Below are 115343 nucleotides of genomic sequence, written 5' to 3'. Positions count from 1 at the left end.
ATCGCCTGCTCCATCGTCGGTACCGGCACCGGCACCTCGCGCAGCACGATCGGCAGGCTGCGCGCGGCCTCCGCGGCGAGCCGCCGGTGCATGGTGGCGATCCGGTTCGTGCCGGCCAGCAGGTGCGCCGGCGACACGAAGCTGTACGTGCTCGCCTCGACCCGCCTCACAACGCCGAGCCGCTGCATGAACCAGTCTTCGATCGCCGTCTGTGCGTCGCCGACCTGCACGACGACGTGCCCGGCCGCCATGTAGCGCTCGTTCGTCATCTCGCCTTGCGCGAGGGGGCTGTCGCTCCACATCACACAGCAGTAGGTTTCCTCGAGCAATACCTCGGCCGGATGCTCGGTCGAGCAATACTCCTTGGGGATGATCAGCAGATCCGCTTCACCGCGTTCCAGCAAGCGGTGGGGATACGCGATTTGCGGGCGCAGCTCGAATCGGATGCCGGGTGCTGCCTTGTAAGCGAGCGCGAACAGGTGCGGGATGAGCGTCGTCATCGTGTAGTCCGAAACGAACAGGCGGAACAGCCGGTTCGCGTGCGCCGGCACGAATTCGGGCTGAGCCGCCACCGTCGCGTCGACGCGCACAAGGATGTCGCGCACGGCGTCTTTGAGCGCGTCGGCGCGCGGCGTCGGCTCCATCTTGCGACCGACCTGCACGAGCAGTTCGTCGTTGAAGTATTCGCGCAACCGCGAAAGCGCGTTGCTCATCGCCGACTGGCTCAGGTGGATCTTTTCGGCCGCCCGGCTGATGTTCTGTTCGCTCAGGAGCGCGTCGAGCGCCACGAGCAAGTTGAGGTCGAGCTTGTTGAACCGCATGCGCGCTGTCTCCGTTCTCCTCTTCGCTACCGCGTGACCGTGCCGTATGCGATATCAGGGTTTAACCTGAAAGTATTGATGCCGTCGATAGCGGCAATGGATCGAATCCATTTTCAGGATACATCAGCCTGTCCTAACCTAGCCACATCTCGACGCGACGGCAGCCCACGCATCGTATCGGGAGGCCAGCGTCAGGTCATTTTCGGATCGAACGTACCGCTGTACCTCGGCCGTCTGCACCGCGCTTTCCACTATTAAAAGAGATGCCAGGCGGCGCAAACGCGCCTCCAGGAAGAGGAGACAGCATGTCCACGAAACTGATCGCAGCCGTTGTCGGTTGCGCCGTGTTGGCGACGGGGTTGATGAAAAACGCACAGGCATTCGAAGGCGGCGTTTCACCGTATCCGGCCGGAGCGGTGGGGACGAACATCGCCAACCTGCCGCCGATCCCCGGCCTGTTCGCACTGGAACAGTTCAACTACAGCTTTGCGAACGGCCTCTATGGCAACGACGGCAAGAAACTGCCGATTCCGTTCCGTACCTCGGTGTTTTCGGAAACCACGCGTCTGCTGGCGGCATATCCGTTCCACCTGCTCGGCGCAAACGTCTATACGCAGCTGGTCATTCCCGTTGTGTCATTGCATAGCACCGTGTTCGGGCAGTCGAGCACGCAGAACGGCCTCTCCAACATCACGCTGACGCCTGTGTTGCTGCAATGGAATCTCTCGCCGAACCTGGCGATTGCGTCGGGCATCGACGTTGCATTCGAGACGGGTTCCTATAGCCCGGTCAAGTCGAGCGTCGCGGTGGGCTACACCTCGGTGCAGCCGGTGATCTCGATTCGCTACAACGTTCCCAACGGAATCGACATCGCGCTCGCAAACCGCTTCCTGCTCAATCTGAAGAACGGCACGACGGACTACAGCTCGGGGGACGGTTACGTCGCGGAGTTCAACGCAGGCTGGAACTTCGGCCCGTGGAAGCTCGGCGTGGTCGGCGCGTACCTGAACCAGTTCAGCGACGACAAGGCCGGCGGCGTGAGCGTGGGCAATCGCATGCGGACATTCGGTATCGGTCCGTCGATCGTGTACGACGCGAGAAGCTGGAACGTCAACCTCAATTATCAGCAAGGCATCTATGCCGCAAACACGGCCAAGAGCAGCAGTGTGTGGCTGAACATCGCCATCCCGTTGTGGGCCGGCTTCGGGCGCAAGGGCTGAGCACCGTTTCGCGCGCCGGACTGCGCGCGAGAACCGGTCATCAGCGCCGTCATCGAGCAGTACGCAATTTCAATCAAGGCAATCAGCATGTTCCGATACTTTCCAACCAACTATGTCTGGAATCTGTCCGTCAATCTCGCCATCGAAATGGGCGCGCGCATCGGTGAAATCGAGGACATGTGCGGGCCGCTCCAGGAAGCGGCCAGGCAGCCCGACGCTGACGGCACGCGTGCGTTTCGCGAAGCGTGGGTCGAGAAGGCCGATCGCCTTTGCGATCTTGCGCAAGACGACGAGGCACAGGGGCGGCGGTTGTCGGCGGGCGAGAAGTACAAGCGTGCCGCGATCTATCTGATCACGGCCGAGCGCATGCTCGCGCACGATGCCCCGGGGCGTATCGAGCTTTACCAACGCTCGCTCGATACGTTCGACGATGGCATCGCACGCTCCGGCGACAACTGCGAGCGCGTCGCCATTCCGTACGGCGACACGCATCTGTCCGGACTCCTTGTGAAATCGAAGAACGCCGACGCGCGCAGTCCGCTGCTCGTGCAGGTCAACGGGCTCGATTCGACCAAGGAAATGAAGTACTTCGTGGGCTTGCCGGCCTGGCTGGCCGCGCGCGGCGTGTCGTCGTTGATTGTCGACCAGCCGGGTACCGGCGAAGCGTTGCGGCTGCGCGGCCTGAATGCGGTATACAACTCGGAAGTCTGGGCGAGCAAGATCGTCGACTGGCTCGAAGGCCGGGACGACGTCGATCCGAAGCGGATCGGCATGGAGGGCGTGTCGCTCGGCGGCTACTACTGCCCGCGCGCGGTCGCGTTCGAGCCGCGTTTCGCCTGCGGTGTGGTGTGGGGCGCCAACCACGACTGGCGCGACGTCCAGAAAAAACGCCTGCAGCGCGAAGGCAACTTCCCGGTGCCGCACTACTGGAAGCACGTCTGCTGGGTCTGGGGCGCGAAGGACATCGACGACTTCATGTGCATCGCCGAAAACGTGCATCTCGACGGTGTGCTCGATCGTATCAAGGTGCCGTTCCTCGTCACGCATGGTTCGCAGGATTCGCAGATCCCGGTCGCCTGGGCTCATCGCACGTACGAGCAACTCGTGAACAGCCCCAAGCGCGAGCTCAAGATCTTCACCGAGCGCGAAGGCGGCGTCCAGCATTCGAGCTTCGACAACTCGATCAACGCGGGGCACTTCATCGCCGACTGGATCGCCGAAACGCTCGGCGGACGCACCTCGCTCTGACTCATTCACCCATCTCAAGCACGCACATCTCATGAATATCATCGGACCCGATACGCTGGTCTTCGGCGTGGACGACGTCGCCGCCTGCCGCCAATATCTGCTTGACTACGGGCTGCTACCGGTGCGCGGCGACGACACCGGCGGCCGTTTCGAGGCACTCGACGGAACGGGCATCGACATCGCGCGCCGCGACGATCCGGCGTTGCCGCCTGCGCTCGGCACGGCAAGCATGCTGCGCAAGACGATTTACGGCGTCGCCGATGCCGCGACGATCGACGCCATCGCGGCGGAGCTGCGCCGCGACCGCGAAGTGAGCACGCTCGCCGACGGATCGATCGAATCGCTCGACGACATGGGCTTCGCGATCGGCTTCCAGGTCACCAGGCGCCGTTCGCTTGCCATGGCCGCCGAACCCGTGAATGCGCCGGGCGCGCCTGCACAGCGCGCGCCGAACGTCGTGGCCGTGAGCGACGATGCGGTCCTGACTCCGCGCACGCTTTCGCATGTCGTCTACTTCGTGCCGGATGCCGCGAAGGCCGAAGCGTTCTATGTGGAGCGTCTCGGCTTTCGCTGTACCGATCGATTCACGGGCGTCGGGCCGTTCCTGCAGCCGGCCGGCACGCTCGACCATCACACGCTGTTCATGATTCAGACGCCGCCTTTCATGAAGGGTTGCGAGCATTTCACGTTCCATATGGGCGGACCGACCGAAGTGCTGCAGGCGGGCACGCGTTTCGTCGCGAAGGGCTACCAGTCGTTCTGGGGGCCGGGGCGTCATCGGTTCGGCTCGAACTGGTTCTGGTATTTCAACAGCCCGCTCGGCTGTCACGTCGAGTACGACGCAGACATGGATCTGCACGACGATGCATGGAACGCGCGCGAGGCGCCAATGGGTGCCGACGCGTCGCAACTGTTCCTGTTCCAGCATCGCGACAAGTGGGCGCCGGGCGGTCCTCCGCCGGGGGCGGCCGCGGCGAAGTCGGATTGACGGCGAGCATCGTTCCGTCATGTCCGAGACATATCCCGATCGCATCCGTCTCGCAAACGTCGACGATCTGCCCGATCCCGGCGCGCGCGGTTTCGATCCCGATGGGCAGGGGCACGACACGCTTTTTGTCGTGCGGTACGGCGCGCAGGTTCGTGCGTATCGCGATGCGTGCCCGCACTTTTTCGGCGAAACGCAGATGGCCTGGCGCAAGGACGCCTACCTGAACGGAGACGGCACCCGCATCGTCTGCCACGCGCACGGTGCGCAGTTCGATATCGCAAGCGGTGAGTGCGTACTCGGCCCGTGCCTCGGTCAGCGGCTGACGCCCGTCGAGATCGACGTGACGGACGACGGCACCATCGTGCTGATCGCGACATGACACACCCACACCAGACATAACAAGGAGACACCCTGATGGCAGCCCCTCTTCAACACGTCCTCGTCATAGGCGGCGGCTTTTCCGGTATGGCGACGGCGATCCAGTGCGCGAAGCTCGGCCTCACTGTCGACCTCGTCGAGATCGACCAGGGCTGGCGCTCGTACGGCGCCGGCATCAGCATTGGCGGGCCCACGTTGCGTGCGCTGCGCACGATCGGTGTGCTCGACGCCTTCTTCGAACGCGGCCACGGCGGCGACGGCGTGAATCTGTACACGGCCGGCGGCCAGTCGATCGGCACGCTGCCGACTCCGCGAGTGGCCGGCGAGGATGTTCCTGGCGGCGGCGCGATCATGCGCCCGGTGCTGGCCGATATTCTCGCCGAGGCGACACGCGCCGCAGGCGTGCGCGTGAAGCTCGGCTGCACCTTCTCGCGGATCGAGCCGCGCGGCGAACAAGTGGACGTGGCGTTCACGGACGGCACGCACGGTACCTACGACCTCGTGGTTGGAGCGGACGGCCTCTACTCGAAAGTGCGCGCCGCTACGTTTCCCGATGCGCCGAAGCCGCGCTATACCGGCCAGGGCGTGTGGCGCGCCGTGGTGCCGCGACCGGCGGAGATCGCTTGCGCGACGATGTGGCTGGGGCACCGGATCAAGGCGGGTGTCAATCCGGTTTCCCGGGAAGAAATGTACGTCTTCGTCACCGAGGACAGGCCGACCAACGACTACATCGATCCCGCCGAATGGCCGCGCATGCTGTCCGAGTTGCTGGCCATGTTCGACGTGCCGCTGATCCGGTCCATCCGCGCGCAGATCGGCGCCGATTCGCGCGTCAACTACCGTCCGCTGGAAAGCCTGTTGCTGCCGGCGCCCTGGTTCAGCGCACGGGTGGTGCTCGTCGGTGATGCGGTGCACGCGACCACGCCGCATATGGCGGCGGGCGCGGGCATCGGCATCGAGGATGCGATCGTGCTTGCCGAAGAGCTGGGGCGCGGTGTGACGGTGGAAGCTGCCTTGCAGGCATTCCAGGCGCGCCGCTGGGAGCGCTGCCGCATGGTGGTGGAAAACTCCGGGCGTCTTGGCGAGATCGAGATTGACGGTGGCGACAAGGAGGAACACCGGCGCATCATGCACGAGACGCATATGAGTCTCGCGCGGCCTATCTGACGCAAGCGGAGGCACGATGGAGACGAACCTTTCCCCCACGACGCCGGCACGTGCCGACCTGTCGATATCGACCGACACGACGCGGCTTGGCGCGCTCGGCGCTGTCGCGCTGATGCTCGCGCACTGCGCCGGCATGGTCGATCTGGTGGCCTTGCCAGTCTGGGTCGGCACGTTAATCGGTGCGTATCGGCTCGATCCACAGCAGGCGGGCCTGCTCGCCACGCTATTCCTGGCCGGTGCCGTTCTGAGCAGCGTCTTCTTCTCCCCGCGCTTGAATCGCCTGCCGGCGCGCGCGATGTCGACCGTCGGCTTCGGCATCGCGGCGTGCGCGTTTCTCGGCATCACGTCCGTATCGGTTGATCGCTATCTGACGATGGCGGCCCTGCATGCCGTCGCGGGCGTCGCTGTCGGATGCGGTCTGAGCTTCACGCACGGCACCGTCGGACGAAGCCGCAATCCGCATCGTCTGTTCGCGAGCGCCGGCCTCGCGCTCGGCATCTTCGCGATCGCGTTTCTCGGTACCGTGCCGGGATTGATCGCAACGCATGGCGGCCCGATGCTGTTTCGTGTTTTTGCGAGCGTGATGGGCGTCGCCGCGATCGCATGCGCGCTCGCGTTTCCGTCGATTCAAGCGCGCCTCGTCGCGGCAACCGGCGGCGAGCCTCGCTTCGAGCGCGTCGTCTGGTTCGGCATGGCAGGCGTCGGCTGCATGGCGCTGACGCAGTCGATGCTGTTCAGTTTTGTCCAGCGTATCGGCCTCGATCGCGGATTCGGTTTGAGTGCCGTGATCGCGACGCTGATCGCGCTCGGCTTCGTCAACCTGTTTCCCGCTCCCGTCGCGGGACTGCTCGAAACGCGCGTGCCGGGCCGCAAGGTCGTGCAGGCCGGCCCCGTTGTGCAGGCCGCGCTCGCGCTGGTCATCACGCAAAGCACGGCGTTCTTGCCGTACGCGGCGGCCACCTCGGTCTTTGCCGCCGTGATGATCTTCACCCACACCTTCGCGTTCGGCATGCTGGCGCGCATCGACCGCACCGGTCGCGCCGTTGCCGCGACGCCAGCGATGCTGATGACGGGCGCCGCCATCGGCCCGGTGCTCGGCGGCACGCTCGTCAAGCAGTCCGGCTACGGCAGCCTCGGGTTCGCTGCAGTGCTGATCGCTGCCGCTGCGGCGATCTGCTTCTCGCGGCTCGATCGCCATCCCCAATCCGAAGGAGTCTGAACATGAAGCCCGCTCGACGGTTTGTCGATCTCTCCATCTATCTCGAGAACGACGTTCTCTCCGATCCGCCGCCGCTCGCACCGAGGATCAGCTATCAGAAGCACAGCGACACGCTGCCCGAATTCATGGCGATGCTGCCGGGTACAAAACCCGCGGACTATCCCGATGGTGAAGCTGCCGCCGCGGAGTGGGTCACACTGACGACCCACAGCGGTACACATCTCGACGCGCCCTGGCATTTCCACTCGACGATGGATGCGAGCCTGGGCGAAGCTCGGCCGTCCATCACGATCGATCAGGTGCCACTGGAATGGTGCTTCCAGCCGGGCGTGAAGCTCGATTTCCGGCACCTTCCGGACGGCTACGTCGCGACGGCGGCCGACGTCGAGGCCGAACTCGCGCGCATCGGCCATGAACTGCAGCCGCTCGATATCGTCGTCGTGAACACGCGGGCCGGATCGCGCTACGGGCACGACGACTACGTCAATGCGGGCTGCGGCATGGGCTATGAAGCGACCATGTACCTGTTGGAGCGTGGCGTGCGCTTGACCGGCACCGATGCATGGAGCTGGGATGCACCGTTCTCCTATACCGCGAAGAAGATCGCGGAAACGGGCGATACGTCGCTGATTTGGGAAGGGCACAAGGCAGGGCGCGATATCGGTTATTGCCATCTGGAGAAACTGCACAACCTCACGGCCTTGCCGCCGAGCGGCTTCACGATCAGTTGCTTCCCGCACAAGATTCGCGGCGCGTCGGCAGGGTGGACGCGCGCCGTCGCGATTCTCGATGACACCGACGTGGAGGCAGCAGCATGAGCTTTCCAGCGATTCGTCGCGTGGTGACCGGACACGATAGCGACGGTCGGGCAGTCGTCGCATCCGACTGTCCTCTGCCGACCGTGGTGGAAATCGCCGCGATTCCCGGCACCGTATTCCACGAAGTGTGGAGCACGTCGTCGAGCCCCGCCATGGTGGACAACGGCGCCGATCCCACGATCGGCGCACTCGTGCTGCCGCCGCCGAAGCACGGCACCCGTATGCGCTTCGTCGACATTCCGCCCGACACACCGGAATTTCTCGCGCACGGTGCGGTGAAGATGCACGATGCGTTCAGCCAGATCGGTGACGCAGCAGCGTCGACGGTGAAGGCCGGCTCGCCGCATCCGCTGATGCATCGCACCGAGTCGATCGACTACGGCGTGGTGATCGAAGGCGAAATGACCTTGATCCTCGACGATGCCGAAGTCGCATTGGCGCCGGGCAACGTGGTGATTCAGCGGGGAACCAACCATGCTTGGGCGAATCGCTCGGGCCGCCCATGCCGGATGCTGTTCGTTCTGATCGACGGCGCCTACGATCCGGCGATTGCCGCCGTGCTCGACACGCCCGCACCCGGAGGCGCATGATGAAATTCGCCACCTTGCCCGAGGGCAGCGCCGATGGCCGCTTGCTGCTCGTGTCGCGCGACCTGCGCCATGCCGTCGAAGCCGCACCGATAGCAACGACTCTGGCTGATGTGCTCGATCGCTGGGACGTGCTCGCGCCCAGCTTGCAGGCGCGTTACGACGCGTTGAACGCCGGCAGCGTGCCCGAGGCGCGCCCGTTCCATCCGGCCGCATGCGCTGCGCCCTTGCCGCGCAGTCCGCAGTGGTGCGACGGCTCGGCGTTTCTGAATCACGGCCGCCTGATGGAGCAGGCGTTCAATAGTCCGCCGATTCCGGAGTTCGATACGGTGCCGGTCATGTACCAGGGCGCCAGCGACGACTTCCTCGGCCCGGCCAGCGACGTGCCCTTGCCTGAAGAGGCCGACAGCATCGACTTCGAAGGCGAATTCGGTGTGGTGGTGGGGCACGTGCCGATGGGCGTATCGGCCGCTGGTGCGCTGCGCTGCATCCGCCTGATCGTACAGCTCAACGACTGGAGCCTGCGGGCGTTCGGCCCGCGCGAAATGAAGACGGGCTTTGGTTTCCTGCAGGCCAAGCCCTCGACGAGCTTTGCACCGGTTGCAGTCACGCCCGACGAACTCGGCGAGCACTGGCGCGACGGCCGCGTGCATCTGAGCCTGCACGTCGAATGGAACGACCGCTGGTTCGGTCATCCGCATGGACGCGAAATGAACTTCGGCTTCGGCGAACTCGTCGCGCATGCGGCCCGCACACGCCGCCTGTCGGCGGGGACGATCGTCGGATCCGGCACGGTGTCGAATGCCGATCGCAACGCGGGCTCGGCGTGCCTCGCCGAGCGCCGCGTGATCGAAATGATCGACGAAGGGGCCGCGCGCACGCGGTTCATGCGCTTTGGCGACCGGGTCAGGATGACGGCGTGTGATGACGCCGGCAACGCACCGTTCGGCACGATCGATCAGCGGGTTGTACGCGCGCCGCGCGCCGACGACGAGGAGGCTCGGCCATGAGAGTGCTGGTGACCGGGGCGGGCGGATTTGTCGGAACGGCGTTGGTCGAACGGCTGCTGCACGACGGTATCGTGGAGCCCGGCGATGTGTCGGAACTGTTGTTGGTCGACCGGCAAGCGGAGTGGCCGTACGACGATGCTCGAGTCACGGCACTGGTCGGCGATTTCAGCAGCCCGGAGATTCTCGAGCCGCAGCTGTCGAAACCTGTCGACGTCGTCTTTCATCTGGCGAGCATGCCCGGCTCGCAGGCGGAAGCCGAACCGGCTGAAGGCGACCGGGTAAATCTGTCGGGGATGCTGGCGCTGTTCGAACGCCTGGCGAAGCAAGCGACGGAGCAGGGGCGTGCGGCGCGCGTCGTTTATGCCAGCAGCGTTGCGGTGTTGGGCGAGTGGTTACCCCCGTCCGTGGACGAGCTCACCCTGCCGCGCCCGACGATGAGCTACGGCGTGCACAAGCTGGTTGGCGAGCTGATCCTGGCCGACTGGACGCGACGCGGCAAGCTGGATGGCCGTGCGTTACGCCTGCCGGGCATCGTGGCTCGTCTGGCGCTTTCCGCGGGACATGGATCCGCGTTCATGAGCCAGATCTTCCGCGCGGCGCAAAGCGGGCAATCTTATACATGTCCCGTTTCGCCTTCGGCCACCGTGTGGTGGATGTCCCGCAAATGCTGTGTCGACAACCTGCTGCACGCCGGACGCATGTCCGCGGAGGGATTGCACGTCGGCCGAGTCTGGACACCCCCAGTGCTGCATCTGTCGGTTCAAGAGATCGTCGATGCGTTGGTCCGGCGGTTCGGCTCGTTCGACATCGACTACGCTCCGGTGGAGCGGATCGAGCGGCTTTTCGGACGACAACCGCCGCTGACCGATCGCCGTGCCATCGAGGCGGGATTTCGGCACGACGGTACTATCGACGCGCTTGTCACGCATGCGCTCGAGCCGTTGAGCAAATTAATTCTGTCGCTCTAGGATCCATACTGTTCAGGGCATCTGGCGCCTGAGTTGACGGCTCAACACGTGAAGATGGACTGGTGAGATGAAGCGGAAAGACAGGCGATTCCGGACGAGGTGCTGGTCGGTCACACCTCGCTGCGCGAGATCGTCTTCATGGGAACCGGCGCGGCGAGCCATATCTATCTGGAACTTGCGGAAGCGATCGGCATGCGCGCCGCGTGTTGCTACAAGCGATACCGAAAGCTTCCCCGGTTTTCATATGTCGTAGAGGATGGTTCGTCGAAATTGGCTACCTATGCTCGGAACCGCTGGACGATGCGACCTCACCTTCGTTAACGCATTCGCGACCAATTTTCATGAGTTCTACATTCTGCGCATGGTCGCGGGCGTAGGAGTGGGAGCCGAGGGTGAGATCATCGCACCGTATCTGGCAGAGTTCGTCGGTAGCCGCTACCGCGGCCGCTTCACGGGCGCACTGGCTGGATTCTTCTCGTTCGGCTTCGTTCTCTCCGCACTTCTGGGCTATCTCGTCGTGCCGACCGGTCCCAACGGCTGGCGTTACCTGATGATCATTGCGGCGCTACCGGTGGTGTTCTTGCTGTGGATGCGGCGTGCACTGTTCGAGTCCCCGCGCTGGCTTGAAGAAATGGGCCGTCACGGCGAGGCAGCGCGCGTGTGCGAAGCAATTGAAAAACACGTGGAGCGTGCCACGGGCCAGCCCTTGCCGGCACCGCAAAAGAGCCCCGGCCGCACGGTGCCGTCGGGCGCTACCGGGCACACCAATTTCTTTGGTCGGCTGGCCGTGCTGTTCAAGCCGCAGTACCTCACCACCACGATTGTGGTCTGGGCACTCTGGATTGCGGTCATCTTTTGCTACTACGCATTCCTGGTTTGGATCCCGAGTCTTCTGGTAGCCAAAGGATTCACCGTTACCCGGAGCTTCTCGTTCACCATCCTGATCTATCTGGCGCAGATTCCTGGCTACTACTCCGCAGCCTATCTGAACGACAAGATCGGTCGAAAATACACCATCGTGGTCTACATGCTTGTCGCATGTCTGGCGGCGCTGGGACTTCCATTCGCAACTGGCGATACAGAGATCGTCCTCTATAGCATGCTGCTGTCCTTTGGCATGAATGGTGTAATCGCCGGCCAGTATCGAGTGGGTCGAGCACTGGTCGGGTTCACATATACGAACACTCGGTTCGAAGATGTGGTGCGTACCTCGTCGACGCCATTCTCCGGAACCGCGGCGTTCAATAATTTCGAAGCCCTCGCCACCTACAATCTGACACCCGCCTTCATGCTTGGAGCGTCCTACGACTACACGAAGGCTGAATCTGCGAAGTACCTGCAACTCAACGTGGGTGCCTTGTACAACCTTTCCAAGCGAACACTTCTCTACGCTACGACGTCGTGGGAACGCGCGACGGGTATTGATTCGACTGGGAAAGCCGCGGTCGCTGCGTTGACATTTCTGACGCCCTCTTCTACCGGCGGCCAAGTCGCTGTTCGCGCGGGTATTCGGCATAACTTCTGATAGAAGGGCAATAAGTAACCACTGGCCGTCCCGGTGTTCCACGGGGCGGCCGATGCAACTGACCTACAAGGGGGAGGGTCTCTTCCCAGCCGCAGGGCGCAGTGGCTGACGTTGTTGCGTTACGACCGTCCGTTGGACAATGGCACTCAAAGTGCTTTGGATCAGATCATGTGGGCCTCCCCATCGCGCAGGCTTACGGCAAAGCAGGCAATGCGATCCCGCCATGCCGTCGGCACGGCATCGGCGTTTACGACGAAATAGAATGTCGACGAGGCGGTCTCGCGAATCTCGTGGGCGACAGTAAACGTTCGGAATCCTGCTGACAATCGGGCGGCTCTCGGCAATCACTTCTACCAAGGCGATTTGCCGGTTGTGCAGCATTTGTGCAATGGCGTCGAGCGTCAGGCCGAGACCACGCAGCGACTGAATCGTGTTGATTGTCGACACACTGGCTTCGTCGTACAGCCGGTAGCCTGAAGTCGAGCGGCCGATCGGCTTCAGCAAACCGGTTTGGTCGTAGTAGTGCAAGGCGCGAACAGTAATGCCGCAACGCCGGGCGAGCATGCCAACCGTCAATGGCATAGAGACTCCGTCAATAGAACATAACGGCGTAAATCGCAGCGCTGCTATCTGATTTTGGCCTTGTCACACAAGGCTGGGCCCCACTGCTTGATATGAGCGACTGCTTCAAAGACGCACGCGCTCCAGGAATCCGACATCGGCGCAGGGAGTTGCACGGCGGTGTTCTGTCAGAATACCCGCCTAATCCCCTTGACCGAGCGCGGAATGGAACTCAGACAATTGCGCTATTTTCTTAGCGTCGTTGAACACGGAAGCATGGGCAAGGCAGCGCTGGAACTCGGCGTGGTGACCTCGGCATTGAGTCAGCAGATCAGCCGTCTGGAAGGCGAACTATCCACGCGTCTGCTCCAACGCACCTCGGGCGGCGTCGTTCCGACCGACGCGGGTTTGGCGTTCTGGCGTCAGGCGCAACTCGCGCTGCGCCATATCGACGATGCAGCGCTCGCGGCCCGCTCCGCCCGTCTGTCAGGCCATGTCAGCGTCGGCATGGCGCCCAGCACGGCGAGCGTGCTGGGTGTCGCATTCATGCAGGCCATGCGTTCACGCTATCCCGATGTACGGCTGCACATGGTCGAAAGTCTCTCCGGCTATCTCGCGTCCATGCTGAGCGCGCGTCAGATCGATCTCGCCGTGCTGTTCCGAGAGGAACCCGCGCAACGCTGGAGCGTGCTGCCGCTGCTGGACGAGCGGCTGTTTCTGATCGGCGCGAGCGATCTGGATGGCATGCCGACTAGCACGTCCGTCCGCCTGAAAAATCTCGGCAAGCTTCCGCTCATTCTTCCCAGCGGCACGCACGGGTTGCGATCACAGCTGTTATCGGCGTTCAAGCGCGCCGAATATCAGCCGAACATCGTCGCCGAGGTCGACGGTCTGGCGCTTCTGATGGACTTCGTCCGCACCGGCATCGGCGCGACGATACAGCCCGGCGCTGCGCTCGCAAGGCCCGAGAACGTAATACTCAAGAGCGTTCCCGTCGCGGAGAAATACGCCACGCGGCCCAACATGCTCGCCAGTATCTCCGACGACGAACTGTCTCCCGCCGGTCTCGCCGCGCGCGTGGTGCTCGTCGATGTCGCCCGTCAACTCGTGCAGGAAGGGCGCTGGCCCGGCGCGCGACTGCGTGATCATGGTCTTCACAAAAGATGAACACCCCTTGACGGCCGGCTCGTAGCCAAGCGGGCACTCGATCTTTACGATTCGTCCGAAAGGAGACAAGTCCAATGGTCGATGTGCTCGTAATCGGAGGAGGCAATGCCGCGCTGTGCGCCGCATTGATGGCGCGAGAAGCTGGCGCCTCCGTCCTGCTTCTCGAATCCGCGCCGCGCGAATGGCGCGGCGGCAACTCGCAACACACGCGCAATCTGCGCTGCATGCACGATGGGCCGCAAGACGTTCTCGTCGATGCCTATCCGGAAGAGGAATTCTGGCAGGACCTGCTGAAAGTCACCGGCGGCATCACGAACGAGCATCTCGCGCGGTTGACGATCCGCGCGTCGTCGTCGTGCCGGCCGTGGATGCAGAAGCACGGCGTGCGCTTCCAGCCGCCGCTCTCGGGAGCGCTGCACGTCGCGCGCACCAATGCGTTCTTCATGGGCGGCGGTAAGGCGCTCGTCAACGCGTACTATCGCAGCGCCGAAGCGCTCGGCGTCGATATCCGCTACGAAACACCGGTCGAATCGCTCGAACTCGACGGCGGCCGCTTCATCGCGGCGCGCAGCGGCAACCGGCGCTTCGAGGCACGCGCCTGCGTGCTGGCAGCGGGCGGCTTCGAATCGAATCGCGAATGGCTGCGCGACGCGTGGGGGCAAAACGCACGCGGCGAATGGCCTGCCGACAACTTCCTGATTCGCGGCACGCGCTTCAACACGGGCGTGCTCATCAAGCATATGACCGACGCCGGTGCGGACATGATCGGCGATCCGTCGCAGTCGCACTGCGTCGCCATCGATGCACGCGCGCCGCTGTATGACGGCGGCATCTGCACGCGCATCGACTGCGTGTCGCTGGGCGTCGTGGTGAATCGTGACGCCGAGCGTTTCTACGACGAAGGCGAGGATTTCTGGCCGAAGCGCTATGCAATCTGGGGACGGCTCGTCGCGCACCAGCCGGGACAGATCGGCTATTCGATCATCGACTCGAAAGCAATCGGCCGGTTCATGCCGCCGGTGTTTCCCGGCGAAAAGGCCGACTCGCTGCAGGAACTCGCGCGCAAGCTCGGGCTGCCGGAAGCGCGCTTCATGGAAACGCTCACGCGCTATAACGATTCGTGTCGCGACGGCACCTTCGACCACACCGCGCTCGACGACTGCCACACCGAAGGCCTCGAGCCGCCCAAGACGCACTGGGCGCGCCGCATCGATACGGCGCCGTTCTACGGTTATGCGCTGCGGCCAGGCATCACGTTCACGTATCTCGGTTTCAAGACCAACGATCGCGCGCAGGTCCACTTCGGCGGGGAAGCCAGCGAGAACCTGTTCGTGGCTGGCGAAATGATGGCCGGCAACGTGCTCGGCAAGGGCTATACGGCGGGCGTCGGCATGTCGATCGGCACGGCCTTCGGGCGCATTGCCGGGACGCAGGCCGCGCATGCGGCACTCAAAACTACGGAGACAACCAGTGCAACAGTCTGACGCGCTCGCATCCGAACGCACGCGCACGACGTTATCGCGCGATACGAGAAAAGGTTCACACGGCGGCACGGCGCGCGTGATCCCCATTGTGCCGATGAGCGCCGGTGAAACCGAAGTGGCGCGGCAGATGCAGATCTGCAACGCGTGCCGCTACTGCGAAGGATTCTGCGCCGTATTCCCGGCAATGACGCGCCGCCTCGAGTTCGGCAAGGCCGACGTCAACTACTTGGCGAATCTCTGCCACAACTGCGGCGCGTGTTATCACGCGTGCCAATACGCACCGCCGCACGAATTCGGCGTGAACGTGCCGAAAGCGATGGCTGAGGTCCGGCTCGAGACCTACACCGAATATGCGTTTCCTGCTTCGTTCGGCGCGCTGTACAAGCGCAACGGCCTGACTTTGTCGGTTGCCCTGGCGGCCGGACTCGGGCTGTTTCTGCTGCTCGGCACGGTATTGCGCGGCGGCGTGTCGGGCGACGTCGCGCCAGCGAACTTCTACGTGATCTTCCCGCACAACTTGCTCGCGGCGATGTTCGGCATCGTTTTCCTGTTCGCCTGCCTCGCGCTCGGACTGGGCGTCACGCGCTTCTGGCGCGACGTGTCGGCAGGAACGGCGAGCGCGAGCGCGCCAGCTGTCGCGGAAGCCGCCAAGCACGCGCTGACGCTCAAATACCTGGACGGCGGCCACGGCGACGGCTGCAACGAAGAAAACGATGCCTTCACGCTGGCGCGGCGCCGATTCCATCACCTGACGTTCTACGGCTTCATGCTGTGCTTTGCAGCAACCGCGGTCGCGACGCTCTATCACTATGCGTTCGGTCTGGAAGCGCCGTATCCGTTTCTGAGCGTGCCGGTGCTGCTGGGAACGGCGGGCGGCATCGGCCTGATTGCGGGGCCGGCGGGACTGCTGTGGCTGAACCTGAAACGCGTTCCGGAGCGGGGCGATGCTCGTCAGCGCCCGATGGACCGCGGCTTCATCGCGCTCCTGCTGCTGACGAGCGCATCCGGCCTCGTGCTGCTCGCGCTCCGCACGACTTCTGCAATGCCGTTGCTGCTTGCGATTCATCTCGGCAACGTGATGGCGTTGTTCGTCACGCTGCCTTACGGCAAATTCGCGCACGGCATCTTCCGCTCTGCAGCGCTGCTCAAGTCGTCGATCGAGAACCGGCAGCGCAGCACAGTGAACCTCGGGTCGGATTAGCAGTCCTCATGGCGCCTTGCGCGCCCATCACCATGGATAACAAGCAGGAGACACAATGAACCGTATCGAACCGATCGCCGCTTCGTCCGGCGTTTCGCCCATGACCAGGGCCGTCGCCGTGTTGCGCGTGACCAGTGGCAACTTCATCGAACAGTTCGATTTCTTTCTGTTCGGCTTCTACGCGACATCAATCTCGAGGATCTTTTTCCCTTCCACCAGCGAATTCGCGTCGCTGATGCTCACTTTCGCCGTGTTCGGCGCGGGCTTTCTCATGCGTCCGCTCGGCGCGATCTTTCTCGGCGCGTATATCGACAAGGTCGGACGGCGCACCGGGCTGATCGTTACGCTCTCCATCATGGCGAGCGGCACCATCCTGATCGCCTGTGTGCCGGGGTACGCGAGCATCGGCTTGCTAGCCCCCGTGCTCGTCCTGCTCGGGCGTCTGTTGCAAGGCTTCTCGGCAGGAGCCGAACTCGGGGGCGTGTCCGTCTATCTTGCGGAGATGGCCACGCCCGGCAACAAGGGCTTTTACACGAGTTGGCAGTCGGCGAGCCAGCAGGTCGCCATCGTCATGGCGGCGGCCATCGGTTACGCTCTGAACGAGTGGCTGTCGGCGCAGCAGATCGCCGCATGGGGCTGGCGTGTGCCGTTTTTTATCGGCTGCGCGATCGTGCCGTTCCTGTTCGTGTTGCGCCGTTCGCTACAGGAGACCGCAGCGTTCGAAGCGCGGCGGCATCATCCGCAGACGCGCGACATTTTTGCGATGCTGCTCGGCAACTGGCGCACAGTCATTGGCGGCATGCTGCTGACGGCAATGACCACCACCACCTTCTATCTCATCACGGTCTATACGCCGACCTTCGGCAAGTCGGTGCTGAAGCTGTCCACCTCCGACAGCTTGATGGTGACGCTGCTCGCGGCTGCTTCGAATTTCGTCTGGCTGCCGATCGGCGGCATGATCTCCGATCGCATCGGTCGCAAGCCGCTGCTGCTCGCCATTTCCGTGCTGGCGATCTTCACGGCTTATCCGGCGCTGTCCTGGCTCGCCGATGCGCCGAGCTTCGCGCGGATGCTGATCGTGCTGCTGTGGTTCTCGTTCTTCTTCGGCGTGTATAACGGCGCGATGGTCGCCGCGCTCACCGAAGTGATGCCGGTCGAAGTGCGCGTCGCGGGCTTCTCGCTGGCGTTCAGTCTCGCGACGGCGCTGTTCGGCGGCTTTACGCCAGCGGTATCGACGTATCTGATTCAGGTCATGCATGACAAGGCCGCACCCGGCTACTGGCTGAGCTTCGCCGCGCTCTGCGGTTTGTGCGCGACGCTCGGGCTGTACCGCCGCCGTGCGGGCAGCAACCCGGCGGCGGCATCGTCGGCCCGATAGCGATCACCCGCTGGCCATGCTCTACGAGGCGGCGCTCGAAGCGGCGAACGATTGTCTGTTGGTCGGCTGTTCCCGCGCCGCTCGTACGAGGCATTTCGCTCGCTTGCAGGGGCGAGTCTGTAGCGGCCTTTGAGTGTGCTGTTGATAGCCGGCCAAAACTGCTCCGTTCGTGGGTGCGTTGTTTCCCGCATTTTGCTATGGCATCACCAGGAATCCTGGGGATCCGGTTCACAGTCGGGATGAGGGAAAGCAATCCCGGCATCCACTTCGTTTCATTGCTGGGTGCGGGCGGGATCGTCTTTGCCTGCACGACTCAACTCAGAATCAATCTCGGGAACTTCTACCCGGACACCGTTGCCTTCGTCAACGCAGTCGAGCATTTCCTTGGCGTTGCGGTCAGCAGAAGAGTCGTCATCGTGGTTTTCCGCGCGATTGCCGCGCCCGGATTTCGTGCATCCGCGAACGCGGTGACACCGGAGCGCACATGGCGCAGGCCGGCCGGTCGAACCACCGCACGGCGCGATTCCACCAGCCGGCCCGTTGCCGGCGACGTCAGACCGCGCTGGCCTCGTCGATCTTGTGGATATCGTCATCATCGAGCTTCACGCGGATCGCCTCGCCGAGCAGCGCGAGCTGCGCGAGCGACGTCGCGCTCGCGATCGGCGCGGTGATCGTCGGCCGCGCGATCTGCCACGCGAGCGCGATCGCGGCCGGTTGCGTGCCGTGCTTCGCCGACACGTCGTCGAGCGCCGCGAGAATGCGCAGGCCGCGCGCATCGAGATAGCCGGCGACGCGATCGCCGCGCACGCTCTTCTTGAGGTCGGCCTCGCTGCGATACTTGCCCGACAGGAAGCCGCTCGCGAGCGCGTAGTAGTTGACGACGCCGAGCTTCAGGTCGCGCACGACCGGTTCGAGATCGCGCTCGTAGTCGGCGCGGTCGATCAGGTTGTATTCGGGCTGGATCACCTGGTACGCGGGCAGGCCGTTGCGCTTGCTGATGTCGGCGGCTTCGCGCAGGCGCGCGCCGCTGTAGTTCGACGCGCCGATGATGCGCACCTTGCCCGCGTCGATCAGCGTCTGGTAGGCGGCGAGCGTTTCTTCGAGCGGGGCTGTGTCGGCGAGATCGCGGTGCGAGAAATACAGGTCGATGTAGTCGGTCTGCAGGCGGCGCAGCGAATCGTCGGCGGCCTTCAGGATGTTGTCCTTCGTCAGGCCCGAGCGCCCCTCGAGCAGGCCCACCTTGGTCGCGATCACGAGCTGGTCGCGCTTGCCGGTACGCTTGAGCCACTTGCCGATGATCGTTTCCGACTCGCCGCCGCGGTTGCCGGGCGCCCAGGCCGAATAGACGTCGGCCGTGTCGATGAAGTTGATGCCGGTGCCGGCGAGCGCGTCGAGCAGCGCAAACGACGCGTTCTCGTCGACGGTCCAGCCGAAGACGTTGCCGCCGAAGGCGAGCGGGGAAACCTGGATGTCCGATGTGCCGAGGGTACGTAGTGCCATGTTGCTCTCCGAATTCTGCGGGGTGAGGGGATCGAACGACGGGATCGGCCGAGTCGAAGGCGACGGGACGGGCAGACGGGTGAAGCGCTTTCGCCGTGGTCGCGGGACGCTCGAATATTCTCGCCGATCGATCGGAATCGTGCAGCGGACACGCGGCTGCCTGGACGGAGGACTCGCAGCGCATGGCGGATGCATCGTCCGCCATATCGGTGATTCGGGCGGTTACTTTCGATCGGGAACTGAATTTTGCTGCAGCGGGGAGCAGGGGGAGAGGCGAATGGAGCTCGGGCTTGCCGCGGTGCTGAGTCGGTGCTGAACGAAAAACAGGCGGCAAGTCGCCGCCCGCGATCGTCGATGTCCAAGCCCGTTACCGCAACTGCACGGCCGCCAGGAACAGCACCATGCTGCCGATCGCGCCATCCAGCACGCGCCACGCAACGGCCTTGCGGAACCACGGCGCGAGCAGCCGCGCACCGTATCCGAGTCCGAGGAACCACACGACGCTGACCGACATCGCACCGATCGCGAAAGCGAGGCGCGAGCCTTCCGGTTCGCGCGCGCCGGCCGTGCCGATCAGCAGGAACGTATCGAGATACACGTGCGGATTGAGCCACGTGAACGCGAGCGTCATCAGCACGATCGCGACCGCGCTCTGCGGCGGCGGCGCGACGGCGTCGCCGCGCACGTCGAGCGTTTCGTGTCCCGGCTTGAACGCGCGGCGCAGCGCGTTGAAGCCGAACCATGCGAGATATGCGAGGCCGACGTACAGCACCACGTGGACGAAGGTCGGGTAGCGTTCGACGAGGACCGACGCGCCGCCGACGCCGGCGCCGATCAGGATCATGTCGGACAGCGCGCACAGCAGCACGATCTTGCCGACATGCGAGCGCATGATGCCTTGCCTGAGCACGAATGCGTTCTGCGCGCCGATGGTGACGATGAGCGACCCGCACAGGGCGGCGCCGTGGGAAAAAGCGATCCAGTTCATGATGGGGAGCGGTGATGCGGTAGACGGGTGAATCGGTTAGCGCTAGTCTGCGGTCATCCCGGACATAAGAGAAGCTAATTCAGCTAATGCAGATTAAGGAAATCTAATGCTCGACTACGCATTGCTCGATGCCCTCGCCGCAGTGATCCGGCACGGTTCGTTCGAACGGGCGGCCAAGGAGCTGAACGTCACGCCGTCGGCGGTATCGCAGCGCGTGAAACTGCTGGAGGAGCGCGTCGGCAGCGTCCTCGTCAAGCGGGGGCAGCCGTGTGTCGCGACGACGTCGGGGGCGCTGCTGTGCCGGCATACGGAGCGCGTGCAGTTGCTCGAGGCCGAACTGGGCGGCCGGATGCCCGCATTGCCGGGCCAGATCGCGAGCGCATGGCCGACGTTGCGCGTGGCCGTCAACGACGACAGCGTCGCGACCTGGTTCATCGATGCGGTCGGGCCGTTCTGTACCGAGCGCGAGACCTTGCTCGATCTCGTGATCGACGATCAGGACCATACGGCCGCGCGCATTCGCGACGGCAGCGTGCAAGGCGCGGTGACCGCGCAGGCCGAGCCGATCCAGGGGTGCCGGTCGACGCGGCTCGGGCGCATCCGCTATCGCGCGGTGTGTTCGCCGGCGTTTTACGCGCGCTATTTCGGCGCGGGTATCACGCGCGATGCGCTCCGCCGCGCGCCGTGCGTGATGTTCAATTCGAAGGACGGCTTGCAGGCGCGCTTCATCCGGCGCGTGACGCGTGCGGATCTCGATCCGCCGCAACACTGGATCCCGCACGTCGCGGGATACCTGCGCGCATGCGAAACGGGGCTGGGATGGGGAATGTGCCCGGACCGGATGGTCGATCGCCAACTGGCGGCGGGCGAACTGGTCGACATGTCGCGCGGGCGGACCGTCGATATCGATCTGTACTGGCAGAGCTGGCGCCTGTCGATCGGCTGGCTCGACGACTTCAGCGCGGCACTCAAGGCGCGTGCCGCGCTGTTTCTCGACTGATCGAGGCGGGCGCGGTGGGCGGTGGCGGGTGGCGGCGCGCAGGTCACGCGCCGCGCGGGGTCAGACGTGGTGCAGGCCGTCGAAGTCGACGATCTGCACGAGGCGGCCGTGCATTTCGATCAGGCCGCGCTTCTGGAACTTCGACAGTGTGCGGCTGACCGTTTCGAGCGTCATGCCGAGATAGCTGCCGATGTCTTCGCGCGTCATCCGCAGGTTGAATTCCGACGGCGAGTAGCCACGCTTCAGGTAGCGCGACGATACGTCGAGCAGGAACGCGGCGACGCGCTCTTCGGCGTTCAGCGAACCGAGCAGCATGGTTTGCGACGTTTCGCGCACGATCTGCTCGCTCATCAGCTTGTGCATGCGCAGCTGCATCGTGCCGGCTTCCGAGCACAGCGACTTGAGCGCGCTGTACGGAATCACGCAGACCGAGCTGTCTTCCAGCGCGACCGCGGTGCGCGGGTGCGTGTCGTCGCAGATTCCGTCGAGGCCGAGCGCTTCGCCCGCGAGGTGCAGGCCGGTGACCTGCTCGCGGCCGTCGTGGCGCGTGGCGACGGTTTTCAGCGAACCCGAGCGCACGGCGTACAGGTTGTCGAAGGTGTCGCCCTCGCGGAACAGCGCTTCGCCGCGCTTGACCGGGCGCGCCGCGCAGATGACCGATTCGAGGCGGCTGAGCGCTTCGGGGGCGAGGCCCTGCGGCATGCACAGGTGTCGCATTGCGCACGACGAGCAGTGCGGGGCCTGGCGGGGAGCCCAGTTGCCTGCATGGGACGGGGCGGCGGGACGGGTGGCGACAGGCGTCAACATGAGCGTTTACTCCGGCATTGAATCGACGGAATCATTGTCCCACCGCAAGTTGCCGCTGTCGGGTGACAAAACGTCGCGACCGTGCGCACATGCCGCGGGCATCGCAACGGCATGCGTGCAGGCATGCCGTTGCGCGTGCGCGCCGCGACGGGCACGCCGACGCCGGCGCGGTCAGCCTTCCTGATCGTCCGTATGCGCGGCGGCCGGGATCAGCAGCACGGGCAGCGTCGCATGCCGCACGCACTGTTCGGCGATGCTGCCGAGCACGAGGCGACGGAACCCGCGGCGGCCGTGCGTGCCGAGCACGAGGAGGTCTGCGCCGAACGCCTTCGCACCGTCGAGGATCAGTGTCGACACGTCGTTGAGCGACGATGCCTCGCTCATCAGCGTCTCGCCCTTCACGCCGGCCGCCTGCATCCGCTTCGCGAAATCCGCCGCGAGCGCATTGCCCTGCGCGAGGAGCTGGTCGCGCAGCACGGACGGGTCGTAGCCCGGCACGTTGTAGTAGATCGCGGCGTTTTCGACGACGTAGAACGGCTGCAGTTCGGCACCGTGCGCCTTCGCGAGCGCGAGCGCGGCATCGAACGCGTGGCGGGACGTGTCGCTGCCGTCGATGGCAACCAGAATGCGCTTGTACATAGTGTCTCCGAGTGGCGGGTTGAGCGGAAGTCGGCCGAACGGCCGAGCTGGCCGTGCGTCGCTGCGAGGCAGCGTAAACCAACGGCGCGGACTTTGCAGCGACGCGCGGGCCGTCGCGCGCGCGCACGCCGATCCGCGGCCATTGGCCGTCGGCACCGCTTCAACCCGCCAAACGAACGATCGATTCAAACGCCGCGTGCGTTACCGCGGTACCGTGGTGATTTCGATCACCCGTTCCGGCCGGCGTCCGTGGCCGGGCCCGTGTGTGCTGCCGTACATCCGGTGAACCGGGCCGTACGGCGCGTCGCCCGCGTGCGATGGCGCGTCGAACCCCTTCTCGACCACCATGTAGCCGTCCCGCAGCGCGAACGCCGGATGGTTGCCGCCCGGCCGGCTGTCGAAGCCGGCGAAGCCGTCGCCGGCCTCCGGCATCGCGTTGACGAGCGACGCGTTGCTGCACGTGACCTGGTCGGGCGAGAAGGCGCCGCCACTCGCGAGACGCGCGGCCTCGCGGTTCTTGCCGTCCGTGTCGACGGTGCTGTCATGCGTGTCGTCGTTGTCGAGTTCGATGCTGCGCGGATGCGCGGCATGCGCTTGAGCTGACGTTTCCATCACGGCTCTCCTGGCGGCGAAGCGTTCCGGATCGAAGCAAATCCCGTTCCGGGCGAGACGGGAAAACGGCACGCGGGCGATCGCCGTGGTCGCGTGGCGCGCGCTGATTTGTCGTGATTTATTTCAGCTAGAACACCCGTTTTCTACAGAGTATGATTCTTTTCCTGCAAAGCGGCGACAGGGGATGCAGTTCTCGCCGACTCTGCCCGCACGGGGGCGCCGCAACACCCTTAAAGACGGGTAGTGAACAACAAACAAGGGACTAGAGGTGGCGGATTCATGCAAGCGACTACTGCGTTCACGCACCGCGGTTATCTGTTGAACTGCGCGCCCGCGCGCGCCACTGACGGGTCGTTCAAGCCCTACGTCGTGATCTCCCGATCGAGCGACGGGGAACTCGTCGCGAACCGGTTTTTTCCGACCGAGCTCCAGTTCAACGACGAAAGCGACGCGATCGCGCACGCGCGTGACTGGGCCGTGCGCTGGATCGACGCGAGCAGCGTCACGGTCTGAACGCCGTCGCGCGTCGGCAGCATCGACCGTCCGGCCGATCCCCCGGCATGCCGCTGCCGGACGAAAACGCGGTAATCTTGTGGAACCCGTCACTTTATTCGCGGCCGTGCAATCGCGCGCGGCTGCCTGCATTGGCATATGTCGACATCACCCGCCCGTCAGTGGGGCCTCGAAGAAATCGTTGCCGGCTTGCGCGAGTCGCGCGAGGAGCTCCATCGCACGCGTCATCCGCGCGGCATCCGCGAACTGCCGTCGCGCGACGCAATCTGCAAGATCGTCACCGGCCTGCGCGCGTCGATGTTTCCGACGCACTACGGCGCGCCGGATCTGACTGATGAAAGCGTCGACTACTACGTCGGCCACACGCTCGAAAGCACGCTGCGGATCCTGTCCGAACAGGTCCGCCGCGCGCTGCCGTTCCTGCCCGAGCATGCGGACACGCCGTTCGCCGAACTCGACGAACGCGCGTTCGAGATCGCGCGCGAGTTCGGCCGGCAGTTGCCGTCGGTTCGCGCGCTGCTGGTCAGCGACATCCAGGCCGCGTATGCGGGCGATCCGGCCGCGCAGCACATCACGGAGATCCTGCTGTGCTATCCCGGCGTGCTCGCGATGATGCACCATCGGCTCGCGCATGCGCTGCACCAACTCGGTGTGCCGCTGCTCGCGCGTTTCATCAATGAAATCGCGCACTCGGCCACCGGCATCGACATTCACCCGGGCGCGCAGATCGGCCCGAGCTTCTTCATCGACCACGGCACCGGTGTCGTGATCGGCGAAACCGCGATCATCGGCGAGCGCGTGCGCGTGTACCAGGCCGTCACGCTGGGCGCGAAGAGCTTCCCGGCCGACGGCGAAGGTACGCTGGTCAAGGGCAATGCGCGGCACCCGATCGTCGAGGACGACGTCGTGATCTATGCGGGCGCGACGATTCTCGGCCGCGTGACGATCGGGCGAGGCTCGGTGATCGGCGGCAACGTGTGGCTCACGCACAGCGTGCCGCCCGGCACGAGCGTCGCGCAGGGCAAGGTCCGCGAAGGCGGCAGCGCCGAGAAGCCGTAACGCGTCGAGCGAACGGCGCGGGGTGTCGTTCGCGCGACGCAGGTGAAGGCGGGCAGCGGGCGGCCGCTCCCGAATCGCCGGTCCGTCAGTGCTTGCCGGCCGGCGAGCGATGCTTGTACAGCACGTCCTGGTCGACGCGAATCAGGTTCTGCCCCGCGTCGACGACGAAATCCACGCCGTTGTACGCGCTGCCCGTCAGCAGCAGGATCGCGCTCGCGACGTCGTCGGGGCCGGCGATGCGCGCGAGCGGCGTCGATGCGCGGCTCGCGTGTTCGAAGTCGGCCTGCGTCTGATCGTCGCTCGGCAGCATCAGCCCGGGGAACACCGCATTCACGCGCAGTACCGGCGACGACGACAACGCGAGCATCTGCGTGAGATTGCCGAGCGCGGCCTTCGCGACCGTGTAGCTGAAATGGTCGCGGTGGAAGTTTTCCTTGATCTTCTGGTCGACCACGTTGACGACGACACCCTGCGTGCCGGCCGCGCGGGCGCGTTCGTAGAACGCGCGCGTGAGCAGGATCGGCGCGCGGCAGTTGACGGCCCATGCCTGGTCGAATGCCGCGAGGTCGAAGCTCGGGAAATGGTCCTGCCAGAACACCGACGCGTTGTTGACCAGCACGTCGAGGCGGCCGAAACGCGCATACACCTGGTCGATCAGCGCGGTGATCTGCGTGGCATCCGACAGGTCGGCCTGCAGCGCGACCGAATCGCGCCCGCGTTCGGCGATCGTGCGGGCCGCCGCCTGCGCGGCATCGGCGGAGCGGTCGTAGTGGACCGCGGTGCGATAGCCGTGCGCGGCGAAATACTCGGCGAACGCGCGCCCGGCCCGGCGCGCGGCGCCGGTCACGAGCACGACCGGCGCGTTCGCCGCTTGCTTCGTGGACTGCATTACGTATTCGTCAGGTTGACTGAAGAAGGATTCGCGACGATCGACAGGAATTCGCGCCGCGTCGACGGATCGGTGCGGAACGAGCCGAGCATGCGCGACGTGACCATTTCGACGCCCGGCTTGTGCACGCCGCGCGTCGAGATGCACTGGTGTGCGGCTTCGAGGATCACGCCGACGCCTTTCGGCTGCAGCACGTCGAACAGCGTGTCGGCGATCTGCACGGTCATCTTTTCCTGGATCTGCAGGCGCTTCGCGAACGCGTCGACGAGGCGCGCGAGCTTCGAGATGCCGACGACGCGATGGTTCGGCAGATACGCGACGTGCGCGCGGCCGATGATCGGCACCATGTGGTGCTCGCAGTAGCTCTCGAAGCGGATGTCCTTCAGCACGATCATCTCGTCGTAGCCGTCGACTTCGCTGAAGGTGCGCGCGAGGATGTCGCGCGGTTCCAGCGCGTAGCCGGCGAAGAACTGTTCATATGCACGGACGACGCGTGCCGGCGTGTCGAGCAGGCCTTCGCGGGCGGGATCGTCGCCGGCCCAGCGCAGCAGCACGCGAACGGCATCCTCGGCTTCTTCCCGGCTCGGCCGGGATGCGGCCGGCTCGGGCCGCGCGGTTTTCTTACCCTTACCCATCTAGTCGCTCCATCGAATGCGGCCGCCTGCGGCGGCGCGGATATCCGGGCATTGTTTCATGCTTTCGCGGGCCGTGCGTGCGGCCTGCCGCTCACCCGCCGTTCACCTTCCCTCACTTCGGCCATTCGTCCTGCTCGTCGTTGAACAGCGACGCGACGACGCCGCGCAGCCACGCGGTGCGCGGATCGTTGTGGAACTTGCGATGCCAGTGCTGCTTCAGGTCGAAGCGCGGCAGCGGCAACGGCGGCTCGACCGGCACGATGAACGCATGCTCCGCCGCATACGCATAGCCGATCGCGTGCGGCACCGTCGCGATCAGGTCGGTGCGGCTCAGGATGAACGGCAGGCTCATGAAGTGCGGTGTCTCGAGTACCGCGCGGCGCTGCATGCGCTGCTTCGCGAGGTATTTCTCGAGCACCTCCTGGCTGCGCCCCTCGGCGCGCACCACCGCGTGCCCGCACGCGAGGAACTGCTCGGCCGTGAACGGGCGTGCCTGTTCGAGCGGATGGCCACGCCGCATCAGGCAGACGAACCGGTGCGTGAACAGCCGCTGCTGGAAGAAGTTGTTGCCGTCGAGATCGGGGAAGTAGCCGACCGCGAGATCGATCGAGCCGGCCTCGAGGCCGCGGCCGACTTCGTCGTGCGCGGGCGAGACCGAGCGCAGGTTCGCATGCGGCGCAAGCGTCGCGAACGCCTGCAGCAGCTTCGGCAGGAACACGATCTCGCCGACGTCCGATAGCGCGATCGAGAACGTATGCGTGCTCGCCGCCGGATCGAAGTCGTGCGGCGCGACGAGGCCGCGTTCGATCTGGGCGAGCGCGTCGCGCGCGGCCGGCAGCAGCGCGAGCGCGCGCGGCGTCGGCTCCATCCCGCGCGACGTGCGCACGAACAGCGGATCGCCGAAGTAATCGCGCAGGCGGCCCAGCGCCGTGCTCACGCGCGGCTGGCTCACGCCGAGCAGGTCGCCCGCGCGGCTGACGTTGCGCGTGTCGTCGAGCGCGACGAGGTAGGGAATCAGGTTCAGATCGAGCGCGTCCATCGCCAGGCCAGTATCTTTAAAACGTATACAACATATCTCCTGAATCGCGTTGCTGCATAGTCGGGAAAGCGCTCAAATGTGTTCCACGATTCGAATTACTGTTCAGGAGACGAACAATGCGCACCCAGGTCGCCATCATCGGCGCCGGTCCGTCCGGCCTTTTGCTTTCCCATCTGCTGCGCCTGCAAGGCGTCGATGCCATCCTCGTCGAAGCGCGTTCGCGCGAATACTGCGAGAACCGCATCCGTGCCGGCGTGCTGGAACAGGGCACCGTCGACACGCTGAACGAAGCCGGCCTCGGCGAGCGGATGCGCCGCGAAGGGCTCGAACATCACGGCATCGAGCTGCTGTTCTCCGGCCAGCGCCACCGCATCGACCTGAGCGCGCTCACCGGCGGTCGCGCGATCACCGTCTACAGCCAGCATGAAGTCGTGCGCGACCTGATCGCGGCCGGCGACGCGCATGGCCACGCGATGCACTTCGAAGTCAGCGACGTCGCGCTGCACGACGTCGAAAGCGAGCACCCGTTCGTCACGTTCAAGCACGCGGACGGCCGCGCGGACCGCATCGACTGCGACTACATCGCCGGTTGCGACGGCTTCCACGGCGTCGCGCGGCAGACGATTCCCGCCGAGCGGCTGAACACGTTCGAGCGCGTCTACCCGTTCGCGTGGCTCGGCATCCTCGCCGACGCGGCGCCGTCGCTCGACGAGCTCGTCTACGCGCATCACGACAACGGCTTCGCGCTGTTCTCGATGCGCTCGCCGACGGTCACGCGCCTCTACCTGCAGTGCAAGCCCGACGAAGACCTCGCCGAATGGTCCGACGCGCGGATCTGGGACGAACTGCACACGCGCTTCTCGAACGACACCGGCTGGACGCTGACCGAGGGCCGGATCACGCAGAAGAGCGTGACGCCGATGCGCAGCTTCGTGTCGGAGACGATGCAGCACGGCCGCCTGTTCCTCGCCGGCGACGCCGCGCACATCGTGCCGCCGACCGGCGCGAAGGGGATGAACCTCGCGGTGGCCGACGTCCGCGTGCTGTCCCGCGCGCTCGGCGCGCGCTACCGCAACGGCGACGCGACGCCGCTCGAGCGCTATTCGGCGACCTGTCTCGAACGCGTGTGGCGCGCCGAGCATTTCTCGTACTTCATGACGAACATGCTGCATGCGTCGCCGGACGACTCGCCGTTCGTCAATCGCCTGAAGTTTGCCGAGCTGAAGTATGTGACGCGCTCGCGGGCCGCCGCGCAGTCGCTGGCCGAAAACTACGTCGGCCTGCCGTTCGACGACCAGACGACCCCCGAGGGATCCCGCCTTGACAACGCGCTGTGCACGACTCTATGATCGGCCATCGTTCGCTAATCGAATCTAGGTTCGAATAGCGAACAAATACCGAAGGTCGACAACGGCCTCCGGCGCGGCACGCGACACGCGCGTGTCCCCTCGACAGGCCGCGCATCGTGCCGCGGGTTCGTATCAGGAAGAGACATGGTCAACAAGATTTTCGAATCGCTTCAATCGGCGGTCGCGGACGTCCACGACGGCGCGACCATCATGATCGGCGGCTTCGGCACGGCAGGCATGCCGTCCGAGCTGATCGACGCGCTGATCGAGCAGGGCGCGCGCGGCCTGACGATCGTCAACAACAACGCGGGCAACGGCGAGACGGGCCTCGCGGCGCTGCTCAAGGCGAAGCGGGTGCGCAAGATCATCTGCTCGTTCCCGCGCCAGAGTGACTCGCAGGTGTTCGACGCGCTGTACCGCGCGGGCGAGATCGAGCTGGAGCTCGTGCCGCAGGGCAACCTCGCGGAGCGGATCCGCGCGGCGGGTGCCGGCATCGGCGGCTTCTTCACGCCGACGGGCTTCGGCACGAAGCTCGCGGAAGGCAAGGAAACGCGCGTGATCGACGGCAAGTCGTATGTGTTCGAGACGCCGATCCACGCCGATTTCGCGCTGGTGAAGGCGTACAAGGGCGACCGCTGGGGCAACCTCGTGTATCGCAAGACCGCGCGCAACTTCGGGCCGATCATGGCCAGCGCCGCGAAGGTCGCGATCGTGCAGGTGTCGGAAGTCGTGCCGCTCGGCGGGCTGAACCCGGAACACATCGTGACGCCGGGCATTTTCGTGCAGCGTGTCGTCGAAGTGCCGCAGGCCGCGCATGAGGCCGAGCTGGCCGCCGAACGTGCCGCATCCCAAGCCGCCTGACCGCCAGAGGAGACCCGACATGAAACGACTGACCCGCGATGAAATGGCCAAGCGCGTCGCCCAGGACATCCCCGAAGGCGCGTACGTGAACCTCGGCATCGGCGTGCCGACGCTGGTGGCGAACCACCTCGATCGAGCCAAGGAAATCTTCCTGCACAGCGAGAACGGCCTGCTCGGCATGGGCCCGGCGCCCGCGCCCGGCGAGGAAGACGACGAGCTGATCAACGCCGGCAAGCAGCACGTGACGCTGCTCACCGGCGGCGCGTATTTCCACCACTCGGATTCGTTCGCGATGATGCGCGGCGGCCACCTCGACTACTGTGTACTCGGCGCGTTCCAGGTGTCGGCGAACGGCGACCTCGCGAACTGGCATACGGGCGCGCCCGATGCGATTCCGGCCGTTGGCGGCGCGATGGACCTCGCGATCGGTGCGAAGCAGGTGTTCGTGATGATGGAACACCTGACGAAGCAGGGCGAGAGCAAGATCGTCGCGCAGTGCTCGTATCCGGTCACCGGCGTGCAGTGCGTGAGCCGCATCTATACCGATCTCGCCGTGCTCGACGTGACGGCCGACGGCCTTGCGGTGAGCGAGATCTTCACCGACCTGTCGTTCGACGAACTGGAGAAGCTGACCGGCGTGCCGCTGATCGACGCGACGCGCAAGGCCGCGGCCTGAACGGCAAGCGTGCCGGCGCGCGCAAACCCGCGCACGCCGGCACGCTTGGGTAGACAATAGGCGCACGCCGTTTCCCAATCTGATGCCATGCTCGAAGACAGCGCCCGCCTGACCTCCCTCATCTGCGGCACCGAGCCGCTCAACCGGATCTGGTCGCCCCGCGCGACGATTCAGCGGATGCTCGACGTCGAAGCCGCGCTCGCGCGCGCGCTCGCCGCGCAGCAGGTGATTCCCGCATCGGCGGTCGCGCCGATCGAACGCGCATGCGACGCCGATCGGCTCGACGCCGACGCGCTCGCGCACGGCGCGGCGCTCGGCGGCAATCTCGCGATTCCGCTCGTCAAGCAGCTGACCGCGCAAGTGAAGGCCGACGACCCCGAGGCCGCGAAGTTCGTGCACTGGGGCGCGACGAGCCAGGACATCATCGATACCGCGACCGTGCTGCAGCTGCGCGACACGCTCGACGTGCTCGAGCCGCTGCTCGACGAAGCGTGCGCGTCGCTCGCGGCGCTCGCGCGCACGCATCGCGCGACGCCGATGATCGGCCGCACGTGGCTGCAGCAGGCGCTGCCGATCACCCTCGGCCTCAAGTTTGCCCAATGGCTCGATGCGCTGCTGCGTCATCGCGCGCGCTTCGCCGAATTGCGCGCGCGCACGCTGGTGCTGCAGTTCGGCGGCGCCGCCGGCACGCTGGCGAGCCTGCGCGAGCAGGCGGGCGGCGTGACCGCCGCGCTCGCGGCCGACCTGAAGCTCGCGGTGCCGGCCGTGCCGTGGCATACGCAGCGCGACCGCATCGCGGAAGCCGCGTCGTGCTTCGGGATGCTGACCGGCACGCTCGGCAAGATTGCCCGCGACGTGTCGCTGCAGATGCAGACCGAAGTCGGCGAGCTCGGCGAACCGGCGGCCGCCGGCAAGGGCGGCTCGTCGACGATGCCGCACAAGCGCAACCCGGTCGGCTGCGCGGCCGTGCTGACCGCCGCGGTGCGCGCGCCGAACCTCGTCGCGACCGTGTTCGCAGGGATGGTCCAGGAGCACGAGCGCGCGCTCGGCGGCTGGCAGGCCGAATGGGACGCGCTGCCCGACCTCGCGCGCCTGACCGGCGGCGCGCTTGCGCAGATCGAGCAGATCGTCGCGGGCCTCGACGTGAACACCGAACGCCTCGCCGCGAACCTCGACCTGACGCACGGGCTGATCCTCGGCGAAGCCGTGATGCTCGCGCTCGGCGACCGGATCGGCCGGCTCGATGCGCATCATGTCGTCGAGCATGCGTCGAAGGAAGCCGTGCGCACCGGCGCGACGCTGTTCGACGTGCTCGCCGCCGATCTGACCGTATCCGCCCACCTGTCGCGCGACGCGCTCGCGCGGCTGCTCGATCCCGCACATTACGTCGGCGAGGCGCAGGCCTACGTCGACGCCGTGCTCGCGCTGCACGCGGGCGCGCAATAACCAGGAGAACATTGATGCCCTTCGCCACTGTCAACGGCGTGAAACTGCATTACCGGATCGACCGTACCACGCGCGACGACGCGCCGTGGCTCGTCTTCTCGAACTCGCTCGGCGCCGACCTGCAGATGTGGGCGCCGCAGATTCGCCCGCTCACGCAGCACTTCAACATCCTGCGCTACGACACGCGCGGCCACGGTCATTCCGAGGCGCCGGCCGGCTCGTATACGGTCGACCAGCTCGCGGGCGACGTGATCGGCCTGCTCGATCACGTCGGCATCGAGCGCGCGCATTTCTGCGGGATCTCGATGGGCGGCCTGACCGGCGCCGCGCTCGCCGCGCGCTTCCCGTCGCGCATCGTGCGCGCCGTGCTGGCGAACACCGCCGCGAAGATCGGCTCGCCGGAAGTGTGGGCGCCGCGTGCGCAGAAGGCGCGCGCCGAGGGGATGGCCGCGCTTGCCGACGCCGTGCTGCCGCGCTGGTTCACCGACGCGTTCGTCGAACGCGAGCCGCGCCTGTTCGATGCGATCCGCGACACCTTCGTGCATACCGACAAGGACGGTTACGCGGCGAACTGCGACGCGCTGAACGCGGCCGACCTGCGCGAGGAAGTGAAGGGCATCGCGCTGCCGGTGCTCGTCGTGACCGGTGCGAAGGACATGTCGACGCCGCCCGACCAGGGCCGTGCGCTGGCTGCCGCGATTCCCGGCGCGCGTCACGTCGAATTCGACGCCGCGCATATTTCGAACATCGAGTGCACCGACGGTTTCAACCGCGCGCTGCTCGACTTCCTGACCGCGTGAGGCATCGACGATGGACGACCAGCAACGTTATGAAGCAGGGATGAAGGTGCGTCGCGCGGTGCTCGGCGACGCGCACGTCGACCGTTCGATCGAGAACCGCACCGAGGTGACCGACGAATTCCAGAACCTGATCACGCGCTATGCGTGGGGCGAGATCTGGACGCGCGACGGCCTGCCGCGCCACACGCGCAGCCTGCTGACCATCGCGATGATGGTCGCGCTGAACCGCGGCGAGGAACTCGCGCTGCACCTGCGCGCCGCGCGCAACAACGGCGTGACGCGCGACGAGATCAAGGAAGTGCTGCTGCAGACCGCGATCTACTGCGGCGTGCCGGCTGCGAATTCCGCGTTCCATCTCGCGGACAAGATCTTCAAGGAACAGGATGGGGCCGCCTAGGTGCGGCTGAATGACACGTCCGGCGCGCGCCGGACGTGACCCGATCGCGCGGCCCGCTGAGGCTGGCGAGCCGTAGACGATGTACGAACGCGCCGGCAGCGAATCGGCGCGTGAACGAAGAAAAGGCGCGGCCACGAGGCCGCGCTTCTTGCCTATATCAATGTTGGACGGGACCGGAGCAAGCGCCAACGTGCCCGCTTCGGCTCACAAGGAGACTAGCGATGAATCGCACACCCGTGGTCGATGTCCAGACCTTCATCAACGAGCAGCCGTTCGGCGGCTTCCAGTGGCTCGTGTTCCTGATGTGTTTCGTGATCGTGCTGCTCGACGGCTTCGATACGGCCGCGATCGGCTTCATCGCGCCGTCGCTGCTCGGCGAATGGAACCTCACCAAACCCGATCTCGCCCCCGTGCTGAGCGCCGCGCTGTTCGGCCTTGCGTGCGGCGCGCTCGTGTCGGGCCCGCTGTCCGACCGGCTCGGGCGCCGTTCGCTGCTGCTCGGCTCGGTGTTCCTGTTCGGCGTCGCGTGTTTCGCGTCCGCGTTCTCGAACACCATCGGACACCTGACGATCCTGCGTTTCATTACCGGCGTCGGGTTGGGCGCCGCGATGCCGAACGCGGTCACGATGATGGGCGAGTTCTGCCCGGACAAGCGCCGCGCGACCGTGATCAACCTGATGTTCTGCGGCTTCCCGCTCGGCGCCGCGTTCGGCGGCTTTCTCGCCGCGTGGATGATTCCGCATTTCGGCTGGCGCAGCGTGCTGATGCTCGGCGGCGTGACACCGCTGCTGCTCGGCGTGCTGTTGCTGCTGAAGATGCCCGAATCGGTGCGCTTCATGGTCGCGCAGGGCCGCAGCATCGACCGGATCCGCGCGACGCTCGCACGGATCTCGCGCGACGCGCTGAACGCCGGCTCGTTCGCGATGACCGAATCCGCGCCGCAGACGGGCGGCAAGGGCATCGGCGTCGTGCTGTCGCGCTCGTACATCGTCGGCTCGGTGATGCTGTGGCTCGCATACTTCATGGGCCTTGTGATCTTCTACGCGTCGATCAACTGGATGCCGATCCTGCTGAAGGATGCCGGTCTCACGCCGAAGAGCGCGACGCTGATTTCCGCGCTGTTTCCGCTCGGCGGCGTCGGCGCGGTGCTGTGCGGCGTGCTGATGGACCACTTCAACGCGAATCGCGTGATTGCCGTGTGCTATGCGCTGACCGCGATCAGCGTGTATGCGATCGGGCAGGCTGCGGGGAGCGTCGGATTGCTCGTGCTGGTCGTGTTCATCGCCGGCGTGCTGATGAACACCGCGCAATCGTCGATGCCGGCGCTCGCCGCCGCGTTCTATCCGACCGAGGGCCGGGGCACGGGCGTGGCGTGGATGCTGGGTGTCGGCCGTTTCGGCGGGATCGCCGGGTCGTTCCTCGTCGCCGAACTGACGCGCCGGCACTTCTCGTTCGCGGGCGTGTTCGCGACCATCGCGGTCGCGGGCCTGCTCGCATGCCTCGCGTTGCTGATCAAGCAGGCAGCGCGGCCGCACGGCGTTGCGCAGCCGGGCGGCAAGATCGAGTCGCTCGGGCATTGAGCGGGAGCGGGGCCGCGGCGATGCGCCGGCCCTCCATGTGCCGCGGTGGGCCGCAAGACGGCTGACACGCAACAGCAGACCGGGCCGCTTCGGCGGCCCGTCGCCATTGCGGCCGTCGCGCCGCTATTCCTCCGCGTCGTGTTCCTTGACGAAGTTGCGCAGATACGCGCGCAGCGCGGCCTCCCGGCTGCGATGATCGGCGAGGTTCGCGGCGCCCATGTCCTCTTCTTCGCCGAACATCGTCGGCGGCGCGCAGTAGGTGCCGATCTCGATGTCCTCGCGCAGCACGCGGATCTCGTGCGTCAGCGGATGGTACTCGGCGATCCAGTGCATGCCCTCGATGTGTTCGCCGGCTTTCAGCAGTGGCTTCATCGGCTCTCTCCATGCAGCGCAGCGGTGCAACCGCCGAAGCGGTTGTACGCGCCCGTACCAAAAGGGTACGCCTGCATCGCATGAAGCTCAACGGGGCGCTTGTGAGCGCTTACCGCGGCAGCAGATGCGCGACCAGCGGATACAGCGACAGGATCAGCAGCACGGCCATCGTCACGTTGAAGATGCGCAGCGCGCGGCGGTTCGACAGGAAGCGGCGCAGGCCCTGGCCGCACGCGGCCCACAGGCTGATGCACGGAAAGCCGATCAGGATGAACACGACGGCCATCCACGCGGCGTTCATCCCGTAGTCGGCGGACAGGCGGATCGTCGTCGCGGCGGTCAGGACCATCATCCAGGCCTTCGGATTGACCCACTGGAACGCGGCGGCTTCGATGAACGTCATCGGCCGCGGCTTGGCGCCTTGCGCCTTCACCTCGCCGGACGTGCCGATCCGCCATGCGAGGTACAGCAGGTACGCAACGCTCGCGACTTCGAGGACCGTGTACAGGACCGGCACGCGACGGAAGGCTTCGCCGAGACCGAAGCCGACGCACAGCATCAGGATCGCGACGCCGATGCTGATGCCGAACAGGTGCGGCATCGTGCGGCGGAAACCGAAATTGACGCCGGACGCGAGCAGCATCGTGTTGTTCGGGCCGGGCGTGATCGACGTGACGAGCGCGAACAGCATGCCGGCGGGCAACGCGCTCAAGGTGAGGAATTCCATCGTGGATTCTCCATTCGTGTTCGAGACTGGGATGGAGTCAGTGTAGCGACGGTTGTCGGTACAGTACCGGTACAGTTTGGCGGGCGGTTGCCGGTACGGGGGAGGGAGAGGACGGGAGAGGGCGGAACGGGTGTTGTTGTCTCTCAGAAAAGATGTCCGTAGTCTCAATAAGTTGTCTTTGAATAAAGGACTGAATTCCTCGACTGCGGGATGCTCTCTATGAGTTTTGATGAAAGATGATCGAAGGATATTTGTCCGAGGATGACATTAGCGCAATGTTTGATCGGCACCATCGTGTCGCTGCGATCCCGTGGAAGGCGCTCAACCGCAGGTTCACGTCCGAGGCTTTGCTCATCGCGTAGCCAACGATTTCACCGCTGTATAGATCCTTCAGGCCGGCAAGATACAGCCAGTCCTCTGTCGCGATATAGGTGATGTCACCGCACCAGGCTTGATTGGGCGCCGTCACCGAGAAATCCTGGTTCAGCAGATTCGGCGCGATAGGCAGGTCGTGCCTCGAATTCGTGGTGGCCTTGAACCGGCGCTTCTGCTTGCAGCGCAGCCCCAGTTTTCTGCGCAGCCGCCTGATCCGATGCACGCCGATTCGCACGCCACGTTCCTCGAGATGTTGCTGCAGGCGTTCGGGCCCGAAACTTTCCCGGGTTCGCTGATGGGCCGCGAGCACCTCTGCTTCCAGGCGAGGCTCCTGTTGCGTTCTTTCGGATGGCTTGCGATTGCGCCACGCATAGTACCCGCTCACCGATACGCCCAGCACGCGGCACATCGGCGGCACCGGATAATCCCGTCGCATGTGTTCAATCACGCCGTACTTCACCGCGACTCCTTCGCGAAGTACGTTGCGAATTTTTTTAGGAGATCGCGCTCCATTTTGACCTCGGCTAATTCACGCTTGACTTGCGCCAGCTCGACTTCCATTTCCGTCAGTGGCTTCTGGTGCCGACCGACATCTTTCAGCTTGCCGGCCTTCGCCGCGCGCACCCAGTTCGCCAGCGTCTTGATCGGGATCGACAGCCGCCGGGAAGCTTCCGATACCCCAACACCTTCAGTCAACGCTAGCGTGACCGCTTCGTCGCGAAGCTCCTTCGTATAGACCGCTCTTGGAATCCGATTCATTCATGCCTCCGTTTCTCGATTTTACGAAACGTTGGCTTCCATTTTTTCCGGCTGGCCTCAATGCGAGTGATACGAATTCGTTTGATACCGGCTGCAGACCAATTTTGCCGTTTGATTATATTTTTCAAAAATTAAAACAACAATCCCAAAATCGCAGCCTTGACCGCGGCCTCTGTCTTATTTAATGCATTAAGTTTGCGCAATGTGTTGACAAGATGGAATTTTACAGTTCGCTCGTCTATGAGCATGATTTTGCTGATTTCTGCGTACGTTTTTCCCGCCGCAGACCATTTCAAAGTTTCACGTTCACGTAGCGTAAGCTCGACGACATATTCGGGAGTCCGCCGCGAAAGATGATACTCACTTAAGACACCGCCGACAGCGGTCGCGAGCCATGACATCCGATAACCTTTATCCGACAGTTCATGTTCATCAACCGCTTCGGTCGAGCGTGTCATCGTCAAAAACCCGGCCATGCCTATGCGGCTCCTAGTGGGCATGCAGCACCCGTGGCGCAATCCATAGGACGCGGCTTCCTGCCAGAACTCGACGTTCTGCGTTTGGCCGTCTGCGCTCCAGATCAACGGAAACGAGTGGGTAAGCGCGTGTCGGACTGTAGGATCGTTAGCAAAATAGTTGTCGTCTACATAGCGCGCAATCCACGCGTCCGGATAATCCGATTGGAACGAGAATTGCGGGTCGCTGACCGGGATTGGTATACGGACGCCGAACAAGCAGTGCTCAAATCCCAGTTCGTGAACTGCGGCGACCAGCCGACTGAATATCTCGGTCTCGGACTTTGCCGTCATTAGCCATTCAAGATATGTTTCTCTCCACTCGAGCATATCCGCCTCTATATGCCCGACGACGTTGCCAATGACAGTAGGATAACAAACGCATGAAACAGAGTTGTTTTGTTTGGCTGATACACACCGCACTCCATTCGACTTGACAAGGTTCAGATCTTCTGGCGACCGAGAAATAAAGAGGTCGTTTCTTGCAGTTCCATGACTCTCTAGCCGCAGGCGACGATCGGCCGCTAGTAGACCAACACCTAAATTCCGCTGCTAGAACAAAAACGCCGTGAAGATTGAACATTGACGCCAAGCACCATTCCGCGGGGTCCGAAAGGGCACACATTAGCTTCGTTGCGAATAGCGGCTATTTTTAGCGTGCCGGTCGTTCCCGGCTGTTAGTTGGTGAACAATATCCGGCCGATCGCCTCGCATGCAGCGACGAGACACGTAGTTTGGCATTATTGTCGTTGCGCAGCGCCGGTAGTGGTAGACGGCAAGTCATTCCGATCGAGCGCGATGGTACGGTGTTGGCGGTTACCGGCATTTGTACCGGTGAACAGTGTCCCAGTTGAGGCGCGAAGTGGTTCGATCCTGCCCGTTCGGGCAGCTTTTTTGGCGACCAAATACAAGATTTAATGTCAGTGACGGACCGTAATTGAACCAGGGTGCTAAGCTCCTTATCTTGAAATGGCGCCAAGCTTAGCCGGGGCACGATATGTCCGATTGAAAAATATCGAAGAAGGACACTCGCCGGAAACACTTGCTAAGCGTTCCATATAACTCGTCGAGTATCGAGCCGAATTTTTCGTGCTACACGTCGCAACGCACGTAGTCCGCATGGGCCGCTCGATTCCATTGAGCATGATGAAACGGAGAATATATGTCTCGTGCCGTGCATGTAAGCCCTCGAGAATCGATGGCGGTCTTGCCGAAGGTTTTGCAGCCATTTTTGACATGGTTGACCGGAGTGCCACTCGCTGGGCAATCACCATTGTTTCTTTGGTCATCTTGGAGTTTGCTTACGTGCACCATCGTCGAGATTCTAACCGGTGTTCTCACTGGAATCGCTGCCTTACATTTTTTGTATTGGGGCGTTGTCCTGCTGCCCGTCTCATGGCTCCTGACTGTCGGTGGGACGCGCACGCTATACGTGGTGATCGAGCATTCTTGTACCCACCACATCTTCAGTCGGAGTAGATCCGCAAACAAGTTGGTCGCGGAATTGATATCCAGTCTGTTTTGGACGCATTCGTACGCAGATTTTAAACTGGATCATACAACGCATCATCGTGCGACACGGCTCTCCGAAGATCCTGATACGCGCTTCCTGAATGAATGGGGATTTCACGCTGGAATGCCGATTGAATCTGTATTTAGGCGGATAGTGAGAACATCATTTTCGCCTCGCTACCATGCTTTGATTTTTTTTGAGCGTGTTCGATCAAGTTTCTCTGGATCTGCATTCAAGCTAGCTGCGTCCTTGATATATGCATGCATCGTTGCTTGCGTACTGAGTATTTTCCACATTTGGATCTATTGGATTGTGCTGTGGATATTTCCGATTGTCGTCCTCTTCCAGATATCAATGTTGTTGAATATTCTCACGGAACACCGGTGGCCGCCAGAACGGCAAGACAGGGAGAGGAACCTCGCAGAAGTGTGCTTCGGCCGATTCTGTGGCGAACGCGTCCCCTTCACTTCTCACGCGGCATTTCATGAACGATTGAGATTATGGACCGTCTGGTGGATGCGCGTCGTATTTATTTATGTTCCTTATCGTGTTTTTGTGCTGGTCGGCGACGAACCACAACATGATCTCCATCATCGGCAGCCGATGTCAGATTGGGCAAATGCGAAGTTTGCGAGGTTTCAGCTAGTTTCGAATGCTGGCCAAGATAAGCATGGACCATATACAGAGGCATGGGGTTCGCTCATTGACCATATCAAGGCCTGCTCTACGACTTTGTGTGTCACCGGTTCGAAATAGCAAGTCGTAGATTTGCAGCCGCACAAAAGGACGCCCCTGGCGTCACGAGAGATCAGACAAACGGAGTTGTAAGGATGTCAACACTTCTTAAGTCCAAAGATTATCTATTCCCAGTTGGTATTGAGTCGTTTCTGGATCAAATTCACGAAATGGACGTCGCCGCGTGGAGATCTGTCAACCGTGACTACTCCTTTCGCAAGAAGCTTTCGGATGATTGCTACGATCTGGTCCGTCGAGCCCACGCGCCAGGGGCCGAGGGAATGTGCAGCAAGAAAATCATCCACGAGATTCTCGAAATTATATACGATCGGGAGTTTTCTACGCCAGACATTACGAATACCGAATGCAATACAGAACCAATTCTACGTGACGTGGCGTCTATCTTTGAGCAATCAGTCATAAATGACGAGATTGATCTCGCGAGCAATCATATCGAAGAATATCCGTCAGACGGTGACGAATATGTGTTCTGGCTCAAGGCACTGATAGCTCGACATGGAGCGAGTAATCACCAATATTATAGTTCGTATCTTCCGCGCCATGGCACTTCGGACGATATAAAGTATCTTCTTGCCCAAGAAACATCTCTGGATCCTCGCTTCGACGATATTCTCGCCCTTATTCAGCTCGGTGCAAGAGGCGAAGAAAAGATGGAGCTGGCCGCCAACTACTGGGATGAGATGGGAAACGGAAATATCTACCACATGCACTCAGTGCTCTTTGCGCAGGCGCTGGGCGAACTTGCGATAACAGATCAATACATTCAAGAGAACTACCTCCTCGAAGCGAAGGTATGCGGAAACTTGTCTGCAGCTTTCGCCTTTAGCCGCAGACATTACTACAAGGCAATTGGCTACTTCGGCGTCACTGAGTATCTCGCTCCGCGTCGATTTCGAAGCCTGGTTTCAGCTTGGCGCCGACTTGGGCTATCGTCCAAAGGGCTGCAATATCATGAACTTCACGTGAGCGTCGATGCAGGTCATGCTGCAGGATGGTTCAGGAACGTCATTCGTCCCGTAGTTGATCGTGATTCACGGATTGGTCGAGATATTGCGATAGGCGCGTTAGTTCGACTCAACACGTCCGCGCGCTATCTTGACGCTTTGATGTCCCGTGCTGTCAGTTTGAACGACTCATCACAAACCTAGCGAGTTGGAAATGACCTTAAATAATCAAGACTTTGTTGTTCTGGATCTCCCGTCCCTTGACGGCAAAACAAAATCGAGCTTCGAAAATCTTGGGCTGGATTTATACGTCCCTGTCAAGAATCGATATCGACGTTTCGCACAATATCGCTTGACTCGTCAGGGGGATGACTGGAATTTCGAGCGTCTTCCGCACAGGGCCTATATCGCCTATTCGAAATTCAACAGTGTTGCGGGTGGCATCAGACGAGAATATGAGCCAATTGTCGCCGACTTCACCGAGATTATGCGACTTGCGACCAGGGCGGCGCCTCTCGACACACGTGAGGACTGGCAGATCAACGTGCACCAAACCCGAATCTTCGTCAAAAAAGGCGAGTTGCAGGGCGTCATCGTCCCGGAAGGACCGCACAAGGACGGACACGAGTTTGTTTTCATCGGCGTCTATGATCGGTGCAACATCACCGGTGCCGAAATGACCCTTAGGCCGGACGCCGACAAGGAAACCCCGTTCTACACGGCAACGCTGCCTGCTGGAAAGGGAGTGGTACTGAACGATCGCAATCTGTGGCATTACGTGAGCGACATTGAGGCCGTTGACGAGGAGAAACCAGCATACCGGGATACGTTGATCATCTCGTATTCTCGCTGGTCGGAACGATGGTATGGAGACGAGTTCGAGCGAGAAGCCTTATCTGAAGGCAAATGAGAAATGCACCCCATGTGATCATCAGGCGAGGGAACCATGTATGACTTTGTGAAATACGAGGCACAAGGTAATGACTACCTCGTCGTCGATCCTTCGCAGGCATCGATGCCCATTACGTCGCGAACAGTCCGTGAACTTTGTAATCGGCGCCAAGGCATCGGTGCAGACGGCGTAATCTTTGGGCCATTCATCGATCGGGACACGATACGCCTTCAGATCTTCAACTCTGATGGCAGCGAATGCGGAAGAAGCGGCAACGGCCTGCGCATATTTGCCCATTACCTACTTGACCAGGGTTACCTGAGTTCGACGGAATTTTCCTTGCGGACAGTGGCAGGAGAAAATCGTTTGAAAGTCATCGATTTCGATGCCGGAATTTTTACGGTTGAATTGGGGCCGTTCACATTCGACAGCGAGCATGTCCCGGCTACGGGCCCTAGAAGAGAGATCATCGACGAGCAGCTTCGGGTGGGCGAAGAGGTTTTCCGTGTCAGTTGTGTTAACAACGGAAATCCACATTGCGTGATATTCGATAGCGAGGCGTCACAAGAGCGAGTCTCTCGGATTGGTCCGCTGGTCAGCAATTCCCCTCTGCTACCGGAGGGCGCCAACGTGCAGTTGGTGCAGGTGCTGGACCGGAAGCATTTATATGCGCAGATCTGGGAGCGTGGGTCTGGATATACGTTGGCGTCGGGAAGTAGTGCATGCGCGATTGCATGTGTCGCTCATCGTCTTGGCTATGTGGATGCCGAAGTGACCGTGCGTATGCCTGGCGGCGATGTTTCTGTCTTGCATTCGTCCGACACCCTGTTTTTGACTGCTAACGTCTGCAAAGTCGCTGAAGGAACGCTTGCTCCTTCGTTCAAACGACAATTGCTATCGAATGCGGGGAACATCCACGTCTCGATATAGATTATTTTTAATCTTTAGGAATTTTAAACGTACGACGCTTTCAGGTTTATGACATCTTAAGTGGTCGCCATGTTGTGAAGTGGTCATCGTATTTTTTTTGAAAAAAGAGGCTGACACTGATATTTGAATGGGACAGCAATGTGCCGCGATTGGTCGCGCGATATCAACTGAACATGGTCGTTGACAATGCAGAATAGAAAGACAGTTGTGGGTGCTTGTCCATTAGACTGCCCCGACGGCTGCGCCTGGCGCGTAACGGTGCGCGACGGACTGGCGGTCAACCTGGAAGGGGTATCGGACCACCCCATCACACGCGGAGTGTTGTGCGCCAAAGTCAACAAGTATCTAGAACATACAAGGGCGTCCGATCGTTTGCTCTATCCGCTACGAAGGAATGGCGAGAAAGGCAGCGGTGCATTTGCGAGAATTAGCTGGAACGAGGCCCTCGATGAAATTGCGGAGCGTTTTGAAGCAATCATCGCTCGTCATGGGGGTGAGGCAATCTGGCCGTATCAAGGCACTGGCACGCTTGGATACCTGCAGGGGCTTCAAGGTCGTGCGGGCAGTCGCCTGTGGAACGTATTAGGCGCCTCAAGGCATGACTTGACGATATGCTCAATCGCGGGATTGGTCGGACATGAATATGTTACGGGGTCGCCCCGTGGCATCGACCCGGAAGCATTGGCTCACGCCAAGCTGATCATTCTCTGGGGAACCAACACACTTACGTCGGGCCATCACCCGTGGCATTTTATCAAGGAAGCACGACGCGACGGCGCGCACGTTGTCGTTGTCGATCCGGTTGCAACCCGTACGGCCCAGCAGGCCGATGAACATTTCGCGCCGTTGCCGGGTACCGATGCCGCTTTGGCAATGGGACTGCTCTATGTCATTGTGCAGCTCGGGTGTGAGGATCGAAGCTACATCTCGCAGCGAACTCTGGGCTGGGAGGCGTTCCGCGAGAGAATCCTAGAGTTCCCACCCGAACGGGTTGCCGCGATTACCGGCATCGAGCAGCGGCGTATTGTGGAGCTCGCGACGCGTATCGCACACTCGCGTCCGACCGCGATCAAGGCTGGGCAGGGTGTCCAACGGCATAGCGGTGGCGGAATGACGCTCCGGACGCTCGCTTGCATAGGCGGCGTGACGGGTGACTGGGGGCGCCCCGGCGGTGGCCTGATGTATTCCACCGATGGCTATTTCGGAGGCAATCGCGCAGCGCTGTACCGCGATGACCTACTCGAGCGCCCGGTCCGGAGTCTATCAATGACGCGTCTTGGCGAAGGTCTGCTCGATGTGCGTGAGCCGCCTGTCATGGGGCTCTTCGTATACGGAGCGAACCCCCTCGCAAGTTCGCCGCATCAGGAAAAAATTCGGCGCGGTTTGGCACGTGAGGATTTGTTTACGGTCGTAATGGATCACTTTCAAACCGATACTGCCGACTACGCCGATATCGTGTTGCCCGCGACCATGCAAACCGAGCATGCTGACTTGCATGACGGCTACGGACACCTGTGCATAGCGTGGAATGAACCGGCCGTTGCGCCTCCTGGTGAATGTCTTTCGACAACCGAAACATTTCGACGACTCGCAAAGCGTATGGGGCTTCGTGAGCCCGCTCTCTACGACTCGGACGACGCATTGGCTGAACAGTTGCTGGACACCGATCATCGCTCGTCGGCACATATCACCCTGACGCAACTCCGCAAGCAAGGTTGGATGAGACTGAACTATCCCAATCCGTTCGTACCGTATTTGAACGGATTTCCTACTGCATCAGGGAAGCTTGAGTTCTTCTCCGCGCGTGCGGCAGGCGATGGCCATGATCCACTCCCGGGCTTCACTCGCCCGAAAGAAGTTCTGAATGCTGAGTTGGCTCGGACCTATCCGTTCGCATTGGTCAGTGGGGCGTCGCACTACATATTGAATTCAACATTTGCTAACCATCCAACGCTGGTTCAGCAAGCGGGTGGTTCACAGGTATTGATCCACCCAGACGATGCGTCGATGCGAGGCCTCGAAACCGGCCAGCAGGTCCGCGTCTTCAATGAACGCGGCTGGTTCGTTGCCCAACTAACCGTGAGCGACCGTGTTCGCCCAGGCGTGCTCTCCGCTACGAAAGGTGCGTGGCCAAAATCGACGGGAGGTTCAAATCTTAACGCTACGGTTGACGAGCGAGATGCCGACATGGGTGGTGGATCGGTTTTTGGCGATAATCGTGTGGATATCGAGGAATATCCGGTCGATCTTGATGGCGCAGACTAAATTTTGTTTTTGTAACATGGTTTTTCTTGCCAGTGTCGGACGATGTGCGTTCTCGTAAACGACTACTCTTATCGTTGGGAGGGGGTATGAAATTTATAAAATTTGCATTTGTTTTTCTCGGGATATTTTGGGGGTCGAACTTTATCTACATGAAATGGGCCTCGGAGCACATCAGCCCCATGCAGATTGCTTTTCTACGTGTGCTCTTCGGGTTCCTTCCGTTGGCAATGATGGCTTGGAGTAAGGGAGTAATCAATCGAAGCCAGATTCGGCATTTGCCACACTTCTTTGTCATGGCGGCGGTGGCGACGGCCTTCTACTATGTTGCCATCGTAAAAGGTACGGCACTGCTTCCATCCGGAGTCGCTGGCGTTCTGGGGGGATCTATCGCGATTTTTACCGCGATCTTCTCGCTGCTACTGCTTCGAACGGAGAAACTAAATGGATTGATGTCCGCTGGAGTTGTTGTGGGTTTTGTCGGCATCATCTTAATTGCACGGCCTTGGGAAGGACCGGGCAGCTCCATCGATCTCACTGGCGTTGCATGGATGCTGGCGGCATCAATTATCCTCGGGTTGTCGTACGTCTATGTGCGCATTTTTCTTTCGCCTTTTAATCTTCCGCCATTGGCATTAGTTACATGGCAGATGGGTTTGGCGCTTCTCATACTCGCACTACTAACGAATTACTCCGGAATGGGACACATACTGCAAGATTGGCGAGCAACCGCCGGCGTCGTGGTCGGACTGGGAATCTTGGGAACAGGCGGTGCTTTCTTGCTCTATTACTTTCTGCTGCAGGAACTTGGTGCGGTTTCCGCTTCAGGTGCAACATATATTACGCCGACCGTGGCAGTGCTGATTGGATGGGCAAGCGGTGAACGCATCGATATGTTCGAAGTGGCGGCGATTGGCTTGATTCTTGCCAGTATTGCGATGCTTCAGGTCGGTCGGCAACGCGCCTCTCGCGAAGCGGAAAATCCAGTACGCGTCGCCGCCGCACGTCCGTAAGGTACCGCGCGAATTCGAGCGTATTGATTTATCGTACGGGCGTTCGTGTTGGTCGCTGTGAGGAGACCAAATTTCGTGGTTCACCGACAACGACGTGTGTTAAGCGGCTTTCAATATAGGAAGAATCCCTGCCATGAAATATCGAACTCTGGGACGTACCGGATGGAGTGTCTCCACCGTCAGCTTTGGCGCCTGGGCAATCGGCGGTTCCTGGGGCGCGGTTGACGATCGCGAGGCCATGCGGACGTTGCACACCGCGCTCGATTGTGGCGTCAATTTCTTTGATACGGCTGATGTCTATGGAGACGGGCGGAGTGAGCGCCTCATCGGTGCACTCAGGCGAGAACGTCACGAACCATTCTATGTCGCGACCAAGGCAGGGTTGCGACTGGATCCCCATGTTGCTGACGGCTATAACCGCACGAACCTCCTGGCGTTCGTTGACAGAAGCCTGCAAAACTTGAACGTCGACGTGATAGATCTCCTTCAACTCCATTCGCCTCCGACGGACGTTTACTACCGACCCGAGGTGTTTGGAACACTTGAGGATTTGATACGCATTGGCAAAATTCGGTTCGCCGGCGTGAGTGTTAATCGAGTCGAGGAAGGGCTCAAAGCCATCGATTTTCCGGTCGTTCAGTCAGTACAAGTTGTTTACAACATCTTTCGCCAACGCCCAAACGACCTGTTTCTGGCCGAGGCTCGACGGCGTGGAGTTGGGGTGATGGCTCGTCTTCCACTTTCATCTGGATTGCTTACTGGAAAGCTAACCAAGGACACTCGGTTCGACGCTCGTGATCATCGCGCTTATAACCAACACGGTGAGGCCTTCGACCCAGGTGACACATTTTCCGGGGTAGCCTACGACGTAGCAGTCGACGTCGTTCAGGAGCTAACTCAATTGGTACCTGTATCAACCACGATGGCACAGTGGGCGCTGCGCTGGATCCTGATGAATGAGGCAGTGACCTGCGTGATACCCGGTGGACGTAAGCCCTCGCAGGTCATGGAAAACATTGGCGCTTCCGATTTGTTGCCACTGTCAGCTGACGTCATGGCGGCGGTCCAAGAAATCTACAACGTACGCATCAAACCGCTCGTGCACGCGCGCTGGTAATCCCTACAGTCCAACAACGTTCATGACCCGAACGTCTATCTTTGTTGATTGTGGAACCCGAAATCAAAATATCTCACTCAAATGTCGCATTTCTCATCTTCTTGATTTCAAGACGCTAAAATCGACGTTAACATTTCCTTAAATCAATTTTTAAATAAATCATGCGTCAACTCCTCTCTACAATAGCAGTCTGGTCTGCAATCGGCGCTACCACGGCAGCGCACGCACAGCAGGTCGTCCTAATTGGGCATTCCGCTCCGCTTACTGGTCCCCAGGCGGCAAACGGAAAGGACAACGAAAATGGTGCACGTCTTGCGATTGATGAACTGAACAACCAGCAGATCAAGGTCAACGGACAGACTGTCACGTTCAAACTGATTTCCGAGGATGATCAGGCGGATCCGAAAACGGGAGTTCAGGTCGCTCAAAATCTAATCGACAAGGGCGTCGTCGCGGTTTTCGGGCCCTACAATTCCGGAGTCGCGATTCCGGCATCAAGGATCTATAACGGTGCGGGTGTGCCGATGTTACCCGTCGCGTCCAATCCGTCGCTTACGAAACAGGGATTCAAGAACATTTTCCGGATCGGGGCAAGCGACGAGCAGCTCGGCGGCACGATGGCCACGTTCGCAGCGAATACGCTGAAGGCCAAAACTGCTGCGATTATCGACGACCGCACCGCCTATGGCCAGGGAATCGCCGAGCAGTTCACGGCTGTCGCAAAGGCGAACCATTTGCAAATCGTCGACCAGCAGTTTACGAACGCTTCCGCGACAGATTTCCTTGGCATCCTGACTGCCATCAAAGCAAAAAACCCCGACGTGATCTTCTTCGGTGGCTATGCGGCCCAAGGTGCGCCGATGGCGAAGCAAATGAAGCAGCGAGGATTGCGGGCGAAGTTGCTCGGTGGCGACGGCATCTGCTCGGCTGACATGGGCAAGGTTGCGGGCGATGCGGCATCGATTGTGTACTGCGCGCAAGGGGGCCTCTCGCTCGATAAGACGCAGTCTGGGCGAGAGTTCCTGAAGAAATACTACGATACGTACCACGCCGATACGCAGGTGTATGGTGTGAACTACTACGACGGCATCAAGATGCTTGCTGACGCGATGGTCAAGGCAGGGACGATAACCGACAAAGCGAAGATCTCCGCCCAGCTCGCGAAGGGAAATTACAAGGGAGTCGCGGCCAACTATTCGTTCGATGCCAACGGGGATCTGAAGGGCGCGCCGACGACCGTCTACGTTATCCGAAACGGATTGCCCACACCATACAGGGAATAAACGCTTTCGCGAGAGTCGTGAGCTTGTTCACCTCTCAAGGAGGCCGCTGTCCAAACTCGCCATGGCACCTGCGATGGCAGCTGTGTCGGTGATGCGTCCCGTGGCCCTACGAAAACTGAATCTTCACATCGACTGGTCCTGGCGTCCGGGCGGTGCCGGCGACACTGTCTTGGCACCGCCCATGTTGAGTGGGATGAAACATGTGTGACCGCCGTGAGACGTGCCAGCTCGCTCTTACTGCTGCCGCCAATTTCGTGCATGGTGGGCCGTGCATGCGCCAGTGGGGCCGGGTTTGTGACCAGCGTGACTCGCCGGCCCGCCGGTTCGAAATATCCACTCATTCACACATAACTTACTCCCCGCGCATAAGGGGAGCGACCGGTCTCGTGCTCACCTCGGTCCGTAGATATTGCGATAATTGAGACGGTCGGCCGGGATTCACGAAAAATCCGCCGCATCTCTACCTAAGCTAGATGATCTAGCTCGATATTTCCCTGCTCGTACGGTGATGGAGTTGACCTTCCCCCTCTGAAGTATCCCACGGTAAAGTTAGTGGCAAGGCCGCAGGAGAAACCTTGTCACGAAGAAGTCGCGGTTCAGCGAAGAGCAGATTATCGGGGTGCTGAAGGAAGCCGATGCCGGCATGAAGGTCGCAGACTTGTGCCGCAAGCACGGCATATCGGATGCGACGTTCTATAACTGGCGTAGCCGCTACGGCGGCATGGATGTGTCGGAAGCACGGCGATTGCGGCAGTTGGAGGAGGAAAACCAGCGACTCAAGCGGTTGGTGGCGGACCAGGCGCTGGACATCCAGGTTCTGAAGGACGTTCTCGGAAAAAGTGAGTTCGCCCGCGCAGCGCCGGGAAGTCGTGCAGCAGGTGATGGAGCAGCACGACTATTCGGAGCGCCGGGCGTGCGCGCTCGTTGGCCTGAATCGCCGGACGTTCCGACGGCCAGTGCCACCTGACGTCGACCACGAAGTGCGGCAGCGGCTGCGCGAGCTGGCACAGGAGCGACCACGGTTTGGCTCGCCGCGCCTGCATGTCTTGCTGCGCCGGGAGGGCTTGGTCCAGAACCACAAGCGGACTGAGCGGTTGTACCGCGCAGAAGGTCTGTCGCTTCGCCTGAAACGGCGAAAGAAGCGCCCGAGTCATCTGCGCGTGGTGATGCCGACGCCTAACGGCGCAGACGAAAGCTGGGCGATGGACTTTGTTGCTGACGCGTTGGTGCATGGCCGACGTATTCGCATGTTGACCATCATCGACGCGTGGAATCGCGAGTGCCCGCACATCGAGGTCGACTTCTCGCTGACGGGCGTTCGGGTCGCGCGCGTGCTGGAGCAGCTACGTCAGCGGGGACGGCAGCCTAATCTGATTCAGGTCGACAACGGGCCAGAGTTCGTCAGCAAGGCGCTCGTTGCATGGGCGCACGAACATGGCTGTCAACGCCGACTGAAAACTGACACGGGGATGCGGCTATTTTCTTGGACTGATTTACGTTGTTAACCCAAGGCTTTCACGGTACTCGATGGGGCTGAGATAGCCGAGGGAGCCCTTGATCCGTTTTTCGTTATACCAGCGGATATAGGCATCCAGTGCCTCAACGAATTCCGCGATGGTCGTCGAACGCCAATTGCCAGGGTAAAACATTTCGGTCTTCAGCCTTCCGAAGAAGCCTTCGCAGGCCGCATTGTCTGGTGAGCAGGCTTTGCGCGACATGGATCGAATGAGGCTGGCGTTCGCAATCCGGGACAGCCAACCAGGCCAGCGATAGTGACCACCTCGGTCGGAATGCACAATGGGCTTCTCATCGCCCTCGGTCACAGTCTCGATAGCGGCATCCAGCATGGTATTCACGAGTTCTGCGTCAGGGCTCGTACCAATCGACCAACTGACGACCATGCCATCGAAGCAGTCGATCATGGGTGATAGATATACCTTCCCCGCAGGGATGTGGAACTCGGAGATATCCGTCAGCCACTTTTCGTTGGGGGCGGTGGCGTGGAAATCGCGATTGATGATGTTATCTTGGGCCGGACTAATTTCCCCAACATAAGAACGATACCGGCGCCGCTTGGGCCTGGCTGCGTAGAGGCCGCCTTGTTTCATGAGGCGACGCACGACTTTCTCTGATAGAAACACCCGTTGCCTGCTGAGCGCTGCCTGCACCCGACGATAGCCGTATGATCGGTGATTGTCCTCGAATATCTCTGCAACGGTGCGGCGGACTTCGGCATATTTGTCGGCGACCCGTATGGGCGACCGATGGTAGAAATAGGAGCTGCGCGCCAAGTCCAACCGCACAAGCAGTTCAGTCAAACCGTATTCTTCTCTAAGGGCGTCAACCAGCGTCGTCTTCTCCCGGTTGCTCAGGAGCGGCAGGTCGACGCCCAGGTCTTTTTTTAGGAGTTCATTCGCCTTCTTCAACAGGTCGTGTTCAAGCTGCAGATTGCGAATGTCGCGCCGGAGCTCTTCGACCTGTCGCTTCAGTTCGTCCCGATTTGTCTCTGCGGGTGAGCCCTTGTCGCGTTTCATGGATGCAGGAGCCTCTCGGCCGAGTAACTGGTTCTTCCAGTTGTACAGTGTCACCCTGTCGACGCCCAGCTTTCGCGCCACCGCCTGTGCACTTCCTTCCCGTGTGCACAGTTCGTACACTGCGGCCTGCTTGGACGCCAATGACACGGCCGGTCTGCCCGCCTTGCTAACCACGCATTTCTTGGTTTCCGGATAGCGCTCACGAACCCACTTCGACAGTATCTCGCGACAGGGATAGCCCAATGCCCTGAGGGTGAAGGTAATGCAGCGCCCGTGGTTGACGTAATGCTCGAGTGCCGAGTTCTTCTGCTCCTCTGAGTACTTCGGCTTTACGCGAACATACCCCTTCTGCAGATCGCCACTCTTTTCGAATTCGTCACACCACGCCTTGAGAGAATTCTTCGTCGGGTAACCCAACTGGCGGATGGTTGCCTTGATGCGCTTCCCGAGCTTCAGGTACAGCTCGACCGCCCGAACACGCTCTTCGTATGAATACATGGACTACCTCCAAAGTAGTCCAAGATTTTGTCCGCATCCCCGAATGCCGATGTGGGCGGGAATCTGAACATTGTGAGCGTCCAGGACACGTTGTCGAGCGCGGCGCATCAGTCGAGTTCGGGCGGCGGCTTCAGCATCAGCCAAGGCGGCGCCAGTGCGAGCTTCAGCCAGAGCAAGGGCAATGCGTCGGGAAGTTATGCGGGTGTCAATGAGCAGGCCGGGATTCAGGCGGGTGACGGCGGCTTCAATATCAACGTTACCGGCAATACCGACCTGAAAGGCGGGCTGATCGCGAGCAGCGCGGATGCGTCGAAGAATTCGCTGACGACGGGTTCTCTCTCCTTCTCGGACATCCAGAATCAGTCGCACTACGATGCGAGCTCGAGCGGCTTCAGCGCGGGCGCGACGACCGGCGACGGCGGGATGAACTACAGCACGCACGGTAGCACGTCGGGCAAGAATGCCGGTGGTGCCGCGCCCATGCTTGGCCAGAACGACAGCGGCAGCGACAGTGCGACGACGAAGAGCGGCGTCAGCGCCGGAACGGTCACGATTACGGATTCGGCGAACCAGAAGCAAGATGTGGCGAGCTTGAACCGCGATACGATGAACACGAACGGTACGGTCGCCAAACTTCCCGACATGCAGAACCTGCTGGCCAATCAAGCGGACATGATGGCCGCGGCCAGCGCGGCCGGCGAAGCGGTGTCGCGCCGGATCGGGGACTACGCGGATAAGATGAAGGACGCAGCCCAAGCCAACGGCGACCAGGCAGGCGTCGACGCGTGGAAGGAAGGCGGAGCGAACCGCGCACTGATGCAAGGCGCGGGCGCAGCGCTGGTGACCGGACTGGCTGGCGGCAACGCAGTAGGCGGCGCTGCCGGCGCGGCGATTGCATCGATCGCATCGGGCAAGCTGAACGAGCTGAGCAGCGCGATCGCCGGCAGCGATCCGACCGGCAACGCCAATATGAATCAGGCGCTGGGCAACATCGTGGCGAACGCGCTTGCGACTGGGGCCGGCGCCGCCGTGGGTGGGGAGTCGGGGGCGTTCTCTGGATACAACGTCGACCGGTTTAACCGGCAGCTTCACCCTGACGAAAGACAGTGGGCGAAGGACAAGTCGAAGGACTTCGCGAAGTTCTATGAAGAAAAGACCGGCAAGGCACTCACTGCGGAGCAGGCGCAGAATATGCTGCTGGCGAACGGCTATCGTTTAGTCGATGCTGCGGCAAGCAAGGGGCCGGGAGGGGACGCCACGGCGGTAGCGTATATCAGTCAGAACAGCGGCGGGTTGTTCCATGCGACGTCGGCGGAGTACAACAGTCCGTTCTTGTCTGGGAACAAGGATGGCACGCTGACACCCGAGCAGCGAGCATTGCCGGGATCTGTGGCAAACCCGGCAGCAGGTCTGGTGATCGCTGGTGGTCTTGTTACTGCGGGCCTTGCACCAGAAATAATTGCTGGCGGGTCGGCGGGGGTATCGTACGCTCAAGACCTGTTTGCTGCCTATAAGGCTGCACAGGCCGGGTACTCGTTGACGACCGCAGCCATGACTGGCGCAGTTGCATCGGGCACGTTATACACAGGCGGCACCGCAGCGGGAGCGTATATGGATTATCGAAAGAGCGGGGTCGACTTTGTCGATAGCTTCGACCAACGCTTTTCATATGCCGGCTTGGCGACGGCGGCTACGTTCGGCGCATATGCCAACATGTTCACAACATCGATGTTCAATTGGGCTGGAATTGCAAACTCGCTTACGAACATCGCAACCGTTCCAGGATTCGTAATTCGCGGAGTCAAACTTGCGGTCGGACAGACGGCCGGAAGAGCCGCCCAGGCCGCAGTGAAGTCAAGCGAGCCAAAGAAAGATTGAGGATATCTATGTCAGGCGAAATTCTGAGTGGCCTAATCGGCGGTGCAATCGGTCCATTGGCCGGTAGAATATTAGGTCGATTTCGGGTTTGGAAAGTATTCGTAGTTTGCTTGTTGCTTATATACATGTCGATTTTTCTGATTGGTGCATTTTATGTTGGACCAAAGCAGTCGCTGCTTGAATTGAAGCAGTTCATTCAACCGCGCGCGCTGTTGATTTTTTTTGCAATTTCTGCTGGTGTTGCGTTTCTTGCTTTTTTAGGGCATTCGGCAAAAGTTAGCCAGAAAGAAATTGATGAAAATAGTTCGGCGTCAGGTGTCGATGATAAGCCAGAGTGATCTATAGAAGATTAACCACGCTTGAGAGTGACGTAATGACTGAGATTATAAGCGGGTTGGTTGGCGGATTGTTCGGGCCATTTTTTGGAAGGATTCTCGGGAAATTTCGTCTCTGGAAGGTTTTCCTCGCGTCGATGTTGCTTATATATCTAGGATTGTTTACGACGGGGCTTGTGGTGGTCGGCTTCAAAGCTACAGTATCTAGATTTGGTGAATTTCTTACACCTTTCGTGCTGCTTGTATTTGTGGGTTTGTCTGCTACCGCCTCTCTTGTTGCATTTTTGGGGCGTACTGCAAAAAAAAACAGAGAGAACTGACCGGCCTGCACGACCCTTAGTAAGGAGCGGCTATGTCGGGCGAGATCGTAAGTGGGTTGGTTGGCGGATTGTTCGGGACACTCGTTGGCAAGGTACTTGGAAGGTTTCGCTTCTGGAAAGTTTTCGTAGTTACGCTCGTGACTTTGTATGTCGGAGCATTGCTAATGGGAATTGTATTGGTCGGCTTTGAAAAAAACGAAGCCGATATTTTCCGAATCGTTTGTCCCGTTTCCCTTGCTCATCTTCACAAGCTTATCGGTGAGCACGACGTTTTTCGCATACCTTGGTCGCAGCGCTGCCAAGAAAGCCAAGGAAGATCGGCCCGACACCTGACTTAATCTGCGATCACATATCTAGAAAAATACATGAGAACTATTCGCCGGCGGAATTCCGCTGCAGCAGTACTGCTGCTTTTCGCGACTGGTGTATCGGCACAGGAAGCGCCGAGGTCGATCATTCCGGGCAACGATCAGCAAACCCGGCAGCAGGAAGAGGCGCGTGAGCGCGAGCGAGCAATCTCTGCGCCCGGGGTGCGTTCGGGCGTGACGGGGAGCGCCGGGTATCCGGCACTGCCGTCGGAGTCGCCGTGCTTTCGCATCGATCGTTTCTCGCTCGACGTGCCCGACGCGCTACCCGCGTCCGTGAAAGCGCAAGGCGCGTCGGCATTGCCGATGGACCGCTTCGCCTTCGCGCGCGAATGGCTTGACCACTACGTTGGCCAGTGCGTCGGCAAACAGGGCCTCGACGTCCTCGTCAAGGGCCTGTCGCAGGCGATCCTCGCGCGCGGCTACGTCACGACGCGCGTGCTGCTGCCTGAACAGGATCTGTCGACCGGCACCCTCAAGTTGTCGCTGATCCCCGGCGTGATCCGCCACGTGCGCTTTGCCGATGAGAAATTGCGCGGCACCTGGCAAACCGCCTTCCCGACCCGCGACGGCGAGTTGCTGAACCTGCGCGACCTCGAGCAGGGTCTCGAGCAGATGAAGCGCGTGTCAAGCCAGGACGTGTCGATGCAGATCGTCCCCGCTGACACGCCGGGCGAGAGCGACGTCGTGCTCGACGTGAAGCGCGGCAAGCCCTGGACAGTAGTCGAGTCGATCGACAACTCGGGCACGCGCGCGACCGGCCGGCTACAGGGCAACCTGTCGATCGGTATCGACAATCCCCTGGGCTTGAACGACATCTTCAACATTGGCGTGAGCCAGGATCTCGAATTCGGGGACAAGCGCCTCGGCTCGCACGGCTGGAACGGCTTCTATTCGATCCCGTGGGGCTACTGGACTGCGACGCTTTCCGCGTACACGAACACGTACTACCAGCAGATCGCCGGCGTGAACCAGACGTTCATCGCAAGCGGCAACTCGAAGACCGTCGATTTCAAGCTGAATCGTGTGCTGTCGCGCAGCCAGAACGACGTGTTCGGCGCGCAGGTCCGGCTCTCGCGCCGCTTCGGCCAGAGTTTTATCGAAGACACCGAAATCCCGCAGCAGCGCCGCAACAACACGTTCATCGAGTTCGGCCTGACCGATCGGCACTACTTCGGCAACGCGCAGTTCGACGGCACGCTCGCGTACCGGCAGGGAATCGGCGCATTCGGCGCGCAGGCCGACAGCCTGGCGGCCGACGGCGGTCCGACCTACCGCTACAAGATGGCGGTGCTCGACGCGAACCTGTCGGTGCCGTTCGCGATCGCACAGCAGCCGTTTCGGTACGTCACGACATTTCACGGCCAGTACACAGGCAACACGCTGTACTACATCGACGACCTGACGATCGGCAGCCGCTACACCGTGCGCGGCTTCGACGGCGAGACGATGCTCGCCGCGGCACGCGGCTTCTACTGGCGAAACGAGCTGCAGGCGCCGATCGGGCAGACGGGGCTCGCGGCTTACGCGGGCCTCGACTACGGGCGCGTGTGGGGCCCGCAGCCGGTCGCGCTGGTCGGCACGCAACTGGCCGGCGCGGTGATAGGCGTCAAGGGCAGCGTCGCGACACGCTTCGGCGGTTATGGTTACGACCTGTTCGCCGGCACGCCGGTGTACAAGCCGTCCGGCTTTCCGACGGCCCGCGTGACGCTCGGGTTTCAGCTAACGGCCCAGTTTTGATGAGAACGCAATCGAGTTCAAGCCGTCCGGTGCTCCGCCTTCTCGACGACACGGCCGAGGACAAGGAACTGACGGCGTTCCTGAACGCTCAGGTCGCTACCGTTCTGTCGGCTAGCCACGAACCGCGGCCGCGTTGCCCGCGCTGCGGCAGCAGTCACATCACCAGCGCGGGATTCAGGACGCGACCGATCGGCCGATTGCCGATGTTCGAATGCCAGACTTGCCAGCGCTATTTCGGTCGCACGGCCGACACGCCGCTCGGTGAGAAGCATCTCAAGAAGCTTGACCTGTTCGTGTCGCTGCTGTCGCAGCCAATCTCGTGCCTCGAGGCTGGCGAGCGGATGGGCAGCCTGCCGGCCGACATCGGGCAGCGTGTGACGGCCTGGCGCGCGTGGCTGCTGCAGCTCGATCCGAGCGGCACGTGGGAGCGGCGTGTCCGGCTTGGCGGCCGCCCGACCGAACTCGATCCCGCGCCGCTGGCATTCGACGAGATCGGCGCGCGCGAAGATCTCACCTTGACGACGCGCCTGACGCGCGAGTTCGACGAAGTAAATTCGTTCAGCCACCGGCCACCGCGCTGCGTGGACTGCGGCAGTGGCAAGACGCGCTTCGACGAGCGCCTGCCAGGCGGTTTCCCGCGCTTCAAATGCGTGAACTGCGGGACGCGATTCACCCGACGTCGCGGCACGCCGTTCCTGAACACGAAGGTGAGCACGCTCGAGCGCATGCGGCTGTTCATTCGGCATCTGTCGTTGCCGCTGTCGTTCATGCAGGTATCGGACATCGTCGGCACGAGTCCCGCGATGGTTCAGAAATGGCGCAGGATGTTCACCGAATTCGCGGACCAACTGGAGCCGAGCGGGAGTCTGTCCGCACGGATCCAACTGGGCGTCGAACCCACTGAGGCGACGCCGTGCCCATTCTGTGGTCGTGTGGGGCGCGCGCAGCGGACCGCTAGCGGACACTGGTCGTGTGGCGGATGCGGCCGGCTCTTCTCGATGCGGCGTGAGGTGGTCGATCGCAACGGCCGGTTGCATATCGTGGCCGATGAGGCGTAACGTGCCTGATGACGTCAAGTGTCATCCGTGATTGAAGAGTGTCGAACGATGAGAAAGCAAGTCTCCTCCCGCGCGGCACGGTCGGCACGTACGAAGGAAATGTTGCTGCCGCTGCCGACCGCCAAAGTACGTGCGCTGTCGCTGGAAAACCATCTCGCGCTGTCGACGGTGCGCTCGGGGCGCGGTGATTTCGATCAGATCTGCTGCCTGATCCGAGTCGTCTACCTCGCGTATTTCATGCGCGGCGTGACGATGGCGGGCGCGGATCTCGAAGCCTATCGTCCGGCAGAAGCGGCGCTCAACGCGTGCATCAAGCGCATTGAAGAAGACCAGCCATGCGTGCTGCTAGACCACGAGCAAGCGGTGGTCGAGCACGTGCTGGTGCTGCACGATGCTCAACTGGCGGCCGTGCCGAAGTTCCGCTATCTGGAGGCGTGGCAGCAACTGCAGCGCTTCGTGGACAGTGGTATCCGCTCGCCGATTCCAGCCGCAACGGTCTGATAGCGACGACGAATGCGAGATCGACAAGGTTCCGGTCACGCGGCCGGTAAACAACCGTTCCTGTTCTATATGACGCGTCGATGAGCACCCTGTACGCCGATTTACCGCACCTGACTGAGGCCGAGTTTGACGCGCTGGTGGGCGCCGCGCGGGCACGGCTGGCATCTGTTTACGAACTGCTGCGAAGGAACGTCTCCGATTCACCGTCGGATTGATTTGCTGTGACGCTCGAGGCTGGCTATTCCGGAAGGGTGAGGTGGCGAGAGTTACGGAACGGTGTCCCGTCGCAGTTCTTGGACGCTAGACAACTTTCGCCTCAAAGTGCGGATGCCGACAATAAGAAGATCTCGGCAAAAAGAGGGGCGTCAGGATTACGGCTTAGCTTTTGTATCGACTGCCACAATCGACACAGTCCCTCTCACAACCACGAGTTTCTCACGCGGCGTTTCCACTTTCTCGGTCGCTGGCGCAGGTTTTGGGGTCGGTGAAGTCGAGCCCGACCGCGCGGTCGCGACACCAACACGAACCTCGCCCGGCTTCGTCGTGCCGAGCGAACCACTTCGACTGGTGTTAGTAATCATTGCTGTACCCCACATTGCGGTGAATGAAGTCAGGCTCGTTGAGCATCTTCAGTCGATTGTTCCGCGTTATGACACCAATATGGGTCCTGCCGCCGACTGTTGCCACACCTCTTACGAACTTGGCCCTTCCTGATTGGAGATTAACCAAATACGAGACCAAGTCAATCGCATCCTGCATCGGTGAATTTGCGAAGTCGATGTCGAGTCGGAACTCGTCGTCTGGTAACGCGATGGTGGGCTTCGCTACGAACTCCGTATCAATTTCGTCCGGGAGTCTGTCGAGGCCCACGGTATCGATGAGTTGCGCCACGATCTGCGCGGTCTTCGCCTTCGATTCTTCATAAAAGCGGTCGATTGTATCGTTAACCGCCAGCATGATCCTTGATCTCAACTGGCTGTCTATACCAAACAGCAGTCTTTCAACGCCGTCTGCCTGTCCAGCCCAGATGAGGCCGCATCGTCCGTCCCCATAAATTAGCGTGCAGGTATTGTCTTTCACCTTGATGCGGAAGGAGGAGGGAAACGCAGACGTTGCGTCATATCCGCCGACGAGAAACTCCAGCTCGGGTTGATACCCTGGAGGCAGTGAGTACGCTTCCATGTCGCGCTCGTACAACTGACGCATATGATGAAGAAACGCTTCAGCTACACCAGCCACGGTTTCCGCGGCATCCCCACGACTGAGGAAGTCGTCAGCATGAGAATGAATGGTGGACCCGGCCAAGGTTGCCAAGCCAGATGTGACTGCGGCTGCTTCTACCCCGCCGTGTGAGATAGAGAACATCTTCGTTACGCCGCCAAACGCGTTTGTGACAACGGGTTGAAGACCATCGAGTGGAAATCTTGCGATCACCAGACCGTTTTCGTCAAGGACCGGCGCGCCGTCGGCATCGCGCTCAATGAAGTCCCACGGGCGCAAGAGGTAATCGGTCGTGCTACTTAGACTATCGCAACCGAGAATGACAGCTTCGCTCGTTGCGAGCGCGATATTGATCGTCATTCGCCTCCCCCTTCTTTCTTGTTTGATGAAGGACGTCGTCGCGGTTGCCGACAGGGCTACATGCCGTTAGCTCGTGGCAGCGCGAGTGTAGCACCTCGTCCGAGAAATATTTTATCGACGTATTGCCGGCTCGACTCGGCGAGAACCGAGACGTATCAAACGTGGTGCCACAGAAACGACAATGCCCGCTTGTGGAGCGGGCACGTGAAGAGGTGGGGCGGGAACAAACCGCGGAACAACGTCCAGTCCGATAAGCCCCGCTCCCTGTTTTCTTTCGCCGAATCTGGCCGGCTACGGCATAAGAGTAGCTGGCGTTTTACTGGCTCGCAATGCACGCCCTGCGGCCTTACGCGAACGCAAGCAAGCGATGCTTCCAAGGACAACTTTTCTGAGAATTTCCGTGCCCAAGGACATCTTTTCTGAGACGGGTGGCATACGCTCGTCTCAAAAAAGATGTCCAAGTCGTTGATTTATATACGGTGCCAAAGACACCTTTTCTGAGAGCCCACACGGGTGTTGTTGTCTCTCAGAAAAGATGTCCGCAGTCTCAATAAGTTGTCTTTGAATAATTGGCTACCTGCGACGTGCAAGGGATGTGACCTATATCGGCGGGCAGAAAATGATCGGAGAATATTTGGCGATGGTGGTATATGACGCAATGTTTGATCGAGGATGTCAGATCGACGTTGTCGCATCGGAGGCACTCATTCGCCATTCCACGTGCGATTTCGCCCACGCAAAAGTATCGATCATGACCGTCAAGCAGCCCCTCGCAGCGAACTGTCACCTGTTCGACCGGTTCGTTCACCAGCAAAGTTGTGCCGAACAATCCGGCCGCCGATGAAGGGCCCGAGCTACACCACAAAGCAGGGAAAGATGCCGGTGCGCGTCGCGACCGAAGCGGGCAACTGCTCGACAGTGTCGATGTGAGGATGTCGATTGGGCTACGTGACCGCGCGCTGATCGCGTTGATGGTGTTTTTGTTCACGCAGATCTGCGCAGCGCTCACGATGTGAGTCGACGACATCTATCTGCAACAGCACTGGCTGTAGGTGCATCTGTACGAAAAACGCGACAAGGCGCTCACGATGCCGTGTCATCACACGCTCGAAGCGTACTTGCGTGCATATCTCGGGGCATCGGCCTGGCTGCTGAGCTGAAGGGGGCATTGCTCCGCACGATCGCGCGGCACCCGGCACCGTTACCGCTTCCAGCGAATTACTGCCAGCGCGGCGTTCAAAGCGTTGAGATCGGCAACTTGGATGTTGGACCCGTAGAGATTCTCGCCGCTCCGCTCTTCGAAGGAAATTCTCGACCGAGCATATTGCCGCTCTTGGGGCGTACTCAGTGTGACGCGCAAGATCCCCCCCAAGGTGCCGTCGGTGAGGTCCAGGCCCATGCCAACGTCGATGAACGGCACTCCCATGAGCTCCAGTCGCTCAACGATGATCCGTTTGGACTGACCTGCGTCCATGCAAAGAAATGCGAACGTGATATCGTCGAGCAACCGAACCGACGTTTCGTCGATGGCAACCGCATGCGCGGTTATGCCGCGATGAATGTTGCTATAGATGTTCCGAAAATAATCAACCTTCTTCGGTACTTCGCGCAACTGGTCGATGGTCGGCGCCCCGGGGGCCCGGAAGGCGTTGTGTTGCAAAAACTCGTCGCCATCAATCAGTCGAATTTCCCGGACGGGCGTCTTCGCAATCTGATCGAGGATGTAAGACCCTGTTCCACCGACGCCAACAATCGCGATCTTCTCGTTCGACAGTCTTTGTGGCGGCTGCCGGCCCCCTCGGCGTCTACCGTATCGGCGATCGCACGGGACAGGAACTGAAATAAAAAAGGCCCCGACAATGGCCGTGAAACTTGCCGGGGCTAACGAGCCATGCGAGTTGCATGGGACGAGGAAATATCGCGTCCATCGTATAGCCATGAACGATCGAGAAGTACCACCGAGTTCCGTCGAATTCTCATCGGATTCAGCCAAGATCCTATTCGAGGAACGAGTGTGCCCACCGCCGTAAGCGTCACGCCGATGCGTTCTCTCTCGCCACCTTGTGCACGAGATGTACCGACGGAAACGGACAGGTCCAATGCCCAATTCTCAAATAAAAGGCGTTTGTATTTACTCGACCGAACCTTACTTGATGCCCTGCAGGCCTTTCATTAATTTTCTGATGCGAATGCTCGCGGACAAGAACGTCGGTGACGGTTACGGTCGGCTCGTCTCGGAAAAGAGGTCCACGTCCTTGATTTCTCCAGCGGAAAAAGCCCCTCCTTTTCCGAGAACCCCCAGCCGGAACGCAGCCGAAAGTCGTGACGTCTATCGCCACAGAGCCATCCATCGTCGAACGACGGGGATGATCGTTCCGCTTCGATTCCACTGGAGAAATCACATGACACTCATGCACAAGCTATTCGTCGCGGCACTGCTGTCCACGCTGCCGCTCGCGGCCTCCGCGCAAGGAACGCAACTGACGGACCCGCAGATCGCGGCGATCGTCGTGACGGCCAACCAGGTCGACATCGATGCCGGCACCCTCGCGGAAAACGCGACGCATACGAAACCGGTCAAGACCTTCGCCCAGCTGATGGTCTCCGATCACACCAATGTGAACAAATCGGCGGTCGCACTCGCGACCAGGCTGAACCTGAAACCCGAAACCAACGCGACGAGCGATGCGTTGAAGAAGGAGGGCGACGACAACGTCGCCGCGCTCAAGGCACTCAAGGGGCACGCATTCGACAAGGCGTATGTCGATCACGAGGTGACCTATCATCAACAGGTGATCGACGCGATGGACAAGACGCTCATTCCGTCCGCGAAGAACGGCGAACTGAAGGCGCTGCTGGTGAAGGTGCGGCCGGCATTTGTCGCCCATCTCGAGCATGCTCGCGCGTTGCAGTCGACGCTCGGCGGCGGCAATGAGAAGAAGTCCTACTGAGCCCCGGCGCTCGACGGCGCGGCGCCGCGCCGGCTGCCGGTTCATCGTGCTGGCGGCGCTGGCGTGGATGGCCGCGGACGTCGCGGCCGGCACGACGCACCGGATCACCATCGAAGGCATGCGCTTCAACCCGGCCAGCCTGACGGTCGAGCGCGGCGACACGATCGTCTGGGTCAACCAGGATCTGGTCGCGCACACGGCCACGGCAGCGGGCGCGTTCGACTCGCATGCAATCGCACCCGGTGCATCGTGGACGTACGTCGCGAATACACCGGGCCGTCATGCGGTTGTCTGCACGTTTCATCCTGAGATGACAGCGACACTGACCGTAAAGGGCAAGCCATGATGCGCAATGCGGGCGATCCCGAGCCGAAGTCCCGACCTCTTTCGGAAGAAGACGACCGCACGCTCGCCGCGCGCGTCGCGAGCGGCGAGCGCGCTGCGTTCGAACAGCTGATGCGTCGCTACAACCGGCGGCTCTACCGGCTGGCCCGTGCGACGCTGCGCGACGATGCGGAAGCCGAGGACGCACTGCAGGAGACCTATCTGGCGGCGTTCCGCGCGATCCCGCGTTTTCGCGGCGAAGCGTCGCTGTCGACCTGGCTGTCGCGGCTCGTGCTCAACGCGTGCCGTACGCGCCAGCGCCGCGGCGCACGGCGCGACACGATCGCGCCGATGGTCGCGCTGTCGTCGATCACCGACTTCGAGCGGGAAATCATGGACGCAGACCAGAACGAATCGCCGGACCGGGCGCTGATGCGAACGGAATTGCGCGCATTGCTGGAGCGCAAGCTCGATGCATTGCCCGAAGCGTTTCGCATCGTGTTCGTGATGCGCTGTGTCGAGGAATTCAGCGTCGAGGAAACCGCCCAGTGCCTCGGCATACCCGAGGCGACCGTGCGCTCGCGGCATTTCCGGGCAAGAAGCCTGCTGCGCGAGTCGCTCGCACGCGAAATCGACCTGGCCGAGCGCGACGTGTTTTCATTCGACGGGGAACGCTGCGACCGGATCGTGCTCGGGGTGCTGGCGAGCATCGATTCGCGTTGATCTTGCCGGGCCCGGCAGGCACGCTCGCCGAGCCGGTGGAGGCTCGCTACGCGCGCGTCGGGCCGGGGCCGACGGTTCCGCGGACACCCGCGCGCCGGCCCGCGATCATCTCTACCAGCCAGTTCTCGACGAGGGCGGTATACGCCCGCTGACTGGCATCGTCAGAGAGCCCGTGATCGGCGCCTTCGAGAATCCGGTACGTCAGCGAATGCGCAGACAGGCACGCCTGCAGATAGCTGGCGATCGCCGTGTGCGGCACGATCTGATCGTGCTCCGATTCGACGAGCAGCACGTCGCCGCGAAACCGAGCCGCCGCGCGCAATGCACGATTGTCGGACGCCGGCACGATGCGTTTGCGATACGCGACGAGATCGTGCTCGACGTGCAGCGCCCGCTTCGGCGTATTCCAACCCTCGTCGAGATACAGCGCCGGTACGCGCAACCCCAGCCAGCGTACGGGGCGCAGTTCCGTCAGGATGGTCGCGAGATAGCCGCCATAGCTGCTGCCGACCACGGCGACGGCATCGCGATCGATCAACGGGTGCGCAACCAGCGTGTCGTAAGCGGCGAGCAAATCGCGAAGATGGGTTTCGCGCGTCACGTTTTGCTGCTCGTCCAGCGTACGTCCATGCCCGGTCAGATCGAACGTCAGACAGACGCACCCGAGCGCCGCCGCTTGCCGCGCCCGCTCGAGATACTGCTCCTGGCTGCCGCCCCAGCCGTGCACGAACAGAACGCCCGCGACGGTGGTCTTCGGCGCGAGCACCGTACCGTCGAGGTAGCCGTTCTCGACCTTGATTCGCACGCGATAATGCTCCGCTGTCATCTGTCGCTGCTCCTTCGGAAGGGATGGCGATCGACCATGTAGTACTTGGTGATGGGGCCCGCCAGGGCATCGACACCGCGATAGACGATCCGCGCGCCAGTCGGTATTGCCGGGTCGTCGCCGTAGATCTCGCGCGTCGCGGCAGCCACCGCGCCCACCTCCAGGTCTGTCCTGAACATGCGCAACGCGCCGATTTCCGCACCCGTTGCGCCGCCGATCCGCCACGACTGCTCCAGTACGCCGCAGTGGCGCACGCCTTGTGCATCGGTGCCGAACGCGACATCGTAGTTGCGTCGCGACGCAAAAAAGCCCGCGTAATCGCGATGCACGGCGGCGTCGAATGCACATGCCTTCGCGATCGCGTCACGGACATCGTCCGTGACGTCGAGCTGCGCCAGCACGTCGAAGCCGCCGCGGACGGCGACGAGGTCGGTGCCGCCATACACGTCATGGCCGTGGTTGTTGACGGTCAGATGCTGAACGCCCCAGTAGCTGGCGACCAGATCGTCCAGCATGACCTGCCCGACGCTCAGCGTCTCGATCGCATCGAGATGACGCTCGACGACGATGCCGCCGGTGCGCAACGCCGCGTCGCCGAACTCGGCCAGCTCCGCTTCCAGTTCGGCCATGTCGGATACCAGCGCCTGGCCCGTTCCGCCGATTCCGCAGGGCCGCTTGATCCGCACGCGGCCGTCCTGCCACAGCAACCGCGCGGCATCGCACGCATCCTCGCGCGAAAACGCGGAGTAACCCGGTAGCGCGAGCGCTGCGGCGCGTTCCGCGAATGGGACGGACCAGCCTGGCGGCTTGACGCGCGCGCCTTCGATCAGACGATGGGCGATCACCTTGGTCGCGACAAACGGAAACGGCACGACACCGCCGAACAGATCCCGTACCGATCGGACCCCCAGCTTGCGCGCTTGCGACAGGGTGAGCGTATCGTCCGGGATCACGTAACGATGTGCGGGGTATTTTTCCGTCGGACGGAACTCGCCAGCAAGCTGCGTTCCTTTCAGTTCGGCGATCTGCGCGCCCAGCTCACGCAGCGTTTCCGCTACATGACCGACGTTCGACGTCCGCTCCTGGTGAAAATGAATGAAAACAACCGGCAGTGCCGGTGTTGCGTGCGCCAGGTGGCCCCGTGATTTCAAACCGCCTCCTCGCGCCGACGGCGCGATTGTCATGGAATGCATCGCCGCGTGCGGTATCGCTCGTCGCATCCGCCCGTTGCGGTGCTGGAGCAAGATTCGTTCACACGCGGTGACGGACGTGGCGTGCCGGTGCGGATGCAAGGCCCCGCACGGTCAGCGCGGCGCCATGACGCGCAGTACGGGGCGTCCGTCGAGATTCTTCAGCGGAAAATACGCACGATGCGTGTCGGGGTCGACCGCGACGACGTGAGCATCGGGGCCCACGCGCCCCTCGCCGATCAGGCTTGCCTTCGAGCGGTTGATGCCGAACACCGATACGATGCCCGATTCGCTGGCCACGTAGAGCCTGTTCAGTACCGGATCGAACGCGAGTACGTCCGGATCCTTGCCGATGTCGAATGCCTGGACGATCTGCCGGGCACGCATATCGAAGACGAGCAGCCTGTCGTTGCCCTCACACGCGATGAACGCGAGCCGGTCTCTGGAATCGATCAGCAGCCCGTGGTTGTGGTTGGCACCGGCCAACGCAAACCGCCGAACGATCCGGTCGACGCCCGGATCGATTTCGACGAGTTCGTCGTGCGTCTGAACGTTGACGAAAATGTGCCGCGATGCCGGATCGTATTGGGTGTTGCCGACCTCGCCGCCAAGCGGAATCGTCGCAGTACGCCGATTGCTTCGAACGTCGATGACGGTCTCGGTGTTGCCGGTCTCGTCCGATACATAGATCTTGTGCATGTCGGGCGCATAGGCGATTCCGTCCGGATACCGGCCGCCCGGCATCCGTGCGACGACCTTCAGGGTTGCTTCGTCGATGGCGACGATCTCGTTGGTTCCCGTCGCGGACGCATAGACGCGCGACAGCTCCGGAATGGCCAGCACGCCATGCACCGACGAGACGCCGGGAACGCGTGCGACCACGCGCGACGTATTCACGTCGACGACGATCACCTCGCCATCGCCGAGATGCGCAATGAACAGCAGATGGCGGCCCGGATCGTAGCTTTCGTAGTCGAGCCGGGTCGGCCGCCCCGGCAACGGGATATCGGCGACGCGGGTCAGTGGCAAACGATTCATGCCTTCCTGCGCGGCCGTCTGCGGAATGGCGGGCACGAACGCCCCCGCAATGGCGGACAGAACGAGAATGACGAGGTAATTTACGAGGTCGCGGTTCACGCGTCGGGTGCGCCGAGTCTTCATCACACATCTCCCAGGGCACGATTGCCGCCGCGGCACGCATGCGCGTCGGCGGGCTGGCCATCAACGCCGAGCGGCGCTCGCTTCCTTGTCGCTCGAACGCGGCCGCATTTACCGCGCCCGGTCATCGTTTGGCTTGACGTGGCGAAATGCCGCCAGCAGCGAAAGGTCATACGCGATCTTCAGTGCGCCGCATGCGATCAGTGGTGCACCAAGCCAGCCAAGGCTGAACAGGCCGCCGGCCAGCGTCGGCGCGACAGCGGCCGCGAGGCTGCGCGGGACGGATGTATAGCTGGCCGCTGCCGGTCGCTCCGCCGGCGTGACGACCGCCATCACGTACGCGGTTCGCGTCGGCACATCCATTTGCGAAAGTGCGCTGCGCATCAACAGCAGCGTCAACGTCAGCGGCAGCGACGGCGCGAGCGCGGCACCGATCAGGCATACGCTCGACGGGATGTGCGTGAACACCATCGTATTCAGCAGGCCGATCCTGCGCGACAGCGGCGCGGCCGCGAGTTGCGAGCCGGCCGAAAGCAGGCCTGCCCAGAAGAAGAACTGGCCGGCAGCGGCGATCGAGAGCCCGAAGCGCTGCATCAGCCATAGCGACAATAACGAGTTGATGACGAGACCGCCCGCGAACGCGTCGACACTGAACAGCATCGCAAGTCGCATGACGATGGGCCGCGACGGACCAAGTGGGGGCGCGGCCTTCGACGCGTGGGTATCGGCGCGCGGCAATCGCCGGTATAGCACGAAGACGGCAACGCCCGTCACCGCGTAGACGACAAACATGCCGCGCATCGCGCCAAGCGCCGGGATTCCGGCATGCGACGCAATCCAGATCGGCAGTCCCGCCGCCAGGGAGCCGACCGCCGCCGATACGGCCCCGACGAGGCTGTATCGTGCAAACAGCGCGGTGCGTGCGTCGCCGTCGGCGGCTTGCGCCAGACGCGACTGTTCGAGCGGCAGAAACAGGCTGACATCGCCGGAACTCGGATTGAGCGTGCCGACGAACGCGATGACGAACAGCGGCCATAACGTGGAGAAGCTCGCGAAGCCGATGCCTGTTGCCACCATCAGCGCCGCCGCGAACGTCAGCATGCGTCGCTGCGTGAAGCGGCTCGCGAGCATGCCCACCGTGATCGTCGCGATCGCGGAGCCCAGCAGCGTCGTGGTGCCGATGAACCCGACGTCCAGTTTCGATAACCCGAGCGACAGCAGATACGCGGGCAACAGCACGGCGATGAATCCATCGCAGAAGCCACGCATGCCGCGGCTTGCGAGGATGAGCCATGCAGCCCGCTCGGCACCTGCCGGCAGCATTCGGCCGGCGAGCCACGACGCGGACCGGCTGCTACGCGCGTGCATCACGCCGGCACCACGCGTCGCGCGCGTCTGCGATGCGATCGATTTTCGGCCGTTCACGCGTAATCCACTTCATCGCGTTTCTCCTGTCTGGCGGGCGAGGTTACGCGGCAACACCGCCGCACGAACGTCGCCCGATGCGTCTTGATCGCTTCCCCGCGGCGCGGATCAATGATGGAGCAACGGGTAGGCAACGAGCCCGAAGAGGGCCGCGGCAGTGACGATTACGGGTTCCTGCAGCTTCTTGAAGCGCCACAGCAGCAGCACGGTCGCGACGGCCAGAACGGCGGTCGGCACGTCGACGATCGAGCGTTTCGCGATGACGAGGACGGAGCCCGTGATCGCACCGACGGCTGCCGAGGTGATGCCGTCGACGAACGCCTTGACGCCCGGCAGATGGCCATACTTCTTCACGTACGGCGCGGGAATCACCGTGAACAGGTAGCACGGCAAGAACGTGCCGAGCGCCGCGACGATCGCGCCGGGCAGCCCCGCCACGAGATACCCGATGAAGCCGACGGTGATCACGACCGGGCCGGGCGTGATCATTGCGACCGCGACGGCATCCACGAACTGCTTGTCGTTCAGCCAGTGATGTTCGGTGACGACACCGCCATAGAGGAACGGCACGATCGCGAGCCCGGAGCCGAACACGAACGCGCCGGCCTTCATGAAGAACGCACCGATCTGAACGAGCTGCGGCAGATCGATACCGTTCAATATTCCGCTGGCCGCCGGCAGGTTGGCGGCGGCAACCGCATTCAGCCCGCCCCGGTGCAGCCACTTGGGCGGGGCCCGCCACAGCCAGCCGACCAGGCCCGCGACGACGAACAGCCACGCGATTTCCGATTCCGTGATGAAGGTCACGGCGGCAAGCGTCAGGAAGATCGCCCAGAGCAGCTTGTCGTGGCCGACGGTTTTCGTCGTGAGCTTGTAGGCGCTCATCGCGATGATGCCGACCACCGCGGCGCCGACGCCGTAGAAGACGGCCTGCATCCACGACAACCCGCCGAAATGCGCGTACGCGAACCCGAGCGCGAGCACCATCAGGAACGACGGCAGCACGAATGCGAAGCCGACGAGTGTCGCACCGAGAATGCGGTAGTGCACGAAGCCGAGATAGATCGCGAGCTGGGCCGCCATCGGCCCTGGTGCGAGCTGGGCCAGCGTGAGCCCTTCCTTGTAGTCGGCTTCCGTGATCCAGCCGCGACGCTCGACCAGGTCGCGGCGCATGTAGCCCGCGAGCGCAACCGGCCCGCCGAAGCCGAACGTACCGAGACGCAGCATGTAGGCGACCAGTTCGCCAAGCGAGTAGGTCGGTTCGGTCGAGGCGATGGCAGTGGTCATGACTTGGCTCCGGTGTCGTTCTTTCCGGTCGACGAAAAATGCGCGTACAAGGCGTCGAGCACGGCGCCCATCTGCTCGAGCAACTGGTCGTCGTTCTCCGTGCGCTGGCGCGTGCCGGCCATCACGGCCTCGAAGCCGACCGCTTCGGGCGCGACGCGGCCGCCCACGTCGAGCGCGTGCACGATCTCGCCGAGCCGGATCAGCGCAGGGTCGTCGTCGAGCCCGAAACTGGCCAGCAGCACCTCGAACGTCACGCGCTCGCCGACATGCGTGAACGTCGCGCCGTCGAAATCGAAGCCCAGCGCGTCCGCCGGACAATCCGCCGGCGAGGCGAGCCAGAGGAAGCGGGCGCGTGCGTCGATGAAACGGCGGATCAGCCACGCACTGGCGACGCGATCGACCCACATCCGCTGCCGCGTCGCCCAGGTGCGGCCCTGATACGCGTCGATCGCCAGCGGACGGATCACCCGGTCCGCGGCGTGCGGTTCACCTGGCGACAGCACGGTGTCGATCAATGCGACGAAATCCTTCAGCGCGACTTCGGCGCGGGTGGCTGCGTCGTCCGGGAAGTAATCGATTGTCCGGATGGCGTCGAAATCCTTGCGTACGCGCCGCAGCAGGCGCGTGAGTTCCGTGGCGGATTGTCCGGCCAGGGTCTTTCGGGCTTGCGCAAGGGACTGGATCAACGCAGCGTAGTCTTCCCCGCGATCGAAGAGCGCGCGGAATTCTTGTTCCTGCGACGCGTCCAGGCTCGGCGCGCGTAACAGGTGCGCCGTACCGCCGCTGTCGGCAATGGCCCCCGCCAGGTCGCGCAGCGTCCCTTCATGGGCCTCGGTGTACGGCAGCAGATAGATGCCGTCGCGCAATACCGCGCAGCCCTTGGCCTTCAGGGCGCGCCAGAACCGCATGCGCGCCGTCGCGTTTTCCGTCGGAAGGGTCAGAACGAGGAGCGACCATGTCGTGAGCGTATTCATGTAGGGAATGCTACTCAAGCGTTACGACTTCTACAAGTCTACTTTGACGATAGCGACAATGGCGCGGCGGCCAGCCGATCTGCGGTGGATCCTTGTTCGTTGGATTGCCTCGCCGGATATACCCCTCCCCCCTATATGCGGACGGCGATTCGGTATATAGTCCCCCCCGGTATATGAAGAGGCCATCATGAGTCACACCATCAAGGAAAAGCAGAAGCTGCTGAACCGCGTCCGCCGGATCAAGGGACAGGTCGAAGCGATCGAACGCGCGCTGGAAGACGAGCGCGGTTGCAACGAAATCCTGCGTCTCATCACGAGCGGCCGCGGCGCGATGAACGGCCTGCTCGCGGTCGTGCTCGAGGATCACATCCGCAGCCATCTGGTCGACGCCGAAGGTCACGATGACGAAGGCAGCGCGACCGAGCAACTGATCGAAGTCGTTCACAGCTACTTCAAGTAATCGGGGGGCGGAATGAACAATTTCATCGATGACGCCTTCGGCGCCGGGCATGACCATATCTTTCTCGGTGCCGCGCACGAGCAGAACGAACGCAGGACCTGGACGGTCATCGCGCTGTGCGCGGCGATGATGGTGGCCGAGATTGTCGGCGGGTCGCTGTTCGGCTCGCTGGCACTGATCGCGGACGGCCTGCACATGTCGACGCACGCGGGCGCGATGCTGATCGCGGCGTTTGCCTATACCTATGCACGCAAGCATGCGAGCGATCCGCGCTTCGTATTCGGCACGGGCAAGCTCGGCGATCTGGCGGGTTTCACGAGCGCGATCGTGCTCGCGATGATTGCACTGCTGATCGGGTACGAGGCGGTCGCGCGCCTGCTCGCCCCGGTCCCGATCCATTTCAGCGAGGCGATTCCGATCGCGGTCGCGGGCTTGCTCGTCAACATCGCGAGCGCCTGGCTGCTGAGCGGCGATCACCATGGTCACAGTCACAGCCACGGCCATCATCACGGGCATGGTCATGGCGATCACGACGATCACGCGCACGACCACGACCACGCAGAGGAAGCGCACCAGATCTTCGATCAGCAGGGCGTATTCGTCGTGTCGGTGTTCGAGGATGGCGTGCCGCCGGTGTTTCGCGTGGCGCCTGCGACGCACGAGACGAAGCACGTCGATGCGAGCGCCGTGTCGGTGACGACGATTCGTCCGGACGGCACCCGTCAGGTATTCGCGATGCAAAATCGCGGCGGCTACCTGGAGTCGACCGACGCCATTCCCGAGCCGCATGAATTCAAGGCGATCGTCCGGCTGAACGGCCGCGAGCACGAACTGGCGTTCGAGGAACACGACCATGGCGTGTCCGCGGCGGCGGTGCGCGATCACAACATCCGCTCCGCGTACATCCACGTGATCGCCGATGCGGCCGTCTCCGTGCTGACGATCGTCGGGCTGCTGCTCGCGCGTGCGTTCGGCTGGCTCTGGATGGATCCGCTGGCCGGCATCATCGGCGCGCTGGTGATCGCGAACTGGTCGTACGGCCTGATGCGCGATACGGGCGGGATCCTGCTCGACATGAATTCGGACCGTCGTCTGACGGACAACGTACGTGGTGCCATCGAGCGCGTTGGCGACCGCGTCGGCGACCTGCATGTGTGGCGGCTCGGGCCGGGGCACATGAGCGCGGTCGTGTCGGTGGCGACGGACGACCCGAAGCGGGATGCGCGCTTCTATCATGGCGTGCTGCAGCGGTTCAGGAACCTGTCGCACGTCACCGTCGAAGTCGTGTCCGCGACGCGAGAGCAATAAGCATGGCGGTCAAGTCCCCTTGCGTCGACGTGTGTTCGTTCGACGGCAGGACCGGTTATTGCGTGGCCTGCCTGCGAACGCGCGACGAAGCGCGCGGCTGGAAGAAGATGACGGATCACCGGCGTCATCAGATCGTCAACGACCGCGCGCGGCGGCATGCGAAACTGACGCGGGAAACGACCGACTGATCACATCATGAGCGCGCCATCACCGATTGCCGGCAAGCCTGCGATTCCACGGACCGTGTGGGCCCTGGGCCTCGTGAGCCTGTTCATGGACCTGTCGTCCGAGCTGATCCATGCGCTGTTGCCGATCTATCTGGTGTCGACGATGGGAATGAGCGTCGTCGCGCTCGGTGTCCTCGAAGGGGCGGCCGAAGCGACCGCGATGATCGTCAAGGTGTTCTCCGGCGCGATCAGCGACTGGCTCGGGCGCCGCAAGGGGCTGCTGCTGCTCGGCTACGGGCTCGCGGCGTTGACCAAGCCGTTGTTCCCGCTGGCGTCCACGCCGGCCGTGGTCGTGGCGGCCCGTCTGCTCGATCGCGTTGGTAAAGGCATTCGCGGCGCGCCGCGCGACGCGCTGGTGGCCGACATCGCACCGCCCGAAATCCGCGGCGCGTGCTTCGGCTTGCGTCAGTCGATGGATACCGTGGGCGCGTTTCTCGGCCCGATGCTTGCGATTGGCCTGATGCTCTGGTTCGAGGACCGCATCCGGGCCGTGCTGTGGTTTGCCGTGGTGCCGGCCTTCGTCGCGATCGCCTTGATCGTCTTCGGCGTACGGGAGCCCGGGCAGTCGCAACCGGACCGGCGCTTTCGCTCGCCGCTGCGCTGGAATGCCCTGCGCGAATTTCCCGGCAGCTACTGGCTCGTCGTCGCGGCGGGCGCGACGTTTACGCTCGCGCGCTTCAGCGAGGCGTTCCTGGTGCTGCGTGCGCAGCAGACGGGGCTCGATGCTGCATGGATCCCGGCGGTCATGGTCGCGATGAGCGTTGCCTATGCGCTGTCCGCTTGGCCGGTCGGCATCCTGTCGGACCGGCTCGATCGCCGCGTGCTGCTCGCGGCCGGCATGGTGCTGCTGATCGCGGCCGACCTGCTGCTCGGCATCGGCACGTCGACGATCTCGATGTTCGCCGGCGTGGCCGTGTGGGGGCTGCACATGGGCTTCACGCAGGGCATCCTCGCCGCGATGGTGTCGGAAACCTCGCCGGCCACGCTGCGCGGGACCGCGTTCGGCGTATTCAACCTCGTGAGCGGCATCTGCATGCTGCTCGCGAGCAGCATCGCCGGCGCGCTGTGGACACGTTTTGGCGCGTCGACCACATTTCTCGCCGGCGCCGCGCTGGTCGTGGCGCCGCTGTGCCTGTGCCGGTTCATGCCGCGGCCGGGCACGTCGCAGGCGTGATGCGTGGCCTGCCGGGTTCGCCGGCGTCCCGCGCAAGGCCGGGCTGATGGGCGGGCACGACGGCGTACGAAGACCGGACCCGCGTCGCGGCCTGTCGGCCCACTTCCCCCCGGGGCCCTCGTCCCCTCGACCCCTCGTCCCCTCGTCCCCTCGTCCCCTCGTCCCCGGCCGACGAGAGCCCGCCCCGCCTCGTTCCCCGTGCCGCGCACCGCGCCTTGCTTTCGGATTTGAAAGATTGTCCGGCGTTTGCGATAGAATGCCCCCCCTGTTCGCCGTGGCCATGCCCACGGACGGGCTCCGGCACTCGAAACGGCGCGCGCCGCGCTCGCGGAATTCCGCCCGCGTTTCGATTCCGGCGATCGACCTGCCGTTGGAAACACACGTTCTGTAATCTGGATTGCTAATGAAGAAGCACAACATCACCAAGTACATCGTCATCGCGATGGTGCTTGGCATTGCCGTGGGCTACGCCTGTCATAGCGCGTTTCCCGACCCGAAAATGGCCAGGGAAGTCGCCGGCTACGTGTCGCTGCTGTCCGACGTGTTCCTGCGCCTGATCAAGATGATCATCGCGCCGCTGGTGTTCGCGACGCTGACGGTCGGCATCGCGCAGATGGGCGACAGCGGGTCGGTCGGCCGCGTCGGCGTGAAGGCGTTCGGCTGGTTCTTCATCGCGTCGTTCACGTCGCTGCTGCTCGGCCTCGTGACCGCGACGATCCTGAAGCCGGGCAGCCACCTGAGCCTGCCGTTGCCGGCCGCCGATGCGGCGCTGAACCTGAAGACGGGCGCATTCACGCTGAAGGATTTCGTCGTCCACCTGGTGCCGAAATCGATCGCCGAGGCGATGGCGAATAACGAGATCCTGCAGATCGTCGTGTTCTCGATCTTCTTCGGCACCGCGCTGTCCGCGCTCGGCGATGCCGGCAAGCGCCTGACCGGCGTGATCGACGATCTCGCGCAAGTCATGCTGAAGGTGACGGGCGCGGTGATGTGGTTCGCGCCGGTCGCGGTGTTTGCCGCGCTGGCGTCGACGATCACGACGGAAGGGCTCGGCATCCTGCTCACGTTCGCGAAGTTCATGGCGAGCTTCTATCTGGCGCTGGCGCTGCTGTGGGGCGTGCTGACGCTCGCCGGCGTGGCGTTCCTCGGCAAGCGCGCGTTCACGCTGATCCGCCTGATCCGCGAGCCGTTCCTGCTGTCGTTCGCGACGGCGAGCTCGGAGGCCGCGTATCCGAAGCTGCTCGACGCGCTCGACCGGTTCGGCGTGAACCGCAAGATCTCGAGCTTCGTGCTGCCGATCGGGTATTCGTTCAACCTCGACGGCTCGATGATGTACTGCACGTTCGCGGTGCTGTTCATCTCGCAGGTGTACGGGATCGACCTGCCGCTCGGCACGCAGATCACGATGCTGCTGATGCTGATGGTCACGTCGAAGGGGATGGCGGGCGTGCCGCGCGCATCGCTCGTCGTGATCGCGGCGACGCTCAGCCAGTTCCATCTGCCGGAAGCCGGGCTGCTGCTGATCATGGGCGTCGACATGTTCCTCGACATGGGGCGCTCGGCCACCAACGCCGTCGGCAACTCGATCGCGGCCGCCGTGGTCGCGAAGTGGGAAGGGCAGCTCGGCGATTCGCGCGACGACGCGGATTCGGACGGCGGCGGCGAGGTCACGCAGGTGGACGTGCGGGAGACTGCGACGTCCGCGTAATTTCCCTGTTGCAGCGATGTTCGCCGGCCTGGATTCGACATGGATTCAGGCCGGCGCGATACCCGCCAGCCGTCATTCCCTTACCCGCATCCGGCGATTTTCCCGATTCGCCGAAAAATCCTCCGTTATTGCAATACGTCGCATATTGCAATACGCCGCATTCGAACAAGTGGATATTCCCGAAGGCGCCGGCCTGATTTTCCCGATATCAAGCGCAAACGCGTAAGTGATCACTCACGCTCGCGCAGTCGCGCGCGCCGCCTGCGACAGGGGTTGGCAATTTTTTTCGATTTATATAACGCTATTCTCGACGCTGCCGATTATCGCGTGCACGCCCGATGTAATACCGACCGTGCCGGATGATTCAGCGGAAGTATTTACGTATTGCCGATTTCCAATCATCCGGCCGTCCCGTCGCGCGAACGATTCCACCATTCAGGAGAGCATCAGCCATGGTTGCCAGAAAACCGATTCAGGCCGTGCTGCTCGCCGCCGCGATCGCCGCGATTGCACCGGCCGGATACGCGGGTAATACCACCGACTGGATCGCGAACACGTATGGCACGCTCGCCGCCCATGTCGGCAACGTCGCGCGTTCGATGTGGGTCGCCCCCGAAGGCGTGATCTACACGGCGTCGATGTGGGACGAGGATGAAGGCGGCGTCGCGATCTACCAGAACGGCAAGAGCGCCGGGTCGATCGGCACGCATTCCGAATTCCAGGGCAGCGCGATCGCGGGCAACGCGACGTCGCTGTTCGTCGCGCTGCAGCCCGGCAACGGCTACGGCAGCGGCGCGGTCGGGCGCTACAACCGCGCGACGCGGTTCCGCGACAAGCTCATTCAGGTCACCGCGGCGACCAACCAGCCGCGCATCGACGTCGTCACCGGGCTCGCGACGGCCGGCTCGCTGCTCTATGCGAGCGATTTCTACGGCAATCGCGTGCGGGTGTTCACGACCGACGGCGTGTGGCAGCGGGACATCGGCGTGTCCGCGCCGGGCGCGCTCGCGGTCGACGGTGCGGGGAATATCTGGGTTGCGCAGAAGAGCGCGGGCTCGATCGTCGAATTCAGCCCGGCCGGCGCGCTGCTGAACACGATCCGGCTGGCCGCCGGGTCGCAGCCGTCGGCGCTCTGTTTCGATGCGGCGGCGGGGCAACTGCTGGTCGGCGACGAAGGCCCCGACATGAACATCAAGCGCTATACCGTGTCGGGCCGGCCCGCGCTGGCCGGCACGTTCGGCGTGCGCGGCGGCTATCTCGACACGACGACGGGCATCAGGGGGCAGGTCGGCGCGAAGCGCTTCACCCGCATCGCCGGGATCGGCAAGGACACGGCCGGCAACCTGTACGTGCTCAACAATCCGTGGGGCGGCAGCTGGGATCTCGGCCGCAACGGCGCAACCGACATTCACGCGTACAGCAGCGCCGGCGGCCTGCGCTGGACGCTGCAGTCGCTCAACTTCGAAGGCATCGCCGCGCCGGATCCGGTCACCGACGGCTCACTGTTCTACAGCGGCACGCATGTATACAGCGGCACCGCGGGCGGCACCTTCGTCGCGAACACCGTCGACCCGTTCACGTATCCGTCGGACCCGCGCATCAACATGAACGACACCCAGCGCGACGAGCACTTCGGGCTGCTGACGTCGGTCGGCGCGAACCGGATCCTCGTCGCGGCGGGACAGAATCCGCCGGTCTACTACTTCTTCCACTTCAACGCGGCCAATGGCTATGTCGCGATTCCGGACGGATCGATCCCCGGGCCCGCGTTCAGCACGACCCGGCGCGTGTCGGCCGGCTTCAGCCTCGACGGCAAGGGCGGCGTGTGGGCCGGCCTCGACAAGACCGGCGCCATTTATCACTATCCGCTGGCCGGCTTCGATGCGAGCGGCAAGCCGTCGTGGGGGCCGGGCGTGCCGACGCCGGTGCCGGCCAGCATCCAGCCGCTGACGCGCATCGTCTATCTCGCCGACAGCGACACGATGGTGCTCGCGCAGGGCGTGGTCGGGAGCACCGACTGGACGTCGATCGGCACGCGCATCGAGGTGTATCACGGCTGGAGCGCGGGCAACACGACGAAGCCGAACCCGGTGATCACGCTGCCCCACAGCGGCGCGAAGTCGATCGACGCGGCCGGCAATCACCTGTTCGTCGGCTACTGGTTCAGCAGCAGCGGGCCGCTGTGGCCGAACATCGACGCATTCAACCTCGACACCGGCAATCTCGACACGACGCTCGTCAATGCGAGCCCCGCGACCGTGGATACCAGCAGCGCGATCGACGCGATGTACAGCGTGCGCGCGTATCGCCGCGCGAACGGTGAATACGTGGTGACGAAGAACAACGTGAAGGGGAACAGCATCACCGTTTATCGGTGGACGCCTTGAGGGCGGGCGTCGAATGCAAGGATGACGCGACGATGGCTGTCATCGAAATGCCTTTGCTGTAACGATGTGTAATAGGCCGGCCCGCAACGGAGCCGGTCATCCGCTTGACACTGGGCGGCGATGTAATGCCGGCACGTCGGCGATTGCCGGCGCAACCCCATCGATCGATTGGCACAGGCCCTCGCCGCCGCGCGACACGGGCAGACAAGGCCACGATCATGCCGGACACGTCAGACGGTCATCGCCCCCATCAGTACAGAGGATTCCTATGAAAAATGGTCAGGTCAAGCGCGCGCTCCGACTCGGAGCCGTCATGTCGGCCGTGCTGCTTGCGTCGCACGCGCACGCGGACAGTTTCAACGCCGCCGACGCCGCCCGCGTGCCGAGCGGTCAGTTCGTCACGCCGCTCGCCGTGCGCGGCGCGGTCCAGCAGTTCCTGAATCCCGGGCTGCCGGCCTATCCGCATTTCGTTGCGGGGGAAGCCGTGCGCTCGCAATTGAGCCCGGACGGCAAGACGCTGGCGATCATCACCGCCGGGCAGAACTCGCTGTACAAGCCGGACGGTTCGGTCGACACCGCGGCCTCGACTCAATTCATCTTCCTGTACGACGTCGCGGGCGCGAACAAGACCCGCCCGGTGCTCAAGCAGGTGCTCCAGCAGACCAACGCGTTCGTCGGCCTGGCGTTCTCGCATGACGGCGGCAAGCTCTATGCGACGGGCGGCAGCGACGATGCGGTCTATGTCTATGCTCAGCAGGGCGGTGCGTGGGCGCTGTCGAACACGATCGCACTCGGCCACGCCGGCAAGGGCGTCGGCATCCGCGTGCAGCCGAACGCAGCCGGGCTCGCGCTGTCGGCCGACGGCAAGACGCTCGTCGTCGCGAACAACTACAACGATTCGATCAGCGTGATCGATACCGCGACCAACAACGTGCGCTACGAGCATGACCTGCGTCCGTTCTTCTCCGGCAACGAAGGCCGCAGCGGCGACGCCGGCGGCACGTTCCCGTTCGCGGTCGTGATGAAGGGCAACGGCATCGCGTACGTGTCGTCGGATCGCGATCGCGAGATCGTCGCGGTCGACGTGTCGTCGCCGTCTCGCGGCCGCCTCGTCAAGCGCATCAAGCTGGACGGCAACGCGCTCGGCATGACGCTCGACGCGTCGCAATCGCGGCTGTTCGTCGCGCAGGACAACGCCGACCAGGTTGCGGTGATCGACACGAACACCAACGCGGTCGTGACCCGGATCGACGCACGCGCGCCGGCCGGCGTGCTGGCGCACGGCCAGGCGCACACGGGCGCGGCGACGTACGCGGTCACGCTGTCGCGCGATGGCCGGACGCTGTATGCGACCAACGCCGGCGCGAACGAAATCGCCGTCATTCCGCTCGTCGGCGAGCGCGCGTATCGCGTCACCGGCCTGATTCCGACCGCCTTCGAGCCGCACGACGTGACCTTCAGCGCCGACGGTACGTGGATGTATGTGGTGAACGGCAAGAGCACGACCGGCCCGAACCCGGACCACCTGTTCGGCGCGACCCCCGCGCAGGCCGCCGCGTCGCACGCATCGAACGAATACCAGTTCCAGCTCGAGCGCGCGTCGCTCGTGAGCGCGCCGGTGCCGGCGGCCAACGAGCTGCCGACGCTGACGCAGCAGGCCGCGCGCAACAACTTCTATCGTCCGGAAGACAACGACCGGGATAACGAAGTGATGGGCTTCCTGCGCCGCCACATCAAGCACGTGATCTACGTCGTCAAGGAAAACCGCACGTTCGACCAGGTGCTCGGCGACATCGGCAACGGCGCCAATGGCGATCCGCGGCTGGCCCAGTTCGGCCGGAACATCACGCCGAACTTCCATCGCCTGGCGAGCCAGTTCGTGACGCTGGACAACTTCATGAACCCGGGCGACGGCAGCATGGACGGCTGGTCGTGGGCGCTTCAGGGGCGCGTCACCAACACGGAGACGATCACCCAGCAGATCAACTACGCGGCGGTCAATCGCGGCCTGTCGTACGAGAGCGAGGGCACGAACCGCAGCGTGCCGGTCAACTGGGAAACGGTGCAGCAGCGCGACGCGGCGGCCGGCCCGGCCGGCACCACGAACTACAGCAACGCGGCCGCCAGTCTGCCGGGGGGCGCGGCGAACCTGCTGCCCGGCACCGGCAACCATGCGTCGTCCGATGCGCCGTTCGGCCGCCAGCGCGGCTATATCTTCGACGCGGTGCTGGCCGGCGGCGGAACGGTCCGCAACTATGGTTTCCTCGTGAACAACATCGGCAGCACCGGCACGGCCGCGAACCCGATCGTCGATCCGCACGCGGCCGGCGTCGTCCAGGCCGCCGCGCTCGACCCGCGGCTCGCATCGATGACCGACGTGTACTTCCGCGGGTTCGACCAGACGTATCCGGACCAATGGCGCCTCAACGAGTGGAAGCGCGAGTTCGACCAGTACGTCGCGAGCGGCAACCTGCCGACGCTGTCGCTGGTGCGCCTGTCGCACGATCACATGGGGGCCTTCGGCACGGCGTTCGCCGGCGTGAACACGCCGGAAACGCAGCAGGCGGACAACGATCTGGCGGTCGGCCGGCTGGTCGAGGCCGTCGCGAAGAGCCCGTATGCGAACGACACGCTGATCGTCGTGACCGAGGACGACGTGCAGGACGGCCCCGATCACGTGGATTCGCACCGCGGGCCCGCGTACATCGTCGGGCCGTACGTGAAGCAGGGCGCGGTGATCCGGACGCGCTACAGCCAGGTCAACGCGCTGCGCACGATCGAGGACGTGCTCGGCACGCAGCACATGAACCTGAATACCGCCTACCAGCGGCCGATGTCCGACGTGTTCGACGTGCACGGCCCGGCGTCGTGGACCTACACGGCCGTCGCGTCGACGGCGCTGAAGGGCACCGGGCTGCGGCTGGCCGAGGGGGCGGGCGAGAACCTGCTGCACTACGCGGCCGGGCCGGATGTCACGCCGAAGCATGACGCCGCGTACTGGGCGCAGGTGACGGCGAAGTTCGACTTCGACGATGCCGACGAGGTGCCGGCGGATCAGTTCAACCGCGTGTTGTGGAAAGGGATGATGGGCACGCAGCCGTATCCGAAGGTCCGGGGCGTGACGCAGAAGGTGGCGAGCCGCGACGACGACTGATCGTTCGTTTGGTCGACGTGGAAGCAGGCTCTCCCGGCGGGAGGGCCTGTGTTTTTTTGCAAGGTGTGCGGGCAGGGGCTGTATGGGCGGCATCCGGCGCGCCACGCGGGCGGTTGGCCGGGTTGCGCTACGTCACGCGTGCCATAGCAGGTTCGCGCTGCTGTCCGTTTCGGACAGCAGCCGGAACCCGAGCCGCTCGTAGAGGCGCCGCGCCGGATTGCCGTGCAGCACGCTGAGCGATACGGATACTTGCTCGCGTGCGGCTTCGGCCAGCAGTTCGCGCAGCACGGCTTCGCCGATGCCTTGTCCTTGCCGCGACGGGTGGATCTGGATTTGATGAACGTGCCATTCGCCGGCGGCGCGCGTCACTTTCAGCAAGCCGATCGGGCCGGCGTCGGCGTTTGCACCTTCGCAGACGATCATCGCATCGTCGAAATGCGCCGCGATGCGCCGGTGGTGCGCTTCGTCGTCGGTGGGGGCGCCGACGCGTCGCAGATGCTCGGTCATCGTGAGTTGGCGCAGCGTCAGCAGGAACGGCAGGTCGGACGGGGACGCGGGACGCAGGCGGATCGCCGGTTTCATGATCGATGTGGAGGCGCTCGCGGGCGAGCTTCGACGCCGATGATTCCAGCATTCGCGACGCAGGTCAAAGGCCCGGCAACGGAATCTGCCGCCCGGCCGGGCGATGCTCGAGGACGTCCGTGACTTCGTATTCGGTTTTCGCTCCGTCCGAGGTTTGCCACTGCTGCATACGGACATTGCAGACGAGCACGTCACCCTTGGTGAAACTGATCTGGCTGTTGTTCACGCGCGACAGGAAGCCGGCATCCGTGATCGCCGCGTGAATCGTCGACGCGCCGTCGTACAGCCGCCACTTGTTGTCGTCCTTGAACACGAGCGACACGATCGAGAACGCCATCTTTCGACGTTCGTCGAGAATGAGCGCGTCGGCCTGCCCGGGCGCGTGAAACCAGGCGATCTCGTTGCGGGTGACCGTCTCGAACACTGCGGTGTCGGTGCCGGTGGCGAACATCACGATGCCTTCGCGCGCGAGCGGCGCAAGCACTTGCTCGGTTGCCTGTCGAACGCCGACGTCGCGCAGCAGGGTGAGGACGGACAGGTCGATCTCGAGTTGCTCGCCGTCCACGTGCAGCAACGCGGTGTGGTCTTGCATCTGCACCTGCTGGATCTCGCGCCCGCGCAGCCACTTGAGGACGGCGAAAAGACCCTTCCGCGCCCTGGGCGCGGCGATGCCGAGCGCGGTCAGGATGGTGACCGCGTTGGCAAGTGCCGTGCCCTCGCCGCCGCTCAGGATGTCGCGCATGCGGCCGAGAAGTGAGGTCGCGAGCGTGAAGTCGATGCCGAATCTGCCGGTCTTGAAGCTGCCGCGCACATTCACCTGCGGGCGAACCTGGTCGCCGCACAGGGCCCGTGTCGATGCCTCCAGCAAATTCCCGATCGCAAGCAACGCGGGCGCGAGTTCGCGCACGTCCATTTCGGAAGATTCGAGCGCGGGACCGTCGTAAGTGACGCGAAATCGGCTCATGTCGTCGAGACGGCCGAAATCGGCCGGGCTGGTGCGGTTTTCATTGCGTGCGCTCATGCGAAATGTCGACTGGAAAGGTAGACGATACCGGAAATGATTTCTTTCGGATACCTTGCATGTTAAGCGCGATCGACTGGCTGCGCGCGATTCTGGCCATCCGGCCAGGGGCGGCTGCGTCACGTGTGCCGATGATGTCCTGCAAGCGTCGAATTGCTTGGGACTTGTACGGTATGCGAGGAAGACGGCCGGTCGAGATTCTGTTCGATCAAGTCGACGACCAGCGCGCTCCGGCCTTCCATTTCGATGCGGGCGCGTGGACGTACCCATTCGTCACCCCTGTCTGCCGTCGATTCGTGACGCCCAGCATAAAGGCGACCCCAAGGGCCGGGTCAAGCGTGGTCACGCAATCCGGTACACGCGCATCGCGTTGTCGTGCCAGATCGCCTCACGCGCCGCGTCTTCGAGATCCGCCATCGCACCGGCGAACGTGCGCAGCAATGCGCGATACGACACCCGCAACCCCGCCACCGGAAAATTGCTCGCGAACAGGCAGCGCCGCCACCCGAATATCGCGATCGTGTCTCGGATGATCCGCGCGTTGTCCACCTCGTTCCACCTTGCATCGGGCAAGCCGAGTTCGGAGATCTTCACGGTCACGCGCGGGGAAGCGGCCAGCGCTTCCATGCCGCTGCGCCAGCGCGCGAGCCCCGCTTCCGAGCGGTCCCACGGCAGCCCCGCATGTTCGAGCACCACGTCGACACCGGGCGCATCGGCCAGCAGCGCGGCCGAGTCGCCGAGATGCCAGAACGGCACGCGCAGATCCCAGCTCAGGCCATGCGCGGCCAGGCGTTCCAGCGCGGCCGGCCAGCGCGGATCGCGCAGCGTGCCGGGCCCGTCGACGGCCGCGTCCGGCGATGCCGCGGTGCGCGGCTTGAACCGCACGCCGCGCACGCGCGGCCACGCGGCCTGTTCGGCGAGCCGCTCGTCCGCGTCGCCGGCCAGCAGGTCGACCCATGCGACGACCGCCGACGGCAGCCCGTGCGCGGCCGCGACTGCATGCAGCCAGCGCGTTTCCGCGAGTGTTTCGTCGCGTGCCCGTTCGGCCTCGACGTGCACGCTCGCGACGATCGGCGCACCTTGCGCCGCGTGCCGGTAGTCGCCCACGCTGAAATCGCGGCACAGCGCCGCGTAGTCGCCGAACATGAAGCGCGCCGGATCGTACCGGTCCTGCAGCCACGGGTAGTGCGCGCCCGCGCCGAGCTGCCACAGGTGGTGATGCGCGTCGACGAGCGCCGACGGCATCGCATCCGGCGACGACGCGTCGTCGCGCCGCTCAGCGCGTGCCTGCGAGCACATACGACGCATCCGGTTCGCGCAGCGTCGGCATTGCGCCGACGAACCGCCACGCATCGAGATCGAGCTCGCGCACGTAGTCGTCCTGGAACGACACGTACGCGACGCGCCGCGACGGATGGAACGACAGCGCGGTCGGGTTCGCGGGCAGCGCGACGCGTTCGATTTCCTCCAGCTGCCGCGCATCGAACACCGAGATCGACTGCTCGCCTGAATTGGTCAGCAGCAGCAGGTCGCGGCCGTCCGGCGCGCTGGCGCGGTAGATGCGGTTCGGATCGCTGCGCGTCTTCACGCGGCGGCCGCAGGTCATCGTGCCGGTGTCGATCTCGACGAGCGTGTCGTCGCCGCGATTCGCGACGAACAGCGTGCGCTCGTCGCTCGACAGCGCATTGCCTTCGGGACGCGGGCCCGGCATCACCGCGCGCGGCGCGACGGTCGCGTCGCGCGGATGGAACTGCGTGACCGTGTTCGACAGCAGGTGCACGCCGTACGCGCGGCTCGCATCGCGCGTGAGCGTCACGAGGTGCGTCTTCACGCCGCCGGATGGCACGGCCATGTTCGGCACGACCTGCCGGGTCGGTTCATCGAACACGAGCAGCATGTCGTGCGCCTCGCTCATCGCGTACAGCCGGCCGTCGCGATCGGCCGCCATCCCGTGCGGCCGGTAGTACGGCCACAGGTCGAGCATCCGCGTGTGCGTGCGCTCGACGAGGTCGATCTCGGCGATCCGGTGATCGCCTTCATGGCCGCGCGACCATGCGGTCTCGATCCCGAAGATGCCGACGTACGCGAAGCGGTTGTTCACGTCGACGGTGAACTCGTGCGGGAAGTTCGGCAGCACGATGTGCTTGAGCGCGGTTTTCGTTTCGAGGTCGTAGAAGCTGAAGGTGTGGGCGCATTTCTGCACCAGCAACAGGATGTCGTTCATTGTGCGTCTCCGTTGATTCGTTCGCGTGTCCGCGTCCCCGCGTCAGTGTCGGTGCGCGCCAGGTCAGTCTTCGCAGCGCTTCGGCAGCGTCAGTGCGAGCAGGCCGGCCACCGCGAGCGTGACGGCGAGGCTGTACACGCCGGCCGCCGCGCTCACGTGCTGGGTCAGCACGCCCACCGCATACGGGCCGCAGAAGCCGCCGAGGTTGCCGAGCGCATTGATCAGGCCGCGCGCGCTGCCGGCCGTTTCGACGCTGCACAGCTTCGGCGGGATCGCCCAGAACACGCCGGCCGCCGCCTGCAGGAAGAAGCCGCAGCCGATCAGGAACGCGAACGACACCATCATCGACGCATGCGTGAGCACCGACAGCGCGAGGCACGCGGCAAAGCCGGCGAGCGGCAGCAGCACGAACAGGCGGCGCTTGCCGGTCCGGTCGGACAGATACGACGTGGCGAACATCCCGATCACCATCGCGACATACGGCAGCATCGCGAGCAGGCCGACTTTCCCCATCCCGCCGTGCGTGAGGTTCTTCAGCAGCGTCGGCAACCACATCGTATAGCCGTAGATGCCGACCTGATAGCAGAAGTTGATCGCGATCAGCAGCCAGATCGTCGGGTTGCGCAGCATCGCGCCGAACGACGCGGCGGCCGGCGTGCCGGCGGCCTGCTTGCGCGCCTGTTCCTCGCGCAGCGCGTCGAGGATGTACGCCTTCTCGCGCGGCGACACCCAGCGCGCGGTTTCCGGGCTGTCGTCGGCGAACATCAGCCACGCGAACAGGCACAGCAGCGACAGCGCGCCGGCGCTGTAGAACAGGTGACGCCAGTCGTACGCGGCGAGGATGAAGCCGGACAGCGGCGCGGTGATCATGCCGGCGAGCGGCACGAACATGATGACCATCGCGTTCGCGCGGCCGCGCTCGCGGTCGGGAAACCAGTGGCTGACCATCGTCAGCACGACCGGCAGCATCCCGCCTTCGGCTACGCCGAGCAGGAAGCGCAGCGTCAGCAGTTGCCACGTATGGGTGACGAGCCCGGTCAGCACCGACAGCACGGCCCAGCTCACGAGCGACCAGGCGATGAAGGTCTTGCCGCTGCCGAGCGCCGCGCGCCGGCCGCCGGGGATCTGCAGGAACAGGTAGCCGAAGAAGAAGATGCCGCCGGCGAGGCCGGCCATCGTTGCGTCCATGCCGAGATCGGCATTCATCCCGCCGGGCATCGCGAACGCGATGTTCACGCGGTCCATGTACGAAACGATGCAGGCGAGCAGCAGCGGGGGAATCACGCGCAGCCAGCGGCGGCGCGGAATGGCTTCGCCGGCTTCATAGGCCGGCGTGGCCGGGTTCAGCAGAGTCATGGTGTCTCCGATCCATGTGATGAGCAGCGGCGGCCTTCTGTCGGACCGCCGTCACGCCGATGTGCAACGCACACGCGTTGCGGATGCAAAACGATGCCTAGCGTCCCCAGCGCAGCACGAGCGGGTCGAGCCGCCGTGCCGCGTCGAGCAGGCCCGCGCGCACTGGCGGATGCAGTTCGGGCCACGGCGCGCGCGGCCGGTCGCACGCGATCACGCCGCCTTCCTTCATCAGCGCCTTCGCGGTCAGGAAGCCCGACTGACGGTTCTCGTAGTTGATCAGCGGCAGCCAGCGCGCGTACTGCTCGCACGCTTCGTCGCGGCGTCCGGCGAAATACGCGTCGGTGATCCGGCGGATGCCGTCCGGATAGCCGCCGCCCGTCATCGCGCCGGTCGCGCCGGCATCGAGGTCGGCGAGCAGCGTGATGCCTTCCTCGCCGTCCCACGGCCCTTCGATCGCGTCGCCGCCGAGCGCGATCAGCTCGCGCAGCTTCGACGCGGCGCCGGGCGTCTCGATCTTGAAGTACGACACGGCGTCGATCTCGCGCGCGAGCGTCGCGAGCAACGACGCCGGCAGCGCGACGCCGCTCGCGGGCGCGTCCTGGATCATCAGCGGAATGTCGAGGCCGTCGGCGACGTCGCGGAAGAACGCGCGCACCTGCGCTTCGGGCACGCGGAACGTCGCGCCGTGATACGGCGGCATCACCATCACCATCGCGGCGCCGAGTGCCTGCGCCTGGCGGTTGCGTTCCGCGCAAATCCGCGCGCTGAAGTGCGACGTCGTGACGATCACCGGCACGCGACCGGCGACGTGCTCGAGCGTGGTGCGCGTGATGAGGTCGCGTTCGTCGTCGCCGAGCGCGAACTGCTCCGAGTAGTTCGCGTGGATGCAGATGCCGTGCGAACCCGCATCGATCATGAAGTCGAGGCAGCGGCGCTGACCATCGAGATCGAGCGCGCCGTGCGCGTCGAAGATCGTCGGCGCGACCGGAAAGACGCCCTGGTAGCGTGCGTTCATGGCGCGCCTCACTCGACGATGTCGAACTGGTCGAGGAACTCGGTCTTCAGCGTGAGACCGAGGCCCGGCACGTCGTCGCGAAGTTGCAGGAAGCCGTTCTCGGCGACCGGCTCGCCGTCGAAGATGTAATAGAACAGCTCGTTGCCGACTTCCACGTCGAACATCGGGAAGTACTCGCTCATCGGCGACGCGAGCGTGCTCATCGTCAGGTGATAGTTGTGCATCTGGCCCGCATGCGGAATCACCGGCACGCTGTACGCCTCGCACAGCGCGTTGATCTTGTGCGCCATCGTGATCCCGCCGACGCGGTTCGTGTCGTACTGCACGACCGACACGGCCTTGCGGTCCAGCAGCTGCTTGAAGCCGTACAGCGAGAACTCGTGCTCGCCGCCGGAGATCGGGATGCGCGTGAGCTGGTTCAGCTCCGCGTAGCCGTCGATGTCGTCGGCGATCACCGGCTCCTCGAGCCAGCGCGGCTGGTATTTCTCGAGCTTCGGCAGGATGCGCTTCGCGTACTCGAGGTTCCAGCCCATGTAGCACTCGAGCATCAGGTCGTTGTCGTAGCCGATCACCTCGCGGATCGCCGCGACCGACTTCAGGTTCTCGGTCACGCCCTGCTGCCCGTGCGCGGGCCCGTAGCCGAAGCGCATCTTGAACGCGCGGAAGCCTTCCTTCAGGTAGCGCTGCGCCTCGTCCTGCATCTCCTTCAGGTCGGTGCGGTAGAGCTTCGAGTAGTAGCAGGGGATCTTTTCCTTGGTGCGGCCGCCGAGCAGCTTGAACACGGGCTTGCCGACGCTCTTGCCGAGGATGTCCCAGATCGCGATGTCGACCGCCGAGATCGCCGCCATGCCGATGCCCTTGCGGCCCCACGCGTGGGTCGCGCGGTACATCCGCTGGTTCAGGTATTCGTAGTCCCACGGATCCTGGCCGATCACGAGCGGCGCGAGGTACTGGTCGATGATGACCTTCGCGACGTGCGGCGCGAGCGCGACGTTGCCGAGGCCGACGATACCGTCGTCGGTCTCGACTTCGACGACCGTCCACGCATGGAAGCGGAACGTGCTCATGGTTTCCTGCGGCGCGTACAGCAGGTCCATCGCGTTCGAACAGAAGTTGCCCTGCGGCGGGACGGTCTTGCCTTTCCACTGGAATACGCGGGCGCGCACGGAGCGGATCTTCATGTTGGTGTCTCCTGTAATCGATGTTGTCGTGTGGGGATGGCGCGCGAACGTCACGCCGAAACCGTCGGGGTGCGGCGCGCGGCGCCCATCCGGCACGCGATCTGCAGCGCCTGCCAGGTCGCGCCGACGTCGGCCGTGCCGCGGCCCGCGATGTCGTATGCGGTGCCGTGCGCGGGCGTCGTGATCGGCACGGGCAGCCCGCCCTGCACGGTCACGCCGCGCGAGAAGCCGAGCAGCTTGATCGCGATCTGCCCCTGGTCGTGATACATCGTGACGATCGCCTGGTAGTCGCCGGCCTGCGCCTTCAGGAAGATCGTGTCGGCGGGGAACGGGCCGTGGAACGGCGCGTCGGTCGGCCAGTCGCGCGACTGCAGCTTGCGCACGGCCGGCTCGATGATGTCGACTTCCTCGCGGCCGCAGCTGCCGCCGTCGCCGCCGTGCGGGTTGAACGCGGCGATCGCGACCTTCGGCGCCGCGACGCCGTTCGCGAGCAGCGACCGGTAGATCAGTTCGGAGGCCTGTTCGATCCGCTCGACGCTCAGTTGGGCCGCCGCGTCCTTCAGCGGGATATGCGACGAGATCCGCGCGGTCCACAGCTCGCCGAGCGTGTTGAATTCGCAGAAGTAGCCGGTCACGCCGAGCGCGGCGGCAAAGTGGTGCAGCTCGTCGTCGTGCTTGAGCCCGCCGAGCTTCATCGCGTACTTGTTCAGCGGTGCGAAGCAGATCGCGTCGATCTCGCCGGCGAGCGCGGCGTCGAGGCACCGGTCCAGCACGGTCAGCGTCGAGCGGCCGCCGGCCGCGCCCGCCTGGCCGACGGTGACCTGCGCGGAAGCGATCGTGTCGAGCGCGACGAACGCGGCACGCGCGGTGGACGATCGGCCGCGCACGGCGGCGAGCGACGCGACGGGCTCGACGTCGACCGTCACGCCAGCCACGCGCTGGCCGGCTTCCCACAGCCAGCGGTCGCCGATCAGCACGAGGTTCGCGCGGGACGTCGCGTCGGGCCGCGCGAGCAGTTTCGTGATCAGTTCAGCGCCGATGCCGGCGGGGTCGCCGAGCGTCAGCGCGACGACGGGCAGGGAGGTGGCGGTCGTCATGCGGCGTCTCCGTGGCGGGCGGCGGGCGGTTGCGTGTTCAAGCTGTGTCTCCGGTGGCGGCGCGTGGCCGTTGGTCTATGGGGTTCATGCTAGGTAGACGGAATGAGTCGGTAAATTGAAAACTCTTGATGAATCGATAACCTGGAGTAATCGGAATGGGCTCGATCGATCGACGAGACTCGACTCCCCAATTGCTGAACCGGCTGCGGATGCGGCAGATCGCGCTGCTGCTCGCGGTGGACGAGTGTTCGACGCTGCGCGCGGCGGCCGGGCAGCTCGGCCTCACGCAGCCGGCCGCGACGAAGATGCTGGCCGAACTGGAAAGCGCGCTCGGCCAGCGGCTGTTCGACCGCGTCGGCCGCGGGCTGGTGCTGAACCCGGCCGGCGAGCGCGTGCTTGGGTACTTTCGCGGGATCCGCGGCAGCGTGGAGGCGCTCAATCGCGAGCTCGGCGAGCTGCAGCTCGGCAGTGCGGGCCGGCTCGCGATCGGCAGCATCATGGCGGCGTCGCCGGGGCGGCTCACCGAGGCGCTGGTGCAGTTGAAGGCGCGCTATCCGCTGCTGGCGATCGACATCGCGGTCGATACCAGCGACCGGCTGATGCCGCAGTTGCGCGAAGGCGTGCTCGAGGTGGTGATCGGCCGCAACGTCGGCACCGAGTGCGACTTCCGCGTGGTGGACGACGAGGCGCTCGCGATCATCGCCGGTCGCGACCATCCGCTCGCGGGCGCCGGGCTGGTCGAATTCGATGCGCTGCTCGACTACACGTGGATCCTGCAGCCGGCCGGCAGCCCGGCACGCGAGGTGGTCGAGCGCGAGTTCCGCGCGCGTCACCAGCCAATGCCGCGCGGGCTCGTCGAAACGGGCTCGATCCTGACGACGATGAACCTCGTCGACCGTTCGCACATGCTCGGCGTGATTCCGCTGACGGTCGCGCGGCGCAACGCGGCGCACGGGCTCGTCGCGATCCTCGATTACGCGCTCGACCAGAAGCTGCCGTCGTACGGGAGCCTGGTGCGGCGCGACCGACCGCTGAGCATTCCGGCGCAGCAGTTTCTCGCGCTGTTCCACCGGGAAGGGGTGGGCGATGACGGCGGCGCGTAACGACGCGGTTTGCCAGCCGAGGCGGCCGAGCCAGCCGCGCCAGCCGAGGCGACCGAACCAGCCGAATCAGCCGAGCTGGCCGACCCAGCCAGGTACGCCGAACAAGCCGCATCGGCCGAACCAGCCGCGCCAGCCGAGGCGGCCGAGCCAACCGAGCCACCACCATCGCGGATCGCAGTGAAGCGTGACTGCGACGCTGGCGAGACGAGGGAGGCAGGCGAACCGGCCCGAACCGCTTCAGCGCACCGATGGCGCGGCCGGCGCTTCGGCGAGCGACGGCGTCGGTTCCGACAATGCGCGATCCGGCCGAATCCGCAACGCGGCGACGATGCCGATCAGCAGCATCGCGACCGACCCGACGAACGGCACCGTCCAGCTGCCGGTGTGATCGACGAGATAGCCGAACAGGATCGGCGACAGGATTCCCGAGATCGCGGAACCTGCATTCATCATCCCGCTCGCGATGCCCGCATGTTTGGGTGTGATGTCGCTCGGCACGGCCCAGATCGGCCCGATCGTCAGTTCGAGGCACAGGAACGCCCCGGACAGGCATAGTGCGATGCCGGCGGTCGAATGCACGAACGCGAGCGGCAGCATGCAGGCGAGCGCGCCGGTGAAGCTCGCGACGATCACGCTCTGGCGCGACAGCGCGAGGTTGCCGGTCTTGCGATAGATGCGGTCGCACAGCCAGCCGCCGAGCGTGTCGCCGACGACGCCCGCGAAGAACACGCCGGACGCGAACAGCGCGGTCGACTTCAGGTCGAGGCCCTTGCCGTTCAGGAAGAACGTCGGCAGCCACGTGAAGAACAGCCAGGCGGTCCAGCCGTAGCAGAAGTACACGAAGATCGTCGGCGCCATGCGGCGGAACAGCGGCCCCCACGGCGTCGGGCCGGACGCCGTTGCCGGCCGGGCGGCGGCAGCGGTGGCGGTGCGCGTACGGCCATCGCCGTCGTCGCTGCCGAGCGGATATTCGCGGAAGCCGATAACCCACCACACGAGCCACACCAGCGTCACCGCGCCGATCACGAAGAACGCCGCGCGCCACGACAGCCACGTCATCAGCGCGGCGACGATCGGCGGCGTGACCGCGTTGCCGAGCCGCGAGAACGAATGCGTGAAGCCCTGCACGACGCCGCGCCGTTCGCGCGAGAACCAGTGCGTGATCGCGCGGGCCTGGGCGGGCAGCGTCGCGCCTTCGCCGATCCCGAGCAGCAGGCGGGCGGCGAACAGCAGCGCGAGGCTGTGCACGAGGCCCGTCATGAACGTCGACGCGACCCAGATCAGCCCACATCCGATCAGCGTGATGCGGGCGCCGAAGCGGTCGGCGATCCAGCCGCCGAAGATCTGGCAGATCGCGTACGAATACGCAAACGCGGAGAACGCGATGCCGAGTTCGGTGTTCGACAGCCCCAGTTCGGCCTTGATCGCGCCGGCCGCGGTCGCGAGGTTCACGCGGTCGACGTAGAGGATGAACGAAAGCGCGCACAACAGCCACAGCGTGTGGCGCCGTTGACGGTGATCGGTAGGCATGTGTCTCACTCCATTCTCGTGCGCGGCGTTGCAATGACGCCGCGTTCACTGGCCAGGCCAGCATCGCGCGCCGGAGGAGGCATCGTCTACTGAATCTTTTGGATCAGTTGATAACCGGAGGTGTTCGATTTCGTCGCGTTCAGGCCTTGGGGCGGGTGCGGCGGAGGGGGCACGAGGGGCGCGGCGTGAGGCCGGATGGCAGCGCGCGGGTGTTCTACCGATCAGGCCGGATCAGTCGCCTGCGCCCGGATGCGGGTCCGACGGCGCGGCCGACTGCGCGGGAAAGCGCCGTTCATCGGGCGTCGGCTCGAGATTGTCGGGCCAGGTCACCTCGAACCGCGTGCCGCCGCCGGCAGCGGGCGTGCAGACGGCTTCACCGCGATGCGCATGCGCGATCGCCGCGACGACCGCGAGGCCGAGGCCGCTGCCGCCGGGCTGCGACGCGTCGACGCGCCGGAACGCCTTGAACACGTGCGGCGCGAAGTCGGCCGGCATGCCGGGGCCATTGTCCTCGATGCGCAGCCGGCACATCCCGCCGTCGATGCGCGTCGCGATCCGGATCGCGCCGGGCACCGCATGGCGGCGCGCATTCTCCAGCAGCGCGAGCAGCGCCTGACGGATCCGCACCGGGTCGCAGCGCATCGGCCGCGTGTCGAGATCGAGCACCGGATGCTGGCCGGCCGCCTGCAGCGCATGCGCGAACACGTCGACGACCGCGCGGATGTCCGCCGCGAGGTCGGCTTCGCGAATCTCGATGCTCAGGTGGCCGCTGTCGGCGAGACTGACCACGCGCAGATCCTCGATCAGCCGCGTCAATCCTTCCACTTGCGTGAGCAGGCTGCGGAACTGCGCTTCGCTCGGCGTGAACACGCCTTCGGCGAGCCCCTGCAGGCGGCCGCGCAGCACCGTGACCGGCGTGCGCAGCTCGTGCGCGATCGCGGCGTTCCAGAACGTCTGCTCGTCGGTCACGCGTTGCAGCTCGCTCGCGAGCGCGTTGAAATTGTCGGCGAGCCGCGCCGCTTCGTGCAGCGAACGATCGCCGGCGACGGCACGCGCGCCGAGATCGCCGCGCGCGACGCGGCGGATGCTGTCGGTCACCGAGTTCAGCGGCACGAGGATGCGGCGCGACAGGTTGATCCCGACGACGATCGACAGCACCAGCCCGACCGCCGTGGTGGCGATCAGCCACACCCACTCCGGCCCGGTCGGGTACCAGGTCGTCTGGTTGAACGACGCGGGCTGGTACAGGTACAGCAGATAGTAGAAGCCGTAAGCCGTCACGACGACCAGCAGCGTAACCGCGAACGCCATCGCGCCCATCGTCAGCGCGATCTGCCGGCTCAGTCCTTCGAGCTTCATTCGCCGCTCCACAATTTGTAGCCGACGCCGCGCACGCTGACGGGCACGCCGCTCACGCCGAGATCGTCTAGCTTCTTGCGCAGCTTGCTGACGTGGCTGTCCACCGTGCGTTCGAGCGTGTCGCCTTCGGGCAGGCAGGTGGCCATCAGCTCGGCGCGGCTGAACACGCGCCGCGGCGTGCGCGCGAGCTGCGCGAGCAGCTTGAATTCGGTGAGCGTCAGCACGAGCGTGTGCCGCGTGCCATCGACCTGGAGCGTTGCTTCGTGATGCTCGAGATCGATCTCGAACGGTGCCGCGCGCAGCACGCGCTGTTCTTCCTGGCGCGCGCCGGCCATCGAGCGGCGCAGCACGGCCTGCGCGCGCGCGACGACTTCGGCGGGATTGAACGGCTTGACCACGTAGTCGTCGGCACCGATGCGCAGGCCGGTCAGCTTGTCGATGTCCTGGTCGAGCGCGGTCAGCATGATGACCGGCGTGTCGCCGCGATGGCGAATCTCGGCGAGGACTTTCCAGCCGTCGACGTGCGGCATCTGCACGTCGAGCAGCACGAGGTCGGGCTTCAGCGACAGGTGCAGTTCGAGCGCACGGCGGCCGTCGGCCGCATGCACGGTGCGCAGGCCGCTGCGCGCGAAATACGCGGTGAGGATCTCGGCGATCTCGGGTTCGTCCTCGGCGATCAGGACGAGTGCCTGGCCGGCGCCGGACGATGAGGAAATATCGGGCATGGCCGCTTGTTCAGGTCCGTCGGGGTTCCATCGAATCGCCATACTACCGGAAGGGCAACTGCGCGGAACGAAGACCGGATGCGGCCGTTGCCGGCCAATTGGTCAGCCGTGCAACGAACTGAAAGCGTACATGCCGCGTGTTGCGACGATGGCGGCGAAAAACGGAGTGATCGACTGCCCGGCGCGGTCGGTTTGCCGCTCGTCGACTTGTTTTTGTAAAGAAGCCACGGGCCGGATCGAACGACGCGTGCCCGTTCAACAGGCACGCGTCGTCACGCTCAGATGTGACCCAGCAGCACCAGTATCACGACGACGAGGACGATCAGCCCGAGCGAGCCCGATGGCCAGTAACCCCAGCTTCGGCTGTGCGGCCAAGCAGGAAATGCTCCGATCAGTAGCAGAATCAGAACGATGATAAGTATCGTACCGAGCATCGCGTCCCTCCTGAAGTTATTCGACATGACGGTGCCTGCTGGCGCAATTCCCGTGCCGCCGTGCGCGGCCGTCGGCTCAAGGGGCGAAAGCCCTCTGTTTTCCTGTCGAGGATTCATGCGATGAATACCATCCGATTCAGAAAATAAATTTCAAAAATGCAAGCCCGGTCGCTATGCTGGGCCTTCGGTTTCCCTTCTGGCGGGCAGGCAATGGCTGAACTCTTTCTGGTACGGCACGGGCAGGCGTCGTTCGGCGCGGACGACTACGACCGGTTGTCTTCCGCGGGCGAGCAGCAGGGTGTGTGGCTCGGCGAATACTTCGCGCGGCAGGGCCTGGCGTTCGACCGCGTGATCTGCGGCACGATGAACCGGCATGCGCAGACGGTCGACGCGATCCTGCGCGGGATGGGCCGCGAAGGCGCGCCGGTCGACCGCCATCCCGGCCTGAACGAATACGACTTCCACGGGCTGTTCGCGGCGGCGGCCAACGACTATCCGGAGATCGCGCGGCTCGCGGCCGGCTCGATGAAGGAGCATTTTCGCGCGCTGCGGCAGGTGCTGCACCTGTGGGCCGACGACAAGCTTGGCGATACCGCGCCCGAAACCTGGGCGCATTTCCAGCAGCGCGTCGCCGACGCGCGCGCCGCGATCCGCCACGGCGGCAGCCAGCGCGTGCTCGCGGTGAGCTCCGGCGGCCCGATCGCGGTAACCGTGCAGCAGGTGCTCGCCGCACCGCCGTCGAGCGCGATCGCGTTGAACCTCCAGATCCGCAACAGCAGTCTTTCGCAGTTTTTCTTCAACGCCGAAGCGTTCCACCTCGCGTCGTTCAACGGCATCCCGCATCTCGAGGATCCCGAACGCCATGCGTGGCGCACCTACGGCTGACCTCACGAACGATCGCGACGATGACGAACCCTTCCAAGCCCCTCGACGTAGCCCGCCTCACGCGCTATCTGGAAGCGCACGTGCCGGGCTTCGAAGGTCCGCTCGACATGGAGAAGTTTGCCGGCGGCCAATCGAACCCGACCTTCCTGCTGCACGCGAAGAGCGGCCGCTACGTGCTGCGCCGCCAGCCGCCCGGCGAACTGCTGAAATCCGCGCATGCGGTCGATCGCGAATTCCGCGTGCTGAGTGCGCTGTCGGGCACCGCGGTGCCGGTCGCGCATCCGTATCACCTGTGTGAAGACCGCGACGTGATCGGCAGCCTGTTCTATGTGATGAGCTTCGAGGACGGCCGGATCTTCTGGGATCCGGCGCTGCCGGAACTGCCAAAGGCCGATCGGGCGACCTGCTACGACGCGCTGCTGCGCACGATGGCGGCGCTGCACGACGTGGACGTCGACGCGGTGGGCCTGGCCGACTACGGCCGCCCCGGAAACTACTTCGAGCGCCAGATCGGCGTGTGGACGAAGCAGTATCGCGCGGCGGAAACGGAGCGCCTCGACGCGATGGAGACGCTGATCGACTGGCTGCCGAAGGCCTGCCCGGCGGACACGGGCCGTCCCGCGCTGGTGCACGGCGATTTCCGGATCGACAACCTGATGTTCGCGCGCGACGGCTATCGCGTGCAGGCCGTGCTCGACTGGGAACTGTCGACGCTCGGCAACCCGCTCGCCGATCTCGCGTATTTCTGCATGTGCCTGCGCCTGCCGTCGGGCGGCCAGGTGCGCGGGCTCGCCGGCCAGGATCGCGCCGAACTCGGCATTCCTGACGAAGCGGCGATCGTCGCGCGCTATTGCGAACTGCGCGGGATCGAGCCGATCCGCGACTGGCATTTCTATCTCGCGTTCAGTTTCTTCCGGCTCGCGGCGATCGCGCAGGGCGTGAAGGCGCGCGCGCTGCAGGGCAACGCGTCGAGCGAGCAGGCGTTGCGCGTGGGCGCGATGGCCGGCCGGCTGGCCGAAATGGCCGTCGACGTGATCGACGCGCATCGCTGACATCGACGGTAGCGCCGCGAGCACCGATCTGGCCGCGCGACGGCACGACACCACATCAATGGAGGAGCACAGCAACATGGCAACGAATCTGTTCGACCTGACGGGCAAGATCGCGCTGGTGACGGGCGCGAGCCGCGGCATCGGCGAGGAAATCGCGAAGCTGCTGGCGGAGCAGGGCGCGCACGTGATCGTGTCGAGCCGCAAGCTCGACGACTGCCAGGCGGTGGCGGACGCGATCGTCGCGGCGGGCGGCCGCGCCGAAGCGCTGGCCTGCCACGTCGGGCGTCTGGAGGACATCGCCGCGACGTTCGAGACGATCCGCGGCAAGCACGGCCGGCTCGACATCCTCGTGAACAACGCGGCCGCGAACCCGTATTTCGGGCACATCCTCGATACCGATCTCGCCGCGTACGAGAAGACGGTCGACGTGAACATCCGCGGCTACTTCTTCATGTCGGTCGAGGCCGGCAAGCTGATGAAGGCGCAGGGCGGCGGCGCGATCGTCAACACCGCATCGGTGAACGCGCTGCAGCCGGGCGACCGGCAGGGCATCTATTCGATCACGAAGGCCGCGGTCGTCAACATGACGAAGGCGTTCGCGAAGGAATGCGGGCCGTTCGGCATCCGCGTGAACGCGCTGCTGCCGGGCCTCACGAAGACGAAGTTCGCGGGCGCGCTGTTCGCCGACAAGGACGTCTACGAAACCTGGATGGGGAAGATCCCGCTGCGCCGTCACGCGGAGCCGCGCGAGATGGCCGGTACCGTGCTGTATCTGGTGTCGGACGCGGCGAGCTACACGAACGGCGAATGCATCGTCGTCGACGGCGGCCTGACCATCTGAGCGCGCGATGAAACTCGACAGCTACGCCGGGCAGGCCGTGATGATCACCGGCGCCGCGAGCGGTTTCGGCGCGTTGCTCGCGAGCGAGCTGGCCGCGATGGGCGCGCGGCTCGCGCTCGGCGACCTGAACGAAGAGGCGCTCGAACGCGTGGCCGCGCGGCTGCGCGCAGCCGGCGCCGACGTGATCGCGCAGCGCTGCGACGTGCGTGCCGAAGCCGACGTCGCATTGCTGGTCCAGGCGGCGGTCGCGGGCTTCGAACGGCTCGACGTCGGCATCAACAATGCCGGCATCGCCCCGCCGATGAAGGCGCTGATCGATACCGAGGAAGCCGATCTCGACCTGAGCTTCGCGGTGAACACGAAGGGCGTGTTCTTCGGGATGAAGCACCAGATCCGCCAGATGCTCGCGCAGCGCGAAGGCGTGATCCTGAACGTCGCATCGATGGCCGGGCTCGGCGGCGCGCCGAAGCTCGCCGCCTACGCGGCATCGAAACACGCGGTGGTCGGGCTCACGAAGACGGCCGCGCTCGAATACGCGCGCCACGGCATTCGCGTGAACGCGGTGTGCCCGTTCTACAGCACGACGCCGATGGTCACCGACAGCGACATCGGCGAGCGCCAGGACTTTCTCGCACAGGGCTCGCCGATGAAGCGGCTCGGCCGCCCCGAGGAAATCGTCGCGACGATGCTCACGCTGTGCGCGAAGGAAAACACCTATCTGACCGGGCAGGCCGTCGCCGTCGACGGCGGTGTCTCGGCCTTCTGAACCGAACGAACCGAACGAACGGAAACCGGAATCTCGAGGAGTCGATCATGGACTTTGGCTACACCCCGAAAGTGGAAGAACTGCGCGAACGCGTGCGCGCGTTCATGGACGCGCACATCGTGCCGCGCATCCGTCAGTGGAACGAGGAAGTGCATGCGGGCCAGTATCCCGTGTCGTTCATGGAGGAACTGAAGGAACGCGCGAAGGCCGAGGGGTTGTGGAACCTGTTCCTGCCGCACCTGAAGGACGACGAGCCGGGCACGGCCCTGACGAACCTCGAATATGCCCCGCTCGCCGAGATCATGGGGCGCGTGAGCTGGGCGTCGGAGGTGTTCAACTGCAACGCGCCGGACACCGGCAACATGGAACTGCTGCACATGTTCGCGACGCCCGAGCAGCGCGAACAGTGGCTGCTGCCGCTGCTACGCGGCGAGATCCGCTCGGCGTTCGCGATGACGGAGCCCGATGTGGCTTCGTCGGACGCGACCAACATCACGACGCGCATCGAGCGCGTGGGCGACGACTACGTGATCAACGGCCGCAAGTGGTTCATCACGAACGCCGCGCATCCGAACTGCAGGATCTTCATCGTGATGGGCAAGACCGATCCCGAAGCCGAATCGCACCAGCAGCAGAGCATGATCCTCGTGCCGCGCGACACGTCGGGCGTGACGATCGTGCGCAACATCACGGTGGTCAATCACTATGCGCCGGAAGGGCACTGCGAGATCACGTTCGACAACGTGCGCGTGCCGGCGCGCAACCTGCTCGGCGAGGAAGGCAGCGGCTTCGCGCTCGCGCAGGCGCGCCTCGGCCCGGGCCGCATCCACCACTGCATGCGCTCGATCGGCGCGGCCGAGCTCGCGCTGGAACTGATGATCGACCGCGCGCAGTCGCGCGAGGCGTTCGGCAAGCCGCTGACCCGGCACGGCACGATCGGCGAATGGATCGCGCGCTCGCGCATCGAGATCGACCAGGCGCGCCTGCTGGTGCTGAAAGCCGCGTGGATGATCGACAAGGTCGGTGCGAAGGCGGCGCGCAAGGAAATCTCGATGATCAAGGCGCTCGTGCCGACCGTGTACACGGACGTGTGCGACCGCGCGATGCAGGTGTTCGGCGCGATGGGCCTGAGCCCCGACACGCCGCTCGCCGACCTGTGGACCTGGGGCCGCGCGCTGCGCTTCGCCGACGGTCCGGACGAGGTGCACCTGCAGGCGATCGCGCGCATGGAGATCAAGGATGCCGTGCGCGGCTCGACCGAACCGTACCTGACGCGGCCGCCGCGCGGTTGAGTGGCGGGCCGCGAGAGAAGACGAAGTGGGCGAACGGGAGACGTACGCCGTATTAAGATGCCGGCAAGGAGATCCGGCGATGCGCCTTTCGAAGATTGATCTGAACCTGTTCGTCGTATTCGAGGCGATCTACAACAAGCGCAACCTGACGCGCGCGGCCGAGGTGCTGAACCTCACGCAGCCGGCCGTCAGCAATGCGCTGGCGCGGCTGCGCAAGACGCTGAACGACCCGCTGTTCGTCAGCACGCCAGCCGGGATGATGCCGACCCCGATGGCCGAGAACATCGTCGGCCGCGTTCGCGAGGCGCTGCAACTGCTCGATTCGAGCGCGCACGAAGGCGACGTGTTCGATCCGGCCTCGTCCGAGCGCGTGTTCCGGCTCAGTATGAGCGACCTGACCGAAGCGCTGCTGCTGCCCGCGCTCGGCGAGCTGCTGCAGACGCATGCACCGGGCATGCACGTGCGCAGCTACACGATGGACCGCCGCGAAGTGGCGACCGCGCTCGCGAACGGCTCGGTCGACATCGCGATCGACGCGCCGCTGATCGGCGATCCGCATCTGCACCAGGCGCTGCTTGTGCGCGACCGTTACGCGTGCATGATCCGCGACGATCACCCGTTCAAGGGCGACACGCTGACCATGGACGACTACCTGTCGATGGGGCACATCCACGTGTCGAGCCGCCGCAAGGGCAGCGGGCACGTCGATGCGGAACTGACGCGGCTCGGGCTGCGCCGCAACATCCAGATGCGCGTGCAGCACTACATGGTCGCGCCGCTGATCGCGATGCGCGGCGATCTCGCGCTGACGGCGCCGCTCAGGCTGCTGCAGCGCTATCCGGCACGGATTCTCGAACTGCCGTTCGAGATGCCGGGGCTCGAATACTTCTGCTACTGGCATCGCAGCGCCGATCAGGATCAGGGCAGTCAGTGGCTGCGGGAGCAGTTGATGATGCTGATGGGCGGGATGGGCGAGCTGCGGTGATGCAGGCGGGCCGCGCCTGCGTCACGTGCTTTTCGACATCGCCATCGGCACGCGCGTGCCGCACCTGACGCTCGTCGCGCTCGATCGTTCGCCGGCGGGCGCGGCGCAGCGGCTGCCGCGGGCTTGCCGCTGCTACGCGAGCAGGCGCGCTTCGAACGGGTAGTCGGACAACAACTCGACCTGCCCGTCGTCGCGCACGTATACCTGCTCTTCGAGCTTCACGCCCTCGCCCCCGGCTTCGTGACCGATGTAGCTCTCGATGCACAGCGTCATGCCGGGCTCGATCACGCCGTCGTAACCCTTTGCATCGCTATCCTCACGATGGACGATATAGGGATACTCGCCTGTCATCCCGACGCCATGCGCGAGCGCGAAATAGCGGCGTGCGCGATACGGCTGCGGGATTTTCCATGCTTTTGCGATGAACTCCTGAAACGTCGTACCGGCTTTCACGTTTTCCATGTTGGCATGGATCTGATCGTACGCGAGCCGGTAGAGGTTCTTCTGTGCGTCGGTCGCCGGGCCGTCGCCGCACAGGAACGTGCGGGAAAAGTCCGCGTAGTAGCCGAACCGGCCGACAACGTCGGTATCAAGCCCGACCAGCTCGCCCGCCTGGATCTTGCGCGGGCTGCTCTCCTGGAACCACGGGTTCGTGCGCGGCCCCGAACTGATCAGCCGAGTCTCCACGTAGTCGCCGTCCGTTGCGATCACGTGTTGATGAAGATGCGACCACAGTTCGTTTTCGCTGATGCCCGGCACGAGCGCGGCCTCGAGCTTGCGTACCCCCGCTTCCGCCGCGCGCAGCGACGCGCGGATCATCTTGATTTCGTTCGGCACCTTGATTGCGCGTGCGCGCTCGAGCGGTTCCTGTGCGTCGGAGATCTCGTAGCCGCGCGTCTGAAGTGCGAACGCGGCCGCGGATGTCGCGCTTTCGATCGCGATGCGCTTGCCGCCGCCCGATGCACGAACGAGCGCGTCGATTTCGTCCGCCCATCGTTCGGTAACCTGACGAAGCATGTCGTCACAGAAGTAGTACGAAATAGCGGTCGCCGGACGAACTTCGTCAACCGTGTCGAGCCCGTCGGCAAGAAACTCGCAGCCGGCGTACTCGAACAACACGACCTTGCCTTCGGCCGGAACGAACAAGTATCGCGCCGGATTGCGCATCGAGTACACCTGCATGTTGCGCGACCCCGTTGCATAGCGCATGTGGGTAGGGTCGAACAGGACGGCGGCGCTCAGGTCTCGCTTCTTCAGTTCGCGGCGAACCGCGGCGAGCCGGTCCCGCTGGATCTGCGCGATTTCGTCGGCGGTCGGTTCGCAATCTTCGGGACGGCGGGTCGGTCTGAGGATGGACATGGTATCGGGTATCAGGAATCGGGTTGCGAATGGAGTTGGGCGGAGAATGACGGATCAGTCGACAAGGCCGTCGGCGCGGACGAGCCGTTGTTCGGCCTCGAGATGCATTTCCGAGACACGGCCGTACAACTGGCGTGTGCGCTCGAGGCGGCCGATCACGCCGGGCTTCTTCGAGTACGCGAAGATCGCCGTGTGACGCTCGCGCTCGCCCTCGACGCGCGCGACGCGATGCAGCGAGAAGCGGCCCTTGAACAGTTGCAGATCCCCCGGGCGCAACGTGATCACGCGGACTGGCTCGCGTGTCTCGCCGCGCACCACGCGCCCGACCTCGCCGTAGTTCTCGCCTTCCGGCGAGCGGATACCGGGGCAGTACTCGAAGTCGCCGCCGGCGGCCGGTTGCTGGGTCATCATCGACACGATGAATTCGTTCGTGTCGTAGTGCCACGGCTGCTCCGTGCCGGGCGGCAGCACGTTTTGCACGAGGCCGGCGTACGGATCCGCGTACTCCCATACGCGCGCCTCGCCGAGGCACGCGGCGATGAAGGATTTCATCGACTGGGCGACGTACAGGCGATGAATGATTGCATCGGCCGGAATGACGTCGCGCGTGACGAAGCCGCTGGTACGATCCATGAACACGCGGCGAGGATCGTCAGCCGGCAGCGACGGATCGTCGGCCGTGAAATACGCATTGACCTTGCGGTGCGAGTAGAACGTCTTCGCCGCCAGGGCGCGGCCCTCGGCGCGCGCCAGTTCGAGGGCGGCCGGCCGCAGGAAATCGTGCAGCACGGCGCTGCCGTGGCCAGCGAGTTCTTCGCGGCAGGCCGCTATCAACTCGCGCATCCGGGGATGATCCGGGGCGTGCAGCGGATAGCGGTCGGTATCGACGATGTCGCCGAGGTCCATACATTCGGCATCGGCAAGCGGCAGGTTGACGGTCATGTTTTGACTCCAGGAAGGGAAATGCATCGGCACGGTCGCGGCGCGGGATGCTTGCCGCGGATATCGATCATCGTTCGTCAACCAGAATGTTTCAGGAAACGAGTTATTCCGATTGCCCAAGCGGAACCGTCAATGAATACACCGGCAGGCACGCCGTGCGGTGGCCACGGCAGACCGCGCACGGTTGCCCGGTTCGGTACCTAGCGCAGCCATGCGTCGACGCGCTCGCGGTTCGCCGCGATCCAGCGTGCGACGCCCTTCTGCGGGTCGGCATCGCCCTCCGCGCGAATGTCGTTCATCAGCGAGCCGAGCGTCTGGTCGTCCATCTTCCAGGCGCCGAGCCAGTGCGAGATATCCGGATGCGCACGGCCGAATCCGGCGGTCGCGATCGCGTAGATCGCATCCGGCTGCCCGAACACCTGCTTCGGGTCCTTCAGGTAGTGCATCGGATACTTCGCCCAGACCCAGTGCGGATTCCACAGCGTGACCACGATCGGCTCGCGACGCTTTGCCGCACGTTCGAGCGCAAGCAGCATCGCGGCCTCGGATGACGGCAGCACCGTGTAGTCGAGCCCATACGCGGTGCGCGCCTGGGCCGTCAGTTTCATCAGGCCGCTGCCCGGTTCGATGCCGAAGATCATCGGCTTGCCATCGTGCTGAAACTGCGCGGCGCGTGCACTCAACTGGTCGACGCTATCGACGTCGACATAGTCCGGCACGGCGAGGCCGAGCTGAGCGCGCGGAAACCAGGGCCCGATCTTTTCGACCCGCGATTTCACGCTGTCATAGGGGGCGGCATCCGCCGACGGCAGCCAGACTTCGAACGTGAGGTCGAGCTTGCCTTGCGCGACTGCGCTGTAAATGATCGCCTTGTCGCCCGGTCGCAGCGAGACCGTATAGCCCTTTTGCGCGAGCAGTGCCTTCCACAGGTTCGCAACCGCGATATTTTCGGCCCAGTTGTTCACGCCGATCGTGATCGTGCGGTCGTCGGCTGCGGTTGCGGGATGGGCGCCGGCGATCAGGCCGGTGAGCAGAAGCAGCCGGGGCAGCAGGCGGCCGGCGCGACGGAGGATCGGGCGGAAAAGCCGATGGAAAAATAGTGAGGGGATCATGTGCGAATCTCGATTTCGATAGGGTGGACGAGGGCGCGCGATACGGGCTGCATCGCGCCGGGCGAGTCGGGCCGTGTCGGATCGGCGAAGGTTGTGAGCGGAATTATTTTGATCAATAATCGGCTCGCTCACCGCCATCTTTCGGATGTCAAATTCTTTTTGAAAACGAGTAATTTCGATGGCTTCTATCAGCGGACCCGATTGGTCGAAACTCAGCTCGCTGGATCCGGAATTGATTCGCGCGTTTGTCGCGGTGGTGGATACGGGCGGTTTCACGTCCGCTGCGAGGCAATTGCACCGGACGCAATCGACGATCAGTCTGCGGATCCGCACGCTCGAGGAGCGGCTCGGCACGCCCCTCGTCCTGCGCGGCGGCCGCCGGCTCGCATTGTCGCGCGATGGCGAGAATTTCCTGATTCACGCGCGCCGGATCATTCAGGTCCAAAGCGAGGCGATTGCCGCACTGAATCGAAGCAGTTCGTCGCAGCGTGTCATTCGTTTCGGATTGCCTGAGGATTACGCGGAGCTTTGGCTGCCGGATTTGCTGAAACGCTTCCATGAATTGCGGCCCAGCGTTCAGCCGCACATTCATTGCCGGATGTCGCTCGAACTGCTCGACCGCCTGAATGCGGGCGAGCTCGACCTCGCGCTCGTCGTCCGGCATGGGCCGCGCCCCGGTGGTCACCCGCTCGGCAGTGAGTCGGTCGTGTGGGCCGCGCATCGGGATTTTCAGCTCGACCGGCAAGCCTCGGTACCGCTCGCGCTGTTTCCCGAAACCTGTTGTTACCGGCAGCGCGGGCTCGCGGCGCTCGCCGATATCGAGCGGCCGTGTCATATCGTCTATACGAGCCAAAGCCCCACGGGGATCCGGATTGCGGTTAATCACCGCGCGGCGGTGACCATCATCGACCGTTGCACGTTGCCCGCCAACTGGCGGGTGCTCGACGCGAACGACGGGTTGCCGCCGCTGCCGCCCGCCGATCTCGAACTGCATCTCTCGTCTGGAATTCACGATCCGTCGACCGACGATCTGGCGGCGCTGATCGCATCGATGGTCGAGGCGCGGCGGTGCTCGCCGGTCGAGGCAGCCTGACGCCGGCTCCGTGGCCTGCGTCGCTGTCGCGTCAGACCGGATACGCGCCCGACGTCCTGCGGGGTGGGCGACTGGACCCACTAAGGATTGTCGTCGAAGCGTGACGATGGCGGCCGGCGCTTCATGTCCTTCAGCCAGTCCTTGACCTTGCCCGGATCGTCGAATTCGCGCAGCGCCGCGTTCAGGTCGTGGATGCTGCGCTGCATGCCGGCAATGTCGCGTGTGAGTATGCGGATGACGGTATCGGGCGCGACCTTGGTGGACGACGCGATGCCGTACGTGCGCCGGAAACTGGTCTCGACGTGCTGGATCTCCTGGTCGAGCTCGCGCAGTTGTTCCTCCAGGATGCCGTTGTAGCGCGTGAGCCGCGCTTCGCTGAGCCCGTCGATCGCACGCCGGTCGATCTGCTCGATCTCCAGTTGCAGTTCCAGCAGCTGCAACAGATTGCCCTTCGCATAGGCGTGGTTGACCCGCTGCATCAGCACGGTCTTGCGTTCCTGCTCGCGCGGATCGGTTTCGCGATCGGGATGCAGCGCGCTGGCAAGCTTGCGATAGATCTCGCGGATCGACTTGCTCGATTCGGCCTGCTCGGCTGCGATCCTCGCCTGCGCGGCCGATTGCTTCGGCGCCTTCTTGCGCTTCGCGCGCTGGGCCTCGCGGGCTGCGTGAGCGGCCATGTCTCGCTCGAACTGTGCGTCGAGTTCAGCCTGCATCCGCTCGGCAAGTTCGTCGGGCGACAGCGTGTCAAGGTCGTCGGCCGGTTCCATGGCGGGCATCGGCATCGGTTCCCGCTTCATCGGTTCGGGATCGGCCGCGGCGTTGCCGGCGTCGTCGAATGCGCGATGCCGGTTGTAAATGACCGTCAGCGCCGCGTCGTCGCTGACGGTCAGCAGGTCGCGCGCCATGTCGGCGATCAGGTCGGACAGCGTGCGCTGCGCGGCCTTGCTCAGTCCCTTCTGCAGGAAGGCGTCGTCGAGCAGATGGATCAGCCTGATCCGCAGCGCCGTCGCTTCCTGTTCGAGCGGCAGCAGCGCGTCGACGAATTTCTTCTGGAAGGCCGGCACGACGGCTTCCCACGCACCGAGCCGCTCGCGCCGCGTTTCGATGCGCTTGACGAGCGTATTGAAGGTTTTCTGGGCTTTCGACAGGCTGGCTGTCTCGTGACCGGGCGCGATGGCGACCGCGGCACCGCGACGTGCGGTCATGGTGAATGTCCTCCGGCCGCGGCAGGGGGCGCGGCAGGCCGGTATTCTAGCCGGATGGGCGCGCGCCCACCGGCCTGTGGCGTTACAGCACCGCCATCGACTCCGTCATGTTCTGCTTCATGTAGTCGAGGAAGCGCTTCTGGAACAGCATCGTGTGCTCGTGCGCGGCCTGTTCGGCGGCGTCCGCATCGCGCCGCACGATCGCGGCCGATCCCGCCCTGTCTCAACGAGAACTTGAGCGGCGAGGCGGTCGGGTTTGCGCCGGGGAGCGGTCGGACTACCTGGCGACGCGAGCACAACCGTATGACGGAGTGGGCGAGCACGATGTCGCCGTGCCGTCGGTCTCAGAACAATTGCCCCTGCCCCGAAATCACGCGTTCGAAATCGTCGCGCAGGAACGGCAGGATCGCATCGGCGACCGGCTGCAGCTGGCGGCTCACGTAGAACGCGTAGTCGATCGGCGAGCGCATCGTCTCGAGCGGTTCCGGGCCGGCCGTCGTCATCACGTAGCTGATCCAGCCGCCGCGCTGGTACTGCAGCGGCCGGCCGCGCGCCTGGTTGAATTCGTCGGCGATCCGCGCGGCACGCACGTGCGGCGGCACGTTGCGCTGATATTCGCTCAAAGGGCGCCGCACCCGCTTGCGATAGATCAGTTGCGCGTCGTATTCGCCGGCGAGCGTGCGCCGCACGTAGTCGCGAATGAAGTCCTGGTACGGCTCGCGTTTGAACACGCGCCGATAGAGTTCGCGCTGGAATATCTGCGCGAGCGGCGTCCAGTCGGTGCGCACCGTTTCGAGCCCCTTGAACACGAGGTCCTCGCCGCCGTTCGCCGCGCGCGCGAGGCCCGCATAGCGCTTCTTGCTGCCTTCCTCCGCGCCGCGCACGGTCGGCATCAGGAAGCGGCGGTAATGCCGCTCGTACTGCAGCTCGAGCGCGCTTTCGAGCCCGAAGCGATCGCGCAGGTGCGTCTGCCACCAGCGGTTCACGTGCTCGACGAGCGCGCGGCCCTTGGCGGCGGCCGCGTCGTCGTCGTGCTCGCGCCCGAGCCACACGAAGGTCGAATCGGTATCGCCGTAGATGACTTCGTAGCCCTGCGCCTCGATCAGCTCGCGCGTGCGATGCATGATCTCGTGGCCGCGCATCGTGATCGACGACGCGAGGCGCGGATCGAAGAACCGGCAGCCGGTCGAGCCGAGCACACCGTAGAACGAATTCATGATGATCTTCAGCGCCTGCGACAGCGGCGCGTTGCGCTGGCGTTTCGCTTCGTCGCGGCCTTCCGACACGCGCCGCACGATGTCGGGCAGGCAATGCGCGGTGCGCGAGAAGCGCGCGCCGAGAAAGCCGGGCACCGACGTGTCGTCGCCCGGATGCGCGAGCCCTTCGATCAATCCGGCCGGATCGATCAGGAACGTGCGGATGATCGACGGATACAGGCTCTTGTAGTCGAACACGAGCACCGAGTCGTACAGGCCGGGTCGCGAATCCATCACGAAGCCGCCCGGGCTGTTCTGCCCGGTCACGTCGCCGAGGTTCGGCGCGACGTAGCCGAGCCGGTGCATGCGTGGCAGGTACAGGTGCGTGAACGCGGCGACCGAGCCGCCGGTGCGATCGGCCGCGAGGCCCGTGACGGTCGCGCGTTCGAGCGCGAAGGACAGCAGGTCGGCCTTGTCGAAGATGCGCGTGACGAGTTCGCAGTCCTTCAGGTTGTAGTGCGCGAGCGCGGGCTTGTCGTGATCGAAGCGGCGCTGGATCTCGTCCATCCGCTGATACGGATTGTCGATCGACTTGCCTTCGCCGAGCAGCGACTGCGACACGTATTCGAGGCTGAACGACGGGAACGTCCACGTCGCCGATTTCAGCATGTCGATGCCGTCGAGGATCAGGCGGCCGGCCGCACCGGCGAAGAAGTGGTCGGGCTGCTGGCCGTGCGCGCGCCACTCGAGCACGCTGCCGCCGCGCCCGAGCTTCAGCGGCACGCCGTATTGCTCCGCGTGCGCATGCAGGATGCGCAGGTCGAACTGCACGAGGTTCCAGCCGATCACCGCATCGGGATCGTGCACGGCGAACCAGTCGTTGAGCCGCGCGAGCATGTCGGGCCGGCTGTCGCAGTAGTCGAGGCGGAAGTCGACGGCCGGCGCGTCGCCGTTCGGCGGGCCCAGCATGTAGACCTGCCGCTGTCCGCAGCCTTCGAGCGCGATCGAATACAGCTCGCCGTGGACGCTCGTCTCGATATCGAGCGACACGCAACGCAGTGTCGGTCGATAGCCGGTCGCGGGCTTCAGTTCGCCGTCGGTCAGCGTGCCGTCGCGGCCGGCCGTGCCGCGAAACTGCACGGGCGCCGTGATGAAGCGCTCCATCGTGTAGCGGTCGGGCGGCTGCACGTCGGCTTCGTAGACGTCGACACCGGCCGCGGCGAGGCGTTTCTGGAGCCCGGACAGATGGCGGTAGCGGCGGCAGTAGAGGCCGGCGACCGCACGCTGACGGAAGTCGCGCAGCGCGAGCGGGCGCAGTTCGGCATCGCGCTCGCCGGCCAGCGTGCGTTCCGCGAGCGCCTGCTGCTCGGCCGGCACGAACGCGACGGCTTCCTGCGGGCGCAGCCGCACACGGCGCGGACCGTGTTCGGTTGCCAGCCAGAACTCGATCTCGATGCCGGATGCGGTGTCCCGCCAGTGGCGGGTGAGGATGAAACCCTGCTCGAACGCCGTCAAAACCCTTGCTCGTCGTGGATGCCCAGGCGGCGGATTTTAGCGCCTCTCGCGCGGTTCCCGCCGAAGGCGCCGCTGCCGGCATCAGGTGGCGGGAAGCCGCCGCGCGACCCGCCATGCGGTGCGCGCCGTCGCGATGCGCGCCGGCACGTGTTCAGCCGTCACGATACTGCCGGGATACCGATGCGAATGCCCGGCGCAGGGCAGGATCGCGGTGGGCAAGCCCATCGTCATGGCGGGTGTCGACGGCGGCCGACACCTAAGCCGGCATCGATGCGAAATCCCGCTTCAGGTGTTCCGGCCGCTGCGGCCGCTGATACAGGTAGCCCTGTGCATACTGGATCCCGACCGCCTGCAGCGCGCGATGCTGCTCCTCCATTTCCACGCCCTCGGCAATGATCTTCAGGTCGTAGTGGTGCGCGAGCGCCGCGATCCCTTCGATCAGCCTTGCATTGCCGGTGGTCAGTTGCGAGATGAACTGGCGATCGATCTTCACGTAGTCGAACGGAAAGCGCGACAGCATGTCGAGATTGCTGTGATGGGTGCCGAAGTCGTCGATCGCGAATTTCGCACCCGTCGCGCGCAGCGCGGCGAACATCGCGGTGGTGCGCGCGTTTTTTTCGAGCAGGATGCGCTCGGTCACTTCGAGGACCAGGGTGAAGCCCGGCGGCAGCCGGCGGATCGTGTCTTCGACGACGGACACGAAGCGCGCGCGTTCGAGATCCTTCGGCGCGACGTTGATCGCGATGCGCAGCGGCATCGACGGTGTGAGCGCGGTCAGTTCCGACACGGCCGTCCGAAGCACGAATTCGGTCACCTTCGGCAGAATCGCGCTCGATTCGACCTGCGGCACGAACACGGCCGGGCTGATTGCCCCCCATTTCGGATGATGCCAGCGCAGCAACGCCTCGACGCCCACGGTCCTGCGCGTGTCGACGTCGACGATCGGCTGGTACACGACATGGAACTCGTTGCGGTTCAGCGCATTGTGCACGGCCTTCAGCAGCAGCCGGCGCGGCGCCATCGCGAGCAGGTAGGCCGCCGCGACGAGGCCGTTCACCAGCAGTGCGATCGTCACGCAGATCAGCCGATACTGCCGAAGCACCTGCGAGACGTAGGCTTGCGACGAGATGACGGAAACCGTGAACGGCCAGGTGCTCGACGCGATCGCGCTGCCCGCCGCCGGGGCCGCGCCGAACGGCGGCACGAACGCGCCATGCTGATCGAGGCCGCCCGTGCCCTCGACCGACAGCGTGGCCGTTTCCGCGCCGAAGCGGGTACCGTGCGCGAGCACGTCCGCCACATAGTCGCCTTCGACCAGATACAGGACGCCCGATCGGGGTGCGGTCGCGCGAAACGCCGCCAGCACCGGAACGCGATGCTGAAACGGCGTCTGCGGGATCAGCGCGATGGCGGTCATCCCCGGTTCCGGCGCGCGTATGTAGCTGTCGAGCGGGACGTCGATCGCGCCCAGCGCCGACGAGCAGGTGACGCGACCGTTGTTGGCCAGCCCGACGGCGCGAAGATAACGCAGGTGAGTGCCTACTTCGGCAAGTGTCCGGAAGATCGCCGAGCAGGGCCGTCCGACCAGCGCGTTCAGTTCGTCCGGGTGCCGTGAGCGAACGCCGTCAAGGATGTGGTTGACCGAGACCACGATGTCGTTCGCGACGACGCGTTCGCGCCGGGCAACCGATTCGCGCGCGAGGCGATCGGCGACGACGAACGCCAGCACGAGCACGAGCATGGAGATGAGCAGGGCAACGGACAAGATGATGTGCGGCCACACCCCGCTGCGCTGGAACGCGGGCTTCGGGCCCGGCGCGGGCATGGAGGTTCCTCGGATCGCATTTGTTGTTGTACGCATGGGTATGCAGGTCGAACCGTTCGGTGGAAAGACGCGGAGCATGCGCCGTGCCGGGCCGGGGCACGGTAATTCGCGCCGATAGCGGCGCGCTGGTCGATTCTACGCTCGCGAATCGCATCAGGGGGGGCCGTGGCGGGATCGGGGGTGACGCGTTTCTTGATGCATGCATTGACTATGCATGTAGGTTGGCATCGCACGCGCGAAAAGAGCCCCAGCCGCATCGGTGTGCGGCCGGGACAGAAGACACCTTCTCTTGGCACGAGGATGGTGCGCCGGAAGTATATGTCGTGATGCGGGATTGCGAAATATTATTAGTCAAAAAATGGCGTAATTTCTTGATTGATGCTCCACAAGAAATATTTGCATGACGCGTCACATCCGGCAATCCAGCGACTGGATCGCCGTGAACGAGGTTCATCCCGCGTGCTGCCGTTTTTTCAGCGCGCGTGCAGGCAGGGACGGTCGCGCGTCAGAAGTCGTCGCGCATCTTGTGGAGCAGGTCGCGGGGCGATTGATGCGTGTCCACGGCGGTGAGGACGTCGGTCAGGAACCAGGGCAGGTTCAGTTGCGTGTCGGAATCGCCGACGCACACACGGATCGGCGGGGCCTTCGACGCGGCGTGGGCCCCGGGCGTCGTGGCGGCGGACGTGGAGGACGGTACGCAGTTTCTCGCTTGCTGCGGAACCGACGACGCGGCCGTGCCGGCGAGCGCCTGCAAGCTGGCGGCGGCAAGCACGATCAGGATGGCGAACGGGGCGGCGCGTTTCATGTGAATCTCCGGCGGTTCAGGTTCGACACCGTCGGCGAATCGGAGTTCGGCGCCGTCAATGGCGGTCGGCGATCAGCGTTCTGGCCCCGCAGGCCGCAAGGCATGATGTCGTCCGTCCACGCCGGGCGCTCGAAGCCGAGACGACGGGCTTCGTCATAGGCCATCATGAGTGCCCTCATCTCCGTCCACATGCCGTAGTAATGCGCGACGAATGTGCTCCGGTTCGCCATGAACCGCGGCGTATTGATGACGATCGGGCTGAGTACATCCGTGTCGGCGAGAAATCCGGCGTCATTCAGCGCTTCGATGAAATAGAACTGATCGCCGTCGTGCGCGTAGACGGACGAACGGTCAGGCGGTTTCCGGATGCGCGTCATCAGCCCGCGCAGCATCGCGTCGTTTTCCGCGGTGCGTGAGGACACGGTGGTCAGGCACGCGGCACTCTCCGAATGGTGGGGCGGCGACGTTTCCGGCACCGCTCAGCGCGTTTCACACGCGATGGTGTCATTGGCCTGTGCGCCGAGCGCGCGCTTGATCGTCCGCGGATGCACATTGAAATGCGCGGCGACTTCCACGACCGATCGTGTCTCGAGCAGGACGCGGGCGTGAGCGCACTGATCGGGCGTCATCTGCGGTTTGCGTCCGAGCTGCTTGCCGCGTGCGCGCGCGGCCGCCAATCCCGCACGGGTGCGTTCACTGATGAGGCTGCGTTCGAATTCCGCCAGCGCACCCATCATGTGAAACACCAGCCGCCCGCCCGGTGAGGCCGTATTGATCGATTCGGTTAGCGAAATGAAGTCCACGCCGCGGCGGGCCAGGAAGTTGATCAGGTCGATCAGCTTGCTCAGCGAACGGCCCAGCCGGTCGAGACGCCAGACGACGAGCGTGTCGCCTTTCATGAGTTTCTTGAGGGCCGCGTCGAGGCCCGGGCGATGGAAGTCCGCGCCGGAGATGCCCTGATCGGAAAAAACGACTTCGCACCCCGAGCGCGTGAGCGCATCGATCTGGAGTCCGAGACTCTGCTCGTCCGTCGAGATGCGGGCATACCCGATATTCATGACCCGGCTCCCGGTGCGACATCGACCGCGCGTCGGCGCGCGCGGCCGTACTTATGCGCTGTATCCATCACGATGCGCCGGTCGGCGATGGCTGGCGCGCGGGCGCGGGATGGGCTGCACGGACGGCTGATGCCTCGCTGGAGGCATTCCTGGGTTCCCGTTGGGGCGGGACGAAATGACAAACATGCTTGCTCAAGGCCCTGATTCCCTTGTTCCCCTGCGGGAATTGTTCTCATGAAAGACAACGGTGACACGGCGGCCCGGCGTTGCCGGCCAGTGGATTGCAAAGAATGGTGAATTCCCGTGTCACGGGGCAAATATTACTGGACGCAAAGGGACGTTTTTGTCCGACAACGCTTACAGAAAACGAACCCAGTAATGACGGGCGTTTGCGCGTATCGGTAATTTTTTTTGTAACTCTGATGCAAACGTCCGTTTGTGTCTTTCATTCCTTTCCGCTCCGGGTTCTTCGGGATTCTTCGGGAAGCTGGAGTAAGGAGGAAGGTGCATCGGATGAAGCGCCGAGGGTCTGAAAAAAAGGCCTGGGATGGTCGGGGAGGTATGGAGATGGGTTCCGCTTTGCTCATAAAAGTCGTCAATCGACCGGCGTTGATAGGTCGCTTCGGTCGCACGTTCATGGAGGCAATCGACCTCGAACTCGGCGAGCGCGCACAGCAGTTGTGCGGTGAAGGGGCGCGGGTGTGGACGACCGGCGACGGGCATCTGTTGATATCCGAGATGGTGTCGCGGGCAGGATTCGAGGGTCGTTCGGAGACGAACTTTCCGACGGCAAGCTGGCTACTTCGATTGAGCGGGAGACGGAAACCGCACTCGCAGGCGGCGTGGCTTGCCGATTTGCGTGCGAGGTGGGTTGGCGATGGCGTGACGCCGGTGACCGAGGCGCGGCGTGGAAGGTCGGGCGCCGAGGTGTTGACGCGGGCCGATCTGGAGATCGCGGGCACCGTCCTGCGTGCAATGAAGGACGACGAGATTTCGCTGGTGATGTCGCCGGTGTATGCGTCGGACGACACGCGCAAGGTGCTCTATTTCACCTGTACGACGTGGTGTCGTGCATTCGACGACGGGAAATCGGCGCCGAGCGCGTACCTGCCGAGTATCGCGCGGACGGGATTGATGCGTTATTTCGACCGCTACGTGCTCAAGCGCGTGCTTGACCTGTTGAGGCTCTCGCCGGAACTGAGTATCGGTGTGAGTCTGTCAGGTCAGAGTCTCGTGGACGGATTGCAGTGGGAAGACCTGCTCGATCAGCTCTATGCATCGCCCGACGTGGCTGCGCGTCTTGTGGTTGAGGTTGCCGAGTGCGCCGAAATCGAAGCAAGAGGTGCTCGAGCCTTTATCGCGCGGCTCAAGGCGCTTGGGTGCCGTATTGCGATTGACGAATACGGGCTGGCTTACGGCATTGGCGTGGGCATGGCCATTCCCGATCCGGATATCGTGAAGATCGCGCCCAAGTTCATTGCGGCGGCGCGTCGCAATGATCACGCACTGGGCAAGCTTCGACGTCTGGCGGGATTGGCTGAGAGCATCGCACGGGAGGTCGTGGTGAGCGGCGCGAACGGCGACACGGACCTGGAGATTGTCCGGAATATAGGAGCCGGGTGGGTGCAGGGCTATTGAATATAGCCGTGTTCCGCGGATAACAAGCAAGACGATATCCGTCACGGGACTGGGTGGTGCCCCGATGCCACGAGACGCATTCGTTTGATGCGCGAAGTAGTGGTTCTGAATCAAATTGACTGATTGTGTGTTCGACGCCTGGATCAAGGTCGATATCAAAAATCAGAGTATTAGGATTGCGAAATATATTTTCGCGGAATGGCCTGACTGGCTTTGTGACGACTAGGGTGTAGCTATGAATCGCGCATATCGAACTGTATGGAACGAGGCATTGGGTACGTGGGTCGCGGCCTCGGAACTCGATTCTGCACGAGGAAAGGGAGGGCGTTCAGCGGCGAGCAAGGTGATTGTCGGAGTACTGCTTTCGGTATTCGCAGCTTCGACGTATGCGAATACCTATGCTTCGGTAGAATCATGCAGTTCTGTTACAGGCACCTCCACCCTCCTCGGAAGGACTTGGGGACCTACCACGTCTGGTCAGACAGATGGCAGCGGGACATTTTCGTCCGTTGGCGGCTGCAACGCAAATGGCGGCGGTTTTCTGTCAGTGACGCTGTTTGGATCGTGGACGACAGCTACGGGTGACGGGGCTACGATGTTTGGCTTCGGTACGACCGCCGGGAAAGGGGGCTCTGCGTTCGGTCTCTACGCCACTGCGTCAGGGTTGACCAGCACGGCGCTGGGCTTCAGTTCGACTGCCAGCACGACGAATGCGACGGCCATCGGCCCGACTGCGATAGCGAGCGGAACGGGCTCGGTTGCGCTTGGCGGCAACGCTACGGCGGGTGCGCATGCCAGTGGTCAGGACACTATCGCGGTAGGCGGTCAGTCTTCTGTCGTGTCGACGGCAACGTCCGGCATCGCAATAGGGCGTGGCGCGACAGTCAATGGCGCATTCGGAATCGCGCAGGGCGATGGCGTCGTTTCCGGCGCGACGGGTCAGAACGTCGCGATCGGCTCCAGCGGTACAACGGCTAATAGCGCGACGTCGGTCGGCGGCGCTGTTGCGATCGGTCGCGGCCAAACGGCGACGGGCAACGGTGCGGTCGCGATTGGCGATCCGAACTCGGCGATCGGCACGGGCGCCGTCGCGCTCGGTGCCAATGATTCATCGAATGGCCAGGGCGCGGTCGCGATCGGCAATGCCAACTCCGCGACCGGCCAAGGATCGGTCGCATTGGGCAACAGTAGCACGGCCACCTCGGCTGGCGGCGTCGCGATCGGCGACACTGCCGTCTCCGGCGCCACGAACGCGCTGGCTTTCGGCACGGGTTCCAATGCGAACGTGGCGGGCTCGGTCGCACTCGGCTCCAATGCCGTTACGACCGGCACGGCGAACACAGCAACCGGGGGCACTGGCGTCGTTAGCAACACCACGATCGGCAGTCAGACCTTCGGTACCTACGCGGGCGCGAGCTCTGCCGCCGGCGTGGTCAGCGTCGGCGCGGCCGGGGCAGAGCGTCGTATCCAGAACGTCGCCGCTGGCCTGGTGACTGCAACGAGCACGGACGCGATCAATGGCAGCCAGCTTTTCGCAGTTGCCAGCACGACGACGTCGAGCATCACGAGCCTGTCGACTTCCGCTTCGACGGGACTCTCGTCGGCGAGCAGCTCGATTACGTCGTTGTCAACGGGCGTGAGCTCGCTGTCGACGGGCCTGAGCACGACGAACAGCAACGTGGCGTCGCTGTCGACTTCGACATCGACGACGGCTAGCTCGCTGTCGACGGGTCTGAGCACGACGAATAGCAACGTGGCGTCGCTGTCGACTTCCACATCGACGATGGCCAGCTCGTTGTCGACCGGTCTCAGCTCGACCAACAGCTCGGTCGCCTCACTGTCGACCTCGACATCGACGGGTCTGAGCACGACGAACAGCAACGTGACGTCGCTGTCGACTTCGACGTCGACGACGGCTAGCTCGCTGTCGACGGGTCTGAGCACGACGAACAGCAGCGTGACGTCGCTATCGACTTCGACGTCGACGACGGCCAGCGAACCTGTCCGCATTTTTGTGGGTGAGGCGGTTGAACAACGCGTTATCCGCGCGCCTGCATAAATCGCTCTCCGAAC

General features: G+C 63.7%; 106 protein-coding genes and 4 pseudogenes (1 of these 110 running past the window's edge). 64 read left to right on the top strand and 46 right to left on the bottom strand.

Going from position 1 to position 115343, the window contains the following annotated elements; all coding sequences use genetic code 11:
- Positions 1–821, bottom strand: partial view of a LysR family transcriptional regulator gene (locus DIE06_RS24515; RefSeq protein WP_124663593.1) — the 5' portion only. 106 nt of this gene lie to the left of the window's left edge; only the first 821 of its 927 coding nucleotides appear in the window; its start codon is at positions 819–821; its stop codon lies off the left edge, out of view.
- A gap of 305 nt (positions 822–1126) precedes the next feature.
- Between DIE06_RS24515 and DIE06_RS24510 the strand changes: the two genes are divergently transcribed.
- The 11 genes from DIE06_RS24510 to DIE06_RS24460 all read left to right on the top strand — a co-directional run bounded on the left by DIE06_RS24510 (position 1127) and on the right by DIE06_RS24460 (position 11949).
- Positions 1127–2041 (top strand): transporter, encoded by a 915-nt coding sequence (locus DIE06_RS24510; protein WP_124663606.1) that lies wholly within the window; start codon positions 1127–1129, stop codon positions 2039–2041.
- Between the two features lie 87 nt (positions 2042–2128).
- Complete coding sequence (locus DIE06_RS24505; protein WP_124663592.1) at positions 2129–3289, top strand: S9 family peptidase; 1161 nt, start codon at positions 2129–2131, stop codon at positions 3287–3289.
- A gap of 31 nt (positions 3290–3320) precedes the next feature.
- The gene (locus DIE06_RS24500) at positions 3321–4277 is read left to right on the top strand and encodes a VOC family protein (protein ID WP_124663591.1); all 957 of its coding nucleotides are present in this window, start codon (positions 3321–3323) and stop codon (positions 4275–4277) included.
- 19 nt (positions 4278–4296) lie between these two features.
- The gene (locus tag DIE06_RS24495; RefSeq protein WP_124663590.1) at positions 4297–4656 is read left to right on the top strand and encodes a Rieske 2Fe-2S domain-containing protein; all 360 of its coding nucleotides are present in this window, start codon (positions 4297–4299) and stop codon (positions 4654–4656) included.
- Positions 4657–4691: 35 nt separating this feature from the next.
- Positions 4692–5822, top strand: coding sequence for an FAD-dependent oxidoreductase (locus DIE06_RS24490; RefSeq protein WP_124663589.1), 1131 nt, complete (start codon positions 4692–4694; stop codon positions 5820–5822).
- Between the two features lie 16 nt (positions 5823–5838).
- Positions 5839–7041, top strand: coding sequence for an MFS transporter (locus tag DIE06_RS24485; protein ID WP_124663588.1), 1203 nt, complete (start codon positions 5839–5841; stop codon positions 7039–7041).
- A 2-nt stretch (positions 7042–7043) separates the two neighbouring features.
- Entirely contained in the window at positions 7044–7859 is an 816-nt protein-coding gene (locus tag DIE06_RS24480) for a cyclase family protein (protein WP_124663587.1), read from the top strand.
- Positions 7856–8449, top strand: coding sequence for a cupin domain-containing protein (locus DIE06_RS24475; RefSeq protein ID WP_124663586.1), 594 nt, complete (start codon positions 7856–7858; stop codon positions 8447–8449). Before DIE06_RS24480 ends, DIE06_RS24475 begins: the two co-directional genes overlap by 4 nt.
- Positions 8449–9456 (top strand): fumarylacetoacetate hydrolase family protein, encoded by a 1008-nt coding sequence (locus DIE06_RS24470; protein WP_124663605.1) that lies wholly within the window; start codon positions 8449–8451, stop codon positions 9454–9456. The genes DIE06_RS24475 and DIE06_RS24470 overlap by 1 nt, the downstream gene beginning before the upstream one ends.
- The gene (locus DIE06_RS24465; RefSeq protein ID WP_124663585.1) at positions 9453–10424 is read left to right on the top strand and encodes an NAD-dependent epimerase/dehydratase family protein; all 972 of its coding nucleotides are present in this window, start codon (positions 9453–9455) and stop codon (positions 10422–10424) included. Before DIE06_RS24470 ends, DIE06_RS24465 begins: the two co-directional genes overlap by 4 nt.
- Before the next feature lie 280 nt (positions 10425–10704).
- On the top strand, positions 10705–11949 hold the full coding sequence (locus tag DIE06_RS24460; protein WP_124663584.1) for an MFS transporter: 1245 nt from the start codon (positions 10705–10707) through the stop codon (positions 11947–11949).
- A gap of 63 nt (positions 11950–12012) precedes the next feature.
- Here the strand turns inward: DIE06_RS24460 and DIE06_RS24455 are convergent, their stop codons facing one another.
- Positions 12013–12531 carry a MerR family transcriptional regulator gene (locus DIE06_RS24455; RefSeq protein ID WP_124663583.1) on the bottom strand — a complete coding sequence of 173 codons (519 nt, stop codon included), beginning with the start codon at positions 12529–12531 and terminating at the stop codon, positions 12013–12015.
- Between the two features lie 204 nt (positions 12532–12735).
- Here DIE06_RS24455 and DIE06_RS24450 point away from each other — a divergent pair, with 204 nt between their 5' ends.
- The 4 genes from DIE06_RS24450 to DIE06_RS24435 all read left to right on the top strand — a co-directional run bounded on the left by DIE06_RS24450 (position 12736) and on the right by DIE06_RS24435 (position 17740).
- On the top strand, positions 12736–13677 hold the full coding sequence (locus DIE06_RS24450) for a LysR family transcriptional regulator (RefSeq protein ID WP_012372223.1): 942 nt from the start codon (positions 12736–12738) through the stop codon (positions 13675–13677).
- Positions 13678–13751: 74 nt separating this feature from the next.
- Positions 13752–15161 (top strand): FAD-dependent tricarballylate dehydrogenase TcuA, encoded by a 1410-nt coding sequence (gene tcuA / locus DIE06_RS24445; protein WP_124663582.1) that lies wholly within the window; start codon positions 13752–13754, stop codon positions 15159–15161.
- Positions 15148–16362, top strand: coding sequence for a tricarballylate utilization 4Fe-4S protein TcuB (gene tcuB, locus DIE06_RS24440; RefSeq protein WP_124663581.1), 1215 nt, complete (start codon positions 15148–15150; stop codon positions 16360–16362). Before tcuA ends, tcuB begins: the two co-directional genes overlap by 14 nt.
- 55 nt (positions 16363–16417) lie before the next feature.
- Entirely contained in the window at positions 16418–17740 is a 1323-nt protein-coding gene (locus DIE06_RS24435; RefSeq protein ID WP_124663580.1) for an MFS transporter, read from the top strand.
- A gap of 552 nt (positions 17741–18292) precedes the next feature.
- Here the strand turns inward: DIE06_RS24435 and DIE06_RS24430 are convergent.
- Together DIE06_RS24430 and DIE06_RS24425 are read right to left on the bottom strand one after the other, a co-directional pair.
- Positions 18293–19240: an aldo/keto reductase gene (locus tag DIE06_RS24430; protein WP_124663579.1), complete on the bottom strand. Its 948-nt coding sequence runs from the start codon at positions 19238–19240 to the stop codon at positions 18293–18295.
- 367 nt (positions 19241–19607) lie between these two features.
- On the bottom strand, positions 19608–20228 hold the full coding sequence (locus DIE06_RS24425; protein WP_124663578.1) for a LysE/ArgO family amino acid transporter: 621 nt from the start codon (positions 20226–20228) through the stop codon (positions 19608–19610).
- 106 nt (positions 20229–20334) lie between these two features.
- Here DIE06_RS24425 and DIE06_RS24420 point away from each other — a divergent pair, with 106 nt between their 5' ends.
- Entirely contained in the window at positions 20335–21228 is an 894-nt protein-coding gene (locus DIE06_RS24420; RefSeq protein WP_124663577.1) for a LysR family transcriptional regulator ArgP, read from the top strand.
- 60 nt (positions 21229–21288) lie between these two features.
- Here DIE06_RS24420 and fnr read toward each other — a convergent pair whose 3' ends face one another.
- The 3 genes from fnr to DIE06_RS24405 form a co-directional block, all read right to left on the bottom strand.
- Positions 21289–22035 carry a fumarate/nitrate reduction transcriptional regulator Fnr gene (gene fnr / locus DIE06_RS24415; protein ID WP_124663576.1) on the bottom strand — a complete coding sequence of 249 codons (747 nt, stop codon included), beginning with the start codon at positions 22033–22035 and terminating at the stop codon, positions 21289–21291.
- Between the two features lie 171 nt (positions 22036–22206).
- Positions 22207–22674, bottom strand: a complete 468-nt coding sequence (locus DIE06_RS24410; RefSeq protein ID WP_124663575.1) for a universal stress protein — start codon at positions 22672–22674, stop codon at positions 22207–22209.
- A gap of 201 nt (positions 22675–22875) precedes the next feature.
- Positions 22876–23286 (bottom strand): DUF3005 domain-containing protein, encoded by a 411-nt coding sequence (locus tag DIE06_RS24405; RefSeq protein ID WP_124663574.1) that lies wholly within the window; start codon positions 23284–23286, stop codon positions 22876–22878.
- Positions 23287–23565: 279 nt separating this feature from the next.
- Here DIE06_RS24405 and DIE06_RS24400 point away from each other — a divergent pair, with 279 nt between their 5' ends.
- On the top strand, positions 23566–23799 hold the full coding sequence (locus DIE06_RS24400; protein ID WP_124663573.1) for a hypothetical protein: 234 nt from the start codon (positions 23566–23568) through the stop codon (positions 23797–23799).
- Positions 23800–23937: 138 nt separating this feature from the next.
- On the top strand, positions 23938–24858 hold the full coding sequence (gene epsC, locus DIE06_RS24395) for a serine O-acetyltransferase EpsC (protein ID WP_124663572.1): 921 nt from the start codon (positions 23938–23940) through the stop codon (positions 24856–24858).
- A gap of 85 nt (positions 24859–24943) precedes the next feature.
- On the opposite strand, the gene DIE06_RS24390 is transcribed toward epsC, so the two are convergent.
- From DIE06_RS24390 to DIE06_RS24380, 3 genes are all read right to left on the bottom strand, one after another.
- The gene (locus DIE06_RS24390) at positions 24944–25747 is read right to left on the bottom strand and encodes an SDR family oxidoreductase (RefSeq protein WP_124663571.1); all 804 of its coding nucleotides are present in this window, start codon (positions 25745–25747) and stop codon (positions 24944–24946) included.
- Positions 25747–26382 carry a GTP cyclohydrolase I FolE gene (gene folE, locus DIE06_RS24385; RefSeq protein ID WP_124663570.1) on the bottom strand — a complete coding sequence of 212 codons (636 nt, stop codon included), beginning with the start codon at positions 26380–26382 and terminating at the stop codon, positions 25747–25749. Before folE ends, DIE06_RS24390 begins: the two co-directional genes overlap by 1 nt.
- A gap of 112 nt (positions 26383–26494) precedes the next feature.
- Positions 26495–27421, bottom strand: a complete 927-nt coding sequence (locus tag DIE06_RS24380) for a LysR family transcriptional regulator (RefSeq protein WP_124663569.1) — start codon at positions 27419–27421, stop codon at positions 26495–26497.
- A 116-nt stretch (positions 27422–27537) separates the two neighbouring features.
- On the opposite strand from DIE06_RS24380, the gene pobA reads away from it, so the two are divergent.
- The 7 genes from pobA (at position 27538) to DIE06_RS24345 (ending at position 34530) form a co-directional block, all read left to right on the top strand.
- Positions 27538–28770: a 4-hydroxybenzoate 3-monooxygenase gene (gene pobA / locus DIE06_RS24375; RefSeq protein WP_124663568.1), complete on the top strand. Its 1233-nt coding sequence runs from the start codon at positions 27538–27540 to the stop codon at positions 28768–28770.
- A gap of 144 nt (positions 28771–28914) precedes the next feature.
- Positions 28915–29631, top strand: a complete 717-nt coding sequence (locus tag DIE06_RS24370; RefSeq protein ID WP_124663567.1) for a 3-oxoacid CoA-transferase subunit A — start codon at positions 28915–28917, stop codon at positions 29629–29631.
- A 19-nt stretch (positions 29632–29650) separates the two neighbouring features.
- Positions 29651–30307, top strand: coding sequence for a CoA transferase subunit B (locus DIE06_RS24365; protein WP_124663566.1), 657 nt, complete (start codon positions 29651–29653; stop codon positions 30305–30307).
- Between the two features lie 87 nt (positions 30308–30394).
- Positions 30395–31753, top strand: a complete 1359-nt coding sequence (locus DIE06_RS24360) for a 3-carboxy-cis,cis-muconate cycloisomerase (protein ID WP_124663565.1) — start codon at positions 30395–30397, stop codon at positions 31751–31753.
- Between the two features lie 14 nt (positions 31754–31767).
- Complete coding sequence (gene pcaD / locus DIE06_RS24355; protein WP_124663564.1) at positions 31768–32553, top strand: 3-oxoadipate enol-lactonase; 786 nt, start codon at positions 31768–31770, stop codon at positions 32551–32553.
- Between the two features lie 10 nt (positions 32554–32563).
- Positions 32564–32950, top strand: a complete 387-nt coding sequence (pcaC, locus tag DIE06_RS24350; protein WP_006749282.1) for a 4-carboxymuconolactone decarboxylase — start codon at positions 32564–32566, stop codon at positions 32948–32950.
- Positions 32951–33171: 221 nt separating this feature from the next.
- Positions 33172–34530: an MFS transporter gene (locus DIE06_RS24345; protein WP_124663563.1), complete on the top strand. Its 1359-nt coding sequence runs from the start codon at positions 33172–33174 to the stop codon at positions 34528–34530.
- 123 nt (positions 34531–34653) lie between these two features.
- Here the strand turns inward: DIE06_RS24345 and DIE06_RS24340 are convergent, their stop codons facing one another.
- The 4 genes and pseudogenes from DIE06_RS24340 to DIE06_RS24325 form a co-directional block, all read right to left on the bottom strand.
- Positions 34654–34902 carry a hypothetical protein gene (locus tag DIE06_RS24340; protein ID WP_124663562.1) on the bottom strand — a complete coding sequence of 83 codons (249 nt, stop codon included), beginning with the start codon at positions 34900–34902 and terminating at the stop codon, positions 34654–34656.
- A 109-nt stretch (positions 34903–35011) separates the two neighbouring features.
- Complete coding sequence (locus DIE06_RS24335) at positions 35012–35629, bottom strand: LysE family translocator (RefSeq protein ID WP_124663561.1); 618 nt, start codon at positions 35627–35629, stop codon at positions 35012–35014.
- Positions 35630–35879: 250 nt separating this feature from the next.
- A pseudogene (locus tag DIE06_RS24330) lies at positions 35880–36763 on the bottom strand (IS3 family transposase); the annotation flags it as partial.
- Between the two features lie 131 nt (positions 36764–36894).
- On the bottom strand, positions 36895–37572 hold the full coding sequence (locus DIE06_RS24325; protein WP_260433763.1) for a LuxR family transcriptional regulator: 678 nt from the start codon (positions 37570–37572) through the stop codon (positions 36895–36897).
- 868 nt (positions 37573–38440) lie between these two features.
- Here DIE06_RS24325 and DIE06_RS39595 point away from each other — a divergent pair.
- The 10 genes and pseudogenes from DIE06_RS39595 (at position 38441) to DIE06_RS24275 (ending at position 49493) form a co-directional block, all read left to right on the top strand.
- Positions 38441–39547 (top strand): fatty acid desaturase, encoded by a 1107-nt coding sequence (locus DIE06_RS39595; protein WP_124663559.1) that lies wholly within the window; start codon positions 38441–38443, stop codon positions 39545–39547.
- A gap of 74 nt (positions 39548–39621) precedes the next feature.
- Complete coding sequence (locus tag DIE06_RS24315; protein ID WP_124663558.1) at positions 39622–40695, top strand: iron-containing redox enzyme family protein; 1074 nt, start codon at positions 39622–39624, stop codon at positions 40693–40695.
- 10 nt (positions 40696–40705) lie between these two features.
- Complete coding sequence (locus DIE06_RS24310; RefSeq protein ID WP_124663557.1) at positions 40706–41401, top strand: 2OG-Fe dioxygenase family protein; 696 nt, start codon at positions 40706–40708, stop codon at positions 41399–41401.
- A gap of 36 nt (positions 41402–41437) precedes the next feature.
- Complete coding sequence (gene dapF, locus DIE06_RS24305) at positions 41438–42313, top strand: diaminopimelate epimerase (protein ID WP_124663556.1); 876 nt, start codon at positions 41438–41440, stop codon at positions 42311–42313.
- Between the two features lie 186 nt (positions 42314–42499).
- Positions 42500–44578, top strand: a complete 2079-nt coding sequence (locus DIE06_RS24300; protein WP_124663555.1) for a molybdopterin-dependent oxidoreductase — start codon at positions 42500–42502, stop codon at positions 44576–44578.
- A gap of 86 nt (positions 44579–44664) precedes the next feature.
- On the top strand, positions 44665–45588 hold the full coding sequence (locus DIE06_RS24295) for a DMT family transporter (protein ID WP_124663554.1): 924 nt from the start codon (positions 44665–44667) through the stop codon (positions 45586–45588).
- Positions 45589–45721: 133 nt separating this feature from the next.
- A complete protein-coding gene (locus DIE06_RS24290; RefSeq protein WP_124663553.1) occupies positions 45722–46705 on the top strand; it encodes an aldo/keto reductase in 984 nt (327 codons plus the stop codon).
- 161 nt (positions 46706–46866) lie between these two features.
- Complete coding sequence (locus tag DIE06_RS24285; RefSeq protein WP_124663552.1) at positions 46867–47988, top strand: branched-chain amino acid ABC transporter substrate-binding protein; 1122 nt, start codon at positions 46867–46869, stop codon at positions 47986–47988.
- Between the two features lie 595 nt (positions 47989–48583).
- Positions 48584–48955, top strand: a pseudogene (locus DIE06_RS24280) (transposase); the annotation flags it as partial.
- Entirely contained in the window at positions 48945–49493 is a 549-nt protein-coding gene (locus tag DIE06_RS24275; protein WP_185733466.1) for a DDE-type integrase/transposase/recombinase, read from the top strand. The pseudogene DIE06_RS24280 and the gene DIE06_RS24275, both read left to right, overlap by 11 nt.
- On the opposite strand, the gene DIE06_RS24270 is transcribed toward DIE06_RS24275, so the two are convergent.
- The gene (locus DIE06_RS24270; protein WP_124663550.1) at positions 49482–51020 is read right to left on the bottom strand and encodes an IS3 family transposase; all 1539 of its coding nucleotides are present in this window, start codon (positions 51018–51020) and stop codon (positions 49482–49484) included. The two genes, DIE06_RS24275 and DIE06_RS24270, sit on opposite strands and share 12 nt — an antisense overlap.
- Before the next feature lie 42 nt (positions 51021–51062).
- Between DIE06_RS24270 and DIE06_RS24265 the strand changes: the two are divergent.
- The 8 genes and pseudogenes from DIE06_RS24265 to DIE06_RS39100 all read left to right on the top strand — a co-directional run.
- A pseudogene (locus tag DIE06_RS24265) lies at positions 51063–52898 on the top strand (hemagglutinin); the annotation flags it as partial.
- A gap of 8 nt (positions 52899–52906) precedes the next feature.
- Positions 52907–53236 (top strand): hypothetical protein, encoded by a 330-nt coding sequence (locus tag DIE06_RS24260; protein ID WP_124663549.1) that lies wholly within the window; start codon positions 52907–52909, stop codon positions 53234–53236.
- 35 nt (positions 53237–53271) lie between these two features.
- The gene (locus DIE06_RS24255; RefSeq protein ID WP_124663548.1) at positions 53272–53553 is read left to right on the top strand and encodes a hypothetical protein; all 282 of its coding nucleotides are present in this window, start codon (positions 53272–53274) and stop codon (positions 53551–53553) included.
- Positions 53554–53585: 32 nt separating this feature from the next.
- A complete protein-coding gene (locus tag DIE06_RS24250; RefSeq protein WP_124663547.1) occupies positions 53586–53891 on the top strand; it encodes a hypothetical protein in 306 nt (101 codons plus the stop codon).
- Positions 53892–53918: 27 nt separating this feature from the next.
- Positions 53919–55658 carry a ShlB/FhaC/HecB family hemolysin secretion/activation protein gene (locus DIE06_RS24245; RefSeq protein ID WP_124663546.1) on the top strand — a complete coding sequence of 580 codons (1740 nt, stop codon included), beginning with the start codon at positions 53919–53921 and terminating at the stop codon, positions 55656–55658.
- Complete coding sequence (locus DIE06_RS24240; RefSeq protein ID WP_124663545.1) at positions 55658–56716, top strand: DUF746 domain-containing protein; 1059 nt, start codon at positions 55658–55660, stop codon at positions 56714–56716. Before DIE06_RS24245 ends, DIE06_RS24240 begins: the two co-directional genes overlap by 1 nt.
- Before the next feature lie 99 nt (positions 56717–56815).
- Positions 56816–57217: a hypothetical protein gene (locus DIE06_RS24235; protein WP_124663544.1), complete on the top strand. Its 402-nt coding sequence runs from the start codon at positions 56816–56818 to the stop codon at positions 57215–57217.
- An 80-nt stretch (positions 57218–57297) separates the two neighbouring features.
- Positions 57298–57432 carry a hypothetical protein gene (locus tag DIE06_RS39100; RefSeq protein WP_260433761.1) on the top strand — a complete coding sequence of 45 codons (135 nt, stop codon included), beginning with the start codon at positions 57298–57300 and terminating at the stop codon, positions 57430–57432.
- Positions 57433–57787: 355 nt separating this feature from the next.
- On the opposite strand, the gene DIE06_RS24230 is transcribed toward DIE06_RS39100, so the two are convergent.
- Positions 57788–58798 carry a hypothetical protein gene (locus tag DIE06_RS24230; protein ID WP_124663543.1) on the bottom strand — a complete coding sequence of 337 codons (1011 nt, stop codon included), beginning with the start codon at positions 58796–58798 and terminating at the stop codon, positions 57788–57790.
- A gap of 818 nt (positions 58799–59616) precedes the next feature.
- Between DIE06_RS24230 and DIE06_RS24225 the strand changes: the two genes are divergently transcribed.
- Positions 59617–59814, top strand: a complete 198-nt coding sequence (locus DIE06_RS24225) for a hypothetical protein (protein WP_124663542.1) — start codon at positions 59617–59619, stop codon at positions 59812–59814.
- A 185-nt stretch (positions 59815–59999) separates the two neighbouring features.
- On the opposite strand, the gene DIE06_RS24220 is transcribed toward DIE06_RS24225, so the two are convergent.
- Entirely contained in the window at positions 60000–60791 is a 792-nt protein-coding gene (locus DIE06_RS24220) for a ThiF family adenylyltransferase (protein ID WP_221624066.1), read from the bottom strand.
- Between the two features lie 409 nt (positions 60792–61200).
- Here DIE06_RS24220 and DIE06_RS24215 point away from each other — a divergent pair, with 409 nt between their 5' ends.
- Genes DIE06_RS24215 through DIE06_RS24205 form a run of 3 tightly spaced genes read left to right on the top strand, consistent with a single transcriptional unit; the run spans position 61201 to position 62796 of the window.
- Positions 61201–61749 carry a DUF4142 domain-containing protein gene (locus tag DIE06_RS24215; RefSeq protein WP_124663541.1) on the top strand — a complete coding sequence of 183 codons (549 nt, stop codon included), beginning with the start codon at positions 61201–61203 and terminating at the stop codon, positions 61747–61749.
- On the top strand, positions 61730–62095 hold the full coding sequence (locus tag DIE06_RS24210; protein WP_124663540.1) for a cupredoxin family copper-binding protein: 366 nt from the start codon (positions 61730–61732) through the stop codon (positions 62093–62095). The genes DIE06_RS24215 and DIE06_RS24210 overlap by 20 nt, the downstream gene beginning before the upstream one ends.
- Positions 62092–62796: an RNA polymerase sigma factor gene (locus tag DIE06_RS24205; protein WP_124663539.1), complete on the top strand. Its 705-nt coding sequence runs from the start codon at positions 62092–62094 to the stop codon at positions 62794–62796. Before DIE06_RS24210 ends, DIE06_RS24205 begins: the two co-directional genes overlap by 4 nt.
- 46 nt (positions 62797–62842) lie before the next feature.
- Here DIE06_RS24205 and DIE06_RS24200 read toward each other — a convergent pair whose 3' ends face one another.
- The 6 genes from DIE06_RS24200 to DIE06_RS24175 form a co-directional block, all read right to left on the bottom strand.
- Positions 62843–63622, bottom strand: a complete 780-nt coding sequence (locus DIE06_RS24200) for a S9 family peptidase (RefSeq protein WP_124663538.1) — start codon at positions 63620–63622, stop codon at positions 62843–62845.
- Positions 63619–64806 (bottom strand): DUF3182 family protein, encoded by a 1188-nt coding sequence (locus DIE06_RS24195; protein WP_185733465.1) that lies wholly within the window; start codon positions 64804–64806, stop codon positions 63619–63621. Before DIE06_RS24195 ends, DIE06_RS24200 begins: the two co-directional genes overlap by 4 nt.
- Before the next feature lie 120 nt (positions 64807–64926).
- Positions 64927–65973: a YncE family protein gene (locus DIE06_RS24190; protein WP_124663537.1), complete on the bottom strand. Its 1047-nt coding sequence runs from the start codon at positions 65971–65973 to the stop codon at positions 64927–64929.
- A gap of 108 nt (positions 65974–66081) precedes the next feature.
- Complete coding sequence (locus DIE06_RS24185) at positions 66082–67338, bottom strand: MFS transporter (protein WP_124663601.1); 1257 nt, start codon at positions 67336–67338, stop codon at positions 66082–66084.
- A 165-nt stretch (positions 67339–67503) separates the two neighbouring features.
- Positions 67504–68682, bottom strand: a complete 1179-nt coding sequence (locus tag DIE06_RS24180; protein ID WP_124663536.1) for a chromate transporter — start codon at positions 68680–68682, stop codon at positions 67504–67506.
- Positions 68679–69656: a chromate resistance protein ChrB domain-containing protein gene (locus DIE06_RS24175; protein ID WP_185733464.1), complete on the bottom strand. Its 978-nt coding sequence runs from the start codon at positions 69654–69656 to the stop codon at positions 68679–68681. Before DIE06_RS24175 ends, DIE06_RS24180 begins: the two co-directional genes overlap by 4 nt.
- A gap of 187 nt (positions 69657–69843) precedes the next feature.
- On the opposite strand from DIE06_RS24175, the gene DIE06_RS24170 reads away from it, so the two are divergent.
- The 7 genes from DIE06_RS24170 (at position 69844) to DIE06_RS24140 (ending at position 80074) form a co-directional block, all read left to right on the top strand.
- Entirely contained in the window at positions 69844–70116 is a 273-nt protein-coding gene (locus DIE06_RS24170; RefSeq protein WP_124612821.1) for a metal/formaldehyde-sensitive transcriptional repressor, read from the top strand.
- A 12-nt stretch (positions 70117–70128) separates the two neighbouring features.
- Positions 70129–71424, top strand: coding sequence for a CDF family Co(II)/Ni(II) efflux transporter DmeF (gene dmeF, locus DIE06_RS24165; RefSeq protein WP_124663534.1), 1296 nt, complete (start codon positions 70129–70131; stop codon positions 71422–71424).
- Between the two features lie 2 nt (positions 71425–71426).
- Positions 71427–71612 (top strand): DUF1289 domain-containing protein, encoded by a 186-nt coding sequence (locus DIE06_RS24160; RefSeq protein WP_059508013.1) that lies wholly within the window; start codon positions 71427–71429, stop codon positions 71610–71612.
- Positions 71613–71619: 7 nt separating this feature from the next.
- Positions 71620–72825, top strand: coding sequence for an MFS transporter (locus DIE06_RS24155; protein ID WP_124663533.1), 1206 nt, complete (start codon positions 71620–71622; stop codon positions 72823–72825).
- A 403-nt stretch (positions 72826–73228) separates the two neighbouring features.
- Positions 73229–74533, top strand: coding sequence for a dicarboxylate/amino acid:cation symporter (locus tag DIE06_RS24150; RefSeq protein ID WP_124663532.1), 1305 nt, complete (start codon positions 73229–73231; stop codon positions 74531–74533).
- Positions 74534–74985: 452 nt separating this feature from the next.
- Complete coding sequence (locus tag DIE06_RS24145; RefSeq protein ID WP_124663531.1) at positions 74986–76920, top strand: SMP-30/gluconolactonase/LRE family protein; 1935 nt, start codon at positions 74986–74988, stop codon at positions 76918–76920.
- A 268-nt stretch (positions 76921–77188) separates the two neighbouring features.
- Positions 77189–80074, top strand: a complete 2886-nt coding sequence (locus DIE06_RS24140) for a bifunctional YncE family protein/alkaline phosphatase family protein (protein WP_124663530.1) — start codon at positions 77189–77191, stop codon at positions 80072–80074.
- 132 nt (positions 80075–80206) lie between these two features.
- Here DIE06_RS24140 and DIE06_RS24135 read toward each other — a convergent pair whose 3' ends face one another.
- The 8 genes from DIE06_RS24135 to DIE06_RS24100 form a co-directional block, all read right to left on the bottom strand.
- Positions 80207–80656 (bottom strand): GNAT family N-acetyltransferase, encoded by a 450-nt coding sequence (locus DIE06_RS24135; protein ID WP_124663529.1) that lies wholly within the window; start codon positions 80654–80656, stop codon positions 80207–80209.
- A gap of 64 nt (positions 80657–80720) precedes the next feature.
- On the bottom strand, positions 80721–81677 hold the full coding sequence (locus DIE06_RS24130) for a hypothetical protein (protein WP_124663600.1): 957 nt from the start codon (positions 81675–81677) through the stop codon (positions 80721–80723).
- Positions 81678–82019: 342 nt separating this feature from the next.
- A complete protein-coding gene (locus DIE06_RS24125) occupies positions 82020–82976 on the bottom strand; it encodes an amidohydrolase (RefSeq protein ID WP_124663528.1) in 957 nt (318 codons plus the stop codon).
- Complete coding sequence (locus tag DIE06_RS24120; RefSeq protein WP_124663527.1) at positions 82954–83901, bottom strand: YncE family protein; 948 nt, start codon at positions 83899–83901, stop codon at positions 82954–82956. Before DIE06_RS24120 ends, DIE06_RS24125 begins: the two co-directional genes overlap by 23 nt.
- Positions 83902–83964: 63 nt before the next feature.
- On the bottom strand, positions 83965–85257 hold the full coding sequence (locus DIE06_RS24115; RefSeq protein ID WP_124663526.1) for an MFS transporter: 1293 nt from the start codon (positions 85255–85257) through the stop codon (positions 83965–83967).
- A 97-nt stretch (positions 85258–85354) separates the two neighbouring features.
- Positions 85355–86272 carry a dihydrodipicolinate synthase family protein gene (locus DIE06_RS24110; protein ID WP_124663525.1) on the bottom strand — a complete coding sequence of 306 codons (918 nt, stop codon included), beginning with the start codon at positions 86270–86272 and terminating at the stop codon, positions 85355–85357.
- A gap of 8 nt (positions 86273–86280) precedes the next feature.
- Positions 86281–87453: an L-rhamnonate dehydratase gene (locus DIE06_RS24105; RefSeq protein ID WP_124663524.1), complete on the bottom strand. Its 1173-nt coding sequence runs from the start codon at positions 87451–87453 to the stop codon at positions 86281–86283.
- A 50-nt stretch (positions 87454–87503) separates the two neighbouring features.
- On the bottom strand, positions 87504–88550 hold the full coding sequence (locus tag DIE06_RS24100; RefSeq protein WP_124663523.1) for a 4-hydroxythreonine-4-phosphate dehydrogenase PdxA: 1047 nt from the start codon (positions 88548–88550) through the stop codon (positions 87504–87506).
- Positions 88551–88705: 155 nt separating this feature from the next.
- On the opposite strand from DIE06_RS24100, the gene DIE06_RS24095 reads away from it, so the two are divergent.
- The gene (locus DIE06_RS24095) at positions 88706–89653 is read left to right on the top strand and encodes a LysR family transcriptional regulator (RefSeq protein ID WP_124663522.1); all 948 of its coding nucleotides are present in this window, start codon (positions 88706–88708) and stop codon (positions 89651–89653) included.
- Positions 89654–89890: 237 nt separating this feature from the next.
- On the opposite strand, the gene DIE06_RS24085 is transcribed toward DIE06_RS24095, so the two are convergent.
- From DIE06_RS24085 to DIE06_RS24070, 5 genes are all read right to left on the bottom strand, one after another.
- Entirely contained in the window at positions 89891–91183 is a 1293-nt protein-coding gene (locus tag DIE06_RS24085; RefSeq protein WP_124663520.1) for an MFS transporter, read from the bottom strand.
- A gap of 231 nt (positions 91184–91414) precedes the next feature.
- A complete protein-coding gene (locus DIE06_RS24080; RefSeq protein WP_124663519.1) occupies positions 91415–92542 on the bottom strand; it encodes an ATP-binding protein in 1128 nt (375 codons plus the stop codon).
- A complete protein-coding gene (locus DIE06_RS24075) occupies positions 92539–93267 on the bottom strand; it encodes a response regulator (protein WP_124663518.1) in 729 nt (242 codons plus the stop codon). The genes DIE06_RS24080 and DIE06_RS24075 overlap by 4 nt, the downstream gene beginning before the upstream one ends.
- A gap of 102 nt (positions 93268–93369) precedes the next feature.
- Positions 93370–93495 carry a hypothetical protein gene (locus DIE06_RS39095; RefSeq protein WP_260433758.1) on the bottom strand — a complete coding sequence of 42 codons (126 nt, stop codon included), beginning with the start codon at positions 93493–93495 and terminating at the stop codon, positions 93370–93372.
- Positions 93496–93545: 50 nt separating this feature from the next.
- On the bottom strand, positions 93546–93701 hold the full coding sequence (locus DIE06_RS24070) for a DUF3309 family protein (RefSeq protein WP_124663599.1): 156 nt from the start codon (positions 93699–93701) through the stop codon (positions 93546–93548).
- 210 nt (positions 93702–93911) lie between these two features.
- Between DIE06_RS24070 and DIE06_RS24065 the strand changes: the two genes are divergently transcribed.
- From DIE06_RS24065 to DIE06_RS24040, 6 genes are all read left to right on the top strand, one after another.
- Positions 93912–94586 (top strand): histidine phosphatase family protein, encoded by a 675-nt coding sequence (locus tag DIE06_RS24065; protein WP_124663517.1) that lies wholly within the window; start codon positions 93912–93914, stop codon positions 94584–94586.
- 20 nt (positions 94587–94606) lie between these two features.
- Entirely contained in the window at positions 94607–95638 is a 1032-nt protein-coding gene (locus DIE06_RS24060) for a phosphotransferase (RefSeq protein ID WP_124663516.1), read from the top strand.
- Positions 95639–95714: 76 nt separating this feature from the next.
- On the top strand, positions 95715–96479 hold the full coding sequence (locus tag DIE06_RS24055) for an SDR family oxidoreductase (RefSeq protein WP_124663515.1): 765 nt from the start codon (positions 95715–95717) through the stop codon (positions 96477–96479).
- Positions 96480–96486: 7 nt separating this feature from the next.
- Positions 96487–97245: an SDR family NAD(P)-dependent oxidoreductase gene (locus DIE06_RS24050; RefSeq protein WP_124663514.1), complete on the top strand. Its 759-nt coding sequence runs from the start codon at positions 96487–96489 to the stop codon at positions 97243–97245.
- 47 nt (positions 97246–97292) lie between these two features.
- Entirely contained in the window at positions 97293–98537 is a 1245-nt protein-coding gene (locus tag DIE06_RS24045) for an acyl-CoA dehydrogenase family protein (protein WP_124663513.1), read from the top strand.
- A 79-nt stretch (positions 98538–98616) separates the two neighbouring features.
- Complete coding sequence (locus DIE06_RS24040) at positions 98617–99522, top strand: LysR family transcriptional regulator (RefSeq protein WP_124663512.1); 906 nt, start codon at positions 98617–98619, stop codon at positions 99520–99522.
- Positions 99523–99654: 132 nt separating this feature from the next.
- On the opposite strand, the gene DIE06_RS24035 is transcribed toward DIE06_RS24040, so the two are convergent.
- The 3 genes from DIE06_RS24035 to DIE06_RS24025 all read right to left on the bottom strand — a co-directional run bounded on the left by DIE06_RS24035 (position 99655) and on the right by DIE06_RS24025 (position 103211).
- Positions 99655–100881, bottom strand: a complete 1227-nt coding sequence (locus DIE06_RS24035) for a Xaa-Pro peptidase family protein (RefSeq protein ID WP_124663511.1) — start codon at positions 100879–100881, stop codon at positions 99655–99657.
- Positions 100882–100935: 54 nt separating this feature from the next.
- Positions 100936–101823, bottom strand: coding sequence for a hypothetical protein (locus tag DIE06_RS24030; protein WP_124663510.1), 888 nt, complete (start codon positions 101821–101823; stop codon positions 100936–100938).
- Positions 101824–102023: 200 nt separating this feature from the next.
- Positions 102024–103211 (bottom strand): glycine betaine ABC transporter substrate-binding protein, encoded by a 1188-nt coding sequence (locus tag DIE06_RS24025; protein ID WP_260433757.1) that lies wholly within the window; start codon positions 103209–103211, stop codon positions 102024–102026.
- 16 nt (positions 103212–103227) lie between these two features.
- Here DIE06_RS24025 and DIE06_RS24020 point away from each other — a divergent pair, with 16 nt between their 5' ends.
- Positions 103228–104028, top strand: a complete 801-nt coding sequence (locus DIE06_RS24020) for a LysR substrate-binding domain-containing protein (RefSeq protein WP_409364513.1) — start codon at positions 103228–103230, stop codon at positions 104026–104028.
- Positions 104029–104108: 80 nt separating this feature from the next.
- Here DIE06_RS24020 and DIE06_RS24015 read toward each other — a convergent pair whose 3' ends face one another.
- The 7 genes from DIE06_RS24015 to DIE06_RS23985 all read right to left on the bottom strand — a co-directional run bounded on the left by DIE06_RS24015 (position 104109) and on the right by DIE06_RS23985 (position 111632).
- A complete protein-coding gene (locus tag DIE06_RS24015) occupies positions 104109–105233 on the bottom strand; it encodes a J domain-containing protein (protein WP_124663507.1) in 1125 nt (374 codons plus the stop codon).
- Positions 105234–105577: 344 nt separating this feature from the next.
- Entirely contained in the window at positions 105578–107944 is a 2367-nt protein-coding gene (locus tag DIE06_RS24005; protein WP_124663506.1) for a DNA polymerase II, read from the bottom strand.
- A gap of 81 nt (positions 107945–108025) precedes the next feature.
- A complete protein-coding gene (locus tag DIE06_RS38425) occupies positions 108026–108175 on the bottom strand; it encodes a hypothetical protein (RefSeq protein ID WP_185733469.1) in 150 nt (49 codons plus the stop codon).
- 25 nt (positions 108176–108200) lie between these two features.
- Positions 108201–109847, bottom strand: a complete 1647-nt coding sequence (locus DIE06_RS24000; protein ID WP_124663505.1) for an EAL domain-containing protein — start codon at positions 109845–109847, stop codon at positions 108201–108203.
- Between the two features lie 427 nt (positions 109848–110274).
- Entirely contained in the window at positions 110275–110574 is a 300-nt protein-coding gene (locus DIE06_RS23995; protein ID WP_124663504.1) for a hypothetical protein, read from the bottom strand.
- Positions 110571–110966 carry a hypothetical protein gene (locus DIE06_RS23990; RefSeq protein WP_124663503.1) on the bottom strand — a complete coding sequence of 132 codons (396 nt, stop codon included), beginning with the start codon at positions 110964–110966 and terminating at the stop codon, positions 110571–110573. Before DIE06_RS23990 ends, DIE06_RS23995 begins: the two co-directional genes overlap by 4 nt.
- An 87-nt stretch (positions 110967–111053) precedes the next feature.
- Positions 111054–111632, bottom strand: a complete 579-nt coding sequence (locus tag DIE06_RS23985; protein WP_124663502.1) for a recombinase family protein — start codon at positions 111630–111632, stop codon at positions 111054–111056.
- A 567-nt stretch (positions 111633–112199) separates the two neighbouring features.
- Here DIE06_RS23985 and DIE06_RS23980 point away from each other — a divergent pair.
- The gene (locus DIE06_RS23980) at positions 112200–113270 is read left to right on the top strand and encodes an EAL domain-containing protein (protein WP_185733463.1); all 1071 of its coding nucleotides are present in this window, start codon (positions 112200–112202) and stop codon (positions 113268–113270) included.
- A gap of 235 nt (positions 113271–113505) precedes the next feature.
- Positions 113506–115266: pseudogene (locus DIE06_RS23975) on the top strand (ESPR-type extended signal peptide-containing protein); the annotation flags it as partial.
- Positions 115267–115343 lie beyond the last annotated feature (77 nt).

The organism is Burkholderia sp. Bp8998 (genome assembly GCF_003854235.1).
Lineage (GTDB): Bacteria > Pseudomonadota > Gammaproteobacteria > Burkholderiales > Burkholderiaceae > Burkholderia.
This window is presented reverse-complemented; position numbering and strand designations above follow the sequence as displayed.

Bases quoted from the DNA above. Each gene is read 5' to 3' on its own strand.
- DIE06_RS24030 (WP_124663510.1), bottom strand. From the start codon at position 101,823: ATGACCGTCAACCTGCCGCTTGCCGATGCCGAATGTATGGACCTCGGC.
- DIE06_RS24160 (WP_059508013.1), top strand. From the start codon at position 71,427: ATGGCGGTCAAGTCCCCTTGCGTCGACGTGTGTTCGTTCGACGGCAGG.
- DIE06_RS24050 (WP_124663514.1), top strand. From the start codon at position 96,487: ATGAAACTCGACAGCTACGCCGGGCAGGCCGTGATGATCACCGGCGCC.
- DIE06_RS24410 (WP_124663575.1), bottom strand. From the start codon at position 22,674: ATGTACAAGCGCATTCTGGTTGCCATCGACGGCAGCGACACGTCCCGC.
- DIE06_RS24325 (WP_260433763.1), bottom strand. From the start codon at position 37,572: ATGACGGCAAAGTCCGAGACCGAGATATTCAGTCGGCTGGTCGCCGCA.
- DIE06_RS24450 (WP_012372223.1), top strand. From the start codon at position 12,736: ATGGAACTCAGACAATTGCGCTATTTTCTTAGCGTCGTTGAACACGGA.
- DIE06_RS39100 (WP_260433761.1), top strand. From the start codon at position 57,298: ATGAGCACCCTGTACGCCGATTTACCGCACCTGACTGAGGCCGAGTTT.
- DIE06_RS24185 (WP_124663601.1), bottom strand. From the start codon at position 67,338: ATGCACGCGCGTAGCAGCCGGTCCGCGTCGTGGCTCGCCGGCCGAATG.
- pcaD (WP_124663564.1), top strand. From the start codon at position 31,768: ATGCCCTTCGCCACTGTCAACGGCGTGAAACTGCATTACCGGATCGAC.
- dapF (WP_124663556.1), top strand. From the start codon at position 41,438: ATGTATGACTTTGTGAAATACGAGGCACAAGGTAATGACTACCTCGTC.
- DIE06_RS24070 (WP_124663599.1), bottom strand. From the start codon at position 93,701: ATGCTCGGTACGATACTTATCATCGTTCTGATTCTGCTACTGATCGGA.
- DIE06_RS24455 (WP_124663583.1), bottom strand. From the start codon at position 12,531: ATGCCATTGACGGTTGGCATGCTCGCCCGGCGTTGCGGCATTACTGTT.
- DIE06_RS24115 (WP_124663526.1), bottom strand. From the start codon at position 85,257: ATGACTCTGCTGAACCCGGCCACGCCGGCCTATGAAGCCGGCGAAGCC.
- DIE06_RS24200 (WP_124663538.1), bottom strand. From the start codon at position 63,622: ATGACAGCGGAGCATTATCGCGTGCGAATCAAGGTCGAGAACGGCTAC.
- DIE06_RS24175 (WP_185733464.1), bottom strand. From the start codon at position 69,656: ATGAATACGCTCACGACATGGTCGCTCCTCGTTCTGACCCTTCCGACG.
- DIE06_RS24180 (WP_124663536.1), bottom strand. From the start codon at position 68,682: ATGACCACTGCCATCGCCTCGACCGAACCGACCTACTCGCTTGGCGAA.
- DIE06_RS24405 (WP_124663574.1), bottom strand. From the start codon at position 23,286: ATGGAAACGTCAGCTCAAGCGCATGCCGCGCATCCGCGCAGCATCGAA.
- folE (WP_124663570.1), bottom strand. From the start codon at position 26,382: ATGGGTAAGGGTAAGAAAACCGCGCGGCCCGAGCCGGCCGCATCCCGG.
- DIE06_RS24485 (WP_124663588.1), top strand. From the start codon at position 5,839: ATGGAGACGAACCTTTCCCCCACGACGCCGGCACGTGCCGACCTGTCG.
- DIE06_RS24060 (WP_124663516.1), top strand. From the start codon at position 94,607: ATGACGAACCCTTCCAAGCCCCTCGACGTAGCCCGCCTCACGCGCTAT.
- pobA (WP_124663568.1), top strand. From the start codon at position 27,538: ATGCGCACCCAGGTCGCCATCATCGGCGCCGGTCCGTCCGGCCTTTTG.
- DIE06_RS24470 (WP_124663605.1), top strand. From the start codon at position 8,449: ATGAAATTCGCCACCTTGCCCGAGGGCAGCGCCGATGGCCGCTTGCTG.
- DIE06_RS24255 (WP_124663548.1), top strand. From the start codon at position 53,272: ATGACTGAGATTATAAGCGGGTTGGTTGGCGGATTGTTCGGGCCATTT.
- DIE06_RS24145 (WP_124663531.1), top strand. From the start codon at position 74,986: ATGGTTGCCAGAAAACCGATTCAGGCCGTGCTGCTCGCCGCCGCGATC.
- DIE06_RS24435 (WP_124663580.1), top strand. From the start codon at position 16,418: ATGAACCGTATCGAACCGATCGCCGCTTCGTCCGGCGTTTCGCCCATG.
- DIE06_RS24480 (WP_124663587.1), top strand. From the start codon at position 7,044: ATGAAGCCCGCTCGACGGTTTGTCGATCTCTCCATCTATCTCGAGAAC.
- fnr (WP_124663576.1), bottom strand. From the start codon at position 22,035: ATGTTGACGCCTGTCGCCACCCGTCCCGCCGCCCCGTCCCATGCAGGC.
- DIE06_RS24120 (WP_124663527.1), bottom strand. From the start codon at position 83,901: ATGAACGACATCCTGTTGCTGGTGCAGAAATGCGCCCACACCTTCAGC.
- DIE06_RS23995 (WP_124663504.1), bottom strand. From the start codon at position 110,574: ATGAAACGCGCCGCCCCGTTCGCCATCCTGATCGTGCTTGCCGCCGCC.
- DIE06_RS24360 (WP_124663565.1), top strand. From the start codon at position 30,395: ATGCTCGAAGACAGCGCCCGCCTGACCTCCCTCATCTGCGGCACCGAG.
- tcuA (WP_124663582.1), top strand. From the start codon at position 13,752: ATGGTCGATGTGCTCGTAATCGGAGGAGGCAATGCCGCGCTGTGCGCC.
- DIE06_RS24130 (WP_124663600.1), bottom strand. From the start codon at position 81,677: ATGAGCGCACGCAATGAAAACCGCACCAGCCCGGCCGATTTCGGCCGT.
- DIE06_RS24015 (WP_124663507.1), bottom strand. From the start codon at position 105,233: ATGACCGCACGTCGCGGTGCCGCGGTCGCCATCGCGCCCGGTCACGAG.
- DIE06_RS24205 (WP_124663539.1), top strand. From the start codon at position 62,092: ATGATGCGCAATGCGGGCGATCCCGAGCCGAAGTCCCGACCTCTTTCG.
- DIE06_RS38425 (WP_185733469.1), bottom strand. From the start codon at position 108,175: ATGACGATGGGCTTGCCCACCGCGATCCTGCCCTGCGCCGGGCATTCG.
- DIE06_RS24140 (WP_124663530.1), top strand. From the start codon at position 77,189: ATGAAAAATGGTCAGGTCAAGCGCGCGCTCCGACTCGGAGCCGTCATG.
- DIE06_RS24245 (WP_124663546.1), top strand. From the start codon at position 53,919: ATGAGAACTATTCGCCGGCGGAATTCCGCTGCAGCAGTACTGCTGCTT.
- DIE06_RS24505 (WP_124663592.1), top strand. From the start codon at position 2,129: ATGTTCCGATACTTTCCAACCAACTATGTCTGGAATCTGTCCGTCAAT.
- DIE06_RS24075 (WP_124663518.1), bottom strand. From the start codon at position 93,267: ATGCCCGATATTTCCTCATCGTCCGGCGCCGGCCAGGCACTCGTCCTG.
- DIE06_RS24465 (WP_124663585.1), top strand. From the start codon at position 9,453: ATGAGAGTGCTGGTGACCGGGGCGGGCGGATTTGTCGGAACGGCGTTG.
- DIE06_RS24365 (WP_124663566.1), top strand. From the start codon at position 29,651: ATGAAACGACTGACCCGCGATGAAATGGCCAAGCGCGTCGCCCAGGAC.
- dmeF (WP_124663534.1), top strand. From the start codon at position 70,129: ATGAACAATTTCATCGATGACGCCTTCGGCGCCGGGCATGACCATATC.
- DIE06_RS24390 (WP_124663571.1), bottom strand. From the start codon at position 25,747: ATGCAGTCCACGAAGCAAGCGGCGAACGCGCCGGTCGTGCTCGTGACC.
- DIE06_RS24110 (WP_124663525.1), bottom strand. From the start codon at position 86,272: ATGAACGCACGCTACCAGGGCGTCTTTCCGGTCGCGCCGACGATCTTC.
- DIE06_RS24300 (WP_124663555.1), top strand. From the start codon at position 42,500: ATGCAGAATAGAAAGACAGTTGTGGGTGCTTGTCCATTAGACTGCCCC.
- DIE06_RS24135 (WP_124663529.1), bottom strand. From the start codon at position 80,656: ATGAAACCGGCGATCCGCCTGCGTCCCGCGTCCCCGTCCGACCTGCCG.
- DIE06_RS24400 (WP_124663573.1), top strand. From the start codon at position 23,566: ATGCAAGCGACTACTGCGTTCACGCACCGCGGTTATCTGTTGAACTGC.
- DIE06_RS24170 (WP_124612821.1), top strand. From the start codon at position 69,844: ATGAGTCACACCATCAAGGAAAAGCAGAAGCTGCTGAACCGCGTCCGC.
- pcaC (WP_006749282.1), top strand. From the start codon at position 32,564: ATGGACGACCAGCAACGTTATGAAGCAGGGATGAAGGTGCGTCGCGCG.
- DIE06_RS24420 (WP_124663577.1), top strand. From the start codon at position 20,335: ATGCTCGACTACGCATTGCTCGATGCCCTCGCCGCAGTGATCCGGCAC.
- DIE06_RS24215 (WP_124663541.1), top strand. From the start codon at position 61,201: ATGACACTCATGCACAAGCTATTCGTCGCGGCACTGCTGTCCACGCTG.
- DIE06_RS24000 (WP_124663505.1), bottom strand. From the start codon at position 109,847: ATGCTCCGCGTCTTTCCACCGAACGGTTCGACCTGCATACCCATGCGT.
- DIE06_RS24460 (WP_124663584.1), top strand. From the start codon at position 10,705: ATGCTCGGAACCGCTGGACGATGCGACCTCACCTTCGTTAACGCATTC.
- DIE06_RS24425 (WP_124663578.1), bottom strand. From the start codon at position 20,228: ATGAACTGGATCGCTTTTTCCCACGGCGCCGCCCTGTGCGGGTCGCTC.
- DIE06_RS24370 (WP_124663567.1), top strand. From the start codon at position 28,915: ATGGTCAACAAGATTTTCGAATCGCTTCAATCGGCGGTCGCGGACGTC.
- DIE06_RS24260 (WP_124663549.1), top strand. From the start codon at position 52,907: ATGTCAGGCGAAATTCTGAGTGGCCTAATCGGCGGTGCAATCGGTCCA.
- DIE06_RS24085 (WP_124663520.1), bottom strand. From the start codon at position 91,183: ATGCCTACCGATCACCGTCAACGGCGCCACACGCTGTGGCTGTTGTGC.
- DIE06_RS24490 (WP_124663589.1), top strand. From the start codon at position 4,692: ATGGCAGCCCCTCTTCAACACGTCCTCGTCATAGGCGGCGGCTTTTCC.
- DIE06_RS24475 (WP_124663586.1), top strand. From the start codon at position 7,856: ATGAGCTTTCCAGCGATTCGTCGCGTGGTGACCGGACACGATAGCGAC.
- DIE06_RS24190 (WP_124663537.1), bottom strand. From the start codon at position 65,973: ATGAAGACTCGGCGCACCCGACGCGTGAACCGCGACCTCGTAAATTAC.
- DIE06_RS24380 (WP_124663569.1), bottom strand. From the start codon at position 27,421: ATGGACGCGCTCGATCTGAACCTGATTCCCTACCTCGTCGCGCTCGAC.
- DIE06_RS24155 (WP_124663533.1), top strand. From the start codon at position 71,620: ATGAGCGCGCCATCACCGATTGCCGGCAAGCCTGCGATTCCACGGACC.
- DIE06_RS24345 (WP_124663563.1), top strand. From the start codon at position 33,172: ATGAATCGCACACCCGTGGTCGATGTCCAGACCTTCATCAACGAGCAG.
- DIE06_RS24315 (WP_124663558.1), top strand. From the start codon at position 39,622: ATGTCAACACTTCTTAAGTCCAAAGATTATCTATTCCCAGTTGGTATT.
- DIE06_RS24335 (WP_124663561.1), bottom strand. From the start codon at position 35,629: ATGGAATTCCTCACCTTGAGCGCGTTGCCCGCCGGCATGCTGTTCGCG.
- DIE06_RS24040 (WP_124663512.1), top strand. From the start codon at position 98,617: ATGCGCCTTTCGAAGATTGATCTGAACCTGTTCGTCGTATTCGAGGCG.
- DIE06_RS24065 (WP_124663517.1), top strand. From the start codon at position 93,912: ATGGCTGAACTCTTTCTGGTACGGCACGGGCAGGCGTCGTTCGGCGCG.
- DIE06_RS23990 (WP_124663503.1), bottom strand. From the start codon at position 110,966: ATGCTGCGCGGGCTGATGACGCGCATCCGGAAACCGCCTGACCGTTCG.
- DIE06_RS24150 (WP_124663532.1), top strand. From the start codon at position 73,229: ATGAAGAAGCACAACATCACCAAGTACATCGTCATCGCGATGGTGCTT.
- DIE06_RS24235 (WP_124663544.1), top strand. From the start codon at position 56,816: ATGTTGCTGCCGCTGCCGACCGCCAAAGTACGTGCGCTGTCGCTGGAA.
- DIE06_RS23980 (WP_185733463.1), top strand. From the start codon at position 112,200: ATGGGTTCCGCTTTGCTCATAAAAGTCGTCAATCGACCGGCGTTGATA.
- DIE06_RS24125 (WP_124663528.1), bottom strand. From the start codon at position 82,976: ATGTGCTCGCAGGCACGCGCTGAGCGGCGCGACGACGCGTCGTCGCCG.
- DIE06_RS23985 (WP_124663502.1), bottom strand. From the start codon at position 111,632: ATGAATATCGGGTATGCCCGCATCTCGACGGACGAGCAGAGTCTCGGA.
- DIE06_RS39595 (WP_124663559.1), top strand. From the start codon at position 38,441: ATGTCTCGTGCCGTGCATGTAAGCCCTCGAGAATCGATGGCGGTCTTG.
- DIE06_RS24210 (WP_124663540.1), top strand. From the start codon at position 61,730: ATGAGAAGAAGTCCTACTGAGCCCCGGCGCTCGACGGCGCGGCGCCGC.
- DIE06_RS24095 (WP_124663522.1), top strand. From the start codon at position 88,706: ATGGGCTCGATCGATCGACGAGACTCGACTCCCCAATTGCTGAACCGG.
- DIE06_RS24310 (WP_124663557.1), top strand. From the start codon at position 40,706: ATGACCTTAAATAATCAAGACTTTGTTGTTCTGGATCTCCCGTCCCTT.
- DIE06_RS24080 (WP_124663519.1), bottom strand. From the start codon at position 92,542: ATGAAGCTCGAAGGACTGAGCCGGCAGATCGCGCTGACGATGGGCGCG.
- epsC (WP_124663572.1), top strand. From the start codon at position 23,938: ATGTCGACATCACCCGCCCGTCAGTGGGGCCTCGAAGAAATCGTTGCC.
- DIE06_RS24495 (WP_124663590.1), top strand. From the start codon at position 4,297: ATGTCCGAGACATATCCCGATCGCATCCGTCTCGCAAACGTCGACGAT.
- DIE06_RS24250 (WP_124663547.1), top strand. From the start codon at position 53,586: ATGTCGGGCGAGATCGTAAGTGGGTTGGTTGGCGGATTGTTCGGGACA.
- DIE06_RS24340 (WP_124663562.1), bottom strand. From the start codon at position 34,902: ATGAAGCCACTGCTGAAAGCCGGCGAACACATCGAGGGCATGCACTGG.
- DIE06_RS24230 (WP_124663543.1), bottom strand. From the start codon at position 58,798: ATGACGATCAATATCGCGCTCGCAACGAGCGAAGCTGTCATTCTCGGT.
- DIE06_RS24290 (WP_124663553.1), top strand. From the start codon at position 45,722: ATGAAATATCGAACTCTGGGACGTACCGGATGGAGTGTCTCCACCGTC.
- DIE06_RS24270 (WP_124663550.1), bottom strand. From the start codon at position 51,020: ATGTATTCATACGAAGAGCGTGTTCGGGCGGTCGAGCTGTACCTGAAG.
- DIE06_RS24055 (WP_124663515.1), top strand. From the start codon at position 95,715: ATGGCAACGAATCTGTTCGACCTGACGGGCAAGATCGCGCTGGTGACG.
- DIE06_RS24510 (WP_124663606.1), top strand. From the start codon at position 1,127: ATGTCCACGAAACTGATCGCAGCCGTTGTCGGTTGCGCCGTGTTGGCG.
- DIE06_RS24285 (WP_124663552.1), top strand. From the start codon at position 46,867: ATGCGTCAACTCCTCTCTACAATAGCAGTCTGGTCTGCAATCGGCGCT.
- DIE06_RS24100 (WP_124663523.1), bottom strand. From the start codon at position 88,550: ATGACGACCGCCACCTCCCTGCCCGTCGTCGCGCTGACGCTCGGCGAC.
- DIE06_RS24105 (WP_124663524.1), bottom strand. From the start codon at position 87,453: ATGAAGATCCGCTCCGTGCGCGCCCGCGTATTCCAGTGGAAAGGCAAG.
- DIE06_RS24430 (WP_124663579.1), bottom strand. From the start codon at position 19,240: ATGGCACTACGTACCCTCGGCACATCGGACATCCAGGTTTCCCCGCTC.
- DIE06_RS24500 (WP_124663591.1), top strand. From the start codon at position 3,321: ATGAATATCATCGGACCCGATACGCTGGTCTTCGGCGTGGACGACGTC.
- DIE06_RS24240 (WP_124663545.1), top strand. From the start codon at position 55,658: ATGAGAACGCAATCGAGTTCAAGCCGTCCGGTGCTCCGCCTTCTCGAC.
- DIE06_RS24295 (WP_124663554.1), top strand. From the start codon at position 44,665: ATGAAATTTATAAAATTTGCATTTGTTTTTCTCGGGATATTTTGGGGG.
- DIE06_RS24195 (WP_185733465.1), bottom strand. From the start codon at position 64,806: ATGACAATCGCGCCGTCGGCGCGAGGAGGCGGTTTGAAATCACGGGGC.
- DIE06_RS24045 (WP_124663513.1), top strand. From the start codon at position 97,293: ATGGACTTTGGCTACACCCCGAAAGTGGAAGAACTGCGCGAACGCGTG.
- DIE06_RS24035 (WP_124663511.1), bottom strand. From the start codon at position 100,881: ATGTCCATCCTCAGACCGACCCGCCGTCCCGAAGATTGCGAACCGACC.